The sequence below is a fragment of the Enterococcus sp. AZ067 genome, from assembly GCF_051715005.1.
In the GTDB taxonomy this organism is placed as follows: domain Bacteria; phylum Bacillota; class Bacilli; order Lactobacillales; family Enterococcaceae; genus Enterococcus_D; species Enterococcus_D casseliflavus.
The window spans coordinates 2,120,001-2,235,343 of the sequence record NZ_JBIOSY010000001.1 but is presented as its reverse complement, the minus strand read 5'-3'; the positions used below and the strand labels follow the sequence as shown (position 1 = coordinate 2,235,343).

Here is a 115,343-nt window from a genome sequence, read left to right as displayed (position 1 = left end):
AACAAACAAAAGAAGAAATCAAAGCAGCGATCGCTGAAGCGGACCGCGTGCCAAAACAAAAAGTTTCAGATTTCTTGAAAAACATGTTTGAAGTTCAACCACAAAACATTAAAGAACAAATTGCAACTTACGAAGCGAAGGAGTCGAAATAGTCATGGCACAAAAAACAATGATTCAAGCAATTACAGATGCCTTAGCTGTTGAAATGGAAAATGACAAAGAGATTTTAGTCTTTGGTGAAGATGTCGGTAAAAACGGCGGGGTTTTCCGTGCAACAGAAGGTTTACAAGAAAAATTCGGCGAAGATCGTGTCTTCGATACCCCTCTTGCTGAATCTGGTATCGGCGGCTTGGCTTTCGGTTTAGCATTAGAAGGTTTCCGTCCAGTTCCAGAAATCCAATTCTTTGGTTTCGTATTTGAAACCTTTGACGAAATCGTTGGTCAAATGGCGCGTACTCGTTACCGTATGGGTGGTACACGTAATTTACCAATCACTATTCGTTCACCATTTGGTGGCGGTGTGCACACACCAGAATTGCACTCAGATAACTTGGAAGGATTGATCGCTCAATCACCTGGTATCCGTGTCGTTATTCCATCAAACCCATATGATGCAAAAGGATTATTGATTGCTTCTATCCGCAGCAATGACCCAGTTGTTTTCTTAGAGCACATGAAACTTTACCGTTCATTCCGTGAAGAAGTGCCGGAAGAAGCATACGAAGTTCCTTTAGACAAAGCAGCAGTAACTCGTGAAGGTTCTGATGTTTCCATCATCACTTATGGTGCGATGGTTCGTGAAGCAATCAAAGCTGCTGACAACTTAGCGAAAGAAAACATCAACGCTGAAATCATCGACTTGCGTACAGTTGCTCCTCTTGATGTTGAAACGATCATCAAATCAGTTGAAAAAACTGGTCGTGTGGTTGTCGTTCAAGAAGCACAAAAACAAGCAGGTGTTGGCGCTCAAGTCGTTTCTGAAATTTCTGAACGTGCGGTTCTATCACTAGAAGCTCCAATCGGACGCGTGTCTGCACCAGATACGATCTTCCCATTCGGTCAAGCTGAAAACATTTGGTTGCCAAATGCAAAAGACATCGAAGACAAAGTGAAAGAAATCGTGAACTTTTAATAGTTGAAGAAGGGAAGAATAGAAAATGGCATTTCAATTTAAATTACCGGATATCGGTGAAGGAATTGCAGAAGGCGAAATCGTAAAATGGTTCGTCAAAGCAGGGGATACCATCAATGAAGATGATACCTTACTAGAAGTTCAAAATGATAAATCAGTGGAAGAAATTCCATCTCCAGTAACAGGAACAGTGAAAAACATCGTTGTCCCTGAAGGTACAGTCGCAAACGTTGGGGATGTCCTTGTTGAGATCGATGCACCAGGACATGAAGACAACGAAGGCGATGAAGGTGTAGCAGCAGAGTCTCAAACACCAGCAAAACCAGCGGCAGAACCTACAACGGAAACGGCTGAAGCATCAGCTGGTTCTTCTGAAGGCGCAGGCGTTTTCCAATTCAAATTACCAGATATCGGTGAAGGAATTGCAGAAGGTGAAATCGTAAAATGGTTCGTTAAAGCAGGAGATACCATCAATGAAGATGATACGTTGCTTGAAGTTCAAAACGACAAATCAGTGGAAGAAATTCCATCTCCAGTAACAGGAACAGTGAAAAACATCGTTGTTGCTGAAGGAACAGTCGCAAATGTTGGGGATGTTTTAGTTGAAATCGACGCACCTGGTCACAACAGTGCGCCTGCTTCATCAAGCACATCTGCAGAAGCACCAAAAGAAAAAGTGGAAACTTCTGGTTCAGCAAGTGTTGTTGAAGCAGCAGATCCTAACAAACGCGTCTTGGCTATGCCTTCTGTACGTCAATTTGCTCGTGAAAAAGATGTTGATATTTCTCAAGTATCAGCAACAGGTAAAGGCGGCCGTGTAACAAAAGAAGACATCGAAAACTTCCTATCAGGTGGCGGACAAGCTGCAAAAGCTGAAACTCAAGCTCCTGCGAAAGAAGAAACAAAAGCTGCAGCAACTGAAAGCAAACCAGCAGCTCCAGCAAAAGCCTTCAAATCAAACTTAGGTGATTTAGAAGAACGTGTGGCCTTAACACCTACACGTAAAGCAATCGCTAAAGCGATGGTAAACAGCAAACAAACAGCACCTCATGTAACCTTGCATGATGAAGTTGAAGTAACAAACCTATGGGATAACCGTAAGAAATTCAAAGAAGTTGCTGCTGCAAACGGCACAAAACTTACTTTCTTACCATATGTTGTGAAAGCATTGACTGCAACAGTGAAAAAATTCCCTATCTTGAATGCGTCGATCGATGATGCAAAACAAGAGATCGTATACAAAAACTATTACAACATCGGTATCGCAACAGATACTGACCATGGTTTGTATGTACCAAACGTAAAAGATGCAGATCGTAAAGGCATGTTTGCTATCGCTGATGAAATCAACGAAAAAGCAAAACTTGCTCATGACGGCAAATTAGCTGCAGATGATATGCGTAACGGTACCATCACGATCAGTAACATCGGTTCAGTTGGTGGCGGCTGGTTCACACCAGTAATCAACTACCCTGAAGTAGCTATTTTGGGTGTAGGTACGATCGCGCAACAACCAATCGTAAACGCTGAAGGCGAAATCGTTGTCGGACGTGTGATGAAACTTTCATTAAGCTTCGACCACCGTATCGTTGATGGCGCAACAGCGCAACAAGCAATGAATAATATCAAACGTCTATTAGCTGATCCAGAGCTATTAATGATGGAAGGATGATTAACAAATGGTAGTTGGAGATTTTGCTGTTGAATTAGATACAGTTGTAATCGGTGCGGGACCTGGCGGCTATGTAGCTGCCATCCGCGCTGCTGAAATGGGACAAAAAGTAGCAATCATTGAAAGAGAATACATCGGCGGCGTTTGTTTAAACGTTGGTTGTATCCCTTCAAAAGCTTTGATCGCTGCAGGTCATCATTACCAAGAATCTTTGGATTCAACAATGTTTGGTGTAACAAGTGAAAATGTTTCCCTTGATTTTACCAAAACACAAGAATGGAAAGACAACAAAGTCGTTAAAACGTTAACTTCTGGTGTTGGTTTCCTATTGAAAAAACATAAAGTTGAAACAATTGAAGGAGAAGCTTTCTTCGTTGATGATCACACATTGCGTGTCATCCACCCAGATTCAGCACAAACTTACTCTTTCAATAATGCAATCATCGCAACAGGTTCTCGTCCAATTGAAATCCCTGGTTTCAAATTCGGCGGACGTGTCCTTGATTCAACTGGCGGATTGGCATTAAAAGAAGTTCCTAAAAAATTCGTTGTTATCGGTGGCGGTGTCATCGGTTCTGAACTAGGTGCAGCGTATGCAAACCTAGGTGCAGAAGTAACGATCCTTGAAGGTTCTCCTCAAATCTTGCCAACCTATGAAAAAGACATGGTCAAATTGGTTGAAGAAGACTTTGCGAAAAAAGGTGTAACAGTCGTTACCAACGCAATGGCGAAAGAAGCAATTGACAATGGCGATAGCGTAACTGTGAAATATGCCGTAGATGGTAAAGAAGAATCAGTTACTGCTGATTACGTGATGGTTACTGTTGGCCGTCGTCCAAATACTGATGACATGGGCTTGGAACAAGCAGGTGTTGAAGTAGGCGAACGCGGATTGATCACGGTTGACAAACAAGGCCGTACCAACGTATCAAACATCTACGCAATTGGTGATATCGTTCCTGGTGCTGCATTAGCACATAAAGCCAGCTACGAAGCAAAAATCGCTGCTGAAGCAATCTCTGGCAAAAAAGTTGCTGTTGATTACAAAGCGATGCCTGCAGTTGCCTTTACTGACCCAGAATTGGCTTCTGTCGGAATGACCATCAAAGATGCCAAGGATGCTGGAATTGAAGCAAAAGCATTCAAATTCCCATTCTCAGGTAACGGTCGTGCGTTATCTCTAGGAAAAACCGAAGGATTCATTCGCTTAGTAACAACGGTTGAAGACAATGTGATCATCGGTGCGCAAATTGCTGGTTTAGGAGCAAGCGATATGGTTTCAGAACTTGCTCTTGCTATTGAATCTGGCATGAACGCAGAAGATATCGCGTTAACCATCCATCCACATCCATCTCTAGGTGAGATCACAATGGATGCTGCTGAGTTAGCTCTAGGTTTACCAATCCACATTTAAGCTTTTTGAAACTCGTTCATCATTTGGTGAACGAGTTTTTTTATCACCAAAAATAAAGCGATCCTAAGCTATTGACAGAATCTTCTGTAAATGATACGATGCTCTTAATATTTCAACCGTTGATGAGGAAAGTACATTGATTTGGCAAGCTTAGAGAGTCTTCGTAGGGTGCAAGAAGAACTTGTAGAATCAATCGAAAATGGCCTCAGAGGTGATCTTCTGAACTTGTACGAAAGATAAGGAGATCCGGGTGCGCCCGCTATCGCGTCAGAGTATAACGACGTTTATTTGTCGCGTACTTGCTGAGAAGCATGCTGGAAAGTCTGCTTGAATAAAGGTGGTAACACGTAAACACGTCCTTTGATATCTCGATATCAGAGGGCTTTTTTATTTGTATTATTAAGGAGGAATAGTATGACAGAAAGATTTGAGACGATTCAATTACACGGAGGACAAACACCAGATCCTACCACAGGGAGTCGCGCCGTACCCATTTATCAAACCACATCGTATGTGTTTGAGGACGCAGATCAAGCGGCAGCGAGATTTAGTCTTAGTGAGAATGGCAATATCTATACCCGTATTACCAATCCGACAACGGCTGTTCTAGAAGAACGATTAGCCCTCTTAGAAGGCGGTGTCGGTGCGTTAGCAACGGCTTCTGGCTCAGCAGCGATCACCTATGCGATTTTAAATCTTGCACAAGCAGGAGATCATATCGTTTCTGCTGCTTCAATTTATGGGGGGACCTATAATTTATTCGCTCATACGTTGCCAGATTTTGGCATCACTACAAGCTTTGTTGATAGTGAAGATCTGGCAGCACTAAAAGCAGCCATCCAAGAAAATACTAAAGCAGTTTTTCTAGAGTCTTTAGGTAATCCAGATATTGATATTGCCGACTTTAAAAAGATTGCAGCGATCGCTCATGAAGCAGGGATTCCCCTCATCATTGACAATACCTTTGCGACTCCCTATCTGTTTCGAGGATTTGAGCATGGGGCGGACATCGTCGTTTATTCCACGACAAAATACCTCGGTGGTCACGGTGCTGCTTTGGGAGGGGCCATTATCGACAGCGGCAACTTTGATTGGACAAATGGCAAATTTCCCAAGCTGGTCGATCCCGATCATAGCTACCATGGAATCTCATGGGTAGAAGCCGCTGGTAACGCTGCCTATATCACTCGGGCACGAACGATTCTTTTACGGGATACAGGCGCTGCGATTTCTCCCTTCAATTCATGGGTGTTGCTGTTAGGCATCGAGACGCTTTCGTTGCGGATGGAACGTCATGTAGAAAATGCGCAACAAGTTGCTGAATTTTTAGCCAAGCACTCGGAAGTCTCTTGGGTTCATTTCCCAACACTGCCGGACAGCCCCTATTTTGAACGGGCGCAGGAGTATTTCCCCAAAGGGACCAGTTCCGTCTTTTCCTTTGGATTAAAGGGTGGAGCAGAAGCAAGCAAAACCTTTTGTGGCGCAACCAAGCTCTTCTCTTTGCTGGCAAATGTCGGGGATGCAAAGTCCTTGATCATCCATCCAGCTTCGACGACCCATTCCCAGCTTAGCGTAGAAGAACTTGCAGCAGCCAAAATTCGTCCAGAGACGATTCGCCTATCCATTGGATTGGAAAACATCAACGATCTATTGGAAGATCTCACGCAAGCCTTCCAACAGCTCTAAATAGTTGAAGCAGTAGGAAAAGCGCAGGATACTATGCTGCGCTTTTTTGTTGTCGGTTAGTGTTTCAAATAAAACTGCGGTTTCTGTTGTTAGAAGGATAGTAAATCCATCGGTTCTATGCTATATTTAGTTGCTAAGGAATATGGATAAGGTGGGGGATGTATGCGTAATCATGCAAGTGACAAGAGGATTCGGTTTTACTACACAAGTTTGCAATTTCTTTATTGGATGATGTTTTGCTCAATCTATGGCTTTGCGACCCTTTTTTTGATTTATTTCAAGGTCGATCCAGCAAAAATTGGCGGTATTTTAGCCTTAGTCAATATTGCGTCTACGATTTTGCAGCCCTTCATCAGTCAAATCATTATCAAAAAAAGTAAAGTACCGCTGATCGTTGTCTTGAAAACGATGACAATCGGCGTGGTCGCGGTGCTCTTAGCAGGTGTGATTTTCCCTGCATTATCAATACTGACCTATGTCTTAGGAGGGATTTTGCTCGTTTCCATGCAGTCCTTTCTCAACGCCTTGGCGTTTGAATACACGAATAGCGGCAACAAAATCAATTTTGGCTTTTCGCGTGCGGGTGGGTCACTAGGATTTGCGGGGACCTCCTTTTTACTGGGGCAGCTCTTGGAGGAGTTTTCGGCAGCCCTTTTGCCAATGATCGCTATCGGGCAGGCTGTTTTGTTTCTCATTATTTTGCTTTTGCTGCCAGCGATCAAGAAGCCAGAAATGCCCGTGATGCTTACAGAACAAAGTCATTCAGGTGCCTTTTTGAAGAAATATCCTTTTCTACTCTTTCTCTTTGTCGGGTTTAGCTTTCTTTTCAGCTTCCACACGATGATCAACAGCTTTTTGGCACAAATTTTTGCCGATATTGGCGGTGGCAGTAAGGAAGTTGGCATCGCCCTGATGGTTGCGGCGTTATGCGAATTGCCAGGCATGATTTTCTTTGAACAGTTAGTGAGGATACGGTCTAGCCGTTTTTGGCTGTTGTTTTCCAGTGTTGCCTTTGCCATTCGTGGGGTGCTGATGCTGTTGATCAGCTCCATTGTCTTGATGGAATTGAGCCATTTGATGCAAGGGGCTAGTTTTGCTTTGTTTATTCCAGCTTCGGCTTATTTGTTCAACCATAGTTTGGCAGATGAAGATCGGGTTTTTGGACAAACGATTATTATCATTGCTACCACGATCGGTGGCGTGATTGGCAATCTTTTGGGCGGGATGCTGATCCAAAGCTTTGGTGTTTGGGAAATGCTTTTGATTGGGACTGGGTTTGCCGTTCTAGGTGCTGCATTGACCTTTATCGGTGTGAAAAAAATCCCTAAAAGTAACAAGAAACTAGCGATCCTAAGCGAATGATCGCTAGGTAGAAAAAAGAGTTGCGGCCGTATTTGCTTCGGTCGCAACTCTTTTGAATCTGATCAACGGGTACTATTTCTTTTCTAATACAGCGATAAATTCCCGCATATAGTCTGGTAGATCTGGAGGACGGCGGCTGGAAACGATATGTCCATCCGTAACCACAGGTGTATCCACCCATGTGGCTCCAGCATTTGTCATATCATCTTTGATGCCTGGTGTACTGGTGACCGTCTTGCCTTGCAGGATATTCGCAGAAATCAAGACCCAGCCTGCATGACAGATTTGACCAATGACTTTTTCGTCTTTGTCCATCGTTTGCACGAAAGAGATGACCTCTGGGAAACGCCGTAATTTATCAGGCGCCCAACCACCTGGAACTAAGATGGCATCGTAGTCATCGGCATGAATATCAGAAAAAGCATAGGCTGATTCTGCGGGTACTCCGTATTTGCCAATATACGTTTTATGCGCTTCTTCACCGACTAAATCGACTTGCGCGCCTTCTTCCCGTAACCGATGGACCGGGTACCACAGTTCTAAATCTTCGAAATCATTGTCGACTAAGGCAATGATTTTTTTGTTTTCTAAACGCAAGAGAATTCCTCCTTTTTCTTGTTATTCTTACTGTAACATCATGCAAAGAGAAACACCAAAAGTATGCTTCTTAAAAAATGCCAAGAAGCTATTTTGAGAATGGTCATTCAGAGAAATGGTAGTGATGTAAGCGTTGTAATCATTAGGAAAGTAAGAGATAATGAAAGAAAGCCAAAGGAGGCGAAGATGTGGAAGCATTCGAAAATGCTCGAAAATTTATTTACAAAAACGCGCGCCCTTTAGACCTTGCTCGTTGGCAGTATCATTTTGAAAATGGATCTCGCGAGGCTGTATTACAGGCGTTACAATTCTACCAAAATGAAGATGGTGGGTATGGGCATGGTTTGGAACCTGATCATTGGAATCCCAACAGTACACCGATTGCAGTGTGGGAGGCATGTCGAATTTTAAGAGAGCTTGAATGCCTTCATTCGACAAATCCACAAGTCCAAGGGATTTTAAGGTATTTAGCTAGTGGAAAAGAGTTTTCTGAAGGGAAATGGTTCAACCAAGTGCCGTCAACGGTATCCTATCCGCATGCGATTTGGTGGGAGAGTCCTGTAGGCGTGCCAGCAGACAACCCAACGGTAAGTCTAGCTGGTATGATCTTAAAAACAGGGGAAACTACCCTCTATCAAAAAGCACAAGAAATCGTTGAAACAGCAGTTGCAAGTTTCCTTAAGGAACCAACCAGTGAAATGCACACATTAGTCGTCTATCTAGAATTATTACAAGACTGTGAAGAAATCCAGTATCAGCCTGTTTTAGCAAATGACCGCTTTCGCGAGATCTTATTCCAGCAAATTCGCCATACTGTCTCAAACGAGCCAGAAGAGTGGTTCACGTCTTATGTCAGTAAACCTTCAAATTTTTTCTTTACAAGAGAGCAGCTGCTTGGGATCTTTAGTGAAGAATTATGTAAAAAAGAAGCCCAAGAAATTTTAAAATACCAACAAGAAGATGGATCATTTGTCATTCCATGGCAATGGGGAACGGATTACCCAGAGTTTTTCATAAGTAAACAGTGGTGGAAATCAATTACTATCATTAAAAATTTTTTGTTTTTGCAGGCTTTTCTAGACGAACCTTTTTGAAATCGGTCATTTTCTAATAAGCAATCTCGTTGAAAGAACAAAGGAATTTCCTTCTTAATTTGAGATTCATGGGTTTCAGCTTCTAAAAATCTCAATAGTTTGTATACAAGAGGTACATTCATTGCTAGGATGTACCTTTTTTGCAGCGGAGGCTCTGACCTATTTTTAATTTTGTGGTACACTGAATAAGATGAATAGGAGTGGTAATATGCGGGATTATCAATATCCTCTTGACTTAGATTGGTCGACAGATGAAATGGTCGTCGTCATGAAGATGTGGGAACGATTAGAACAAGCCTATGAAAAAGGCCTTCCTAGTAGTACGTTTCTTGAGGCGTATCAAGCCTTTAAGAAAGTCGTTCCTAGCATTGGCGAGGAACGCCGTTTAGGCAGAGAATTTGAAGAACTATCAGGCTATTCGCTGTACCATGCTGTGCAGGCAGCGAAAAAGACTGAGGGAAAACTAAAAATGAAAGGGTAGATCAACGAATGCATGAAATCGTTAATGAAGTTCGCCAGTGGATGATCGCTGCAGGTGAAACGATCAAAGACAATTTAAATAAAGAAGACTTAGTGGTCGAGACAAAATCAGGACGGAAAGACTTAGTGACAGAATTGGATAAAGCCACGCAAGATTTTCTGATTGGTAAGATCCAATCCTATGATCCGGATGCCAAAATTTTAGGTGAAGAAAACGGACTGGACACACTTGCCGACATGAGTGGGCGGGTCTTCATCATTGATCCGATCGATGGAACGATGAATTTCGTGTTAGAAAAAGAAAACTTTTGTATCATGATCGCGATTTACGAAGAGGGCAAAGGGCGCTTTGGCTTTGTCTATAATGTTATGAAAGATGAATTCTTATGGGGTGGTCCAGAGATTGGTGTCTATAACAATGGCGAGAAGATCGAACCGCCGAAAGATATTGCCTTATCCGAAGGTCTCGTTGGCTTGAATTCACCCATGTTGATCCATAACCGCCACCACGAAACCGAGGTCAGTGACAAAGCATTAGGCATTCGTATGACTGGCTGTGCTGGGGTAGAGCTGATTGCCCTCGCTAAAGGACAAAGAGCAGGCTATCTTTCTCATCTTGCGCCATGGGATTATGCGCCAGGGGGCGTTTTGTTAGAAACCCTTGGATTAAAGATGGCAAACATCAAAGGAGAGCCGCTATCCTTGAATGGACGGGAATTGTTCGTAGGCGGTACACCGAAAGCTTTTGAAGAATTATTGGCGATCGTCAATCAATAAGAAAAAACCAGATATTTTATTAATATCTGGTTTTTTCTGTAAAAATGAAAACTTTGCACTATATTTCAGAAAGAAATTCTGGTATAATGGCTTGTCGAGTGCAATGTCACCAAAAAAGGAGTTTATAAATTGAATATTAGAAATGATATCCGCAACGTCGCTATTATTGCCCACGTTGACCACGGAAAAACTACATTAGTTGATGAATTATTGAAACAATCCCAAACGTTAGATAGCCATACCCAATTACAAGAACGGGCGATGGATTCAAATGCGATCGAAAAAGAACGTGGCATCACGATCTTAGCGAAAAATACAGCGGTTGAATACAACGGTACAAAAATCAATATCATGGATACCCCAGGACACGCGGACTTCGGTGGTGAAGTAGAGCGGATCATGAAAATGGTCGATGGTGTTGTTTTGGTTGTTGATGCTTATGAAGGAACGATGCCTCAAACACGTTTCGTATTGAAAAAAGCGTTGGAACAACACTTAGTGCCAATCGTAGTTGTCAACAAAATCGACAAACCATCTGCTCGTCCTGAGCATGTCGTCGATGAAGTCTTAGAACTATTTATCGAATTAGGTGCCGACGATGACCAATTGGACTTCCCAGTGATCTACGCTTCTGCGATCAACGGGACTTCAAGTGAATCAGATGATCCTGCTGATCAACAAAAAACGATGGCACCATTGTTTGATACGATCATCGAACATATTCCAGCGCCAATCGACAACAGCGACGAACCATTGCAATTCCAAGTATCATTGCTTGATTACAATGACTACGTTGGACGTATCGGTATTGGCCGTGTCTTCCGCGGATCAATCAAAGTCGGCGACCAAGTTGCATTGATGAAATTAAACGGAGAAGTTAAAAAATTCCGTGTGACGAAACTTTTCGGTTTCTTCGGTTTGAAACGTTTAGAAATCCAAGAAGCCAAAGCCGGTGATTTGATTGCCGTTTCTGGGATGGAAGATATCTTCGTTGGTGAAACTGTTACACCAATCGATCATCAAGATTCATTACCTGTTTTACACATTGATGAACCAACGTTACAAATGACCTTTATCGTGAACAATTCACCATTTGCGGGTCGCGAAGGAAAATTCGTAACCGCTCGTAAAATTGAAGAACGCTTAATGGCGCAATTGCAAACAGACGTTTCATTGCGTGTGGATCCAATCGGACCTGATTCATGGATCGTTTCTGGACGTGGCGAACTTCATTTGTCAATTTTGATCGAAAATATGCGTCGTGAAGGATTTGAATTGCAAGTTTCTCGTCCAGAAGTTATCGAACGCGAAATCGATGGCGTGAAATGCGAACCATTTGAACGGGTGCAAATCGATACCCCAGAAGAATACATGGGATCAGTAATCGAATCATTGGGAATGCGTAAAGCAGAAATGCAAGATATGATCAATACAGGGAATGGACAAGTACGGATCATTTTCTTGGCACCAGCTCGTGGCTTGATCGGTTACACGACAGAATTCCTATCAATGACTCGCGGCTACGGCATCATGCACCACACCTTCGATCAATATTTGCCAATGATCCAAGGACAAATTGGTGGCCGTCATCAAGGCGCACTTGTATCGATCGATACAGGAAAAGCAACGACTTACTCGATCATGAGTATTGAAGAACGTGGAACGGTCTTCGTTGAACCAGGTACCGAAGTGTACGAAGGAATGATCATTGGTGAAAACTCTCGTGACAAAGACTTAACGGTCAATATCACGAAAGCAAAACAAATGACCAACGTCCGTTCTGCAAACAAAGACCAAACCTCAGTTATCAAGAAACCTCGTATTCTTTCTTTGGAAGAATCACTGGAATTCTTGAATGATGATGAATACTGTGAAGTAACACCAGAAAGCATTCGTTTAAGAAAACAAATCTTGAACAAGAGCGAACGGGAAAAATCACAGAAAAAGAAAAATAACTGATAACTAAAACAGTGATCAAAAGTTTTAAACACTTCTGATCTGTTCGATTTTCCGAAGGATGGAAAAGGGATTGCTCCTGTGTTGCAGCGGCTCTTCGCCGCAGGACCCAGAAAAAGCAATCAGCCGATTTCCCTCCTTCGGTTCTTTTTTGCTCGAAGTCAAGTTGAACCGTTAGAATAAGCACCGCTTGCAATTTCGGCCATTCCTTTTTAAAATGAAGAAAGCAAGCACAAAGGAGAAATCTATGAAAAATTATCCTGTTAAAAAGAATCAGGAACTTGAAGTTGATATTTTGGATCTTTCCCATGAAGGAAATGGGATCGCCAAAGTCGATGGGTACTTATTATTTATTGAAAACACCCTGCCAAATGAACGAGCCTTAGTCAAAGTATTGAAAGTCGGCAACAAATTTGGTTTTGCCAAAGTGATGAAACTGTTGCAAGCAAGTCCTGATCGACAAGAATTACCGAATGAAGCATTGTTGCGCACCGGGATCGCCCCATTGAGTCATTTGAGCTATGACAAACAATTAGCCTTCAAACAGCAGCAAGTAGAGAATGTTTTGGCTAAAATCGCCAAACTGCCTGAAATCAAGGTCAATGCACCAATCGGAATGGAAAAACCATTTGGTTACCGCAACAAAGCGCAAATCCCTGTGCAAAAGATTCATGGAAAATTAACGACTGGATTTTACCGCAAAAACAGCCATACTCTGGTACCGATCGAAGACTTTTATATTCAAGATCCAAACATCGATCAAGCAATCATCAAAGTCAGAGATATTTTGCAGCGCTTCAATGTCAAAGCTTACAATGAAGAAGCCCATGAAGGGTTCTTACGCCACATTGTCGTTCGTCGTGGGCATCACTCAGGTGAAATGATGGTCGTATTAGTGACACGTAAACCGAAATTCTTCAAGGGAGAAGAGATCGCGGAAGTGATCCACGAAGAGATTCCAGAAGTTGTTTCTGTCATTCAAAACATCAATGAAGAAAAAACCAATGTGATCATGGGCGAGTTCGAGCGTGTCTTGTATGGCAAGTCATCGATCGATGATCAATTATTAGGCAAAACCTTCCAAATCTCAGCGAAATCTTTCTACCAAGTCAACACAGCGCAAACAGAAGTCTTGTACCAAACCGCCTTCGAGATGGCACAACTGTCTGAAAATGATATCGTTGTGGATGCCTATGCAGGAATCGGAACGATCGGGATCAGTTTGGCTGATCGCGTGAAAGAAGTGTTAGGGATGGAAGTCATTCCTGAAGCAGTGAACGATGCCAAAGCCAATGCCAAAAGAAATGGTGTCGAAAACGTGCATTACTTTATCGGTAAAGCCGAAAAAATCATGCCGCAATGGCTACGTGAAGGCATTCAACCGACGGTCGTCTTCGTTGATCCACCTCGCAAAGGTTTAGATGCCAGCTTTATTGAAACGACCGCTGCAGTTAAACCAGAGCGCATCGTTTACATTTCCTGCAATCCAGCAACCTTGGCTCGTGACCTCGCGTTGTTTGAAGAAGAAGGGTATGTGACAAAAGAAGTCCAACCTGTTGATTTGTTCCCACAAACGACCCATGTGGAGTGTGTCGTGTTGTTAGAACGTCGTTAAGAAAAACGAGTTCTTTTCAGTGATTTTGACCGTGAGTTCTTTTTATGGTAATTGTCATAAAGTCTTACGATAACAAAGTTACTAGAGAAGGCGAATCAATTGAGAAATAAGCAACTATAACCCATCTGTCTATCTAATTACGTCGATTGTGACGTTTGGAATGGATGAAATATAAAACCAGAAACTGGAACAGAAAGACATTCTTTTTTGTTCCAGTTTTTTTTGTTCTTTCTCACTATTGATGAGCGGGGACAAAATCAATGCAAAAAGCAGGGGAGCTACAAATATGCAGACAGCCAAATCCTTTAACAAAATGGTTTGTCGGCAATTTATAGTTAATGTGTATAAAAATATGGCGTGTGGTGATTAGAAAGTATTATAATAAACGTAGTGAATAGAAAATTTTTGTTAGGAGGGATTGCACATGGCAACGATTCGTGCATTTTCACACAAAGAGATTACACCGCAAAATACGCATTTGTCTAGTTTTAAAGTGTTGATAGAGTCAGCTTTTTATGGGAACAATGTCACTTGGATTGATGATCTAGCCACTGCCTATCACTTAGCAAAAGAATCTTCTGGCGCTATTCTTACGGATATGCCGGTAACACACACCAAGGAGTTAGGACTACCAGAGGATGCAAAAGTCATCGTGTTTAATGACGGAAAAGTGGTTGGACGGACAGCGGCAGCTCGACGCATCATCGGGCATCCTGGAATCCAGCGAGAATTATATGAAGACATTTTGCGAGATGCCTTATACCAAGGAACCCTCAAGCAATTTTATGGTGGTGAAGTTGTTGTAGGATTAGATGAAGCGTTTATGGTCAAAGCTCACCTGTTGATACCAGAGCACTATGAAACCAACTTTTACTCTTATTTGTTGAATTTTCAATTGATGACGAAATCATGGGAGGAAAGGTACCAACGTTCCAAAGAATATCCAGAGACGGACATTTTTTTGTACGCTGATCCAGATTGGTCTCATCCTGATTTTCCTTATGGGCTGTCTCTTTTTGATCCTGAACACAATGTTGCGGCAGTCTTGGGCTTAAACTATTTTGGTGAATTGAAAAAAGCGACATTAACTTTGGCTTGGGCTACCGCGCATCGCCATGGCTTTGTGGCGTGTCATGGGGGAATGAAGCAATATCAGTTACCGAATCGAACATTTACGATGGCTGCTTTTGGTCTTTCAGGATCAGGAAAATCGACCATCACATTGGCAGAACATGGTGGCAAATATGAGATCAAGGTTCTGCACGACGATGCATTTGTGATTAATCAAACAAATGGTGCCTCCACTGCTCTGGAGCCTTCTTATTTTGATAAAACGCAAGACTATCCACTAACCAACCCAAATGTCCGCTACTTTATCACCTGTCAAAATGTAGGGGTTACTTTAGACGAGAAAGGAAAAAAGGTCCTCGTGACCCAAGATATTCGTAATGGGAATGGTCGAACCGTCAAATCACGGTATGTCACACCTAATCGGGTGGACCATTTAGATTCACCGATCGATGCCGTATTTTGGATCATGAAAGATGACACGCTGCCTCCGGTAGTAAAAATTGACGATCCGATTTTAGCCGCTATTTTTGGTTTGACCTTAGCTACGAAGCGCACGACAGCTGAACATATTGTCGAGACCACGGATATAGATAAACTGGTCATCGAACCTTATGCCAATCCATTTAGAGTCTATCCTTTAGGGGAAGATTTTGCCCATTTCATGCACTTGTTTAAAGAAAACCAAACGGCTTGTTACATTCTAAATACAGGCTTTTACAAAGGCAAGAAAGTCACGCCTGAAGTCACACTAACATCGATTGAAAAAATTGTGGAAGGCGAGGCTGAATTTAAAAATTTCGGTGGGATCACCGAAATGAGTTTCCTGCCAGTAACAGGCTTTAAAGTCGATTTTCAAGATGCCTCCTATGTTACTCATTTAAGAGAGCGGATGCAAGGACGGCTGGACTTTATTTTGGCTCAAGAGACAGAAAATGATGGCTATAATAAGTTGCCTAAAGAAGTAGCAACGGCAATGGAAAAGGTGATTTCTACATTAAGTGAGCTTCCTAGCTAATTTAGTTGAATCAAACTTCCGCAAGCGGCTTTTTTCCTGAAACACTTATTTTGTTAGCCAGAAAGGAGCGAATATGAACATTCAGTTTCACCATATCCAAATCACAGTCAATGATGTAAAAAAAGCAGAAGGCTTTTATGATCAATTATTTGCACTATTAGGTTTTGACCTCCAGAAGAAATATTCTGGGTATTTAGAACATGCCGATATGGAAGTAGTAGAATATATAGGCGATTCATTTGATTTCGGCATTTGTTCCCCACGAAAAGAATGGAAGAACGAGAAAATCGATTCAAGAAAACCTGGCTCTGTTCAGCACATAGCATTTAAGGCGGAAAGCCGCGAAGTCGTAGATGCGATCTTTCCCAAAATAAAAGCTTTAGGGGTAAAGATCCTTCACGATCGACCAATGGAGTACAAAGAGCGCATCGCCCCTAATTACTATGCCTTATTCTTTGAAAGCCCAGAAGGCATTCGTTTTGAACTATTTCATTATGCCTGATTCCTTAAACTAAAAGAGCGTGGCATGAACTTGTTGCGTGAGCGTGTTCCTATTCAGGTGATCTTTCATTGTGGGGTTCGTATAACCATGCGATTTCAGAGACAAACTTTTTTCGAACCTGTCATCAGGAAAACTAGAACACTCTTTTTTTAAAGTACGTCCGTTTGGAAAAAAACTATTTGATTCCTAAAATTCATTTGGACAATTCAAAAACAAAAATCTAACACATGTGTTAAAAACGTTTGAATTTTTATCATTCTAGAAGCGAGTGCACCGTGGGTCAATGAGGATTATTGGGTTGATTGCACGACACTTAAGAGATGGAGGAAGATCAATATGGATCAGAGGGTTCAGCAAGACATAGAAGCAATCATTTCCCATCAATATGATCATGGCGCCGATTTATGGTCGACGCCAGACCATAAATTACTAAAAGGAGCACCCTTTACGACCTTAGAAAGTCCTCTTTATTTACTTGAACTTGGCATGTCACGTGAGGAGAACTTATTAAAAGAGACAGCCGCATTAATCTTTCAAGGATGGAGAGAAGACGGCAGATTTAAAATTTCTCCGTCAGGGGGGATCTATCCATGTCATACGGCGTTGGCTTTGCGAACGCTGTGTGCTCTTGGTTACACAAGGGACCAGCGGCTGCAACAGACCTTTCACTATTTTCTTGCTACTCAGGAAGCAGATGGCGGCTGGAAGTGCAATAAGTATAGTTTTGGTCGCGGCCCTGAGACCCACTTTTCCACGCCAATGACGACGTTAACGGTCCTTGATGCTTTTCGCTATACTCATGATCGTGAACAAATGGAAACGCTTAAGCAAGCAAGCGAATTTTTGCTTGCTCATTGGGAGATCCGTCAGCCAATCAGTCCCTGTCATTATGGGATGGGTACATTATTTATGCAGACAGAATATCCCTTTAGAGGATACAATCTTTTTTATTATCTGTATGTCTTGTCTTTTTATCCTTCTGCCAGAAAAGACGCGCGATTTTTGGAGGCTTTGCAGCAGTTTGAATCGAAAGTTCAAAATGGCAATGTCATCGTAGAACGGGTCGTACCCAAACTGGGGAAACTGAATTTTTGTCAAAAAGGACAAATCAGTCCCTTTGCCACTCAGCGTTACCAAGAAATTCTTGCTCGATTGGCAGAGGATTGAGGAAAAAAACAGCCCTTTGAAAGGTTCCCCCCATCTAGACGATTCTTTTTCTTTTCTGGTACACTGTCTGTAAAGAAGCAAGTGATTAATCAACAGAGAGGAGAAAGACATGCAAAAAATATATCTTGTTGAAGATGATGCAACGATCGTCTCTGTTCTAGCAGAATATTTACAGCAATGGGGGTACGAATGTGTTTCCGCGAAGAATTTTGCTAGCATCTTGCAAGAGTTTCATGAGATCAAACCGGATCTCGTTCTTTTAGATATTTCGCTGCCTTATTACAACGGGTATCATTGGTGCCAAGAAATTCGCAAGAAGTCAGAAGTGCCGATCATTTTCCTTTCGTCGATGGATCAACAGATGAATCAGATCATGGCGATGAACATGGGGGCGGATGATTATTTAACAAAACCCTTTGATTTAGCCTTCGTTTTGGCAAAAATCCAAGCATTGCTGCGGCGCAGCTATCAGTATAGCCACCAACAAGCGCTGACCTTTGAGATAGGGCAAGTAACCTTTTATCCCACAGAAAATGTATTAAAAAAACAGGGGGAACAGTTGCCGCTGTCTCCAAATGAAGCTCGGATTCTTTCCTTGCTTTTGCAGCATCGAGGGAAGATCGTAGCCAAAGAGACCATCATTGAAATGCTCTGGAATAGTGAAGAATTCATCGATAATAACACATTAGCGGTCAATATGACCCGCTTGCGAAAAAAATTAAGCCAGATCGAACTATCCGATTTGATCCAGACGGTAAAGAATAAAGGGTATTTGATAGAAAAGGAACACGCCTATGACTAACGTGAAAGAATATTTCGTCCTTTATGGAAAGTTTTATCTCGTTTACCTGCTGTTTAGTGCGGGCCTATTTGGGCTATTCTTTCTCCACAGCCTTTCGTTGGAGCCCTTCATTGACTATGTGGTCTTTTCAGGGGTGATCTTAGGGGGACTTTCCCTTTTTCATTATTTTCGTTACGCACAAAAAAGAAAGCAGCTGCAGCATTTATTAAGAAAAGAACGTATGACGGAAGCGGCGTTGGCGTTCTTGCCTGCCACTCGAAATCGTTTAGAAGACGAATACCAAGCCCTTCTTAAACAATTGGCAAGAGAAAAAACCACTTCTGATTACAAGGCAGCGTTAAAAAATGAAGAAATTTATGAAGATTTCGGCCTATGGCTTCATCAAATCAAAACGCCTCTAGCTGCGCTGGATCTTTTGGTCCAAAGCGATTCGTTGTCACCGACGGAGGTCAAAGCGGAATTATTTAAGGTGAATGATTACTTGCAAATGATGTTGAATTATTTGCGACAAAATTTAGCGAACGAAGATTTTGTCTTTGAGTCGATTGCTTTAGCGCCCCTCGTTCGTCAAACGATCAAAAAGTATGCCTTGTTTTTCTCGAAAAAGAATCTGCAACTGGACATGGCGGTGGATTTGACGGTGACATCCGATCGAAAGTGGCTCGTTTTTATTTTTGAACAGGTTCTTTTCAACAGCTTGAAGTATACCGAAACCGGTGGCATCAACGTTTTCACTAAAGACAATGCCTTGGTGATCCAAGATAGCGGCATTGGTATTCGTAAGGAAGACTTGCCAAGGGTGTTTGAGAAAGGATATACGGGACAAAATGGTCGCTTTCAACAACGAGCGAGCGGGCTAGGCTTATATATGAGTCAACAAGCGGCTGAAAAAATCGGCTGCCGTTTAGCGATTGATTCTGAAGTAGGACAGGGAACCATCGTCACGCTTCATTTTCCCACCACAAATAACCGATAGCCGTAAACTTTCAACACTGTAAGTTTGCGGTTTTTATTGTAAGTCGCTTTTTTCTGCCAGTCAGCTTATTCTAAAAAGGAAGGAGGGAACAAGATGACACTTTTAAACATTCAACAAGTAAAAAAAATCTATCAAAGCCAGCTGAACGGACAACCCGTTGAAGCGTTGAAAAATATTACCTTTATGGTAGAAGAAGGGGAATATGTCGCTATCATGGGGGAATCAGGTTCGGGAAAGAGTACGTTGCTGAACTTGATGGCGACGTTAGACCAACCAACAGCGGGTGAAATGCAGCTGAATGGCATCGATCTGACCACGATCAAAGAAAAAGACGCAGCGAGTTTTCGACGGGATCACTTAGGCTTTGTTTTTCAAGACTTTAATTTATTGGACACCTTTTCGGTAAAAGACAATATTTTATTGCCATTAGTTTTATCAAAAGTTTCCGTCAAACAAATGGAAAAGCAGCTTCAGCCTATCGTACAAACTTTAGGGATCGCCGATTTATTGCAGCACTATCCGTATGAATTGTCTGGCGGACAAAAACAACGAGTTGCTGTCGCACGAGCAATCATCACAAAACCGGAACTGCTATTAGCAGATGAGCCAACCGGAGCGCTGGATTCGAAAACCTCTGATCAATTACTGACATTATTTCAACAGATCAATCAAAATGGACAGACGATCGTGATGGTCACTCACAGTTCGATCGCAGCCAGTCGCGCACAACGCGTCTTGTTTATCAAAGACGGGTATGTGTTTCACCAGCTGTATCGAGGGGATCGCAGCAATACCGCTTTTCTAGAAGCAATAGCCGAAACAATGACTGCTGTCTTTGCAAAGGAGGAGTAACCAATGTTCTTTCAAAAAATCGCCTTCTCCAATTTGCGTAAAAATGCCAAAGCTTACACACCCTTTTTATTATCTATGAGTTTCTTGGTGGCTGTTTTGATGATGACGCAAATCATCGTGAACAATCCAGGAATGAAGGAACTTCCTAGTAGTCAAAGCGCCATCTTCATGTTTCGTTTAGGAAATATCATCCTCATGATTTTTGCGGCGATCTTTTCCTTTTACACCAATAACTTTTTGATCAAACAGCGAAAAAAAGAATTTGGTCTCTACAATGTTTTAGGACTAGGAAAACGTGAGATAGCCTTCGTGGTCTTTTGGGAACTCTTTTACAGTTTTCTCATTAGTCTTGCCGCCGGACTGATCAGTGGCTTATTGTTTGCACGATTAGGATTTTTGATACTGAAGAAAATCTTAGCCGTAGGCGAGTTCTTTGTCTTCAAACTGTCATTTGAGAGTATTGGCTTGGTGATCCTGTATTTTATGTTCGTCTTTGGTTGTTTATTTTTATTTGACATACTGCAAGTACGCAAAACCAATCCACTTCAATTACTGCAGGGAAGCAAGCGAAATGAAAAAGAACCACGAGCAAAAGGTATTTTGGCACTATTAGGTGTCCTTTGTTTAGTGGCGGGCTATACGATCTCTGTGACGATCAAATCTCCTATCAGTGCATTAGGCCTGTTCTTTGTCGCCGTCGTCCTCGTAATCTTGGCTACCTATTTGTTGTTTATTGCGGGCAGTATCAAAGCATTGCAGTTTTTAAGAAAACGAACGACCTATTATTATCAAACGACCCATTTTATCAATGTCTCTACCATGTTGTATCGGATGAAGCAAAATGCGGCTGGTTTAGCGAGTATTTGTATTTTATCAACGATGGTGTTAGTGACCGTTGCTACGACCGCCAGTCTTTATTTTGGACAAAAGAATGTGATCGAAACCCGTTTTCCTTACGATGTTCAAATTGAGTCAGCGGCTGATTCCCAGCAAATCAACACAGCAATTAATGGACTTGAAGCGAAGCTAACGATCAAAGAGCGCCAGCAAGTCACTGCAACAAGACCGTTGCTTTTTACCTTTGAGGAACCAAATTTTGTTCCCTCAACCACTTTTGAAGAAAATAGCGGTAGTTTAGATAAATCCGTGTATCTTATTTTTCTTACCAGTTCTGAATACCATGAAATCACCGGGAAAACAGGACCCGCTGACGACGAACTTTTCGTTTTTCCTGCCACATGGACGCATCAAGCATTACCAGAAAAGACGACGATCGATGATCGTCAATTTCGCTTGCGGGAATTGAAAGAACTGCCAACATTCACGAAAGCAGAAAACCCGGTTCAGCATCTTGTTCTCGTGGCGGATGATCAGTGGCTTTCCGAAAAGCTAAGCTCTTGGTATCAAAACGAAGAGTTTCAACTTTACCAGCAACCAGTGACAACAACAGTCTTTAATTTTCAAGCAGCAGAAGCAAGCGATCGCGAAGCCATCGCAAAAGAGATTCGTAGTGAACTTCTAGCAGCAGATATTCAGGCGAGCGTAGAGTCAAAAGATCTTTTTGAAGTTGAGACAAAAACCTTTACCGGCGGCTTCTTCTTCTTAGGCTTGATTTTTGGTGTGATCTTTATTTTAGCTGCTGCATTGATCATTTATTATAAACAAGTTTCCGAAGGGATGGAGGACAAAGAACGTTTCGAGATCTTGCAAAAAGTTGGGTTGAGCCATAAGGAAGTCAAGCAAGTGATCCAGCAGCAAGTTTTGATGATCTTCTCATTTCCTTTGATGGCAGCGATCATCCATTTGGCGTTTGCTTTACCAATGATTCGAAAATTACTGATTCTTTTTGGTCTGACGGATCGTAACTTATTGATCACGGTAACGATTATTTCTGTCCTATTGTTTACAATGATTTATCTACTGGTGTATTTCATCACCGCAAGAGTCTACTATCGATTGGTGGAGCGCAAACAGTAGCGGGGGGACAAATGCTATTTTGTCAGACGATAACTAGATGGATTAGTCGTCACCGCCAAGAGCTACAAAAAAATAAAATGTAAGAACACCTCATCCATGAAGCGACGCTCAAAAGTTAGAATTTTTGGTCTAACAGTTTGGAATCACTACATGATTGAGGTGTTTTTTTGATAGGCACGCCCGTTAGCCCACTTTTTTAGAGTTGAAAAAAATCCTTAGGTGACCTATAGTGAAAAGGAGTAAAGCACGGGTATAGAGTGCCGCGCGATTGATAGTCATTTCAAAATAAAAGAGATCATGTGATCCAAAAAGGAGAAAGCCTTATGAAAGAGCAGCCGATAACCATTGGATTCCCCTTAAGAGGTGAGTGGCTTGCGCCGACTACACCAGCCGAGAAGATTCCTAGCCATGGTACCGATCGAATGGGGTTGCGTTATGCCTTTGATTTTTTACAAGTTAATTTTGAGGGGAAAACCAAAGCTTTTCATAATCGAAGCTTTCTGCGCTATTTCTTCTTAGGGGTTCCGCTGGAGAGCTGTTATTGTTGGGGCGAAAAAATCTATGCGCCTTGTGATGGCGAAGTAATTGTTGCAAGAGATGGCTATCGGGAACGGAAAATCGTTCACTGGATCAGAGATTTTTCGATCGCTGTAAAAAATGGTTTGTTTTTTAATGAACAAAAAGATGATTATCAACAAATAGCTGGCAACTACATTGTGATAAAAGCTTCTGAGGGCGTTTATATGGCATTTGTTCATCTGCAAAAAGGATCTGTCACTGTTTCCGTAGGACAAAATATCACCAAAGGGATGGTGATCGGAAACGTTGGCCATTCAGGAAATTCGACTTCGCCTCATCTGCATTTTCAAGTGATGGACACAAGTGATATCGCCCATGCAAAAGGTCTTCCTTGCCGCTTTCAAGAATATGAAGTATACCAAGCAGGGGGGTGGACAAAGGTGCAGAATCGGATACCAGGAAGTACGGATCGGATACGATTGTTGAAGGAATACTAAGAGCCAGTTTTGAAACATTCGCATCAGGGCTTGTAGGACGCTCAAAAGAAAAAACGTTTAAAAGTCTTTGGACTTCTTTTATGCACGTAAAATAATCTTAGGCTTTCAAAATTTGTGAAGAAAATGAAATGCAGGGAGTACAAATGAATTATTTACCCAATATCCTTACCACTTCTCGACTGATTCTCGCACCACTTTTACTATTCCTTCAGCCAATGTCAGGCTGGTTTTGGCTGCTCTATTCCTATTGTTTTTTAAGCGACCTCGTCGATGGGCTGCTTGCAAGAAGGATGAATCTTACGAGTGAGGTGGGTGCCTTACTAGACAGTTTCGCAGATGTAAGCTTTTTTCTCGCTGTTTTTCTTTCTTTTCTACCACAGCTGTTGGCGGCTCATACACTTTGGGTCTGGCTACTAGTGATTGCTATGATTCGTTTTGTCAGTTATCTGATTGGCTATGTAAAATATCGGTCTTTTAGTAGTCTGCATACATGGCTCAACAAAGCAGTCGGTTTTCTTTTAGGTAGTTTCCCATTGCTGCTCATGGTGAGTCCTGCAAAAATTGTTGTCTTGATTTTGGGGACCATCGCCACTGTTTCCGCATTAGAAGAATTGCTGATAACGATCCTCTCAAAAAATCTGGATAGAAATCGAAAATCGATATTCGAAAGTTTTAAGTAAGGCGCCTCTATCATTGAGGGCCTTTTTTTGCGTATTCATCGCTAATAGACTTTTAAAAGACCCTTCAAAAACAATTTTAAAAATAACATTGAAAACAATTTTTAATGGTATTATGCTTATCTTTGAAGGGAGGCTTCACAAATGAATAGACAAGAACTGCATGCATGTATCAGTAAAAACCAGCCTAATATTTGCCAAATTGCTGCCTACCAAAATGGAAAGGAAGTTTACTCGGATGAATGGCATGAGTATAAGCCAGAGGATACTTGCCACCTTATGTCCGCTACGAAAAGTATCGTTTCTCTACTAGTTGGGATAGCGATCGATCAAGGTGTCATCCGAAGTGTCAATGACAAAGTACTCGATTATTTTCCAGACTATCAAGTAAAACGGGGCGAAAAAACGATTCAGGATATTACGATCAAACACCTATTAACGATGCGAGCCCCGTATAAATGCAAAGGTGATCCATGGACAAAGGTTTGTTCGAGTGACGACTGGACCAGCGCCTCGCTTGATTTATTGGGAGGAAGAAAAGGGGTGACAAATGAATTCAATTATCAAACCGTTTGTCTGCAGATCCTCACTGGTTTGTTAGCGAAAGCTTCTGGAATGACGACCGTTGATTATGCGAACCATTATTTATTTCGACCTCTTGGTGTAGCCGAACTGACCAATTATTATGCGGAAACGGCACAAGAGCATAAGCACTTTACGATGAGCAAGGCACCAAAAAAACCGGTTTGGTTTTGCGATCCTTTAAATATTGGCACTGCAGGTTACGGGCTTTGTCTTTCAGCAAAAGATTTAGCCAAAATCGGTGAGCTATGCTTGAACCAAGGCATCCATCAAGGACAACAAGTGATTTCTTCACAATGGCTCACTGAAATGGTCAATCCGCTAGAGACAAACATAGAGAAATTTCAAAATATGAGTTATGGGTATTTATGGTGGATCTTGGATGCTGAGAAAAGCACCTATGCCGCCATCGGCAATAGTGGAAATGTCCTTTATATTGATCCCGAATCAGAGACTGTTATCGCCATTACGGCGTATTTTAAGCCAACTGTCTTTGATCGCATCGACTTTATCGAGACAGAGCTAAAACCGTTCCTTTTGCACTAATGAGCGTTAAGAAAAAGCAGTCTGCTGTCAAAAGTTGATTGCTTTTTTTGTAGACGAAAGCTTAATGATCCCTTTTGTGACTATGGCAGGCAGGTGACCTACTGATAAAGCTCGGCTGCTAGCCTTTTTATGAAATTATAATTTAGCAATTTGATCCCGCAGGTAGGAGGCTAAATCAATAATAAACGGAAGATAAATGAGAAATGAATAAAATGACCAAACTATCAACGACGTAAACTTGGTATACTATAATTGAGAAGAAAATCACAAGTGAAAGGAGCGGTCGGGGTGTTTTCAGAAATCAGTATCTATCAAGTGAAACCCAGTAGTGTTGAGACCTTTGAAGCAGTCATGCAGGAAGCAACAGAGGCAATGAAGGCCATGGAGGGGGCTTTGTTCTTTCGATTAATGAAACGAACCCATTACATCAAAGAAATGAGGACCATCAAGGAAGGTCGCCTGCCAGATCCATTGACGAGAGTCATAAAATGTGTGAAATATGCTCACTATTGGGAGTTTGATAGCGAAGAAAATTATGGCAAAGCTCAAAAAAAGTTGTATGAAAGTTACTGGAAAGCAATGGAGAAATGTTTGATCGTTCCCCACGACAAACTATTGGGGGAAGTTCTTGAATGCTCGCTTTAGTACCAAATGCTCTCCTGCTGAACGGACTTTTTGTTGCAACTGTTAAGAAAGGACAGGGTAGAAATACAACGGACGTTAAAAAAGTCATTTGAACGGTTGAATGGAGAACTGTTAGTTTTTTTTAAACGCTCTATTACTTGATGGAATCTAAAAGGAGGAAGACACGATGGCACAGGTTGCTTTTCATAATTCGTACAAATTAAAAAAAGGCGTTTCAACAGCGGAATTTGTTCGTGTCGTTGAACAATTAAACCGAGAATACATTTCCAAACAAAGAGGATACCTTTCTTTTGAATTATTAGTAGATGGAGAAACTTGGGCGGACATCACCAAGTTCGAAACGAAAGAAGATGCGGAAACATTTGCCCGATGCGGCACGCCTAATGCCTTTGCACAAAAGTTTTATTCATTCATCAATCTAAACAGTTGCACCTCTCACCTATACACGATTGAAAAAACGTTCCAATAACTTAGAGAGAATGGAATGAACAGCGCAAAAGACAATTCATATGAAAAGAGGAACTTCTTATGACAAAGACAGCAGAATGGTATCAAGGAAAAGCCGGTCGGGCAGAACATTTGGTCTATTTAAATAAGGAAGCCAAAGAGCTTGAGAAACTGATTCACGGTGACAAAACAATGATCATTCGGGGGGCAGCGGGCAGAAAATCACCTTTAGGAGGAAGAGCCAAAATCAACGATCTTGTGTATTTTGTGGAGACCGGCGGCGATTTGACCATCACTCATCGGGGCATCATTGCCAACGTGATTGAATCTGAAAAGATGACGAAAGAAGAATCCATAGATTTTGTAAAACGCTATGACAAAGAGTTGAATTTATCGAAAAAACAAGTCGATCGATGGGCAGGGAAAAAGTATCTAGCGGTCTATGAAATCGCTGAATTAGAAGAAATAACACCATTTCAGTACAATCGTGAAAAAAATATGGATGATTGGGTCATCACAGATGATATCAACAAAATCAAATTGTAACGTAGCGAAAACCTTAAAAAACGAAGCGCAAAGGAGTTGAGTGGAAGGATGGAAGGCAAAAAGCAATTGTTTCGAGACAAAAACGTGAAACCAACAGAGCAGCTGATTGCAGAATCTTTGGGTGAAGGATATGTCATTTATCAACGTTTTATCGAAACCCTTGAAAACGAGGGCATCTCTCTTATGGATTGGCGCTATTACCAAGATGGAAAAGCGTGGTTGTCCAAAGGCGAATACAAATGGACAACGACTCGTGGAACGAATAAAGTGAAACCAATTTTTTGGCTCTCGATGTGGGAGGACTTCTTCAAAGTCTCTTTTCACTTTAGCGAGAAAGTCCGAACACAGTTATTGTCTTTACCAATCAGTGAAGAGACAAAGGAAACCATTCATAAGGCGCCAAGTAATGGCACGAAAATGAAGTTTTTTTCTGTGATTTTTGATGTCGCTAATCCATCACCCTTTGAAGATATCACCGAATTGATCGTGTTCAAAAAAAGTAAATAAAGTAAGAGTATGTTTATTTAACTTGGATAGTCTGATTTTATTACATCTATCAAAAAGGAATCTTTGTTATAGTTTACCCATTTTTTAGGTTAAGAAAAGTAAAAGTCAATCAGAAGACTCTAAGTTTATCGCCTTTCCTCTGATTGGGTTTTAATATAAGTAACTCTTGGGAAAACCAACGCTAATTTTGATTAGATTATCGGATAAAATTCACAATGAAATAAATTTTACTCGCTAAATATGCTATTATGGGTAAAATATGCTTGATTTACTTTTGAATTGATGGAAGACACATTGGAAAAGGAGAAAAGACAAATGACTATTCAACGAATCACAGCTTGCGTTCAAGTCAAAGGAGACTATCAGAAGTGTTATCATTTTTATACGGAAAAAGTTGGTTTGGTACCAACTTATGGCGATGAGTCAGGTCCTTATACAAGCTTTGCATCGAAGAAAGAGGAGGCGCCTTTTTTTGGTATGTTCCAAGTGGATGCCGTGATCGATCAAATGGAGGGCTATCCGATTTCGGATAATCGGATTTCATCTGATACGCTTTCGGCAACGTTTCACACCACGGATTTTGAAGAAGATTATACGAGAATGAACAATGCTGGTGTAGTGTTTGAAGTGAGTAAAACCGTTTTGGGGGAAGGGGACCAAGCTTTTCATATTGCCTATTTCCGCGATCCAGAAGGAAATTTGCTAAGCTTGGAGGATGGCGGTGTCTAAAGAGTTCACATTCAAAAAGAATCAGAAAAAAACGTAAAGAAAGATTTATCTCATAATTGTTTTGAGATAAATCTTTTTTTATTTGAAATCATTCCTTTATAAAGCGTTCCTTCATCCGCTCCAAGAAAAGTCCAGAGGCTTTTGAAAAAACTTGGGTGTTTTTCCAAATGACCGCAAGATCTGATTCAAGGGTGGGACTCAATTTTCTAAAGCATAAAGGACTGTCAGGGGTGAAGTTGATTAATTTGTCGAGGGTCAACGCATAGCCGACACCTTCTTCAACTAACTTTGACGCATTGTACACGAGATTATACGTAGCAACGACAGTCAATTTGTTCATGTCTTTTTTCAACCATTTAGAAAGCTCACTGCTGACCAGACTTTGTCGTGAAGTAATCAAGGGAACCTCCCAGAGATCCTTTGGTGTGATAACTTCTTTACCAGCAAGGGGACTGTCTTTTCGCATCAAGACGCCCCAGGTGTCTCTGGCAGGTAAGCGCAAGGAATGGTATTTTTTGACGTCGACGGGGCTGATCACGACGCCAAAATCCAACAATCCTTTGTCCAACCGTTCTTTGACCTCGTCAGCATTGCCGCTAAATAAATGAAATTTGACGTTAGGGTACTCAACTTGAATCTCCTTGATGATTTTTCCCAACAGCTGGATCACGTAGGTTTCTCCAGCACCGATCGACACGTTACCGGCAATCGTATCTCGAGGTGACAAAAATTCAGAACGGGTCTTTTCTAACAATTCTACAATTTCTTCCGCCCGCTTACGAAACAAGAGGCCATCTTCCGTCAGCGTAATTTTGCGATTGCCTCTGGTGAACAGCGTGACACCTAATTCTTTTTCTAACTCCATTAACTGTCGTGACAGGGATGGTTGCGAGAGATGCAGATGTTTTGCGGCAGCTGAAATCGTTTCTTTTTCTGCAACTGTTAGAAAGGTGGTTAAACTTTTTAATTCCATAGGTCTATACTCCTTTTTCTATACTATATATGAATAGTTGGGTATTTGATATTAGTATTTTACATAGAAAGATGCTGCAAGTACAATAGGTTTATCCAAAAATAGCTCAAGCGATCAAGAAAAAACGATCATCCAGACCTTGATCATTTGAGAAACATTGGAGAATCGCCCTAAGGTACAGGATAGTTGACCGAGAAAGAAGGCGAATGAAATGAAAAAATGGCAAAAGAAGGCCCTTGTGTCTTTAGTTGTGCTGGCACCGTTGGTTTTAGGTGCTTGTAGCAGCAATAATGAGGAGACGAATGAAGAGCCGCAAGCCAGCTCAGGAGGAGAAACGATGACAGAAAATGTTTCATTGACAGATGAATGGGATAAAGTTTTCCCAGAAAGTGACACGGTGAATCACCGAAAAGTGACTTTCCAGAATCGTTACGGGATCACTTTAGTTGCGGATCTTTATGAACCAATTGATGCGCAAGGACCACTTCCAGCAATCGCCGTTAGCGGACCTTTTGGAGCAGTCAAAGAGCAGACATCTGGTCTATATGCGCAAACGATGGCAGAGCGTGGTTTTGTTACGATCGCTTTTGATCCGTCCTATACAGGTGAAAGCGGTGGCGAACCACGCTATGTGGCTTCCCCAGACATTAATACAGAAGATTTTCAAGCAGCCGTCGATTTTCTATCTGTCCAAGAAAACGTAGATGAGGAAAGAATCGGTTTGATCGGGATTTGTGGCTGGGGTGGTCTAGCTTTGAATGCCGCAGCCATCGATACCCGTGTGAAAGCGACTGTTTCTGCCACCATGTATGACATGTCGAGAGTCAATGCTCAAGGGTATTTTGATGAAATGGGGGCTGAAGGACGCCATGAATTGCGCCAGCAGCTGAACGCCCAACGTACAGTTGATTTTGCCAATGGCAGCTACGAACGAGCAGGTGGGGTACCAGATACACTGCCAGAAGATGCGCCGGTCTTTATGCAGGATTACTTTGATTATTACAAAACAGAACGAGGCTACCACGAACGTTCCTTGAACTCTAATGATGGTTGGAATGTCACGTCTTCGCTGTCATTCTTAAATATGCCACTTTTGTCTTACATTGATGAGATCCAAAGCGCCGTTTTATTGCTTCATGGAGAAGAAGCCCACTCACTTTACTTCAGTCAAGACGCTTTTGAGCAATTGCAAGGTGATAACAAAGAGCTGACAGTCATTCCTAATGCTTCGCATGTTGATCTATACGACCAAACAGAGGTGATTCCTTTTGACCAAATGACCGAATTCTTCCAAGAGCATTTGAATTAAACAGCAACAACCAGCTGCACGACTGTTCAGTCCCATATCTTCTGCTGAGCAGTCGTATTTTAGAAAATAAGCATTCCGTTGCCCGCCGCTACATCGAATCATCAGCAGAAAGGAGCGAAGCCATGCTGATAAAACTCATCCCTGCTGTCTTGCTGTTCCTACTAAGTGCCTGTGGGACAAGTGGAACAGAGGAAAGGCATGTGCTGTCTGCCAGCGAAACTTCCTCTGAAGCAAGTCAGGATCACGAACAACCGATTATTGAATCAGCAACAGCTGTCGTCATTTCGGTTGGTCAACAGGATTTTATAGCGAAGTTTCATGAAAATGAGGCGTCTGAATACCTAATGAATCAAATGCCCTTCACGTTGACAATGAGTGACTTGAACAATAACGAGAAATATTATCGTTTTTCTGAAAATTTGCCAGAAATGACTACAGAACGGCCGGAGATCATTCACGAAGGAGAAATCATGAGCTGGAATAGTCATACGTTGGTGCTGTTTTATCAGACCTTTACCAATTCTTATGGTGGCTATAGTCGTATCGGCGTGCTTGAAGATCCAGCAGGATTAAGGGAAGCGTTGGGGGGAGAAGACGTGGAGGTTGTCTTTTCGCTAAAAAATACTCGTGAGTAACGAATGATTAGGAGAAAAACAAATGACGATCGATCAATTAAACAAACTTATGGCAAGTGGTGAACCCTTACTTGCCGGTTCGCAAGCTTCAAAACAAATGATGGCTTTGAGTGCTGAGGCGAGAAAACTGACCATGAAAATCAATACGGCTTATCATGAACCTCATGAATTACAAGAACTTTTTGCCCAATTGACTGGGAAAGCAGTTGAACCGACATTTTCGCTTTTTCCGCCTTTTTATACAGATTATGGCAAAAACATCCAAATTGGCAAAGGGGTGTTTCTTAACGCCGGTTGTCATTTTCAAGACCAAGGAGGGATCACGATTGGTGATGGTACCCTAATTGGGCATAACGTTGTTCTAGCTACCTTGAATCATGGACTTCACCCTGAAGATCGTAGTACGCTTTATCCAGCACCCATTACGATTGGGAAGAATGTCTGGATTGGCTCAAATGCAACGATCGTTGCCGGTGTGACCATCGGTGACCATGCGATCATTGCTGCTGGGTCAGTGGTTACCAAAGATGTCGTTGAACGCACGATCGTGGCTGGTGTACCTGCAAACTATGTCAAAGAGGTCACTGAGTAAGCACAATAGCAATGAGTAAGAAAAAAACTGCTGTTCGCCTTGTCGCTTTTGAAGCGATGAAGATGAACAGCAGTTTTCTTATTCTTGAGGCGGCTCGCTCGTATTGGAACCAGCGAAGTTTTCGATCAACGATTTCACATCAAGACCGAGGGTTTCTTTCAAAGTTTCTTGTGTGGTCGATAAGAGATTGGTGGCGTAATTGGTGACACGATTGGCACCGCCGCCTTCACCTGATCCTGTATCAACGACCGAAATTTTATCGATATTGCCTAATGGGGCGGCAGCCTCTTTGACTAATTGCGGCATGATCTCAACGATCATGCTAAGGATCGCTGCTTCATCATATTTCTTGAAGGCTTCAGCGATTTTTTCCTTCGTTTCAGCTTCCGCCGTTCCTTTCGCCAAGGTCGTCTCGGCTTCTGCCAAACCAATCAGACGAATTTTATCGGCTTCAGCTTTTGCCAACGACTCTGTTCGAAACTGCTCAGCTTCAGTGGTTGCTAACGCAGACGCTTTTTTCGCTAATGCTTCTTGTTCAAGCGCATAACGATCGGCATCGGCTTTTTTCTTGATCTCAGAATCAAATTGGCGTTCACGACGCAAGATTTCTTTTTCTTCCAATTCGATTTGTTTTTGTCGTTCAACGACTTCTACTTCAATCTCTTGTTCTCGGACTTTTTGTTTCATGATGGCACTTTGCAGATGATAGGCTTGATCGGCATCGGCTTTGGCGATGTCTTGTTCTTTCTTATAAAGCGCCAACTTCAATTCTTTTTCCTTCAATGCTTCAGCGATTTCGGTCATGCGTTTTGATTCCGCTGTTTGCGATTCTTGTTCCGATTGGGCTTTTTTGATGCGGGTTTCTTTCAGCGCTTCGGCTTCCGCAATTTCAGCATCCCGTTTGACTTGAGCGATTCTAGGTTTTCCAAGAGAATCTAAATAGCCATTTTTGTCTCGTACTTCTTTGATCGTAAAGGAGACAATGATCAAGCCCATTTTCGCTAGATCGACAGAGGCCACTTCTTGCACGCTTTGGCTGAATTTGTCGCGATTTTGATAGATTTCTTCGACGGTCATCGAACCGAGGATCGAACGCAGGTGACCTTCCAAGACTTCTCGTGCCTCATTTTCTAATTCTTCACGGGTTTTTCCTAGAAACTGTTCCGCTGCCGTTGCGATTTCTTCCACGGAGGAGCCGATCTTGATAATGGAAGTTCCATCACACATAACGGGAACTCCTTGTTCCGTATATACTTCTGGTGTTGAAACATCCAGCTTGCTGGATAGCAAGCTGATTCGGTTTGAACGTTGAAACACTGGCAAAACAAAGGCTCCGCCACCACGCACGATTTTGATTTTGTTATTGCTCTCATCCGCATGAACATTTTTGTTGCCAAGGTAACTTCCGCTAATAATCAACGCTTCATCGGGCTTGGCTGTTTGATATTTCGTGACAAAGATGATCAAAAGCATCAGTAAAATGAACGCCACGATTGCGATCGGAAAGACAATTGGTGATAAGAAAATATCCATAGATGCACCTCTTTAGTGATTTATTTTAGTTGTCCAAAAATTTTTCTGTATAGGGAACGACGTAGCAAATACGCTCTTTGACTTCAATAATCAACACTTTTGATCCTGCTGCTAATGGTTCATCGATAGGTTGAAAAGCCGAGGCTGGACGATTACTTGAACCAGTGACACTTGTGAGTTGAATTTCACCCATTCCTTCACAAGGAATCGGCGTCAGCACCGTTGCGATTCGACCTTCAAAGTCTTTCTCGGAACTCGAAAGCGTCGCTTCAGCATTCCTCATGGGAATCAGCACGTAAAAATTCAAGAGAAAAACGAGCCCTGTAGCAAGACAAGCGCTACCAATGAAAAGCACCATCGAATAACCTGGGAAAATAGTTTCCCCTAAGTAACCGAAAAGACTCGTAAAGGCAAACCAGGGGATGATCAACATCGGATCAATTGGACCATCAAAATCGAAGATATCGCCAAACAGAAGCAGCAAAAAGGCTAAAATGGCACAGCCAATCAATACATACAAATAAATCTGATCAGGTGCGTAAGTGTGCAGCACGTATCCACCTCCTTTCAAATAGATTGATTTGTAAGAACAATGAAAGCTAAGAAACAATCGAAAGAAGAACGAGGGAAGGAAAAGAACGGAATAGGTGTTCTGTTATAATTATACCAATAAATAATAAAAAAACTTAAATAAAATAGTAAAATTGAACAAATAGTACAACAAAGGGAGGTTTATTTTTCTTGAAAGAGCCGATCAAAAATCAGCTTTTTTTCACCAGCCATTGACAAACCAGGAAAATCCAAGTAGATTAAATCAGGGTACTAGAAAAAGGCAAAATCAGCTGCAGATGATTTGAATCGTAAGAGGCAGCTTTTATTTTCTATTACCATAGATCGAAGGTAGTTGTTCGCAAACATAAAAGAAGTCAGGAACACTTCTTTTCAACCGACAGTATTGCTAAGAAATAGAGGTGGAATCGATGGATCAAAAAGAAAAAATGTTAGAGCTAATCAAGAAAAAACAAGGCGGCGGCCGTTCAAAAAAAATGGAATCCCCAAAAAATGATCGAAAAAACATGCGTAAAGGCCCGAAAATTTATAATAAGTAAGGCGATGCATTAGAAACATGAAATGGTTGATGAAAAAAAAGAGAGAAGGACAGGATTTCTGTCTTTCTCTCTTTTTTATTTACTCTTGAGAATCCACGTACAACTCACTCAAAGCTGGCAGATCATGAACTTGGTATTTTGCTTTAAAAGCTGCGATTTCTTCAGCGCTGAAGCGGTTCGGATCAAGTTTCAGTTCTTCGACAGGAAGAGGGCGTTCGTTAGCGATCTTGACATTGATCACCACAGGACCGTGGCTTTCTTTAGCTTGTGTAAAGACGGATGCTAATTCTTCTTCCTTCGTTACCGTGAAGCCTTTCGCACCCAATGCTTCCCCAACTTTACCAAAATCAGCACCGGCTAGTTGGACACCGAACTTGGTTTGCTCGGTATCTTCTTGCTCCGCTTCGATGAAGCCGAATGAGTCATTGGAAAAGACCACGTTGATGATTGGCAAATCATATTTCACTTGGGTGATGATGTCTTGCATTTGCATCGCAAAACCGCCATCCCCACTAAAGGTAAATACTTGGCGATTCGGATAGCTCAATTGAGCTGCGATCCCACCAGGTACACCATTGCCCATTGTCGCAAACCAGCCAGACGTTGTGAAACGCTGTTCACCCGTCATTTCTAAATGACGGATACTGTGAATCGTCACATTACCGACATCCGTGACAAACAGGGCATCAGGAGCTGCAATTCGGTTGATTTCTCGATAGACAGGTTCAGGACGCAAAGGAACTTGCGAATCATGGTAAAAATGATGGCGCCATTCATGCCAATTGCGACAGTTTTCTTGATTGGCTTTTAACCAAGCATCTGCAGGACGAGGGGCTGCCATCTCTGTCCATTTTCTAAGAGCGGTCGCACCATCTCCTAAAACGGAGACATCCGTCTGATGACGACGACCAAATTTCGAGGCGTCGATATCAACTTGGATAAAGTTGGCACCAGGATTGAAAAAGCGGCGGCCAAAAGGGAAGTCACTGCCGACAAAAACGATGAGATCGGCTTCTGCCAAAGCTTCATTGGCAGGTTTTGTCGCAACCCGTCCAGCAAATCCAAGAAAGTTTTCATAAAGATCAGGCACGATGCCTTTGGCTAAGACAGAAGCTGCGATAGGCATCGAGAAATGCTTAGAAAAAGCATCGATGGCATCAAAATGACCAAAGAGACCTTGTCCGATATAAAGGACGGGTTTTTTTGCTTGTTCAAAATAAGAAAGGGCAGCCTGTAAGTCCTCTTCATCAGGTTGGAGAACACCTGTCTTATGATTTTTTGCGGTTGCAATCTCCTGTTCGTCGATTTCTGCAAACCCGTAATCGACCGGGATCGTTACCACAGCGACTCCTTTAAATTTGTAGGCTGCTTTAATGGCTTCGTCCACCACGTGGGGCAAACTTTCAGGGGACATGACCGTGCGATTGTAGATACTGACATCAGCGAACATCGGATTTTCATTCATTTCTTGAAAATCATTGTAGTTCATCGAGCTCGAAGCTACTTGTCCTAACAAGGCAACGACGGGCACGTTATCCATTTGAGCATCATATAAGCCATTGATCAAATGGGTGGCACCCGGACCAGCAGAACCAAAAACCGCACCGACTTTTCCCGTTAGCTTGGCATCAGCCGCTGCTGCCAGCGCACCTGCTTCTTCATGACGTACTTGAATATACTTGACCGATTGCCGTTCATGGTACAAAGCATCCATCGTTGAGTTGAAAGATCCACCGGGGATTCCATAGATATGGTCGATGCCCCAAGCTTCAAAAACCTTGATCATTGCTGTACCAGCATTGATTTTTGTCATTTTCTTCACTCGCTTTCTCTGTTGTCATTCGTTCTCTTTTAAGTATAAACGTTTCTCAAAAAGACAACAAAGAATGCGCCTTCTGTCACAAGGCGCAGTGAAAGACTTATTTTAGGAAATGAACGACTCAGTTGCGCAGCTCTTGCACGAATCGGCTGGCGATCTCTTTTGGTCGGGTGATGGCACCACCAACCACGATACCCGTCACACCCATATCTTGGATTTTCTTTGCTTGTTTCGGGGTGTGGATCTTGCCTTCGGCTATCACTGGAACCTTTGCCGCAACCAATTGCTGGATCAATTGATAATCTGGTTCGTCAATGGTGGGACTATTCGCCGTATAGCCGGACAAAGTTGTACCAACAAAATCGACGCCCGCTTCAAAGGCATTGATGCCTTCCTCATAGGTGGCGATATCTGCCATGAGTAGTTGATGGGGATAAAGAGTTTTGATTTGTTTGATAAAGGCATTGACCGTCAAGCCATCGTGACGTTTGCGCAAGGTGCAGTCCAAAGCGATCACCGCAATCTGTAAAGCTGCTAATTCGTGCACCTCTTTGATGGTCGCTGTGATAAATGGTTCTTCAGGTGGATAGTCTTTTTTGATGATTCCGATGATCGGCAGATCAACAGCGGCTTGGATTTCGCGAATATCGCGAACGGAATTGGCACGGATGCCAACAGCTCCAGCTTCTTGAGCTGCTTTTGCCAATAGGGGCATGACACCGCCGTTTTCGGTATACAAGGGTTCTCCAGGCAATGCTTGACAAGAAACAATCAACCCGCCCTTGATTTGTTGGGTAAAGACTTCTTTTTCCATTTATATGACACTTCCCATTCTGATAAAGGTTCGTTTCTCCCTTCGACTATATCATGAGGTTTTTTGCTTGTAAATGAATCAACACCTCTTTGAATCAAAGGCAAGACATTCAAAAAACGTGCAGCAAGCATCATTGTCATGGATACTTGCTGCACGTAACGAATAGGCTAGGCAGATTTTTTATTCTGCTTGTTTTGACGTGCATTGCTTGAACTTTTCAAAATCGATCGTTTGATTAGCAGGCAGCACTTCGTATTGCAATCGTTCTGTTTCTTCATCGTGAATGATATGGAGGATTTTTCCTTCGTCATCTACTGGTCCCAGACTGATGATCGTAAAGCGTTCATTGATGACTTCTAAATTTTGTAAAACCCCAGAAAACACTTTGCGAATATGATGGGCGGTTTTGATTTTTTTGTCCGCTTTTTCAACAGCCTTGGCCAACGTAAAGCCTTCATCTAAAAACGTTTTGATCATTTCCACTTTGACGACCGTGGGCAGTCGGTATTTTCGTGGGGCATTTTCTTCTTGTGGGACCGATTGAATAAATCCTTTTTGTTCCCAATAACGCAATTGGCGAGGGGAGATATCACACATTTGGCTAAGTTCGCTGATGCCGACCAACAAGTTTTCATTATCAACGAGTTTTCGAAAAAGATGAGACATACGGACTCCATTCTTGTAAAGGTATTTGTTAATATTGTAACTTGTTTTACTTTTATGTCAAGTAGGTTGACAAATTTCAGGGAAAGATTTAAAGTAAAGGAGGTTTTATGAAAAATATACTGAAAAGAGTGTGAAATATGTCAACGAGTCGTCCTTTAGATATCTACGGCAAACCTTACAACCGTTCCTTACTGGTCATGGTTTTGCTGATCGGTACGTTTTGTACTGTTTTGAACCAAACATTGTTAACAACGGCTTTTCCAACTTTGATGGATGCCTTTGACATCTCAGCATCTGATGTTCAATGGCTGACCACTGGTTTCTTGCTGGTCAATGGGATCATGATCCCGATCACCGCATGGCTGATCAACAAGTTCAGCTCGAGAAGTCTTTACTTAACGGCAATGAGCATCTTCCTTGCAGGAACGATCGCTTGTTTTGCTGCACCGAACTTTTCTACATTATTGATTGGCCGCTTAGTGCAAGCTGCCGGTGTAGGGATCTCGATGCCGCTTTTGCAAAATATCATGTTGTCGATCTTCCCACCAGAAAAACGCGGTTCAGCCATGGGCATGTCCGGAATCGTTATTGGGTTAGCACCAGCCTTAGGCCCAACGTTATCTGGTTGGATCATTGATCATTATGACTGGCGCTATTTGTTCGGAATGGTCATTCCGATCGTCGTTTTAGTCTTAGTCTTAGCGTTCTTTCTAATGAAGAGTGTAATTGAATTGTCGCATCCGAAAATCGATCTGTTCTCAGCGATTTTATCAACCCTTGGTTTTGGTACATTGCTCTATGGCTTTTCAAGCGTCGGCGACAAAGGGTGGGGCAGTATGGAAGTAATCGGTTTTCTAGCAGCCGGTGTCATTTTCATTGCTTTCTTTGCATGGCGTCAATTGCACATTGAGCATCCATTCTTAGAGTTGCGCGTGTTCAAATCAACGACCTTTACCTTGGCGTCGATCCTTTCAGGGGTCACGAATATGGCGATGATCGGTGCTGAAATGGTTCTCCCATTGTATATCCAAAACATTCGTGGTGAATCAGCGTTTCATTCAGGATTGATGTTATTACCAGGTGCTTTGATCATGGGGATCATGATGCCGATCACTGGTGCGATCTTTGATAAGTATGGTGCAAAACGTTTAGCTATCACCGGGATGTTTATCTTGACTGCCGCAACCTTACCATTTGCTTTCTTAACAAAAGATACACCGATTTTGCATATCATCATTCTTTATGGCATTCGGATGTTCGGGATCTCAATGGTGATGATGCCAGTAACGACTTCAGGAATGAATGCCTTACCTGGTCATTTGATCAGTCACGGTACCGCGGTAAACAATACGTTCCGTCAAGTAGCCAGCTCAATTGGTACGGCTATCTTGATCAGTGTCTTGACAAACGTCACCAAGGGCAACTTGCCAAGTGATTCTTTGCTGGATGCAACGCCTTTGGCATACAAAGAAAAAGCAATCGAAGCGACTTTATCTGGCTACCATGCCGCCTTTTATGTGGCAGCGGTCTTTAGCTTCTTAGGATTCTTGATCGCATTCTCCTTAAAGAAAAAAGAACCACGATTGACGGTTCTTGAAGGAGGTGCGGACAAATGATCTTGCTTTTGATCGTTCTTAGCGTGTTAGGGTTTGCGGTACTGAATGTCTTTGCTAAAAACAAGCTGCAAACAGGTTTATCATTGGTCTTAGGTCTAGTCTTCGTGGCAAGTGTCGTCGCATTGATGGCCAATTTGACCTATCATTTTGGAATGGAAAAAGAAACGACTGCTAAAACAACCGCACTGGTTTCTAGTGCCGATAACGAGAATTTTGATTTGCTATTGTATCAGCCATTAGGAGATGGTACGGAAAAAATCTACCTGTATAAAACGGATGCTGATCAAGAGGAACCAAAACAAACTGGTACTGATAAAGTGACCAATGTCGTGGAAACAGGGGCTGATTCAGCTCGATTAGAAACAAAAACGACGCGCTGGGTTTATAAAAGTGACCTATCACGCTTCTTGTTCGGGATCGCTGATAACGATGGACAATATGTCAGCCGTACCAATACGTTCTCATTGCCAGATTCATGGGAAGTCTTGAGTGTGGATCAAGCAAAAAAACTGGCTTCTTTAGCGAAAGAACAAGCGGACACCATGAAAACACAAGGACAAGCGTATGTCCAAGAAAAAATGCAAGCTGCATTAATGGCTGATCCAACTATGGATGAGGCAGCCCAAAAAGCAAAAATCGCTGAATTGACAGAAGCTTATCAAAAAGAAGCGATGGCAAAACTGCTGGAAGAAGCAAAAAAGTAAAAACGAGCAGATAGTCAGGGGACGGAAGAATCCAATCGGATTCTTCTGTCCCTTTTTTATATGGAACGTGATACTTTTGAAAAACGGCTGCCACTAAAAAAAACCCACACACTAGAAGTGAGTGGGATTTTCTTTAGTCAAATGAGCACGCGGCAATGCGGTCGAAAGCTTCTTTTAACAAGTCCAACGATTGGGTGGCAGCTAAGCGAACATAGTCATCGCCGGTCGTTTCTCCAAAGGCTTTCCCAGGAATCATCAGCACACTGGTTTCTTTTAATAATTTCTCGACAAAGCTGACAGAGTCCAACCCCGTTTGTTCAATGTTGATGAAGGCATACATGCTTCCTTTGACAGGGGATAAGGAAAGGAAGGGGATCTCAGCAACCCGTTGTTCAATGTAAGTCAGTCGTTCCTTAAAGACAGCAACCACTTGCGGCACGAGGGTATCATAGTGATTCAATGCGTAAATACCTGCCCGTTGTGAAGGGGTTGGTGCCGAATAGGCGATCGCCTCATTGATCAGTTTTGCCGTAAGATTGATCGATTCAGGTGCGATCATGTAGCCGATCCGCCAGCCAGTCATGGCAAAGGCTTTTGAGAAACTGCTGAATGTGATGGTGTTCTCAGGTGCGAAGGCTGCCATCGGTACAAAGGTATCATCAAAGCAAAAGGCTTCATAAACTTCATCCGAGAGGATCAGCAAGTCATGGTCAATGGCAACTGCTGCGATTTTTTCAAAAGTTTCTGGAGAAAAAACAGCACCAGTAGGATTGTTTGGTGAATTGATAATGATCGCCCGAGTTTTCTCAGTGATGGCGGATTTTAAGACCTCGACATCGATTTGAAAACCATCTTTTTCAAAGGTCGGGATAAAGACCGGCACACCACCGACTAGTTCGACTTGTTGTTTGTAAGGCGAAAAGTACGGTTCGTGAATAATCACTTCATCACCGGGATCAATGATGGCAGCCAAAGCTAAGTACATGCCATGCAATGCACCGACAGTTCCTCGTACTTGACTAGGAGAAAAAGTAAGCTGGTATTGCTTTTGGTAAAAATCAACGACAGTTTGGATAAAATCAGCACTGCCGTCTGAAGCGGTGTATTTTGTATGACCTGCTTTGACGTCAGCAAAAGCTGCTTCAATGATTGTCGCATCTGTAATCAAATCAGGATCACCAATCGACAAATCAATCAAATTTGGGGTTTTCTTCGCAAGAGTGGCGATCTCCATTAAAAGATTTTCTTCTGGTTGTAAAAAACGTTCTGCAATCAACGGACGGTTCATTTTGTCATCTCCAATTTCTATAAAACTTTGCTTAAAAAATCCTGTGTCCGCGCATTTTGCGGATGCTCAAAGATCTGTTCTGGTGTTCCTTGTTCTTGAATGATACCGTCAGCCATAAAGATGACACGATCGGCGACTTCTTTTGCGAAGCCCATTTCATGGGTAACGACGACCATCGTCATGCCTTTTTCTGCCAAAGCTTGCATGACCGTCAACACTTCTCCAACCATTTCTGGGTCCAATGCTGAGGTTGGTTCGTCAAAGAGCATTACATCAGGATCCATTGCCAACGCTCTAGCAATAGCCACCCGTTGCTGCTGCCCGCCAGAAAGGCTAGAGGGGTAACTATCCGCTTTTTCAGCTAAGCCAACTTGCTCCAGCAATCCTTTCGCTGTCTCTTCGGCAGCAGCTTGCTCTTGCTGTTTGACTTTGATCGGGCTGATAGTCAGATTTTCTAACACCGTTTTATGAGGGAATAAATTGAAGCTTTGAAAGACCATTCCCATTTTTTGACGAATCTGATCGATTTTCACCCCTTTTGCCAATAAATCATTGCCTTCGAAGGTGATTTTCCCGCCAGTCGGCTGTTCAAGAAGATTCAAGCAGCGTAAGAAAGTACTTTTCCCACTTCCTGAGGGTCCGATGATCACAACGACTTCACCAGGTGTCACTTCAAGATCGATTTCTTTTAAGACGGTATTCTCGCCAAATGTTTTCACTAATTTTTCAACTTTAATCACTAGTTTTCATTCTCCTTTCAGCAACACCCAATAGACGTGAGAGGGCGAAGGTCAATACAAAGTAGATCAATGATACGATAACGTATGGTAAAAATGGTTTGAAGCTGGCCCCTTGAACGACGCCTGTTTGGAAAATCAGTTCAGACACACCGATTACCGATACGACCGAAGACTCTTTGATGACCGTGACAAATTCATTTCCTAGAGCAGGCAAGATGTTTTTGATGGCTTGCGGGAAAATGATGAAGCGCATCGCTTGGATCTGATTCATGCCTAATGAACGAGCGGCTTCCAGCTGTCCTTTATTGACGGCATTGATCCCAGCACGAATGATTTCTGCCACATAGGCGGCACTGTTTAGTGCTAAGGCAATACAGCCAGCAGCTAACTTCGAAAGCTCTAAGCCTAACACGCCTGTTCCAAAGTATACAATAAATATTTGTACTAACAAAGGTGTTCCCCGAACATATTCAATATAGACAGCGGCAATGACTTTCAATGCTTTTGACTTAGAAAGCTTCATAAAGGCTAACAAGCTGCCACCGATAGAGCCGAATAATACCCCAACCAAGGCTAGGAAGATCGTATAGCCAGTTCCAGTGATGTAAAAAGGCAGATATTTTTCCCAAAAGCTTTGCTCTTCATCGATCGTGCCTTCTTCGGTAAACATCAATCGATAGGCATCTTCTTTGTATTGGCTTAAAAGATCATTACTAATGATAGTTTCAATGGAGGAATTGAGTTTTTCCAGTAAAACTGGCGCTTCTTTCGAGATGGCGATCGCGGTCTCCTTCACGCCGTTTTCAAACGTGACATTTTCGGCTAATGCCAAGGTATCATTCGCCGTCACATAAGCTTCAGCGACGGGACCTTCCATCACGATCGCATCGATCTTGCGTGATTTTAGATTGGTGATCAAATCAGGCACCCTTTGCAAAGAGGTGACGGTCGAGCCAGTCAATTCTGTATTTGCCAGCTCTTCTTGTGTGGTTTGTCGTTGTGCACCGACAGCTACACCATCAAAATCAGCCGTCGATTGGAAACGATCCGCATCTTCTGCTCGAACCAGGACGGTCTGTTGGACTTCCATATAGGTGTCAGTGAAATTGACTTCTTTACGGCGCTCATCCGTAGCAGCCATCCCAGAGATGACGACATCGATTTTACCCGTTTTTAGAGCCCCTAACAGCGCGTCGAACCCAAGCTCCTCAATTTTCAGATCGACCCCTAAGTCATCTGCAATTTTTTGGGCAATCGAGATATCGATCCCCACGATTTCATTTTTTCCATCAACATTGGCACGGAATTCATATGGTGCATAATCGGCAGATAAACCCACGACCAATACACCATTTTCTTTGACTTTTTCATAGATTGGATCGGTTTCTTCTGCATGTGCTTGTCCGACAAAGAAAAACGGCAGCAACGCTGTGATGATCCCTAATAAAACAGTACCCTTACTAAACCTTTTCATGTAAACGCCCCTTTAACTTTTTCTGCGCATCTATTAAAAATGCAAATAATAACTAATAAATGTATAAAAATACATATAAGTGATAGAAACTATCATAGCATAACATCAGTTGAAGTCAATAAGTCAGAGAAAAAAAGTCAAAAATTGTTGTAGAGCGTAAAACCATTTATTCAAATTATTTGCAATCCAAGGAAGAACAAAGTGGAGAAGGAACAGCAGCCATTTTCTATACACATCTATTTGAAAGGATGCTTAGAAAATAACGGATAGTGAAGAAAGAAAGCAGCTTCGCTTAAACGAGAAACAGGATCTGCAATGACAAAATAAAAAGTTGTCTGAAACAAAGCGGCAAAAACGAAACATAAGACATTTTTTGGATTTCTTGCGATAATAAAAGAGAAGAGGAGGCGATAGAATGAAGGTCGTATTGATTCGACATGGTGAAAGCGAAGCAAATTTTGAAAATTACTGGACAGGGTGGCTAGATGTTTCTCTGACCGAAAAAGGCCGACAACAAGCTTGGGCTGCGGGGGAACAGATCAAAGCATTGGGGATTTCCTTTGATTTTGCCTTTGCATCTGTGCTGCAGCGAACGATCATCACTTGCGATGCCGTTCTGGAAGCCAGCGATCAGCTTTGGGTCCCTGTGAAAAAAACATGGCGCCTAAATGAACGTCATTATGGCCAATTAGTAGGGGTCAATAAAGATGAGATGGTGGCAAAGTATGGAAAAGAACAGGTGCAAAAATGGCGACGTGGATATGATGAACCGCCTTTATATGTGGAGAAAAATGATTTAGACCGACGCTATGATTCTTTAGACCCTCGCTTGATACCTAAGGGAGAAAATCTGGGGATGGTGGTGGCGCGAGTAGTCCCATTTTGGCAAGACCAGGTGGTTCCGTTACTTAAAGATCATAAGAATATTCTCATTACTGGTCATGGGAACAGCTTGCGGGCGTTAGTCAAATACTTGGAAGACGTGCCAAAAGATGCCATGGATACGATCGATATTCCTAACGCACAGCCGATCATTTATGAGTTTGATAGCCAAGCAAATAGGATTGAACGGGCGTAATAACGAACATTTAAAGAATAAACCACAATTTCGTTTGATGTTACATCGAAAATGTGGTTTTGTTGTGCTATAATAAGAAAAATTTTATGAAAGGCGGGAGGATATGAAAGCCGTATTAACCGTTATTGGAAAAGACAAGGTTGGGATCATTGCTGGTGTTAGCCAGAAATTAGCAGAATTAGAAATCAATATTTTAGATGTGTCCCAAACAATCATGGAAGATTACTTCACGATGATGATGCTTTTAAACATGGATGCCAATCAGGATTTTGATGGTGTTCGTGAGGAGCTTCACCAAATTGGTCGTACATTAGGTGTAAAAATCAGCATTCAAAATCAAGAGATTTTTGATACCATGCACAAATTATAGGAGGCACTATGGAGACAAATCAAATACTTGAAACCATTCGCATGGTGGAAGAAGAAAACTTAGATATTCGTACCATCACAATGGGGATCTCATTATTGGATTGTATTGACGCCGACATTGATCGTACCTGTGAGAAAATTTTTCAAAAAATTACAACAAAAGCGAAAGATCTTGTCAAAGTCGGCGAAGAGATCGAAAGTGAATATGGCATTCCGATTATTAACAAGCGGATTTCGGTTACCCCTGTAGCGATCGTAGTGGCAGCTTGCCAGCCGACACCCGCAGACTGTATCAAAGTTGCGAAGACCTTGGATCGAGCGGCGCAAGAAGTCGGAGTAAATTTCATCGGCGGCTATAGCGCACTAGTAGAAAAAGGCTATCAAGGCGGCGACCTTGCATTGATCGAATCGATTCCAGAAGCCTTGGCTCAAACCAATTTTGTCTGTTCGTCGGTCAATATTGGATCAACGAAAGCTGGGATCAACATGGATGCAGTACGTCTGATGGGAGAAACAGTCAAGAAGACGGCTGAGGCATCAGATATGGGCTGTGCGAAGCTCGTCGTCTTTGCGAATGCAGTGGAAGACAATCCCTTTATGGCGGGGGCTTTTCACGGGGTCGGTGAAGCTGATGTGGAAATCAACGTTGGTGTCAGCGGACCTGGTGTCGTCAAACGTGCCTTGGAAAAAGTCAAAGGCGAGTCCTTTGATGTTGTGGCGGAAACAGTCAAAAAAACAGCTTTCAAGATCACGCGGATGGGGCAATTGGTCGGGCGCGTGGCTTCCGAGCGCTTGGGCGTTCCATTCGGGATCGTCGATCTTTCGTTGGCGCCAACTCCTGCAGTCGGCGATAGTGTGGCATTGATTTTAGAAGAAATGGGTCTAGAATCTGTCGGTACCCACGGAACGACAGCGGCTTTGGCCTTGTTAAATGATGCAGTAAAAAAAGGCGGCGTAATGGCATGTAACCATGTTGGAGGTCTGTCGGGTGCCTTTATCCCCGTTTCTGAAGACCCAGGGATGATCAAGGCTGTAGAAGCTGGTTTATTGAATTTAGAAAAACTTGAAGCCATGACGGCGATCTGTTCTGTCGGTTTGGATATGATTGCGATTCCAGGAGATACTTCTGCTGAGACGATCGCCGCAATGATTGCGGATGAAGCAGCGATCGGCGTCATCAACCACAAGACGACAGCTGTCCGAATCATTCCAGCGAAAGACAAAAAAATCGGCGACCGCATTGAATTTGGTGGATTATTAGGGACGGCACCAGTGATGAAAACCAATCCTGCACAGTCTACTGATTTCATTTTACGTGGGGGACGTATTCCCGCTCCGATCCATTCATTCAAAAATTAATTTGTACTTCTTTAATAGGAAAATATGATAAAATGACCTTTAAAAGACCGACCAAAATGCTGTCTTTTAAAGGTTTTTTAGTCATGTAACTATTTTTTTCATGCTTAAGGCGGATGTTTTATCATTTGAAATCGAATACAATGAAAGATAACACGATGAAAAGGGGTGGTAAAATGAAGAAAATCTTCCAACTTGGGATGTTGGTTTTTGTTGGTTTGATGGGATTTTTTGTCCTTCAACCATCAATTGCCTTTGGACAGACATTTGTTCGTGATGATGCCGGGGTCCTTTCACAAGAGACGATCAAACAAATCGATACTTTGAATAAAGAAGGCTTTCAATCATTGACTGGCGCGCCAGAATATGCTGTGATCACGATCCCTTCTTTAGATGGGCAATCGATTGAAGAGCGTAATTTGGAACTGTTCAATGAGTATGGTTTAGGAAATCCAGAGGACAATAATGGACTATTGTTTCTCTTTGCCATTGACGATCGTGAATTTCGTCTGGGTTATGGCGATGGACTATCCTATGTCTTCAGTGAGCTATCGGAAGATGATTTAGTGGATGAAGATGCCAAAGACGCATTACGAGATGAAGATTATGATACAGCGATATTGGCAGCTTCTAATGAAGTCTATCAGCGAATGAAAGAAGCGGATGAAACGATTGGTTTAGGGACGATCTATCAAGATGGCAAGCAAATGTTAGCAGAAAAACAGGCACAAGAAGCAGAAGCCACTAAGCAGATGTGGTTCACTATTGGTAAAATCGTCAGTGGTGTCGTAGCGGCAGCAGCTGCAGGCCTTGTCGGGTTCATCAGTTTTCGCCATCTTAAAACCAAACGGCGTTTTGGAGAGCACCTGCCATTGCCGAAACATCTGTTAGAAGATAGTCACTTCCAACAGAAAGATTTCTTGAAATGGGCTAGCAATAGAAAGAACTATCAGCGTTACCATCAGTATCAGACAGCAAAAGATTGTCAACAATCATTTACGCAGTATGTGACGAGGACTTATGTGCCAGCGAAATTGACTTCGGTCACTGGATTGTCGACAGCGGATAAACGAGTCATCCAACACGGCTTGACGAATCCAGCAATTGGCGCCTATTTTTCAAACTTGCTGATGAAGAAACAAACCACGGTCAAACATTTCGGTCAGGTGATCCTTACACAACATGACACCTTAAAAACCTATGAAGCCCAATTAGGCAGGGAAGTGACTGAACGGATGGCAGACTACGATTTGACTGATGCGGTGTTACCCGAAAATCTGTCTTTAGCAGATGCTTATCGAGCAGAAATAGCCAAGCAAGCCAAAGAAGAGATCAGAAGACGCAATGAGCAAGGGCGATACTTAGCTCAACTTGTGACGGAAAAAGCGACCTATCCTGAGATGGTACAAGCCATTCCAAAAGAAGTTTCTGATGTTCTAGCGGAAGTGAAAACAGATGCCTTGTTCCAAGTTGACTTGAAACAGGTTTATCAAAATCACCCAGATTTAGCGAACAAATTATCCTCATTTGATGCTTCTGATCGAGCAGCCGTTTTGAATAATGCTCGCCAAGAGTATGACCCCCATGGTATGAATATGGCGTTGTTCTTTGTAATGATGAATAATCATGTGACCCATCAAGAACAAGTCATTGCAGATACGCAAAGTTCTTCGAATGATTTTGGCGGTTTTAGCGGAGGAAGCAGTAGCGGTGGCGGTGTTTCTGGTAGCTGGTAATTTTTCGTAGTGAGGAACGTTCATTGTTCTGCAATGCATTCGCTTGCATGTAGGTTTGTGCAAGCGGAAGGATTGTATGGTCAATGGCGTTTTTTCTTGTAGAGGAAATCCCTTGATAAATAAGACAAACCAAACAAAGTGTGGTAAACTTTTTAGAGTTACTGAAAATGAATGGAACTTTCATTCATTTGAAAAAGGGAGAAAACGAGGGATATCATGTACCAATCTTACATATGGGATTTTGACGGAACACTTTACGACAGCTACCCAATCATGTTAAAAGCTTTTATCAAGACATTGAAGGAGTATGGCTTCGATCCAGATCCAGCGGAGATTTATTATATATTGAAAGATTCATCTTCCAAAAAAGTTGCTGAAAAATACAACTTAGATTTTCAAGAGTTCACTAAAGCATTCAAAGCAAATGAAGCGCTGGATGATCGTTTGCCGCTTTCCTTTGCAGGAACCAAAGAAACATTAGAAGCCGTGGTTGCTGCTGGGGGCAAGAACTACATTTTGACCCACCGCGATGTCGTCTCAACGAAAGAGTTGTTAGAAAAAGAGCAGATGGCAGACCTGATCGTTGAGATCGTTGGCCCAGAAAACAACTTCCCCCGCAAACCGGATCCAACTTCCCTGATTTATCTTGTTGAAAAGTATCAACTAGACAAAGATCAGACTGTCATGATCGGCGATCGCACGATGGATGTTTTTGCAGGACAAGGAGCAGGTGTCAAGACGATATTTTATGATATAGAAGGTCTCTTAAAAGATGTATCTGCCGACCATACCGTCCAATCAATGGCTGAAATACAAGAAATCATTAAGTCTTGAGAAATCAAGGCTTTTTTTGTGGTGAAAATGTTCTTTCCTGTCCATTGATAACGATCATGAAATTACTTGTCACAAAAGGTATGAGAACGTCGACTTTTTTTAAAATCGCTGGGTGAAATACCATAATAGGCTTTAAAGACTTGAAAGAATTGACTGCGATCAGAGTAACCTAATAAGATAGCAATTTGATCGATCGAATGATCAGTATGCAATAAGTATTCCTTAGCTTTTTCCATTTTTTGCATCTTGACATAATCAGAAAATTTCATGGATGTATTCTTTTTGAAAAAAGTGGATAGATAAGTGGGATTGTAATGAAAATGACGTGCCAATTTTTTTAGTGTGATCGAATTTAAGTGTAGCTCAATATAATCAATGATTCCTTGAATATCCACCGATTCTTTTTTGAAAAGATTGCAGGATGTAATCATCTCGTAGGACTGGCTGATGTCTTCAATCATGATTGCCAAAAACAAAGTAATGATTCGAGGGTTTTTGTCTTTTTTTTGCCACTCGTAGTAAAAATTGTTGAAAGAGTTTAACGGTGAGGTGTCTCGGCTTTTAAAATATATGTAAGGTGTTTTCATCGGTGTCTCGTAAACGAATGGAAAGAAAAAAGGACTTACTTGTTCGTTATTTTTTAAGGCTGGAAAAAGATCTTTTTTAATAAATTTAGGTGGTGCTTGAATAATCATGATCACATCATTGTCTGACTGATCGATATGAAAAGGAATGGAAGGCGATATCATTACGAAGTCATACCGATTGATTTTAATACAAGTATTTTCAATAAATAACGAACCCTGACCACTTCTTACATAAATAAAAATGGCCTCCTCGTAGTATTTTCTTTGAATCACTGTAGGGGAACCCTTCAATTTAGTCATTTTAAAGGACTGTTCGCCTTTAAGGGTTTGTGACTGATTTTTTTTCTCCTCGTTCATTATATGCACCCCTTTGCTAATCTCTCCCACTCAGTACAGGTGAAATTATAGCAAATTTTAGAAAGGATAATTTTCGTTGAAAGCGCTTTGACAATATTGGAACATATGATGCCAAGAAAGTGTCATTTATGCTGATTTTTCGAAAAAAAAACACTCACTGAACCAAAGAATCCCCCTCGTTTCCTCACCATGTACGGGCTATACTTTTCGTTATAGAAAACGATTTCAAAGGAGGTCATGAAAGAAGATGTCAGAAACAGTTTTAGAGCTTAGAGGTATCACTAAGACATTCCCTGGTGTCAAAGCACTTGATAATGTCCATTTCAAATTAGGCAAAGGCGAGATTCATGCACTGATGGGAGAAAATGGTGCAGGAAAATCAACCTTTATCAAAGTAATTACTGGCGTCCACCAGCCGGATGAAGGTGATATCTATCTTAACGGCAAGAAAGTATGTTTTAAAAATACCACCGAGTCAAGAGAAGCGGGAATTGCTGCCATTTACCAACACATCGTCGCATATCCTGATTTGACTGCTGCAGAAAATATTTTCTTGGGGCATGAGGTGACGAACGGTTTACTAAAAACACTTAACTGGAAGGCAATGAATGAGCAGGCGGATCGTCTTCTCAAAAGATTGAAAGCTAATTTTTCTGCAAAAGATCGGATGGGAGAGCTCTCAATCGCCCAGCAGCAGATTGTTGAAATAGCAAAAGCGCTCTCGCAGAAGGCCAATATCATTATCATGGATGAGCCTACTGCAGCTTTGACTGCTTCTGAAAGTGAAGAGCTTTATCAATTGGCGGAACGCTTGCGAGATGAGGGTAAATCGATCATTTTTATCTCTCATCGTTTTGAAGACATGTATCGCCTTGCTTCAAAAGTCACCGTTTTTCGGGATTCACAATATATTGGATGTTGGGATGTGAACGGAATCGCAAACCATGATTTAATCGTGGCGATGGTTGGCAGAGAAATCAACCAACTCTTTCCAAAACAAACGCTGACTCCCAAAGAAGAAGTACTTCGTGTGGAGCAACTGTCGAAGATTGGCTATTACAAAAATATTAATCTCAGTGTTCGAGCAGGAGAAATCGTAGCTCTGACCGGTTTAGTAGGAGCTGGAAGAACTGAAGTAGTGGAATCGATTGTTGGAATCAGCCAAGCGGATCAGGGAACGATTTATCTGGATGGGGAAAAATTCGTTCCGAAAAACCCAAACCATGCGCTCTCTCATGGAATCGGTCTGCTACCGGAAGACCGTCAAAAAGAAGGGCTGATTTTAGATTTTTCGATCGGTGACAATATTACTCTTTCCAACATGCGAAAAATTAGCAATTCAATTTGGCTAGCGCCCAAAAAAGAAAATCAGTTGGCTCAGGAGTTATCGAATAAGCTGGGAATTAAGTGTCGAAGTATCTCAGATAAAGCTTCCACGTTGTCAGGAGGGAATCAGCAGAAAATCGTTGTTGCAAAAATGCTTACCTCTTCTTTGAAGCTGATCATTCTCGATGAACCGACGAAAGGAGTAGATGTCGGAGCTAAAGCGGCTATCTATGAAATTGTCAGCGATCTTGCTTCTAAAGGTTATGCAGTTCTAATGATCTCTTCGGAGATGCCTGAAGTTTTGGGCATGGCTGATCGTATCTATGTCATGAAGGAAGGGAAAATCACTGGCGAGATGTCAGTGGAAGAAGCCACACAGGAACGTATTCTGGCCCTTGCGATGATCGCCCAGGATGTTGAGAAGGTATCCAGCAGCTCTGAAAAAATAAAGGAGGTTATGTAATGGAACTTAATGAGTTGCAAAAGCAAAACGGATTTGGCATCAAGCGATTAAAAGATAAACTTCCTAATTCACGGGAACTTGGATTGATCTTATTTATTTTAGTAGCATCAGTATTTATCCAAACTCAAAACAGCAGTTTTCTGACAATGGTCAATTTGACCGATATGTTGACCAACACTTCTATTTTGGCTATTTTGGCTGTGGGAATGATGATGGTTTTGATCACAGGCGGAATCGATCTTTCTGTGGGGGCAGTTGTTGCTTTATCTGGGATGTCCTCAGCGGTTTTTATCCGAGATTTTCCGAACATCCCGGTTATAGTTGCCGTGCTCGTGGGGCTTTTCGTGGGGCTTTTCTCAGGACTGGTCTTAGGCCTTTTGATTGCCAAAGGAAGGATCCTGCCGATTATTGCCTCACTGGGGATGATGAATGTCTATCGCGGTTTAACCTACATCGTTGGTGATAATCAATGGGTCAGTGCTTTTCAAATGACTGATGCTTTTAAAGAGATCGCAACAGGTTCATTTTTAGGTATAAATCATTTGATTTGGGCAGCTTTCATCGTTCTGGCAGTCTTCTATTATATTTTGAATTTTACTAGAAGTGGACGTCGCATGTATGCTGTGGGATCCAATGAAGAGGCTACGGCGATCACAGGGATCAGTAAAGAAAGAACGTTGATTCTTGTATACATGCTCAATGGTTTGCTTGCTGGCTTAGCGGGTGTTTTATGGGTCAGTAAGTTTGCTTCTGCACAAGGAGATACTGCTTCTGGGTATGAATTAAACGTGATTGCAGCTTGCGTATTAGGGGGTGTTAGTGTTAATGGAGGCGTAGGGAAAATTTCTGGCTTGATTACGGGGGCATTACTTTTCGGTATCTTGAATAATGCTTTGCCGTTGTTAAATGCGTCAACCTTTTGGGAGGATGCGATTCAAGGAGTGGTCATCGTTGCTGCTATTGTAATGAATGTATTAATGAAACGCCGGTCGGATGCTGCCGCACTGAAAAGGAGAGAATTGTAATGGCTAAAAGAAAAGAGACCGTTCCAGATTATGAAAAATCCCCATGGATGAGATTTCTTTTTTCTTGGGAATTTATTCTGCTTTTGATACTGGTGGGAATCCAGATAATGAACAGTATGATTTCACCAAATTATTTAAACGCAGGTTCCATAAGTACAGCGATGATGAATTTCCTTGATAAATCTTTTATGATTTTTCCTATGACGATGATTTTACTTCTGGGGGAGATCGATATCTCTATCGGTTCAACCGTTGCTTTATCAGCGGTCGGCATGGGACTGGTTTATCAGCAGACCGGATCTATGGTAATTGCCATCGTTGCCTGTCTTATACTGGCATCTGTCTGTGGTTTGCTTAACGGGATCCTCGTCAATTTATTTCCTGAGTTGCCAACGATGATCATCACTTTGGCAACGCTAACGATTTACCGAGGGCTTGCTTATATATTATTGGAGAATCAGTCGATCTCAGGCTTTCCGGATTGGTTCCAACAATTGGGATGGGGAAAATTAGGGGAGATACCGCTGATTGCTCTTGCCTTTGGTTTTACAGCAATTGTTTTTTGTTTGATTATGACGAAGACAGCTTTTGGAAGAGAACTATATGCGATGGGAAGCAACAAAAAAGCAAGTTTGTTTTCAGGAATCAAAACGAAAAAGAATCTTTTAATCGTCTATACACTAATGGGGGCTATGGCTGGAATCACCGCTTTATTTTTGTCTTCAAGAATGTCTAGCGTTCGGGCAGATATTGCCTCTGGTTACGAGTTGGAAGTGATTTCCATGTGTGTCCTTGGCGGAATCAGTACTAGTGGAGGCAAAGGAAAAGTTTTTGGGCCGATTTTAGGAACCTTTATCATTGGTTTCTTAAGGTATGGTTTGGGAATCATCAATCTGCGAGCGCAGACGATTACGATGATTTTAGGTGTATTGCTGATTATCAGCGTTTTAATTACTAGGTTTGATCTATCAAAAATCTCAACTAAATGGATGAAAAGAGGGACAATCAATGAAACTAAGTAAATGGATCGGTTTATCAATCGCCACAGCTGTCATGTTTTTAGCTGCTTGCGGCGATGGGCAGGAAAGTGCTGGAAATGTAGAGAATTCATCTGGAACTTACGCAATCGTGGCTAAAAGTGCTGGCAACCCGTTTAATGAGAAACAGATTGAGGGCTTCAAGAAGGCGATTGAAGAGCAAGGGTATCAAGTCATTGAAAAAACACCAGATCAGCCCACGGCAGAGCAGCAGATCAATATAATTCAAGAGTTGATCACACAAGGCGTGGATGGAATCGCCATCGCAGCAAACGATGAGAACGCATTGCAGCCTGCATTAAAGCAAGCAATGGATCAAGGCATTGCTGTCACGAGCTTTGACTCTGCAGTCAACCAAGAATCAAGACAGGCTCATGTAAATCAAGCCGACCCGAAAGCGATTGCTGTTGCAATGATGGATGCTGTCTTAGATCTGGCAGGAGGAGAGGGACAATTTGCAATTCTTTCCGCCACCAGTACTGCCACGAATCAAAATACTTGGATTGCTGGGATGGAAGAACTGATGGCAGAAGATGAAAAATATGCCGGACTTGAGCTTGTAAAAATTGCTTATGGAGATGACCTGAGAGATAAATCTACTTCTGAAACAGAGGCATTATTGCAATCTTTTCCTGATTTAAGGGTGATCATGTCACCTTCTACCGTCGGTATCGCAGCTGCCGCTAAAGTTGTTCAAGACAAAGGCGTTTCGGACAATATTAAAGTCACAGGACTGGGGCTTCCTTCTGAAATGGCAGCATACATTGACAATGATGTCTGCCCATATATGTATCTTTGGAATCCTATCGATATTGGCTATATGACCGGTTATTTGTTGACCGCATTGGCACAAGAAGACATTAGCGGTTCCGTAGGGGAAACATTTGAAGCAGGAGATTTAGGAACGAAAGAAATCACCGAAGCACCTGATGGCGGCACAGAGTCCTTCCTAGGAGAGCCGTTCCGATTTGATAGCAGCAACATCGACGAATGGAAAGAAGTCTATTAAAAAAATGGCAAAAAGAGTGCTTGAGGGAAACAAGCACCTTTTTGCATCTTAATCTGATTTACGGTAGTTTAATGGAGTCATACCAGTTCTTTTTTTGAAGAGACGACTGAAGTAAGATGAGTTTTTGATGCCGATTACCTCACTGATTTCTTTCATACTGAGTGAGGTAAATCGCAGCAGTTCTTTTGCATAAGATATTTTAGCTAAGAGATGGTATTCGATTGGCGGTACTCCTTGAAATTTCGTAAATTCTTTGCTGAGATGAAATTTATCACGATTGAAAGCTGTGGCTAGTTCGTCAAGGGTAACGGTTCTAGTGAGATTTGCTTCTAAATATGCACGAATCTCTTTAATATGGTAGGGAATGTCATCCTCAAAATCATTGGAATGATACTTGTTGAGGATAACCTCATTTAAGAGTTCGTGGATCAACAAAGATACTTTGAATTCGCTCTTACCGCTTTTTTGCAAGAGCTGGTTTTGTATTTTTTGGATGATGGCTGGAATTTTTGAATTTGCAGACTGACATTTATTTGATCCTGATCGAAGAAAATAGTTGTAAAAAGTTTCTGTACCAAGACCATAAAAGTGAATCCAATCCATCTCCCATGGCTCATTACTGGAGGTGAAATAATGCTGGTATCTTTTGCAATCGATCAAAAAGAAACTATTTTTTTCAAGAGTATAGGTACTTCCTTCATAAAAAAGTGTTCCTTGCCCACTATGGGTAAATTTCAATAGGTAGGAAGTGTAATTTTCTCTTTCAGTAAAATAAGGTTTAGACGCCTTGAAATGACCAGTTTCTTGAACGTAGAAAAGCAGTTCTTTACACATCTGGCTAGGTGTTTCTATTAAATAAAGAGAATCTGGTGACCAATTTCGGTGATCATTTTGCCAGTAGGACATAAGTTTCCTCCTAATTTTTTCTATTTTAAGAGTAAACGGATAATGTTAGGGTTGTCAAGAGACTAAAATCCCCCCAAAAGAAGTATGGTCGAAAAGAATATGAGAATCATATATTATAAAATTGACAGGTAATAGTGAAGGAGTGAAGATGTGACGATCAAAAAAGCGATCCGAATGAAATTGCTTGATGGGTATCAAGAACTTTATAAAAAACGTCATGACGAGTTATGGCCTGAAATGGTAGATATGCTTTCCCAGCATGGTGTTCAAAGCTATGAAATCTACTTAGATCCTAAGACAAATGATTTGTTTGGTATTTTAGAAATAACTGATGAGAAGCTTTGGGCACAAGCATCAAGGACGAAAGTCAATCAAAAATGGTGGGCTTTTATGGAGGATATCATGGAAACAAATCCTGATTCTTCTCCCGTTTCTGTGTCATTGTTGAATGTCTTTCGTCTGGAAGAACATAGGAAAAATAAGTAATCAAAAAATCTGTTTAAAAAATCCCAAGAGTTCTGGGAAGCGTTGGATGTCTTTTAATTCTTAACTCTGACCTCTTATTCATGGTTAGGTCCTTGAAACTCAGTGAAAATCAGCGAATCATAAAAACCTCTTACAGGAAATGAGTTGTAAGAGGTTTTTAGATTTGCCTGAAAATATAAGAGCTGCATTTATTAAAGAACTGCATGATCTTCTAGTCTCGGCACAACAAACCAAAAACAAGTCACGCCATTTTTCGACTCAGCGCCATATTCGAAGGCATGAGAAGTCAAAATGGTTTTTACGATCGCTAAGCCGATGCCGGTTCCTTCTTTATGTCCTGCTTGATGTTGGACGCGTTGGTATCTTTCCCAAATAAGTTCGAGTTGTTCTGGAGGGATATCTTTTCCAGTATTGATGACAGCAACTTTTGTTCCTGCAGATGTATTCGTTAATTTGATTAAGAGTCGTTCATTTTTAGGTGTATGGTTGATGCCGTTGTTTATTAAATTACGCAAAACCTGTTCCATTTTGATGCGATCAAAAAGAGCATTTCCATTCGTACGATCTGCTTCAAAATCGACAGTGATGTCATATTGATTGGCGATCCCTCTTGCGTAAGCAACGACGGAGGAAACCACCTCGTATGTATTCCAGATTTCATTTTTAAGTTGTGTGTAGCCAGCTTGCATGATAGAGAAATCCATGATGTCATCGACCATAGCACTCATGCGGTGGGCTTCGCTGATAATTAGGTCCATATGTTCTTTTCGAAGGCGTTCGTCGCTTCCAGATACATCACGTACCATCTCCCCATAGCCAGTGATCAACGCGAGGGGGGAGCGTAGTTCATGAGAAACATTGGCAATCACTTCTTTTCGCAAGACGTCTACTCGCTGAAGTTCTGTGCTTAAGTCCGCAACCGATTCAGAAAGTGTACCTAATTCATCACTACGCTTAAGTTTGGGTACGGAATAAAGCTCGCCGTTGGTTAAGCGGATGATGGCTTCTTTGATGGTTTTGATCGGGCGAATAAAATGCTGTGCTAAAAAAAAAGAGATCGTTGACGCAAAAATAGTTAATATGATGGTGAATAGAAAGAGTTGCTGTCGATTCAAGCTTTGAAGCGCTTCGATTTGAGTGATCGTATTGGAGAGCAAAAGGGCAGCTGGGCGTTGGAAAAGAGTGGTAGGAACGCCAATAAGAATGGCAGAAGACTTTTCAAAGTCTTCTACAGCACTAAGGCTCTCACCGTTAAGGACAGTAGGTGCATGAGATAGCAACCAGCTGTATTCGTTGTTCAACCCATCTATGTTTAATTGTTGTCCATTGTTAAATGCCGCCAGAATTTCGCCATACTCGTCGACTAAAAAAAGAGTCCCAACGATCGTTTTACTGAGGAAAAGCAATGGATCTTCTGGTAAATCATCTGGATCTACTGCCATTTCTTCAATAGCGGCAGCTGTTTCCTGAACTGTTTCTAAAAGTGATTCTTTCGTTACATTGATATAATTTGGTTCAAAGAGCAAAATTTGAACAGTCCACAAAAAAGCGATGCCAATGATGACCAGCAGCATATTGGCGGACCAAAGCCGCACGAGTAATTTACTTTTGATGTAAGTAAAACCTAACCGACTAGTCTTCATAATCAAATTTATACCCAACTCCCCATACCGTTTGGATCAACTCACGGTAATCCCCTAGACGCTCTCGCAAGGACTTGATGTGTGTATCCACTGTTCTGGTATCTCCAAAATAATCAAAGCCCCAGACACCTTCTAAAATTGATTCTCGGCTCAAAGCGATATGATTATTTTTCGTCAAATAGACCAGCAGATCGAATTCTTTTGGCGTAAGCGGCAGAGGATTCCCATTGATCGTTACAGTATGAGAAAAAACATTGACTTCGAGATCACCAAAAACGATCTTTTCGAACTGAAACTGACTGCTTCGTTTCAACACAGCTTTGATGCGAGCCATCAGCTCTTTAGGGCTAAATGGTTTGGCAATATAATCATCGGCACCAAGATTGAAGCCAAAGAGTTTGTCATATTCTTCCTTTCGAGCGGTAATCATAATGACTGGCGTGTTACAGCTGCCTCTGATTTCCGAAAGCGTCTGAAAGCCATCTTTTCCCGGCATCATGACATCTAGGAGGATCAAATCGAATGAATGATTGGTTAATTTTTCCAAAGTTTCTTTTCCATCCGCTGCCTCAAAACATAGATACCCTTCGATCTCCGCATAAGTTTTCACTAGGGCACGCATATGGGTGTCATCATCAACGATCAATATTTTTTGCAATTTTATTCACATCCTTAAAAATAATTTATATTTTTTAAAGTATATCACAGCATAATCGCTGATTTAATAGGAAAATGACTCTTTGAAAAATAATTGTTCTTTCCCTCACAAGATCATCACAAATACCCAATACTATAGAGGTATATTCAATCGAAAGGAGCGCTTTGGCGATGTATGACTATCATATGGTCAGAAAGAAAAAAGCAAAGAAAAATCGTAAGCTAGTCGGTCATTGGTTATACATAATCAGTCTTGCGCTTTTTATGGGGTTTTCTGCACGTTTGATTTACATTGTTCAAGTCGGCGTGATTGCTGGCGTCTCTTTGTCTGAAAGAATAGAAAATTTATATTATAGTTCAAGATCGATCGAAACAAGTCGAGGGGCGATTTTTGATCGGCAGGGGACAGTGATCGCTCAGGATATTCTTTCCTATACTGTTCGAGCGGTTCTTTCTGAAGATTACATTGACAATGGACGACCCATGTATTTAGACAGAGCGCGCTTTGAGGAGACCGCAACGATTCTTTCGGAGTATTTACCTATTTCTAACGAGCAAGTTTTGTCTATCTTGACAGACGGTGCGAATCAAACAGATCCGCCTGTCTTTCAAGTGGAATTTGGCAATGTTGGCAGTGGTCTAAGTGTGACTACTCGAAATCAAATCGAAGCGGCGTTTGATGCAGCTGGAATCAACGGTATCTATTTCGATGCTCGTTCAAGTCGCAGTTATCCGAATGGTATCTTTTCTTCACATTTGATAGGGACAACGTCAGATGATGAAGAGATTCGAGTCGGTGTTTCTGGATTAGAATATGTACTGAACGACTTTTTGAAGAATCAAAATGGGCGAGAGTCCTTTCAAGTCAATGCTTCAGGGAATCCTGTTCCCGCAACCAATCAAACCGTAGAAGAAGGAGTAGATGGGAATGATGTTTGGACGACATTAGATGCTCATCTGCAGTTATTCACTGAATCAGTGATGGATGAAGTTATGGAACAAACACGACCAGAAAATCTAACGGCTTTATTGATGGATGCGAAAACTGGGGAGATTTTAACGATGGCTCAAAGACCTAGTTTTCATCCAGAGACCCAAGAAGGAATTACGGATGAACACTTTATTTGGCGTAATCTTTTTACGGAAGAGATGTATGAACCTGGTTCGACCTTGAAGATGGCAACCGTTGCGGCAGCTATTGATGAAGGTGTTTTTGATCCGACGGAACGCTACAATCCTGTGAGTATGCAGATTGAAGATCGAGTCATCAATGACCACGACTCAGGAGCAAATGGTGAGTTGACGATGCGGCAAGCGTTAGCTTGGTCAAGCAACACTGGGATGGTTCGACTTCAGCAACGGATCGGTTTTGATAATTGGGCACAGTATTTAACTGATTTTGGATTAGGGAAAGTTACAGGAAGTGAGCTTCCTGGGGAAGTGCCTGGGATCTTACCTTCAAGAAATCGGGTGGATTATGCCATGAGTTCCTATGGCCATGCGATCGGCGTCAATCAGATGCAGATGATGCAGCTATTTAGTGCATTTGCCAATGGTGGCGAGATGATACGTCCGCAATTGATTCGGCGAGTAGGGGAAGAGACCCAAGTTTTTCCAGAAGTCGTTTCCCAGCCTATTTCACAAGCAGCAGCTGATGCTGTTTTAGAATACATGACCGATGTAGTGACGGATGAACGTTATGGCACCGCTTATGATGTATACCAACTGACGAACCATGAGATTTCTGTCAAAACTGGGACTGCTCAGATCGCCAATGAGAATGGTCAAGGCTACATGACGGGAGAGTTTGATTATATTTATTCGGCGGTCTCCATCTACCCAACCGATGATCCACAGTTTATTCTTTACCTCACTATCAAGCGACCAGAAGAATACGATCGACATACATTAGCTAAAATCGCCAATCCCTTGATGGAGCGTTCGATGGCGCTGCAAAGTTTTCGTGAGTAAAAAAAGTTTCTTAACAGGAGCTTAAAGAGACCTAGATCATCTAAGAAATTTCATGCTACAGCTGGTCAACTTCCCACAGGAATGATAGTCTTTAGAAAAGACAGGAAGGGTGCATCAGCGATCCAATCTAGGGATGAATGAATGGATAAACGATCGTGCTAAAGTTAACACATAAAGATTCATTGACGGAGGTGTCATATGAAAAAAATAAAATTTTTAATCAAAAGCATTTTTCTCATCGGGCTTCTTTATTTTGCAAGCCAGATGATCACATGGCAAGACGGGCGCTTGGCATTTCGTGATGCCCGACTCAACGAGATCACTCAATCTCTCTCGTCCCAATTTTCTCTTTCACAAGACACTTCAGCAAGGCCAGCGGCAGAAACGCCTGCCCAGACATATTTATATAATGAATCACGACAAGTGATCGAAGAAACCTTTGGGGAAGCGATCAATGAATCAGCGAATCGGTATGGACTGAACTGGACTTCCTATCACGATGATTTTCGTAACTTCATGATGGTGATGTACGATGAACATGATATTGCGCAAGGGATCTATACGAATCAAGACACGATTCTTATCGATGACACGCTAGGTATCGGGTCTTCAAAAGCAAGCGTTCGTAATCAGATGGGGACGCGTCAAGAAAGTCTACAACGAGGATCACGACGGTATCGCATCGATTCGGATGCCGACTATGATCTGTTCTTGCAAGACGATCAATTGATTACTTTTTTCTATGATGTTCATGCCGAAGATACAGTGACTGCGATCCAAATCATCAATCGTTCCCTAGAAACACGCCATGCGAATGATTTTCGCCAAAATCAAACCGCCATTTTAAGCGGTTTACGAACACAGTTATTTGAATTAACGAATGCCACCCGAGTGAAATTTGGTTTGTCACCTCTTGATTTCAGCGAAGCAACCAGTGAGACTGCCGTGAAGCATAGCCAAGACATGGCAGAACATCGATACTTTGACCATATCGGGTTAGATGGATCGACTCCATTTGATCGGATGCAAGAAGACGGGATCAGCTTCACTGCTGCAGGGGAAAATTTGGCATTTGGCCAAGCCAGCAGTATTTACGCCCATCAAGGTTTAATGAATTCAGAGGGACATCGGGCGACGATTCTAAACGATGAGTATCAATTTCTCGGGATCGGTATTGCGATCGATACCAGCGAACAGCCATATTATACAACGTTGTATCATCGAGGATCGGCGTCGTAAATTCCTGAATTGCTTGAAACTGATTAGTTAAAAAACACTGCTCATTTGAGATTGCTGCGTTAGCAGCATCAAGTGAGCAGTGTTTTTTTGTCGATAAAATGGTGTGCAGCAGTATTGTTTAGTTTTGACGGTAGGCATGAGGAGAGCACTGATACTTCTTTTGAAAGAGCTTATAGAAGAATGAGACATTTTTATAGCCGACTTGGTGTGCGATTTGTTCCACAGGTAGGGAAGAGTTTCTCAACAATAAACTGGCTTGATTGAGTTTTAATTCTTGAAGGATCGTCACAAAGGATCGACCAAGCTGCTGACTGATACGGCGACTCAAATAGCTCGGGTTGTATCCAAATGTCTCCGCAACCGAAGCTAGTGTGCAAGTAGCGAAATGTTTCTCCAGATAGTCCAACACTTCTCCGAGGTACAATTGGTCACTGTTTTGCGACTCGATCCGTTGTTTTTCCTGGAAATTACGAACAAGTTCGGAAAAAATAATGATCATATAGGAATGGATGACCTCATGAGAACCGAAGGAGGGGTTGAAGAACTGGGCCAAGACCCCGAAAATCGCATCAATCAAATAGTCGTTGTTACTCGTTTCAAACACTAGATATTGATTGTGCTTTTGGCTTTCAGATAACGCATTGATGGCAAAATCGGCGATCATGCTATTGGAGGCCAACCGACTGAGCATCTGCGTGGAAAAGTACTCTTTGCTGATCAAAAAGTTAATAACAATGTCGTCTTGATTTGTTTCGATAATTTGGTGGATCACCCCAGTATCTAGTAAGCAAAAGTCACCTGCCTTTAGGATCACTTTTTTCTCATTAATCATGATCGTGACTGTTCCAGAAAAAACATAATTCATTTCGATAAAATCATGCTGATGTAGTGGTGTAGAAGAAAAGCGTGCATGTTTTAAAATCAAGAGCTGGCTTGTCTTAAGAAATCCGCTATCCTGCGGTCGTTTTCGTATGAGACGAGAAAGGTGTTTTTCGAAGGTATATTGGTAAATTGGCTCATTTTTCTCACTGTAGACTTTCTTGAAATCCTCATAATTGTATGGAAGGGTTTGCGTCTTTTTAAGGGCTATTTCTTCAGTAGTCGTCAATTGTTGTAACTGCTGCAGAATGTTTTGTTTATCCATCGCTTTCTCCTTAGGTAAAAAATAGTCAATGAAATAGTAGAGTATCGTCATTGAAGACAGGTAGAGATAGTATATAATACTTGTGTGGTAGCGTTATCAATTATCATAATCCGGATGATAATAATAGTCAATAGTACCAGCAAATTCGAAAGAAATGGGGAATCACCATGAACCACGACAAACCATCATTAGGGGATAAGATCCAAAGTACCCTTGGTCCATTTGCAAGTAAAGTCAATGGGAATATTTATATTACTTCAGTTAGGGATGCAATGTTAGCTTACATGCCATTCACCTTTATTGCGTCGATCTTTTTAATTATTGCTTTTTTTCCGATCCAACAAGTGACCGATTTTATTACTATGGTGTTGCGAACAGAAGATGCTAGTGTCTGGCAAGAGAAATTGCTCTATGTCAACAATGCCACACTCGCAATCGGTGGTTTGCTAGTTGTCATTTCCCTCGCAAAATCACTGGCAGAAAAACTTGAAACAAATGTTTTGCAATGTGTCTTAACTGCTTTTGTTTCCTTTTTACTATTAACACCGTTGGATGCAATGGAAGCAGGAACTTTTTTAGATATCACCCGCGTTAGCGCGCAATCGATGTTTTTAGCGATTATTGTCGGTATTTTTAGTACAGTTCTTTATAAAAAAATTGAGGGCAAAGGAATCAAAATCAAAATGCCAGCAGCGGTACCACCAGCTGTTTCTGGACCATTTGAATCGGTGATTCCATCTTTTCTTGTCATCACGACGATTTGGGTCATCCGACTCATCATCGAAGCCTTATTTAACAGTGATGCCATGACGTTGATCAATGGGACCCTTGGGATTCCATTAACTATGTTAGGTGGCTCCCTAGTTGGAATGGTCGTTGTGAAAATTTTCGAGCAATTCTTGTGGTTTTTTGGCCTTCATGGAACTTCGATCATTCAAGCAGTGATGGACCCAATCCATCAAGTCCTTGAAGATCAAAATCGTGTGGCATCAGTGGCGGGAGAGATTCCAACGAATATTATCAGTATGAGCTTTCGGAATCATTTTGCCTCGATTGGGGTCGTCGGTGCGATCATTGCTATTTTGATCGTAGCAAAAAGCAAACAGTACAAAGAGGTTGGAAAAATTGCTAGTGTTCCTTATATTTTCAATATCGGTGAACCAGCGTTGTTCGGGATACCGTTAATGTTGAATTTCAGTTTTCTCATTCCCTTTGTTTTTGCGAATGCCGTCACAACGATCGTCGCTTACTTTGCCTTTTATTTCGGGTTAGTCCCGATCCCAACAGGGCTTGCACAAATTCCTTGGACGACTCCCCCGATCATTAGCGGCTATTTTGTCACTGGTAGTGTCATGGGCGCATTGTTACAAATCGTCTTGATCGTGATCGCAACGATGATTTGGTTGCCATTTATCAAAGTTGCTGATAAGCAGATCTGTATTGAAGAAGCACAATAACCCACGAAAGGAGCAGCGTATGAAAGAAACGATAACCATCAACGGGAAGACAAAGCCATTAACAGTGGATTTAAATGATCCGGTCCTTATTGAATGGTCGATGACCAATCACCAAGGCTATCGATTGCAACTTTTCAATGAACAGCAGCAAGCAGTGTATGACGTTTCCAACATAGCCGCTTCTGAGAATAAAATGGCGGTCCACTTACCACAGCATCCACAGCGAAAAAAATATCAAGTCAAATTGACAGCAGGAGCAGGAAACGATGTCACCGTATACAGCAGTGTGTTTTTCACGATAGAAAAGCGTGAGCAACCTAAAGAAACCATGGGCAAGTGGATCACTCGCTTAGATGATCCAATTAAAAAAGAACGGTTTTACTTTTCAGAAGAGAAAAATAGCTGCTTGTCCCGCTCCTTCACACTGGAAAAGTGTCCTTCCTATGCAGTGATCGATTGCTGCGGGCTTGGTTTTTATCGCTTGTCTGTTAATGGAAAAACGGTATCAGATGTTTATTTAAACAGTGATGTAACGAACTATGATCGAGTCGTCTACTATGATACTTATGAGTTAACTGATTTTTTACAGGAGGGAGACAATCGGATCGAAGTTGAACTTGCGAATGGCTGGTACAACCCTGCTCCGATTGAGATTTTAGGTCGGTATAACATCCGCAAACAACTAGCGATTGGTAAACCTTGTTTCTGGGGGGAGCTTCAGTTAAATGACGGAGGAGAGAATCGCTACATTTACTCAGACAATCAGTGGCAAAGTAGTTTTGGGCCTTATTTGCAAAACAATCTTTATATAGGAGAAATCGTTACCGATGTACCTGATCCTCGACCAGAAGGAGAAACGGTACAAATTGCTGGTCCCGCCGGACGTTTTAAGCCAAGCTTTATTCCTAAAATCAAGCGCACACAATCGATCGTTCCCCAAAAAATGACCGAAACTGCAGCGGGACTGCTCATTGACTTCGGTCAAATCATCAGCGGTCAATTTGCTTGTACACTTGAGAAAGATTTCATTGGTCAGATCAGAATCAGCTATGCAGAAACATTAGATGAGCAAGGCAACCCAGATTATACGTCTACGATCAGTGGAACTTATGGCATATACGATCCCTATGAAGGGAAGCAGCCAGATGATCCCATCGTTCAACGAGACATCATTGAGAAAACGGCAGCGAGGACGTTCGTTTTTGAAAATCGCTACACGTATCATTCCTTTCGCTATGCGTTGATCGAGACGAAACCTGCTAACAAGCTTCAAGCGATTGTGGGCGCAATCAAAGCCTATCGCCTGCATACGGATGTGAAATCGTTGGTAACCCTTGAAACCTCCGATCCCTTCTTGAATCAGTTATGGGCGGTTGGCCAAGCCACGCGGTTGAACAACATCCACTCGTATTTTGAGGACTGCACCCGTGAGCGGTTCGGATATGGCGGAGACATCGTCGCTTTATTGCCAACACAGATGGCAGATCTGGCGATTGCGCCGTTGTTGGAAAAAGTGTTGTGGGATTTTGCCAACGACCAACGACCGGATGGTGCAATGACTGCAACTGCGCCATTTGTAGGAATCATGACAAATGGTCCATCAAATGGTGGTGGTGCGTTAGGGTGGCAATTGGTAGTTCCAGAGCTTGCTTTGGCATTGGTGAAGACCTATGGGAAACAAGCAGCGGTTGCCAAGCTGCGTCCACAGTTGGAACGGCATCTCAACTATTTACTCGCTTTTGATTTTGATTATATCGCCCAGTGTTGCCTCGGTGATTGGGGAGCAATTGATGAAACTCAGCAAAACGGGGTCATTACTTCGCCAGATCAGTCCTTTTGCTCTGCCTGCATGTATCTGCTTTTACTACAGCGTTACCAAGAATTGATCGACTTGAGGATCATTGGTAACGAGGACTATTGTCAGCGAGTGACAGCAGCGATCCAGTACACGACACAGCAAATCAAACAGCAGTTTTCTAAAGGAAATGAGCAATACGGTGCGGGCACCTTGTCTAGCATGATCTTTGCAATGAAAACAGGAATCAGCGAGAAAAAACAAACCTTGCCAAAATTAGTACAACGGATCAAGCAGCAAGAGGGTATTTTCTCTTTCGGCATCTTCGGGATGGCATGGAGTTATCAGTTGCTGGCTGAAGCTGGCTATAATGATATTATTTTTGATTGGTTAACGAGGAAATCTGCGCCTAGTTATGCAGAAATGCTGGCAAGTGGAAACGGCACTTTGATGGAACATTTTCCAACGCCGCAACATTCAGCCACTTACGAGGGTTCGTTGAATCATGCCATGTTTGCTTCTTATGGGTATTGGTTTGTCCGTCATTTATTAGGCATTCAGATGACAAGCGCTGGGATACTGATACAACCAGCCTTCGATGTACCTGTAGCCCATGTCAAAGGCTCCTTACAAAGTACGTTTGGATTAGTAACTTTAAGCTGGGAAAAGACTGATCGTACCGTTCGCTTAACGGTGGAGTTGCCACGAACATGTGGCTATGAAATCAGTCAGATGAAAGGTTTTAGAAAAGTCAGCGAGAAAATAGAGGATGAGGGGAGCCGAAAGAAAGTTACCTGTCACTATTCGATTACTTCTTAGCTGGTGAAAAAGTCGACACGTGGAAAGTGTTGACTTTTTTTCTGTCCTTGATTACTTTTTGCGTATTTCATCTATGAGGTGGTGAAAATGGATCAATGGAAGCTGCTCAAAGACTATTGGCGATTTGCAGTTGGTGGTGCTGTTTTGATGGTGTTGCTGATCATCTGGTTTGTACCGTTCTCGCAAAACAAAGAAACAAACTGGCATTCAATGGCAGATGCAGCAGGTCAATCGTCTGAAATGGGGGAAGGTGGAGCCCTTCAAGAAGATAGTCTTCACGATGAAGAGTATGAGATCGTTATCGATGTCAAAGGGGAAGTGCACCAACCGGGAATTTATCGCTTGAAATCAGGTGCGCGGATGTATGAATTGATCGAACAAGCAGGTGGTCTGACAGAAGAGGCGTTAGAAACAGCCATAAACTTAGCACAGGTGTTGCAAGATCAACAGATGGTGATCGTCCCTCATAAAGGGGATCAAGCGTTTATGGAGATGAATGCTTCAGGAGTAGGTGGCAGCCAAACAGCAGTGGCACAAATCAATCTGAATCAAGCCAATGCGCAGCAACTGCAAGAACTGCCAGGTGTGGGTGCCAAAAAAGCAGAAGCAATCATCGCTTACCGCGAAGAATATGGCTTTTTTAAACAGATTGATGACCTAAAAAAGATCACAGGCATCGGAGAGAAGACCTTTGAGTCCTTGAAAGAGATGATTACAGTGACGGACTGAACCAAATAAAAGTAAGAAATACTAAGAAATGACGGTTGAAAATTCAAGAAATTCGATTAGAATAGAACTAATCAATCGCAAAGGAGCAAATGAATGAGCAATACGAGAATCCCTTGGGACCAGTATTTTATGGCGCAAGCTGTTTTACTTTCTTTACGCAGTACGTGTTCCCGACTTGAAGTCGGCGCTACATTAGTCAAAGATCGCCGAATCATCGCTGGAGGCTACAATGGGTCAGTCAGTGGCGATGTACACTGCATCGACGATGGCTGTTATGTTGTCGATGACCATTGTATTCGGACGATTCATGCAGAAATGAATGCCTTATTGCAATGTGCAAAATTAGGGGTGTCAACAGACAATGCGGAAATCTATGTGACGCATTTCCCTTGCCTTCCCTGTACGAAAGCAATTTTGCAAGCAGGGGTCAAAACGATCCATTATTTGAATGACTATCGTAACAATCAGTATGCAATGGAATTGATTCAACAAGTAGGTGCTTCCGTCCACCAAGTTGAACTTGATCCGGTGTATTTTGAAAAACTTTCATTTGGTGTGCTGAATGATGCACAACCAACAAAAGAGAACTGATTCATTTTTATTTCTTAGTATTATTTTTGCTTGTTCGGTGACTGCTTACTATGTGCAGTCCATCTTACTGGGACTCATTGCACTTTATTATTTCGTGATGCTTGTCTTAAAACGACAAGCATTTTTGTGCATGATTTGTTTTGTCGGACTGTTGCTGTTAAGTGTCCGCGTCTGTCTTTCTCGGACTGGGAACATACAAGAAGGTGAGTATCAAGGGGTAGTCAATGTGTTGCCAGACACGATCAAAATCAATGGCGATCTGCTTACGTTTGAAGCAAAATCTTCCGCAGGTAAAGTGATTGGCCGTTACACGATTTCTTCAGAGACTGAAAAACAGCAATGGCAGGATCGATCCGATTGGGGAAGAAAGCTGCTTGTGAAAGGATTTTTTTCTCTTCCTGAAAAACCACGAAACCGCCACGGGTTTGACTATTCTGCCTATCTAGCCAGTCGATCAATTATTGGCACAGTCCATATCGAGCAAATGGTAGGAATGGAAGCAGCAGACTCAGGCTTTTCGCTTGCAAAAGTTCGAGCAGAGGTTATTTCTTCTGTGCAACGAATCTTTCCTGAACGCTCAGCAGCCTATATCAATGCGTTGCTCTTTGGTTTTAAAGACCATGACTTTCAAGAAGTACGTCAAATGTATCGTGCTAGTGGCTTATTGCATTTCTTTACGATCTCAGGAATGCATGTCGTCTTATTTTTCAAGTGGTTTCGCGGATGCTTCTGCCGATTGGGGTTTACGCAACAAGAAATGCTGTTGCCAATGGGGGTCTTTTTCTTGGTCGTAATTGGGATTTGTGGCGGCGGCATTAGTGTCTGGCGTGCTGTCTTGGCATTGTCGGTTACTCAAGTGACCACTCTTTATCAACAACGGCTATCGGCAAGTGATCATTATGGGATCGTCTTAACGGCTCTTTTATTCGTTGATCCCAAAGTATTGCTTCAAACATCGGGGCAACTAAGTCTTTTGATGACCTTCCTGATAGTGATGCAGCGACCGATCAAATTGACGTGGTTTTGGCGCAGTCAGTTCCTCACGGTGCTGGCTGCGCCTGTCATTGTCTCGCTCTTTTATGAATTTCCATTATTTGGGGGCTTTTTGACGTTTGTCTTTTTACCGTTTTTTCAATTGGTTTTGCTGCCAGCCTGTTTCTTAATGTTCATTGCTGGGACGCTTTTCCCAACCATCAGTGGGCTGATTGCCCTTTTTGAAGAGCTTTTATTACTTATGGAAGTTGCCGTGGGCGCTGTAGGAGGCGTATCGATAACGGTGGGTGCCCTTCCTGCAGGATTGGCAGCTAGTTGTTGTTTGCTTGGCCTGCTCTGTTACCAAAAGAAACGGTGGCTGCTGGTGATCTGTTTTTCGCTTGTTGTACCAATGGTCTTTCAACAGAATCGCGTTTTACCTACCATTAGTTATGTCGACGTTGGTCAAGGCGATAGTATCGTTTTACAGGCAGAAAAAAATCGCGAAGTTTATGTGATCGATACTGGAGGTTCTCTATCTTTTCCGAAAGAAAACTGGCAAGAGCGCAAACGACAAGCTGCCGCTGAATCTTCATTGATTCCTTTTTTGAAAGGGGAGGGAGTCAGGAAGATTACTGGTTTGTTTCTAACTCACGGGGACACGGACCATATGGGAGATGCGCTAGCATTGATGAAGGCGATCCCTGTTGAAACGTTATATCTTGTGCCAGGAAGTGAACAAGATCACCGCATCGCCAAGCTTTTAAACGAACTGCCTAATCATACAAGCGTTGTTTGGACGACGGTTGGCCAAGTGGTGGGTGATTTCCTTCAGTTGCAAGTATTGGCACCAGAATCAGGTGCAGGACAAAACGAAGATTCGCTGGTGATTAAAACCAAGGTAGGGGATAAAACATTTTTGTTTACTGGCGATCTCGAACAAGCAGGGGAAAAAAAGTTGATTCATGATTATCCGAATTTAAAAGTTGATGTATTGAAACTAGGGCATCATGGCAGTCGGACCTCGACGGCACCTGAGTTTGTTGCGGCAATCGATCCCCAATTCGGGATCGTTTCAAGTGGACGGAACAATCGGTACGGGCATCCTCATGAAGAGGTGCTTGAAACGTTGGTAAATCAGACCGTTTTGCGAACCGATCAGCAAGGCATGATCCAATTTATTTGGTCTGAAAAACAACAATCATTTTTGATAAAAACGCTGCTAGACTATCCGATTGACTAATGGTAGGATAAGAATGAAAGCGGGGGGAACGATGGAATTACAAAAAGCGTTGCAAGCAATTCGAACCAAGGAGTTGCAATCGATTTATCTGGTCATCGGCAGTGAAATGTTTTTACAAGAGCAAGTTCGCACGGCCTTTTTGGAGCGTTTTTCCGTTGGGAAAGATGATCTGAATTTTGCTTCCTTTGACATGGAGAAAGATCCCCTTGATATGGTGATCCAAGAAGCTCAATCGTTGCCTTTTTTTGGCGATCAGCGATTACTGTTCATTGAGCGGCCATTTTTCTTAACGGCTGAAAAAAAGAGCAATGCACCTGAGCATGACCTAGATGATTTTTTGAATTATATCAAAGACCCATTGGAATCATCGGTAATGGTGATTTTTGCAGATGTCGATAAATTAGATGAACGGAAAAAAATTACTAAGCAGTTGAAGAAAGCCGCAGTTGTGATTGATGTCGCACCTATGAAAGAAGCCGACGTGCGTCAGTATCTCCAACAGTCGTTGGCCAATGATGGCATCGAAATGAGCCGAGAGGCGTTTGATTTGTTTTTACGGTTAACGGATCTGCACCTATCAAAAGCGATGCAGGAGTTACAGAAACTACGACTGTATGCAGGAAATGGCAATAAAATTACGAAAGAGATCGTCTTGCAGTTGATCCCTAAGACGTTGGAACACAATGTCTTTGAATTAACCAGCGATGTCTTAAAGGGGAACGTATCGGATGCGTTGCGCTTGTATGACGATCTATTATTGCAAGGGGAAGAGACGATCAAGATCAATGCTATCTTGATCAGCCAAGTCCGTCTGCTGTTACAGGCGGCGATTTTGATGAAAATTGGCTACCAGCAAGCCAATATCGCAGAAACGTTGGGGATTCATCCGTACCGAGTGAAGTTAGCGATGCAGCAAGCTCGGGGGTTTGGAGAAAAGCAATTAGCGGCACTTTATAGTGAATTGATCGAAAATGATTACTTAGTGAAAAGTGGTCAGATGGACAAAGAGTATTTGTTCCAGCTATTTGTTTTAAAACATGGCAAACAGTAAGTCAAAAAGAAAGGCGCAGCAATCGATGATTGCTGCGCCTTTCTTAATTTGCTTATTTTGCAATTTTTTTACTTAAACGAGATTTGTCGCGACTAGCTTTGTTCTTGTGGATCAATCCTTTAGTCTCAGCCATATCGATTGCTTTAACAGCATCTTTATATAACGCATCTACGTTATCAGCACCAGCTTCAACAGCTTGATCAAATTTTTTGATTGCTGTACGCATTGTGCTTACTTGAGATGAATTCTTAGCATTAGCCGCTTCGCTTGTGCGAACACGTTTGATTGCAGATTCAATGTTTGGCATGTATTTCACCTCCGAAAAAAAAGTTCAATTACGTTTAGAAAACGTATAAATCAACACTAGTCATTATACCTAATGCCAAGAGTGATTGCAATAAAAGTTGTAAAGAAATTTTACTTAACACAAAAATTTGTTTTTTGGCCGTGCTATTTTTTGCTTTATGGATTTTAAAAATGCTTCTTTACACATTTTTTACTGAATAGTTATAAAAAGTTTACACAGAAACAGCTTTCTATGCTATGATTACTTCGGAATTTTTAAATGGGGGAATCTATGTGAATATCGCTTTGTTTCTAACGATTGTGTTGTCATTAGGGGTGATTTTCGTCAACGGCTGGACGGATGCGCCGAATGCTATTGCAACCGCTGTCTCCACGAGAGTCTTAAGCCCGAATATCGCCATTGGCATGGCAGTCGTCATGAATTTCTTAGGTGTGCTAGTGATGACGTATTTTAATGCGCAAGTTGCAGAAACCATCAGCAACATTGTGACTTTTGATTCAGGCGGGAGTTTTCGGGTCTCACAGATCGCATTAGCCGCTGCCTTGTTTTCAATTGTTGTTTGGACGGTCGCAGCTTGGTATTTTGGGATCCCAACTAGTGAATCTCACGCGTTGATCGCAGGACTGACTGGTGCAGCCATGGCCCTTGGTGGGTTACATGCAGTCAATGGCGAGGAGTGGCTGAAAGTTTTGATCGGTCTTGTCGTTTCTACGTTGATGGGCTTCATTGGCGGCTTTCTGATCACGAAACTGATCGTATGGCTCTTTCGCGATACCCAACGGCGAAAAGCCAACAAAATTTTTACAGTTGGTCAAGCCATTGCGGCTGGTGCCAATGCGTTCTTACATGGTGCACAAGATGGCCAAAAATTTATGGGTGTCTTCATGTTAGGGCTTTTCTACAACAATCTTGCTGAAAAGACCGGCAATGGCTTTTCGATCCCACTCTGGGTGATGGTTCTTTGTTCCTTGACCATGGGAATCGGTACTTCTGTCGGTGGGATGAAAATCATCAAATCAGTAGGGATGGATATGGTAAAACTGGAAAAATACCAGGGCTTTTCTGCAGATGTTACCGCTGCGATCTGTTTGTTCTTGTCTTCCGTATTTGGTATCCCAGTTTCAACGACCCATACAAAAACGACTGCCATCATGGGGGTAGGGGCTTCTCGACGTTTTTCTAGCGTTGATTGGCGCATCGTTAAAGAAATGATCTATGCTTGGATTTTAACGTTCCCTGGTTGCGGGTTGATTGCGTTTCTAATGGTGAAAATTTTATTGCTAATTTTGTAAGGAGAGAAAGTAATGGCACGAAAAAAAGGATTTGATTATTTTGCGGCAATGGAGCAGTTGGCAACAAATGGGCATCTAGCTGCGAAACGTTTTTCGCTGTTGATCAATGATTACTCTGAAACAGCGTTAAGTGAAGCGGCAGCTGAGATTCATGGATTAGAAAAGGAAGGCGATCAGGTGATCGCTGAGTTAACGAATGAGTTGTACGACTCATTTATCACACCGATCGATCGCGAAGACATCCTGGTCATCTCTGAGCGTTTAGATGATATTTTGGATGGCATTATGGGACTGACTTATTTATTTGAGAATTTGGTCATTACGAAGATTCGCCCTGAGACGAACTTATTTGCTGAAATGATCGTTCAAGCGACACAGGGGGTCGAAACAGCATTAAAAGAGTTTCCGAAGTTCAAAAATTCAAAAACATTGCGTCAAATGATCAACGATGTAAATACGATTGAATCAGAAGCAGATCTTTTGTATTCAAAAATGAAAAAAGCGTTGTTTACGGATGAAAAAGAAGTGCTGGAAATTATTAAGTGGAAAGATATTTATGATCGCTTTGAATCGATTATCAACGACACCGAAAGTGCGGTTGATATCATCGATGGTATGGTGATCAAAAACACGTGAGGAACTAGAGAGCATTCAAACGAAAAAAAGAGCAACTATTGCGGCAGTTACCTGCCCAAGAGTTGCTCTTTTTGCTTATAATTGGATCAGCCAATAGCCGATCAAAATGATTCCTAAAACGATGCGATACCATCCAAATACGGTAAAATCATTCCGTTTGATGTAGTTCATCAAGAAACGGATCGCGATGATCGAAACGATGAATGACACGATGGTTCCTGTCAATAAGATGACGGTTCCTTGGAAATCAAAGGCATTGCCATCTTTCAAAAACTTGAAGATTTTCAAGGCACTGGCACCAAACATGGTGGGAATACCTAAGAAAAATGAAAATTCAGCAGCAACATAACGAGAAGCGCCGATCATGATAGCACCTAAGATAGTAGCACCAGAACGAGAAGTTCCTGGGATCAATGCCAATACTTGGAACATTCCTACGATCAATGCCGCTTTGTAGGTGAACTTGTTCAAATCGGTACATTTTGGTGCTTTATTTTTGTTGCGTTTTTCTACCACGATAAAGCCGATCCCATAAACGATCAAGACGATCGAAACGGAGAAAAAGTTGTAGAAGTGCGCATCTAACCAATCATCTAACGGTAATCCGATAATAACCGATGGCAAGACCGCCACGACGACTTTAAACCATAACGTCCATGTATCTTTTTTCTCTAACTCATTTTTCTGCGGTGAAAAAGGGTTTAGTTTATGGAAATATAAGTAGACGACTGCTAAAATCGCACCCAGTTGTATGACAACATTGAACATCGTCATAAACTCGGGAGTTACATTCAATCCGATAAATTCGTCGGCTAGAATCAAGTGACCCGTGCTGCTGATTGGCAGCCATTCCGTGATCCCTTCAATGATCCCAAATAAAATCGCTTTTATGAAATTTGTAAAAAACATTGGTTCAGTCCTTTCTATGACAAAATACAACTCTTAGTATACCGTTTCCTGATTCGAATACCAATCTTTTTCCTAAAAAAAGGGGGCAGTTTTTAAAACAAAAACTGCTCCTTTCTTAAAGAAATTGATCAACTGCCAAAGGTTTCTCTTAGGATAAAAGTTCTTGAGAGAGTGCTAAGCCTTTTTTGATGTAATCGGTATTGCCCACTTCAGCAATCGTAAAGCTGCCATCTTCGTAGATCAGTCGAGTGACCGAGCCATTTTCAATATCCATGCGAACATTGTTCTCATCATTGATCAGATGCAAAAGAAAAGCGATCGTTAAGCCGTGAGACACAACTAGCGCATTGCCGCCGCCTTTTTTCTCAACGCGGTAGGCGATATCTTCAAACCCTGTTTTGACACGTTCGGTCAACACATCAAAGGTTTCCGCCCAATTGGCTGTATCTGCGTGGTAGATCGCATTGGCGATCGCCTCAAACGAGACATGATTGGCAATCATATCATCGTAATCAGGAAAGTCAAGAATCCGTGGCAGAACGCCCCACATTTCTGCATCATAGGCACCTTCAAGTGAGCCAAAGCACCATTCACGAATCCGTTTGTCGATATGATAAGGGATCTCTGGTCCTCTGACATGTTCACCCAGTATCAGACGCATCGTTTCGATCGCGCGGCCGCTGTCACTGGATACTGCTTCCACAAAATCCACATCTCGTAACCCGAGTCCTAAATAATGGATGCCTTGTTCACCAGTACGAGTCAATGGGGTGTCGCACCAGCCTTGTACACGCTGCAATGTGTTGAACATGGTTTTCCCGTGACGCACGACATACAATTCCGTTTTTGCCATAAGTAGTAATTCCTCCTTTGGTTCGTCATTCGTTTATGCGTTAAAAAACGGATTGGTCCGTTTCTCAATCTCGATCGTTGTTGGTTCCCCGTGGCCAGGATAAACGGCCATCTGATTCGGTAAAACAAAAAGTTGCGTTTGGATGCTGGTCAGCAATTGCTCAAGGTTGCCAGTTGGTAGATCGGTCCGACCGATGCTGCCTTTAAATAAGGCGTCTCCAGAAACGACAAACTTGTCAAAAATAAAACTGACGCTGCCGATGGAATGACCTGGGGTTGCAACAACCTTAAAGGACATGCCAGCTATCTCGTACTCTTTCAATTCTAGCTCGAATTCTGCTGGACGTGCGGTGATGGTTCCTAATTCAGGATGACGACCAGAAAGGTTTTTCATAGGATCACTTAGCCATTCTTGCTCAAGCGGACTAACGTAAACGGGGATCTGATAATAATCCCGCAAATGGTCAACTGCGCCGATATGGTCATAATGAGTGTGAGTCAATAAAATCGCTGCTGGTTTTGCGCCTGTTTTTTCGATCTCAGCGATCAATCTCGCTGCTTCTGCTCCAGGATCAATAATCAACAAATAATCTTCTTTCCAAATAAGGTAACAATTTTCTTGAACGGGTCCTGTCACTAAACCAATGATTTTCATGCTAAAACCTCCTAGGATCACAAATACTTGTGTCTGACTATAAGTATAGCTTAAAGTATAAGAGGAAACAAAGAAAGGTTTTTAGGAGTGAAAAATTAATGATAGAAACGATTAACACAGAAGACAATCGTCAGGCGATCTGTCAATGGCTCAATTATTCAACGAAAAAAACAGAGGCAGTGAGTGCCTTTTCCGATCAAGAGCAGCTTTCATTTGCATTTTTTGACAATCACGATCAACTTGGTGGGTTGATTGGGAAACAGACAGGTAATACGATTCATATTCAATTGTTTGCAGTTGATCCACACCATCAGAATCAAGGGGTGGGGAAACAATTGATGGCAGCACTTTTCGATCACGGTAAAAAAGCGGGGTGTCGTTCCGTGACAGTTACCACCCAAGACTACCAAGCGCCACAGTTCTATCAAGCAGTCGGATTCGAACAATTTGCTGTGCTTTCTGACACGCCTGTACTTGGCACGGATAGGCTTTATTTCGTGAAGATGCTGTGACCACCCTATGGCAGGCAGGTGATAAGGCTAACCAATAGTTTGATGAGAGAAAAGCTCAGAATTATTGTGGGAATTCGAAAATTTTTCTAAGAAACCGCATTAGCAAAAAACTGCTGTTATACTAATTAAAATAAGAAAGCGCGTGTTTCGTTTGAAACTGGTCTGATTTTTTCCTGCAGCAGAAACATTCGTCGTGACTAAGTTCGGGGAAAGTAAGTGTTCAGGACCTTGTGTTCGTTTTGATTGGTATACATCAACTTTTTGTAAGAAGGTGTTTTTTATGAAAAAATCGCTCCAATTCTTTTTCACTGTATGCTTTGCTGTGCTTATTTTAGCGAGCTGTGGTGAGGAAGAGCTATCCATCGATGATTCGAAAGAAGTTTCTGAAACCGTTACTTCCGCCTCAAAAGCGGTTGAAAATGGCGACCTTGATTTGATGTTGATCCAAGATGAGAGTGTCATCTTTCCGCAAAGCCAAGGGGTTTATGATTTCCATGAGAATGAGTTGACGATCGTTAAGCAGTATTTGCCGATGGCAGACTTAGAAGATAGTTCAGCCAGCTCTAGTGATGTTGCCTTGTATAAAGGACAAATCGAAAGTGATTTTCAGCGTCATTTTTCCCATTCAGAGGTACAGTTGTCCAACGATCCTTATCAAATTTATGAGATCACCTATCAAGATGCCTCATACATCGTCGAAGGAAAACGTTTGACGATCATGGCAGATGGGCGAACCTTTGAGTTCACCTTAGATCCCAATAATCAGAAGGCCTATGATCAAAATGGCGTTAGCTATGACATTCAGGTCGATCAATAAATTTTCTTAAAAACATATTCCTGCTTTACTTGCTTAGGTGAGTAGAGCAGGTTTTTTTTGTAACCTTTCGTCAAACCCATTTTCTGGAAGTGGAAATGGCGTTGATTACCTGATGAGAAGGCATTTTGCCGCAAGTGGTTTTTTTAGAGATCAAACCTGTTTGGATAGGATACTCTCCGCAGAGTATGAAAAGCTGTTTCTGTTCGCTTTTCCAAAAGTGATCTATCCGCTATAATGGCAAACGAGAAGGTGAACACGTGTATAAAGGAAAAGTTGCGGTTAGAAAAATCGTAGAATTTATTTTGCGCAGAGGCGATATTGATAGCCGCAAAGTCAGTAATCATACCGCACAAGAAGGCGCCCGTATCCATCGCCAACTACAAAAAGAGGCTGGGGATGCGTATCAAAAAGAAGTCTTTTTCAAACGAGAAAGCCAAATTGAGAAAGATTCGATCACTGTCGAAGGACGTGCCGATGGTCTCTTTTTTGATGCAGCTGTTAATTCTTGGGTGATCGATGAGATCAAAACTTCAGAACCAGCTTTCGAAGATATCCCTGAAGATCAAATCGATTTGTTTTTTGCCCAGGGAATGGTTTATGCTTATTTGTTTTTACTACAAGAAAATGAACAAGCAGCGCTTAATGACAGTGAAAAACAAGAGAAACCAGAAGCAGAAGCAGAAGCTACTGCTGATGGAGAAAATGATTCGAGGAGACCCATCGATCGGATCGCCGTACAATTGACTTATTATCAAACCACTGAAAAGCTGACCACCCGTACGAGAAGAACATTTCAGTTCTCAGAATTAGCTGTTTTTTATGAAGAATTACTTCAGGAATATCATAAATGGTTAGTTTTTCAAGAGAATTGGCGCCGTGTCCGCAATACGTCTTTGCAGCTGCTGTCTTTTCCCTTTGAAACCTTTCGCAAAGGGCAGCGAGAGTTAGCAGCAGCGGCGTATAAAACACTAAAAAATGGCAAGCGACTTTTTGCGGAAGCGCCAACGGGAACTGGAAAAACCATGTCAACGCTGTTTCCCGCATTAAAAGTTCTCGGGGAAGAAGGGGCAGATCGGGTCTTTTATCTGACGGCGAAGACGATCACCAGACAAGTGGCTGAAGATGCGTTGAGCAAGTTAGCAGACAACGGTAGTGAAACCAAGAGTGTCACGATCACTGCCAAAGATAAAATTTGCTTTCTGGATGAACGAAATTGTACGCCAGAGCATTGTCCTTATGCACAAGGTTATTACAATCGAATCAACGAAGCTTTGTGGGATCTGTTGCATCACGAAAACCAAATAACCCGAGAAGTAATCGAGACTTATGGAATGAAGCATACGGTTTGTCCCTTTGAGCTTTCACTGGATGTCAGTGTCTTTTGCGATGTCATTATTGGTGATTATAATTATTTGTTTGATCCAACCGTTTATTTACGGAGATTTTTTGAAGAGCCAGACGAAGAGTATTTCTTTTTAGTGGATGAAGCCCATAACTTAGTTAATCGTTCGAAAGAAATGTATTCTGCAACGATCTTACGACAGCCATTTAAGGAATTAAAGAAGAAGCTGCCGAAGGATCAACAGAAATTAAAACGCGCACTAAACAGAGTTGATAAAGAATTTGCGGCTTTAGCCCAATTAGCAAAAGAGGAAGGATGGTCATACCACCATCAAGCAGCTCCCCATGAAACAATGGTCAATCAGCTATACAAATTAGCTGAATTGATGAAGGAATGGTTGCCGGCAAATCCTGAGCATGAATTGCAAGAAGAAGTGCTGCAAGTGTATTTTGAAGCTAACCATTATTTGAAGATCAGTGAATTTTATGATGATCACTACGAAACGACGGTGGAGATCGACCGCTATGATATCAAACTACGGCAATTTTGCATCGAACCAGCGCCGTTTTTGGAATCCGTGTTAGATAAGGGCAAGGCCAGCCTGTTGTTTTCTGCGAGCTTTACCCCTTTGTCGTATTATCAAGAAGTATTAGGTGGCGGCGATGAAGCTTTGCGCTATCGCTTGCCAAGTCCTTTTGATCCGAAAAATCAGGGGATTTTTATTGCGGACTATATCCAAACGACGTATCGCCAACGTGAAGCCAGCATTCCTGCGATCGTTGATGCGATCCAGCAAATGACGGCAGCGAAAGCGGGAAACTATATGGTCTTTTTCCCATCTTATCGTTACTTGGATGATGTGGCGGCAGCATTTTCTCAACAGGCGCCAGAGGTGGAGGTCTTGATTCAGGGGACTGCTATGAACGAAGCAGAGCGCGAGGCGTTTCTTGCGCAGTTTCAATCTTTTGACCCGCAACAATCATCCTTGCTGGATAAAAGTCAAGACGAACCAAAGAGTCAACCAAAAACATTGGTGGCATTTTGTGTCCTTGGAGGAATTTTTTCTGAAGGGATCGACCTAAAAGGCGATCGCTTGATCGGTGCAGCAGTGGTAGGAGTCGGACTGCCGCAAATCAATCACGAGCAAGAATTGATTCGGGAATATTACGATGAGAAAAAGGCAGCTGGCTTTGCGTATGCCTATCAGCTGCCAGGGATGAATAAAGTCCTGCAAGCAGCCGGTCGAGTGATTCGGGATGTCAGCGATCGTGGCGTGGTGTTATTGCTGGATCAGCGCTTTCGGACACCGCGTTACCAAGAACTTTTCCCACTACATTGGCAGCATGCCTTGCAGATTCGTCGGCCGCAAGAGTTATCAAAGGCAGTGACTCATTTTTGGCAAGAAAAAAACTAGAAGCAGAGCTTTCAAGAGCGGTTGCGCAAAATCAGTAGATAAAGCTGATTTTGCCTAACCATCACGTTAGACTCTGTTCTAGTTTTTTTGATTAGCGATAATTTGTAAATTGTAAATCGATCGTCAGGGGCAGTTTACGCAACAATTGGATCACCTCTTGCAGATCGTCACGACTTTTGCCTGTTACCCGAATTTGATTGTCTTGAATTTGGGTTTTAACTTTTAGCTTGGCGTTTTTGATCGCTGTCGTTATTTTTTTGGCGTTTTCTTTATCGATGCCATTGATCAATTCTGCCGTTTGACGAGCTTTTGCCCCCAAGGCATGCTCCGTTTCGCCAAATTGAATATTTTTCGTTGGTACATTCCGTTTGATCAGCTTCGCAAAGAGCACATCTTTGATTTGCTCCAACTTAAATTCGTCATCTCCAACGATCGTCAGTTTGCCCTCAGTCATCTTGATTTCTACCGTGGAGCCTTTAAAATCAAATCGGTTTTTCAATTCTTTTTCCGCCTGTTGAATGGCGTTTTTCACTTCTTCTGTGTTGATCTCAGATACGACATCAAAACTTGCTTCTTTTGCCAAAATCAATCACTCCTCTCATCTCTTACCTATGATTTTAACATGGAGGCGAACGATGCGGGAATGAAAAGTAAATTTTTGCAAATAATTGTTTCATTTTTTCACACAAACTGCTATTCTTTGGAAGGAGATTTTTAGTGAAGGAGCTAGATCATTGTGAGTAAGTTATTAACGAAGCACGAACAATCAGAACGATTGAAAAAAATAGGAGTTATTTTGCTGTCAGGTATCACTGCAGCCATTGCTTTAAATTTCTTTTTGATTCCCGCAAACGTTCTTTCTGCTGGGATGAACGGGGTCGCCCAATTGATCGTGGCACTTGCCTTGGAACATTTTGGCGTTCACCTTAGTACGGGGCTGTTTATTTTCCTCTTAAACTTGCCTATCTTTGTTCTCGGGTTCATCAAACTCGGGAAATCATCGACACTATTGAGCTTTATCAATGTCGTTGTCGTTTCCGTCTTAACGATGATCCTTCCGCAAGGAGCGATCACTGACAATATTTTGGTTAACGCTTTGCTAGGTGGCGTACTGTTAGGCGTCGGCGTTGCGTTTTCACTGAAAATGGGTTTTACCACCGGCGGAATGGATATCCTTTCGTTGATATTATCAAAAACGACTGGAAAAACAGTCGGTAAATATATGTTTATTTTAAACGGCATCATTGTCATGGTCTCAGGTTTCGTCTTTTCTTGGGAAAGTGCCTTGTACACGATCATTTCGATTTTCGCGATGAGCTACGTGGTGGACATGCTGCACACAAGTCATCAAAAGGTAACGGCAATGATTATTACGACCAATGCGGAAGCTGTTGGGAAAAATATTTCTAAGCATGTGTTTCGCGGCATGACTTTGTTCCCCTCAGTCGGAGGGTATTCAGGCGTACCTGGCAATATGATCATGATGGTCGTGACGCGCTACGAGATCTACGATTTAGAACAAGCCGTTTTAGAAGCTGACGGCAATGCGTTTATTAATTTTGTGCCGACCCAATCGATTACAGGCCGTTTTGCGACAGATGATGAACAACGGACCTTTAAAACGACAGGGGTCTTCCCAGAACTGAAAATACACAAGAAAAGCCGGCCATAATCAAGGATCGTCCATTTACAAATCTTGCAAAAGAAGGTATTATTTGAAACAAGAATTAAAGGAGGTCTTCAACCGTGGCATATACTGAAGTAGAAGCAGAAGCAATCAAAGAGCGTGTCTTGGCTGCCTTGGAAACCGTGATTGACCCTGAGTTGGGGATTGATATAGTGAATCTAGGCTTAGTTTATGAAGTCGAATTTGATGCAGAAACAGGCAATACCGTAATCAAAATGACCTTAACAACAATGGGCTGTCCCTTAGCCGACGTATTGACTGAATCGATACACGAAGCACTAAGCGATATTCCAGAAGTCAAAAATCCAGAGGTGAAATTAGTCTGGTATCCCGCTTGGACGACCGATAAAATGAGTCGTTACGCACGGATTGCTTTGGGGATTAGATAGAGATTCGTGTTGATTTAACAGCGTTTCTCACTCATTTAGTATGTAGTCTGAGCCGTTTTTTCGGACTTCGGATACCAGATAAAATGTGGGTATTTTCGATACGGATACCATACTTAATGAGACGTCAATTTCTGAACTCTTTTATTAACTTTTAGAAAAAGTTGGTAAAGGAGTTTTTTGTTTTGCAAAATTTCAGGTTAGAGGAACTACTAGAAGAAATGTTATTCAATGAAAAAGCCAGAGGAATCTCACAAAAAACGATAAAGAAGCATCAGAAGTTTTTGAAACTGTTATTTGAATTTTTGAAAAAAGAGCAGATATACTTTATTGAAGACGTGACACCAAAAAGCATTCGGCAATTCATGTTGATGAAATTAGAAGAAGGATGTGCTGAAACTTATGTGAATAGCCATCTAAGAAGCATCAGAGCGTATTTTAAGTATTGTGTAGATGAAGATTATGTCCGATACGATAGAAACCCCTGTATGCGTGTTAAGTGGGTTAAAGAGCGAAAAGTAATTATTCAGACATTTAATGATATGGAAATCAAAGAAATGTTGAAAGTAGCGAAGAAGTTAACTTTCTTTAAACCTCAGAAAATGGATAAGCAACACACTGGCTATCAAACAAAATTCACGAATCAAAGAGATTATTTGCTCTTACTCATTCTTATAGATACTGGACTTAGAATTAATGAGGTAATGAACTTAAAAGATGTTCACATCACTAATAAAGAGTTATTTGTTGAAAATGGGAAAGGCAAGAAAGATAGAATTGTTCATTGCTCACCTTTGATTTATAAAGAGTATATAAAATATAAGCGAGTAGCAAATTCCTTTTTTGAATATAATGAAATAGAGAATATAGACAATTATGTATTTTTAACAAGAGAAGGTAAACAATACAACTATATTTTAGCTGAAAGAGCAATCATAAAAATTGGGAATCAATGCAAGATTAGAAAATCTATTAGGGTAAGTCCACACAGTTTTCGACATTATTTTGCTCAAAAATTGGTTCGGAATGGTACTGATATCTATAGAATTCAGAAACTTCTAGGACATGCTTCAATAAAAACAACGGAAGTTTATTTAAGAAGTTTAAATATTGAGGATGAAATCAGTAAAGCTGTGGAATATTCACCATTGCAGACGATTTAAAGGTATTGTTAATCGTTTTAATATCAACTTATAGAAATCTAAAGGAAATGTTGAATAAAATTATGAAAAATTTAAATTCAAATTTTATATAGGACACACAACATGGCTAAAACATGGTCTTGCGGAGAGGTTGTAAGTAACGAACGTGCTAAAGGAACTGGTGGATGTTTTTTCGTTCGTGGAGATTTGATTTTGAAATGGGAGGGTTACTACGATTTGCACTCTAAATGATTAAACATTAAACAGTTAATATTTCATTGAGAAGAAAATTAGAACAATTACTAAAATGATAAGTTTGTCGTAATCATGTTATGTTAAAAAAGAATGTAGTAAAAAATAATCATCTATATTAATATGATATATATTAGGAAATAATTATGTCTAAGGAGAATATTTAATGTTACTAACATACGATGAATTAAACTTAATGACTGATTATCTTAATAGTAATGACAAAATCATTATTCAAGATTATGTCTCTGCTGAAGAGTTTAACTATACTAATCCAGTTCTGATAGTTATTGACCCAATCCTTTCTCAATTTAGAAAATATGATGTTATCAAGAAAAATAATTTGGATTATTTCAGAGATAATTTTTCGGATAGCATTAATACCTTACAGCAAATTGTAGATATCTATGAACAAGAAGGATATGAAGGGTTAGTTCCAATAATAAATTATTCAGCTGAAATTAGAATAACCACTATCTATCAAACCTGTAAGGCATTTATTAATTATAGAAATACCCATGGATTTAAAAATGATTTAGAAGCGATGAAAGATTGGGCTATGCATGCAGAACAAGGGGATTCAAATAATTCAGTTAAAGGAATTGGCATTGCTACTTTTCAATATCTTCAAATGCTCCTTGGGGTCGATACAGTCAAACCAGATGTCCATATCATCAATTTTTTTGAGGAACAAATTGGAAAGAAATTTAATGAAAAAAGAGCTATATTAGCATTTACAGAGTTAGCTAATCATATGAATGTGAAATTAGTTAATTTAGACCATGCTATTTGGCTTTATAAAAGTAAATATGGAAAAACATTCAATAATGTAAGCAAGGTGAAGCTGCTAATCAATGACTTAAACCAAAGAGAACTAAAAGAAGTTCAAAAATATATTGATTCTAAATTAGAAACAATATGACTTAAAAATAGGAAAATTGAGACTCGAGAAAAGAATATAGAATAGTTTAAGTTTAATACACAGTGACTTTTTTATATCTTACAAATTTGCTAGAGGATAATTCTGCTGATTAATACCAAGCATACATGGAAGATAACGGAGCATACTTCAATGACTTGAAAGCACAACACCTAACTCAAAAAGATGTTGACTTTGCTCGTAAAGTATTGGAAACTGCGAAAGGAAATAACCAATTCAAAAAGATGAAGATGTAGAAGGAACTGAAACTACTGAAACAGTAGTTCCTGATGAAAAACCTGTAAAAGAAAACACTGCAGTAGCTGATGAATCAGCAATCGCTGCTGAAGATTTACTAGGTTTAGGTGATTTAGAGATTTAATCTAAGTAATAGAGGGGAGATTCCCTTCTATTTTTTTGTTTAATTTAAAAATCTCTCTCAGATGAAACTTAGTGAGTAATTCCCCATAATGAAAAATTTCTTTTAAAATTTAGGCGTATTTTAAAAGATAGCGATAAAAATCTTTGGTAATAAAATAAATTTGTATTTATGTAAACCTGTATAAAAACCTTGCTAAATAAGTGGTTTTTGTTTATTTTTTAAGTGGTTTTATTTATTCAAATAAAGATAATACATATACGTGAATGAAAAATAATGTAATAAACTTAAAATAAGCAAACGTTATTTTGATTTTACTGATTCTAAAGGTATAATAAAATTGAAGACATATTAGGGGTGACAGAATGAACATTACATTTTTATTGGGAAACGGTTTTGATATTCAATGTGGCTTAAAAACTTCATATATAAGTTTTTATGAATATATCTTAAAGAAAAAGTATTCTTTAGAATTGTCCCGAGAAATGGACGAAAAGTCTGTTTTGAAGATTGATAATATGATTTATTCTGAAATTTACAAATCTAAAGATGATATCCAAACTTGGGCTGATTTGGAGTTTCAGTTGGGAGTGTTTACGAGACGTTTAAAAGAAGAAAATCAGGATGCCATTACGGCTGAACGTTTTTTGGAAGATTTTGAAATTTTACGAGAGGATTTAAATGATTATCTTAAAGGTATTCAAATACAAGATGATGTTCAAATTAGTGAGGACTTTTCAGAAATACTATTTACTACTATGGATAATTTTTTTTATGGTTTATTGCCACAAGAGTTTGATGAAATCAAATCTATGCTAAGTGAAAACACTAATAGTCATTTTAATTATCGTTTCATATCTTTCAACTACACAAACAGTTTACAATTAGTCTTTCAAAATTGTAGCAAAAATGAAAAAAGAAATAAGTTAAGTAATTCAAACTTTAGTCAAATTTTTAATAGAGTAATTATTAATGTGCACGGAATAATTGACCAATTTTTAACATTAGGATTGAATGATGAGAGCCAATTAGCAACTGATTTTTTTGAAAGAGATGATTTAAACGATTTATTAAAACCTGACTCGCTTGCAAATTCAAGAGAATATAGACGTAGGGATGCTGAGAATGTTATTGAAAAAAGTGATATAATAATAATCTTTGGAATGTCCATTGGTTCAACAGATAAGCATTGGTGGGAAAGGATTGCTGAAATATTAATAAAAAATGCAAATAAAAAATTAATTATCCATTTATATGATACAGAACCTAGTTATGTATCAGCCAGAAGAGTAAGATTAAGAAGAGCGAAAAAAGAAAATGAGTTCTTATCTCATTTAGGTAATTTAGACTTATCAGATGAAAAAGTATCTCAACTAAGAAAGCAAATCTATATTGTTACTAATAGTCAATATATTATTAATGCGGATTTAAGAAAATATTTGAATCCAGTAGAGAGTAAATCAGACAATATCATTGATTTTGAAACCAAAGATAATAAATTATCTGAAACAGCCACCTAGAAAAACTAGGTGGTTTTTATAATCCTAACAGATTAGGTTCTGAATACACCAAAAGAATAATTTTTTATTTCTGAACGAGACCTATATTCTGATGATTTAAGATATTTTTCGTTCATTTCAATTTTAGCTATAGGTAAAAAACATTGTCCATAATTTTTTAGATAAGGCATATAGTCAGATGTACCTGCACAGATTATGCTATTTGTGTTGTTGTTTTTTAGTTCACCCATTCTCAGTGAGACTTCTCTAAGGGCTAGTTTTTTGAATCCTTTTTCAAAGAATAAGAAATTAGTTGTTCCAGTTACCATAGATTTATAAGCGATACAATCAGGTTTTTCGTTATTAATTTGATTTATTAGGATATTGTCTTCATTAGATAGCGGAATATTATTATCGCATTTTTCTAAAATTTCTTCAAAACCGAATCGTATCCCATCGACAATAATTAAAGGTTCGTTATTTTCAAGAGTTGGAAAAGTACTAGTTAAATCATCGTATGCCCAGAATGTAAGGATATTTTTATTCGAACCATGTTTCTTAATTTCTTTGCGACAAGTATCTAAACAGTCTGACCAATATGACAATTTTTGATTTGGAAATAATTGAGAATATCTATTTGAAATATTGCTATTTCTTAAATTACCATGAAATAGTTCACTGACAGTTTTTCCGTAAAAACTTGAATTAAATTCAACACATCTAAAAAAGTCGAATTCTTCGGTTATGAGTATGGGTAGAGTATTATGTTTATAAACTTTAGATAGAAACGAATGATTGTAATATAGCTTACTCATATATATTAACTCCTTTGTTCTTTATTCAATTAAAATGGTAGGGAATACGTTTCTTCTAAACTATCCCAAATATCTCGGCAAAATTCTTTTGCTATTGCTTCAGAAGAAAAATGTTCACTCAAATTAAATTCCCGAGTTATTTCTAGGAAAATTTTTTGATTAAATGGAAGGTTATCTGCAATAAGGTCTTTATAGTTCTTGTTTAAAAATCTGCTAATGCCTTTTTCTAGTAGCTGTTCGGAACCTATTAGATTTGAATTGTTAACTACTTTTTTAGATATTTTATTGTTTAGAATTTTAATAGACGTATTCATATCTTCGAGCTTCTTAAAAATTACTTCATCAGATGTTACTTCCTTAGTCTCAATTTTTGAAACTCTAAACTTACCAAAATGTTTTAAATAAGAATTGGCATCAGGAGAAGACGTATGAGATTTGAATGTGGCGATAAATTTACTTTGTAATTTTTTTTGAAAATCTAAAGTATTAATATATGTTAATTTACTATCGTATAGGAGATGTTCAATTGGAGAGGTGTCAAAAGAATAATTGGTTTCTAAATCCTTAATAATAATTATTGGTTTATCAAATGCAAGCCTCAATCCTAATTCAAACATAACATTTGGATTTTTTCTGCTTACATCACAAATAATAATATCTGAATCAAAAATATTTTGGACAATTTTAGCTTGAATTATTCCAGTATTATCAGATTCACTTACTAATTCAGTAGAAATTTCGTATTCTTCTATTTTTGAAAGAGCATCTTTAATAATACTTTTTACTTCGCTCCAATGGCTTTCATTTAAGCCATCAATTTCTGATATTGGCATTACTAATCCACATTTTAATTTTTGATTCTTATTATCCTTACGATTACTTTCTCCCATTCATCTCCAGCTCCGTTTCATTTATTTATATTATATAATATTACTTTATTTTTATATATATTTAATCGTTTATTTTTTTGTTCTACAAATTTGCTACAGTTTACATCTGTAGATATAATAAAATTATGGATACTTTTGTAATTTCTATCCATCACAAAGCCTATTCTATCAATAGCTATGATGTTGATTTAGTAAAGATGGATAGATTTATATTACAAGAGATAGAAAGTATCCATAAATCATTCATCATGGAGGGAGGAAAATGACACAGAGAAAAATTAATGTCAAACCAATTAAGTCCAAAGAGGTTCTGAATCAGTTTGCCACGGAATTTTTGAAAAACAAACATGGACAAAGAGATTATACAATTTTCGTGTTTGGTATTTTTACAGGGCTACGTATTTCAGATATTCTTAATCTGAAAGTTAGTGACGTGAAAGGAAAGCTCAAGGCTGATATTATTGAGAAAAAGACAGGGAAAAAACGCACGCTTAATTTAATGCAATTAACAAATCAAATAATTATATACCTTGACGAGGAACACGATGGACAAAGTGAATGGTTATTTCCTAGTCCAAGGGATAATACGAAACATTTAGCTACACACCAGTTCTATAAGATTATGCAGAAAACGGCTAATTTCCTTGATTTAGACTATATAGGAACTCATACATTGAGAAAAACCTTTGGTTATACCTATTATCAGAAAACAAAAGATTTAACTTCACTGATGAAAATTCTAAATCATAGTTCGCAGAGCGTAACTTTACGTTATATTGGTATTGAGGAAGAGGAGCTTCAGTCAAGTTTAGATAATTTTAATCCATTTCAATAATAAAAAAGAAGCACAATCAACTAAGACTGTGCTTCTTTTTTTGCGTTCTTTTAGCAACTGTATTATATTGTTTTCTATTTTCAATGCTTTTTACATATAATGTATCTAACTCTTTGTATTTTTTTCTATCATTTGAAAAAGTAATTTGATTTGTAGATTTAAAGTGATTAGATAAATAAAAAATGATTCCAAATAGACTATCAATCTTATATAAATTCCATTGTTGTTCTTTTTTTATATAGTAGTAGAAGCAATCCTCGCTTTGAACATAGATTAAGATGTCATCACGAATAAATTCTGTATTATTCTTCACTCGAAACACACGAAAATCTTTCAATTTTTCTTTAATTTTAGGTAGTTGTTGCATGGTAGGAATTGCAACAATATCTAAATTATCTAAAGAGGGAGTATGAAACAGTTGATTATCATCACGAATACTAGAGAATTGAAGAGGTATCTGAACATGATGGTGATTTATAAAATCTAAGAACAACTCTTTGTTCTGATTAGACAAACATTGATTAAACAATTGGAAAGCTTGTGGCTTCTGACTGAAATTTTTATGATTATAGATATTTCTTACAGAACTATAAAAAGAAGCAGTCACTTGTTTTTGTTGATTCGTAGCTATTGAAAGTTTATTTGTCCTAAACCCTAGTGTTAACATTTTTTGTAAGGCATCAGCTTGCAATTCTAAATGATTTAAATTGTCTAAATCAAATTTTTTAGCATAGTAGAAGTGTTTAGATAACTTCTTTTTAGAAACCCATTTATGCTTTTCTAACGTGCTTAAACGAGCTTCTAAGCTAATTCTGTTACATTGTAGTATTTTTTCTAAAGTAGATTCATAAATCCCATTAGATGCTATAACTAGTTGTAATAATTCATCACTATCAATCGCTCTTTTGTTGACAATATATTTTTTCAAATTCACTCCCTCCAATAATTTTTTTGCATATTTTATCAGTAATTTTCTTTCTCAAAAGTATCCATTTTTACGTAATCAAGAAAGGTTGAAATACTCCAATTTTGTGACCCCTACATAGTGAGCAACTACTCAATTCAATTTAAAATTTTTTTTTAGGTAGCTGCTGTTTTGAAAAATTCACGGAGGTTTCCATTCGAAATTTGTAAAATTTCATCAAAAATCACCGAGTTTTCAAAAAGTTCTCACAAAAGTTCTCAAAAAGTTATCTTCTACAAAATAAAAATATACTTTATGTAGGGTTAAGGTAGGGATAATGTAAGGTATGAAAATTGCTGATGTAGGGATAATGTAGGGGTAGAAAATTAAGAGAAAAAACAGAGAAATTTCTATTAAGTATCCATCTCGTAATTATCCATTTTCAATTTACTTCTATCTATATTATACCATCGTAAAAATGATGATGGAAATTTGAATGACATATCTAGAATTGTTGACAAAGAAAATGGTGAAATGAGAGGAAGGTATTTGATTTGGGGACAAGAAAGACGAACAAATAATTCATAACCCAATACACATTATTTGCTCGTCTTAGCTTCTTAATTGACTTTACTCGTTTATTATTTTAACTTGAATGTTATAGGTAGTTTTTCCACCATGAACATTTGTATAAGTAATTTTAATATGATTTATTGCATTAACCTTCATCCTAGCACCTTCACTCAATTTATAATAACCATTACCGTAAGATACCTCACTAAATCTATAACTAACACCATTTATGTCAATAGTGGTGCTTCTATTTTGGTTGTTTCCAAAACCTTTGTCTATGGCTTCCTGTTTAACGCCAACGTTATTGTCTGAAATAGCATCTATCAATACATAACCATCTTCTATAATAGGCATACTAACACTACTCAATTTCTTCAAATTAATTGTTCTCATACCTGTATTATCAGGTGTCCAAATATCTGGACCGGCATATACGTTTTGAAACCAAATACCTAGATAACCTTTAACTTCAAATGAATTATGAAATTTCCCTACACAGTTACCTTCACTACCATCTAATAAATTAGTATCTTCACCAACTTGTTCAAAACTATCACAGTAAATATTTGCCAAACTTGGCTTAAGAGTATCTTTAAATAATAGGTAACTTATGAAAACAAAAATACCAAATATTACGATTGCTACGACTACAAAAAGTCCTTGTGAACTCCCATCTGCCATTATTAACCTCCTTTCCCTGTATAAAGACAATTGCAGTAATTGTTTTTTTGTTATCTGTACAATTATTTCTATATGCTAATTTTGTTGTACCAAATAAAACGGCTCTTCATTAACCAAAAAAAATCATTGATTTATATTTTGGTTCCTGACGAGTTGATACTATAAGTCTCAGGTCTACTAGACTCATATTCCTGAGCGTTTAATATACCAATAAAATCAAACTGATAGATTTCGTTTGGCTTTAAGTTTATTGTTTTTTCTAATTCAGTTGAATAGATTGAATTTATGTCAGTTGTATGTATATCTCCGATAAATAAACCTCTACCCTCAGCAGTAAATTTTACTTTATATGATAATTCCTTGTCTGTCAGATTTTTGATTGTCACATTGATATTCTCAGATAGCCTAGGGAAAGTAGGGCTATCAAAATCCAATTTGTTAAAATTGAAATTCAAGTCGCTGATTTCAATGGATATTTCAGAATTTATTGTGGGATTGTCAGTTACCATATTTATTAAATTATTCTCAGCTTGCTCTAAACCATCCTTAAAAATTCCTGATAAATTAGGACTCATAATGTCCCTAAACAGTAAATAACTCAAGAATACAAAAATACCGAATACTACGATTGCTACAACTACAAATAGTCCTTGTGAGCTTCCATTAGTCATTAAAAATACCTCCTTTGTGTTATTTTATCACCTCTTTATTATATCGAATCTGAGTGTTTTTACAAATTTTTAGTGTATAGAAATGCTGTGTATAATTTGATAAATAAGCAATTAATGCTTTGTTTAAGGGGATATAATAGAAAAGTAAAGGTATGATTCATTTTATAGACAATCGTTATATTTGATGAGATAATATAATTACCTTGACGAAAACCATTTATAATGACCTCTAAATCTTTAAGTGTTTTTCAATTACCTTGACTATTCCCCAGTTAGTCAGGGTATTTTTGTATTTATAATTATTTATTTAAACTAAACTAAGAAAAAGGAAAGGAGGAAACCATTTATGACAAGAACTATTGGTTATATACGCACAAGTAAAAACACACAAGACCTAGGATTGGAAGTACAACGAAAAGCATTAGAACGATTTGAGCCAGATGAATTATTTTCTGAACAAATCAGTGGGCGAAAAGAAAATCGAACAGAACTAGAGAAAGCGTTGAATTGCTTGGAAAAAGGTGACACTTTACTTATTTACAATTTATCAAGGTTGAGTCGTTCCTCGAAACAATTAGTAAATTTAATGTCTGAGCTTAATCAAAAAGGGATTCACTTAAAGAGTGTCCAAGAAGCAATTGATACCAGAACAGCGAGCGGACGCTTATTCTTTACCGTTTTAGCAGGTATTGCAGAGTTTGAAGCAGAAAGTATTAGTTTACGAACAAAAGAAGCGTTGGCTAACTCGGATAAACGACTAGGCAGACCACCGATTAAGAAAAATAAATGCAAAAAAATTATTATTTTGTATCAAGAAAATAAGTTATCGCTAAAAGAAATTGCAAAAAAATGTGGTGTATCTGAGAAAACGGTTTACAATATTGCTAAAAAAGCAGGTTTATCCCGAAAATGAGACTTGATAAATTATCAATCTAAGGGTAACATTATTGGAGGGAAGCAAGATTTTACCGGCAATAAATCAACGTTTTTTACCGACACTGTATAAAAAAATAAAATACATAAAAAAGACGATTGTATCAACATTTTTGAAGTTGATGGAATGGTCTTATTTTGTTGTGGCAAAAACGTTGATTTATTACCTCGCATGAGAGTGAGAAAGGATTGGTTTTGTGGGACTAAGTAAACGTGCAAAGATTGGTATAGGAATAATAGGAGCAGTTTTAATTTCTAGCTGGGGAGTTTACACCTATGTTCAAAAACAAAAAGAATTGAAAAGAGAGCTAACAATTGAAGAAACAAGAGATTTAAGACCGTTTTCTGCAGTAGATAAAACTTATTCAAATGAAGAAGGTCAATTAGTGATGACATTTAAGTTTGAAAAAGATTACATTGATGAAAACAAACGACAGAAAATGGAATATTATCTATACAATTCTCAAAATGATGAATTGACTAAGCTACCATTAGATTTAGAAGACAAAGTTGAATATACCATTGATTTAAAAGAAGCTATTCGACCAGAAATCATGAAATTCGTTAATACAGGAGATGGTCAATATCCGTATGACCCCTATAGATTTCAAGAATTGTTGAGGAACGAATTTGTGGACGAGCACCTTTATTGGATAGCTACTCCTAAAGATTATATAGAGAAATATACTATTGATAAATACAATAAGTTTGCAAAAGAAAATAGTTTTTTTATCACTAGTTCTGATATTGCTTTTGAATTGGATTTAACAGAGCAAAACAAAGATTCGTATAGAGGCGGTTACTCAACAATCAGTGAATATGTTTCAAGTTTAATTACGAATGACTTATCACCGCAAGATTTTGCCTATTTAGTAACAAAAGTGAGAGGAAATGTTCCAAGAAAAGTAGAAATTTTAAATGCAACTCCCTTTGAAGGTCAATATTCTGCAATATTAAAAAAGGGCTATTTCGCTAGAGGAAATTATGAATTTAGAAGAACAGGATATGTAGTCCCAGAAGATTTTGGCTTGCCAACATACAGTCCGATGAGTTTGTATATGCAAACGTATAGTGTTTCTGAAAGTGAAGAAGAAGCTTTAGCAGGAGATATATCAGAATGGAATCAACAAATTATTGATGACAAAGAAAAGTATGAAAAAGAATCTGACTTGATATTCTTTGATAAAAAGATTCAAAAGTTAGGAAAAATTGAAAATGCTCTATTTACTTTTCGTATAAATGATGAATTAGGACAGTGGTTGGAAATTACAACCGATGATGCAGATGAATAGTTTGGCAATGAAAAAATATGTTGTTCATAAAGTGAAAAGGACTTTTTATAAAGCGAATGTAACGATTCCACAGTTGGTTGTAAACAGCATAGCTAATGAATTGTATAAAGAATTTGTCAAATGCTCAGAAAGTGAGCAACAATCTTTGTTGGATTCTGGTGAACTAGTAAAATTACTTTGGGATAAACATGTAGTGACTAAAGAAAAAGAATTGTTAGAAGAGATATGAGTAAAATCATGTCTCTTTTTTTCTCGAAATTCATGTCAAAAACCACTTAAAAAATGACCCTTAAAAAACCCTGATTTATCAAGGATTTTATGATTGTTGACAAAAATACAAGATTACTGTTATATCAACGTTTTAAAGCACTATTTTTGAAAAAACACCTCTCAGATGCAATGAAATTTTTTTTGTGGGGAATTACTCACTAGATTTAATCTGAGAGGTGTTTTTTTGTATGTAAATATATTTGAAACTTAAAAAAACGTTGATGTACCAAAGTTTTTTAAGATTTTAATCTTGCTAAGGAAGTAATAGAAATATGGGTGTTATAAAAGTCGACTTTTTGATTAAAATACACCTATTATTTTTTGTTGTCTGATTATGTTAGATTTACTTTACTTCAGTTGGTAAATTATGATATAGTCCGGCAATGATAATTAAAAAAATAATATTTATTATAGGAGGTTATAGCAACATGGTTACGATTGAAGAAAAGCAGATGTTTATTAAAGAAAAGTTGAGTATTTTAAAGGAACAATATGGGGTAAAAATGAATTTCATAGCTGAAAATGTAGGATTGCATACGCAAAATTTGCATAATTTTCTAAAAGGGAAAATAGGGATAAGTGAGAACAAGACAGATTTACTAGTGGAATTGTTAGTATCAAAATACGGAAAACTGTTAGATTTGGAGGATAAATAGTATGAAGATTGAATTATGTATAGAAAATTTTTTAAGGAAGAGTAAACCTAATCCAGATGAAATTAGAATGATTCAAAATGTGTTATATAAAAAAATACAAAAGAAAGAAATTGAAGATGTTGCTGAAAGTATTGCTGTTAATGGAAAAACAAGTATGTTAGCAACGTATTTTGAAACAGAAGAATTTTCTGAACGCATTCATTCGATTAATTTTAAACAGCAACAACTGATTATGCTTGATTTTGATAATTCTAAAGTGGATATAGAAAAATACGGTATAACCACTTATGACTATGTAAGAAATCATGACTTTATTAAACAAAATGCTTGTTTCATGTATCGAACCTTCTCTGATAAAGAAGCAATAGTTGATAAATTTAGAGTAGTCTTTGTGCTGAATAAGCCTGTAATAGACTATTTAGAAATTGGTAATATTTATACTAAATTATTTCGTTTGTTCCCATCAGCTGATAGAAAATGTTCTAATCCCAATCGGCTATTTTTTGGAAGTGATAGAGGGTATGAAGAAATTAATTTTTTCAATCTTTTGAATGTTAAAGAATTTACAAGCGATATTGTACCGATGAAAAAACAGCCAAACAAAATAGTAAAATCAGAAATTTCTAATGAACAATATGAAATTCAAGATAGAAAGCTGGTTTGGCAACTAATTAAAGAAAATACGCAAGAATCCATTAATGAAGCAAGAGCCATCATCCTAGATAAATTCGATTCAGAAATTTCTAAAATATATCCTTCTTACACAAATGCACGAGTGATACTAAGGCAAACAATTGATATGAGAGAGTTTTTAGAACTACCTAAATCAGAACCGTTTCATGATATTTTAGAAAAAGATGAAAATCCAAGTGCGAGCGTGATTCAATGGAAAGATGACACACAAATTTATCATAGATTTAATAAGGATTCTTTTGCCAATTTAGATATTTTGCGAGTAATTTCTAAACTGTTAAATCTAACAGGGTATGAAGGAAGTTGTAAATCCATTGATTTGTTATTATATTTGACTGGAAGTAGTTTAGATAGAACTTCTGAATCAGCAGAACAAATTGATAAAATTCAATTCTTTAGAAAAGTATTGAAGGGTGAAAAATTAGCCACTGAATATCCCAAATTTACTAAATTTCTAGGAAGTGACTTACGTATTTCAATTGCGTTATTGGATATGCTTTCAGAGTATATGTATGAAGATTTTAAAACAGGAGAAGTTCGACACTTACTATGCCTAACAAGTGAAAATATTGCAAAAGAAATAAATATTGTTTTAGGTACAAAATACGACCACACTAGAATTCATAGAGTAATTAACAAATTGGCGATTACAGAAAATATTGAAAAGCTAGAAGAATCACAAATACCTGCTGAATTATTTGAAAAATACACGGAAAATTCTTATGAAAAAATAATAAGCAATAAATACCATCATACAAATTTTATAGAGTTTAAAAATGCTGATATGGAAAAATCGGAGACTATATCTAAAGAATTGTATGATAATAACTATACGTTGAATGCTTTGAATTTCGAAGGAATTGCTAGAATTTTGGGAAAAGATATTGCTAGTAATGTATTTAAGCAAAGAGAAACAACTGTAGTATCTAAAAGAATTAAAGTAGATGAAAATCTATTATCCGAATCAAAAAAAGAAAATGAGTTGAAAATAGCTAAATTCATTTTAAGAAAAATAGAAACTCAGAGCTATGTAGCTGAAAGAGATATAATTTTTTATGTTTATAAATATCTATTAAAGAAAAAAACAAAGAAAGATGCTGAATATTTGGTAAAACAATGTCGTGCAAATATCTGTAAAGACTATGATTTAGAGCTTATCAGAGTAACCAATAGTATTCGAGACAGTTATAATATATCTAATGAAATTAAGAGTAGAAGTATCATATACGTGAAGAATTAGTATTATTGAAGAGATTGTATAAGTTATACCATAGTTTTATTGAATTGTAACTTTCATTCAATTTCTTCAATAAAACTAGGGGTAAATCATAACTTTTATAATCATACAATAAATAACTTATTATTTATATATTCTTATTTGTTGTATGATTATAAAACCTAACAAGTTTTACCAGAAAAACTGGGTTTTCTCAACGAAAGTTCCAATTCAATATTGATGGTGTATAATATGTAGGTTTATAATCATACATACTGATTAAGAACCAGCAAAGCTCCGCTTTGCTTACTTTTAATAGGAATATTGAAATTTAAAAAGAGGATGTTTTCTTCTCTTGTTTTTAGGTAGTAGCAAGTCAAAGACTTGCTTATTAAATAGGGATTCTAACTTTAGTAAAATAGCGAAAGTTTGCTGCCTAGAATTTTAAATATAACGAAATAGTCATATTTCGGTATTGTTTATTATTTTGAGTGGATTCCATAGAAACATCATCATATCAGTAGTTATATATTTTATTCTATATAAAATTTTCATGTGTTTGAATAACGTGTTGCTAATTCTTTCCAGTCTGTTTTTTCTCCTAATAGCTCTTGAAGATGTTTTCGATAAATTGTATATAAAAATATAAAATCGCTTAGAACGCATTTTAGGCAGCTTAAAAATGATTTTGGTATTTAAGAAGATGATTTAGGATTGAAAATTTCTATAATGACTTCTGAGGCTTGTAATTTACTTGTAGAAATTTTGTATCTTAGTAATTAGTTTAAAACGTTGATATATCAACATTCAATATGATTTCTGGAAAAATATATATTAAAAAACACCGCTCAGATAAAAGTTAGTGAGTAATTCCCCATAAAAAAAGTTTAACTGTATTTGAGAGTTGTTTTTTCGAAAATAGTGCTTTAAAACGTTGATATAACAGTAATCTTGTATTTTTGTCAACAAGCATAGAACCCTTGATAAATAAGGGTTTTTTGAAGGTCATTTTTTAAGCTATTCTTAATGATGATTTCGGGATATAGCGGAACTGTTGGGAGCAGTATCAAAAAAATATTATAGTAAAATCATTAGACATATTCAAATTTATCTACTAGTTTGATGGCTTATGAAATTTTAGATATAGTAGAAGCTTACGATTATTTTTAAAAATATGGCAAGTTGAGATTTTTCGTATGAAATAAAAATTCAAGTATTGTGTCGTTTAGATAAAATCAATCTAACTTATTATGATTTTATCTAAACGACTATTTTTTTGGTTTATTAAATTTTAAAGCGTTAAAAAATAATCATATTATAATGTTTCAAGAAAATAGAATAATCGTTTTTAAGCCGTTTTCTTTTATTAGTAATTAAAAAAAGTTCGTTATTTGGATTGCGAATCATATTTCAAATTATTATTGACATTAAATTATTCAATATGAAAGCTCTTTACTACTTACTTAAACGAGATAGAACATGATTCTTCTGTATTTTTTTTCAATATTGATTAGCATATACTTTTACGGGCGATAAGTCTTAGGGGATATATTTTACGAAAAATGCTTATTGTATAATTTATTAAAAACTAATCGTCATTTAAATCAATAAATTTTTAAGTTGAATGGCATTTGTTTTTATAAAATGAATTTAACGGCCATGTTTTAAACTTTTAATTTTCAAAGTTCCATTTGTATAAAATAATACACCAGTTTTCAGTATCGTCTTAGGCGAAAATTTGGATTTATCAAGATTTCATTGATTTTTGATTTTTTTAAAACAATTGATATTTAAATAATCAGATGCTTTTAAGTCATAAAGTAATAAATTAATACAATCGTTATCCATTTTTTTAAAATAAAATCGAATGTTCGGATAATCACTCGCCAATATTATATTGTAAACTATTTTTGTAACAATACTATTTAAATTTGGAGGGTATTAGAACAATGAAAAAAAACATATTAGCGACAACTTTTTTATCAACTTTGTTGTTAGTAGGTAGTAACCCACTTTTATCGAATGCATCAGAATTAATTAGTGAAAAAGAAGTTCCAGTAGAAATTCAAGAAGGTATAGTAGATATAAGTTTTAATGAGGGAACAACAAGTAAAGTTGATTTTCAATTATCTGATTTCGACGTAAACTCAGGTGTTCGAAAACAAACGAAACCCTTGAAGGCAGTAGCTACGGTGAATAACACAAAATCAGAGGATGTTAATGTAAATATTTTTGCGGAACTGGACAATTATAGTATTGGGTTGGAAATTAAACCTTCAAATCCATACATGCAAGCAGATAGGGTACAAAGAATGTCCTCTAAGCAAATTGAGAAAGATTTCGATGTTACGCTTGATGCTGATACTTATGTTTGGAGTAATAATGGAAGTAATAGTGCGAATATTATTTTAAAAGCTCAAGAAGTACCCAGTCCCAGTCCTTGGTAAAATAATTCTGATTACAATAAGAGAACCATCAACAAGTAATTTGTATACTAAGACCTATATTTGATAGGGAGAAAAGCTTAAGTTTGCAAATAGCGACAAAATGAGTTAGATTGCTATACAGTGAATCAAAACGAATGTAGTTTAATTGGACAGCACATAGAATATTGAAGAAGAAGTAACACTAATCGAATCAATAACAATTTCTTTTTTTGTTATTGAATTAGTGTTCCTTCTTTTGTTCTTTTCATTTAGATGAAAAAATTAGCCATTAAACCGGTCACTATCTTTGTGAATTATAGAACTAAACGAAATTTCTACAACGTCTGATGTTGGATAATAGTATTTTTAATATTAAACACACATATGTATGGCTAAAACGATTTGTTTAAAAAACACATAGTGTAACGTGATAAATAAACATTTAATAAAAATAAAAAGATTTATATGATAATGATGATAATGATTTATTATTTACAAAAATCGTGCAATATTTTGCATTTTAAAATATAACTAATGTGATTTTAACGTTATGAAAATGTTATGTAAAATAGTGAAATAAGTATACAGATAATCAAACAAATACTTGATAGCACAATCTCTCTCAAAATAAAGGTTGGTAAATTGAATGGAATATATAATGAATACATTTAGCAGTCTCTATCTCACAAGAAAACAAAATGAGAAGTTAGAACTATTTACGGTTTTAGTAACAGAAAAATATGTTTCATTAAATAAATTAAGTGAAATGTTAAACATAACTATGTATCAAACGAAAATATTATTAGTTGAATTAGAAGAAAATATCGGGCAATTGGATTTTGATTTCTCATCATTATTCTTTCAAGAAAAAAATACCATCGGATTAATTGAAGGATTTAGTCAAGAACTTTTACTTAACGTGTTTGTTAATTTAAAGAAAAAATATTTTGATGAATCACCTTTTTTCCGTCTATTACTCTATTTATTAAAAAATCGCAAGACACGAGTAATAGATATTTCAGAAAGATTAATGTTTAGTAAATCATATAGCTATAAACTGATTAACCGTCTAAGAAATATATTTCAATCACAAAGAATTCCAATCACTATAAACAGCGATTTCGAATCAATTTCCTTGGAAGGCAATGAGAAGTATATAAGAACATATCATTATTTAGTACAAGTTATGGCATATAATGTTTTTGCAGATAGACAAACAAGGGTGAATATCGACTTAGTTGGTGAAAATTATAAAAGTCTACAAACTACTAAAGTGAAACATGAAATTCTTTTATCAATCCTAGAAAATGCCGTTTCTCGTGGGTATTCAATTCAAGACCTAGATAAAAAATCCCTTGAAATATTTAATATTATGAAAGAATTATATGAAGATATTTCATTAACAAAATTAATTCCAATTAATAATATGGAAGAAAAAGAAAATGAGCTTGCTTTTTTTTATTTTTGCAGACAGCTTTTAATTCCAGAAACTACAAGTAAAAGGGACAAAGTTTTTTTAGGGGAGAAATTTAAATCTATAAAAGGTAACAAAATAGTTGATTTCTCAGTTGCTGTTTTAGAGGCATTGTCGGAGAAGTTTCATATAAAATATGACGTTGAAAATATTATTTTATATGAATGTATTATTAATACTTGGGCTTATCAAAATATTTATTTTGAAAATCTGAATGGCACCACTAGTCAACATAGTAATGATACCAGAATTCATGAAGTTCAAAATATTATTTTAAATACTCTCTTAAATTTCGAATTACAAGTTGGAGATAAAGAACTTTTTGTAAATAAATTATCCCACATCTTATCTTATTTTTTACCTGTTCAAAATAAAGAAACTGTGGTTATTACCATATCTATGTTACATTATCCTGAATATGTACCTGTTATTCAAAATAAATTGCTTGCAATTTTCAATGAGAAAATCATTAAATTTAGTTCTAATCATAATGAAGCAGATATATTAGTCTCGGATGGTATTCTAAATCATGACAATTCGCAAGATTTTGCTTTTTTTAGGGATATACATAATAAGGACCATTGGGATAATTTAAATTCAGTGGTTCAAGCAAGAATTATATCAAAACTAGGATAATATATTTAGACTAGATACAAACTTAAAAATATGTGCAGGATTAGGAAATAACATCTTTATGGTACAAACTCATATATCTGCAAAAAATCTAAAATTTGAAGAATTCATTGAGTTCAAAAGACATGGAAGAATAACTCTGTTTTTACATTAATACTGGCAACTTACAATTTGCTATTTAAGAGTACGCAAAAAAGATTATAATTCTCTAATATTTAAATATTATAAATAAAAGAAGATAAGTGTCCAATATAAAGGTGGAGTATTATAAATGTGAGATAATTCCCAAAGGAGATTAAAGCGGATTTAGTCAACATTTGTCATTTAAACTATAGAATATGATTCTACCAAGTTAGAAGGATGTGAATTACTTAAAAGTATAAATTGGAGATGTGGTTAATGTGAAAAGCATGGGGAATAATTATGTGCAGAGATTAAGAAAATAGCTTCTATTAATCATATCAAAATATTTTTTCATTAAAACAAATTTTATATTTTAAATCTAGGTTACCAAAAGAAAGTTGGGGGAAATTGTTAGTAAGTAGAAACAGATATAGAAAAGTCATGAATAATAGTAGATTTCTCGAGTATCATTTTCAGACAATAAATGACAATACAAGTGAAAATTTACTCAGGGAATGTGACTTGAATAACTTGAAATATCTAGTTGAAAATAATATTCGTGAAACAGTGAATGAATCTAAGAAAAAATCAGTCTTTATGAAAAAAGTGAAAATAGCTAGGAAAAATAGAGCGGATTTTATTTTATTAGAAAAAACCTGTGAGATAATAGCAAACAATATAGAAAATCGTCCCTTTAATTAGACAGTAGTATTGGTAAAGGAGAATCAATATGAATACTATTTTTATGTTTTTACAAAAAAGTAAAATAATATTTCTTAATTGCTGCATACTATTTGTGTTAATAATTTTCGGCACACAAAGTTTAGCTAACGAAATTAAAGATGAGATAAACATTGAGGCTGATGAAGTTACTTTATCATTGAACGATTTAGACTTTTCAACTAGAACAGTAAAACAAATTGAAACTGTGAAGATAAAATATGATGTAAATTCTTCTTTAGATTATTCATTGGTAATATCCACTGAAGGTAAGGGGCTTACTGCTAGGTTTATAGATACTTTAAGCAATACCTATTCTGGAATCCTTTTACCAACATCAAGCCAAGGAGAAGTAAATTTAAATTATGAAGTCGTTTTGAGCATGGATGAATATGAACATTCACCAGAGAATGAAACTGCTATTACATTTACTTTTGTGAAAAAAAATGTAGATAGTTTTGATGATATTTCAGAGTTTGAAAATGACAAAACAAGTAGCTCTCTTGATGAAAACACTTTAAGCAATAATAAAAAGGAAGATAAATCAACTAGTTCATCTGAGGGAATTATTGATGAAAAACCAGATGATTCAGATGTTAAGGATATGAGCGAAAGTGAAAATGATGAAAGTGACTTAGATGAAGAAGATAACAATGACAATCAAAATATATCAGACCAAGATAATTCTGGTGAAAATTCATAGGATAGGTTTCTTGAATTTTATCATTATTTAAATGAATCAAAAGAAGGAAATGTATTAATGAATAACGCTATAAGAGGTTATTATCCCCTTTTTTTTAGATTGCGAAAATATTAGATAAGATTGCTTGGAGAATTCCCTGTATAGTTCTTATTGTAATAGATTTCACAATTACAAAATTAGGAGGATACATTAATGAAAAAAACTCTTTTAGCATCAACAGCAATACTTGCTCTATCTGCAATCGGATTTACGAATACAGCTCACGCGACTGAGGGGTCAACAAAGGCAGTAAACGTTGATGAAGGTCAAGTAAGCAGAAGTCTTACATTAACTACTCCAGACGTTACGACTGTAGATTTCAATTTTGAAGAAATTACTTTCGGGTCAGAACAGCCTAACGGAACACTTGCCCCTCAAGATTTTTCAGTTACGTATGATATCCAAAATAGAACTTTTGCTAATATTGCAGAACGTTACAAAATAAGGGTATCAACTGATGGTGCAGGTTTAGATGCAAACATTAAAGATACATCTGAAAAAGATTTTGATATTTCTGAAACAAATAGCGGAACTAGAAATACAGGTGATGTTATTATTGAAGCTACTCTTGACCCAACATTGTATAATGACGAGCAGAAAGAATTGTATAAGATTACAGTAAGTTTAATTGATTCAACCACAGTAACGCCCTGAGGATTGAAATGATTAATACAACAAAGATATAAGAAAACAGGAGTCATGATGGAAAATAAAAGTAAAATGAGAAAACGCGTTTTTGTTAACGTGTTTTCTCTTATATTCGTTTTAGTAATAGGTAGTTTATTTTACATACATGAAGTTGTTGCTTCGGAGGATACTGATGCATCAATATTAGTAGATGTTCATCCTAAAGAATATGAGTATAGAGATAGCTATATGCAATTTACTCCTGAACTTAACAACAATTATGAGTTTACAGCGACGATTACCAATATTGGTAATAAAGATTTAGACGTTAATGTATATCCATCAGTTGCTATATCGACGATGGCTGGAATAACTTATGTGGAAAATACAGAAAATCTAATGGATAAAGATTATGACTTTAGTAAGTATGTGAAGATAACTAATGATAACGGTGAATTAAAAGATGGTATAGTCCAAGTCAAGGCTAATCAAAGTGAAGATATATCCGTTGTTTTTAACTTAAACAAAGAACTTGATGGAGAAATTCTAGGTGGTTTAAATTTTTCTCAAACACTAAGTGAGCAAAAAAACGAGAACTCTGCAGATATTGTCCATGTTTATGAAAAGGTAGTCTTGTTTCGCCTCAAAATGAATGAGTTAGATTCTGAAAAAGAGCAAGACTATGGTGAATTTGAATTTATAAATTCACAGAATTCTATAGTTTTAAGTTTCTCTATAATTAATAATAATCCCATAGTGGAATATGCAGAAAGTGGTCCCTACAAAGTCATTAACCCAAAAGGAGATATAATTTCAGAAGGTGAATTTGAAGAAGAAGTGCTTACTTTAACTCCTGTTACAAAAACGAAATTAAACATTCCCTTAGTTAGTGATGCGGAATTAATGTCTGGAGAATATCAGTTCATAATAACTGTTGATGGTGAAGAAAAAATTACTAAATTTAATTACACAAAGGAAGAATTGGAAGAAATATCAAAGCAAGCAGAAGATTCAAATAATGTAGTTGTAAGTCAAGACTCAAACATATGGGTAATTGTTTTATTAACGGCAATCGTTACTCTTCTTATTATCACCATTATTTTGCTTTATCGCAAACAAAAAAGGTCTGAATAATAAATATTCAGACCTTTTTTTGTCAACTTTTTATTTTATTATGTTTTGTTTAAAATCATAAAAATGAGGATAATCCATAGGTTGTTTATAGTGTTATAGTATTTAAGAAGATAATTTTTATAGGTTGGATGATAAAGATATATGGATTGTTGAAATTTAATTGTATAGCTGCTTTTTTTAGTAGTGGAGTGTATGTGCCTAAGATGACAAATCTAATAATTATTTGAATCTTATATTCCTTACAAGCTTTAAGCTCTTTTTTGATAAGGAAATTACAATAATCGGAGGATTTGAAATGTATTACATTGAAAAAGTCTATAGCTTGTTCATAACAAAGAAGCAAGTAAACAAATTAATCATATTGAAGAAAACACTTATTAATGATGAGGTTTCTGTCAAAAGCTTATGTGAAGAACTGAATAAGAGTACCACACAAATTAAACATCTGGTTTTAGAAATAAATCATGATGCTGATAGATTTATTGAGGAAGATATTTTCTTTTTGAAAGAAAATGATGGCAAATTATACTTTGAATTAGCTTCAGATAATATGAAAAAAATTGAGGTTTTCGGAAAAATAAAAAAAATATATTTTAAATACTCTCAATATTATCAGTTGATAAACTACTTATTTAAACATCGTAAAACAAAGATTGTAGATATATCAGAAGATTTGATGTTCAGTGTTTCGTATTGTTACAAATTGCTCGAATATATAAAAAGGGTATTTACTACACAAAAGATTCCTATTTTCATAAAGAAGAATGCAGATTGGATACATATTTCAGGGGCTGAAGCGTGCATAAGAATGTATCACTATCTATTTGAATTGATGGCTTGCGATACTTATTTGAACAACAGTTTTATTTCAATTAAAGACCCTGTTTCTGAAAATTATGACGCGATGGATACAACAAGAGCAAAGCACCAACTAATGTTTTCTATAATGGAAAATGCAATATCTCAGGGGTATTTTGTGGAGAATGTGGAAAATCATGATTTGGAGCTTTTAAGCTGTATGGAAAATGTAGATGATAGTCTTCCAATTATAGAAAAGTTACCTCTTAAAAATACAGATACAATAAAAAAAGAGCTAGTGTATTACAGTTTTTGGGGATATATATTTATTCCTGAGTTCATTAGTGATGATGAAAAATGTAACAGAGGAAAAAAGTTAAAATCGCTTAATCATATTACCATTGTTGACTTTTCTGAAAAAGTAACTAACAAACTTCGTAATAAATATTTAGTAGACACTAAAACGCTAAATATTATCTTTTATGAGATTGTTATAAATACATGGAGTTACACTCATTTATTTACAGAGAATTTTTTGTCAAGAGAAATTCTAAGCAGTACTCAAAAAAGAATGACGGATATAGAACAAATAGTCTTAGAATCAGCAAATGAAACAGGTATCCTTGATGAAAAAGATATGATTTATATTAAGAAACTAACACAAATTATTGCATCCAATATTTTGTTTCAAGAGGATGATTTAATTTATATAGCAGTGACTGGAATTAATCAGCCAGAATATATCAACGTTGTTAAGAATATTTTGTCTAAAATGTACTCTCATAATTTTATCCAATTCACGACTAATGTTGTAAAAGCTGATATCGTAATATCAGATTGTGCTATAGGAAGTACATCAAAAGAAGTAAATGTTGTTTTTATGGATTGTATACAAAAAAAAGAGAATTGGGAGAGATTAAATTTACTAATCCAATCTCTTATCATGGAAAAATGTATATATAAAAATCTAACAATGATTGGAAAGTAAAATCAAGAATAAATATTGAAATAATAGAAACTATATAGGAGATGTTAAATTTGAAAACAAACAAACAAACATTAGAAAAAATCAGAAAAGCTAGAATGGTTAATGTAAGATTTTTTAGTGATAAAGCTGGAAATACTTTAGAACGAGCGTTGATAATAGATATGGATGAGAAAATAGAAGATGTAATGAATTACTTAGAAGAGTCTATAGACAATATAAATATTATCCACTATACAACAAAGGATATATACAGTATTGTAAATATTTCAGAATTAGAAGATATTCATGATTATGTTAAATTGGAACATTACTGGGGGGATGTGATATCCTACGTTATAGAATACAAAGATTGTTTTGGATTTACGGATGAGCTATGTCTAGTAGCAAACATTGATTGCGATAATAATGACTTGATTACTGCGGTAAGTAATCTTAATGAGAGTTTTGAAGTTGTTAATATATATGAATATAGAGATTGCTGGGTTAAAAGACCCTAAGAAATTTTACCTATCAATAGAATATGAATTTATATAGGCATAATTGTAGCAGCTTTTAATCTGTAAAATTTTTCTGATTTAGATAATTGAATTTGTAGAGTTATTATTGTAGATGTTGGTAGCACTTGTAAAAAATTATATAGGAGAGATTTCATGGTTTCTATAAATGATAAGCATTTAATTGACTTTATATATCATATGAATTCGTATTTAACATTTAATGAACTGAATGAATGGGCATCTAAATTGATAGAATGCTCAGATGAAATGATTGAATATGTTTTTTCTGATAAGGCGATTGACATCGTGCAGTTAAGTGATGAATATGAACAAAATTACTTAATGGAAGATTTTATCACTGTTGATGAATACTTATCTAAACATTATTCAAGTGCTATCTCTTTGTTGCTACGCTTGCCAAATCTAAAAAATGAACTCATGGATAGTAAATATAATAGTAACAATAAAAGGTTTCAAATTTATCAAGGAAATGGACATGTGGCAACTTATGCCCAACAAATTTTATATTCTTTATCTAATAAGTATAAAATCTAATATTAGAAGTGAACTTTTTTGATGACTAGCTCTATTTAAAAAATTCAATTGGACTACAGATACGATGCGTAAAAAAATCCTCATTGAGTATGTAGTCCAAGCTATTTTAAGGGACATTTTAACCATTTTTTGAGGTATAATATACCTGTAAATGTTAATAAAAAGAACAGAATATTGGCTTCTAACATGCACTGGAATCGAGGAGATACTATCGCTTTAACGCAGGGAAAAGCGATAGAAATGCTGATATAACAGCACTTGACCTTAACAACAATGGGCTGTCCCTTAGCCGACGTATTGACTGAATCGATACACGAAGCACTAAGCGATATTCCAGAAGTCAAAAATCCAGAGGTAAAATTAGTCTGGTATCCCGCTTGGACGACCGATAAAATGAGTCGTTATGCACGGATTGCTTTGGGGATTCGTTAAGGATTTTCAATCATAGAAAGTTGTTTCATATTTGTTAACTAGATGGAACAAGCTGTTTTCTTAGGTGTCGGACAGTTGGCAAAATGAGGATATAAACACAGAACTCTTTTATTAACTTTGAAAAAGTTGGTAGAAGAGTTTTTTTTTAGAATACTTTCTTAAATAAACAGTTACTTGGTGAAAAAGTTATACTTTTTTACTAAAAGCATTAAAGAAAATCATATATTTTTAAACCTGAAAGCTCAACGTATTTTCCATTCATATGACAACTCAAAGTGAGTTAGTATTTAACTTTGACGAAATAGTAATACTTTCTATAAACCTTCGATCATTTTGACAAAAAAAGAGCACAGAATAAATTCTTATTCATCCACATTGATAACCTTAAGGTGCATCCCAGAAAACATGTCTAAAGAAAAGTTACTGAATTTAGTCAGAGACTTTGGGATACGATGAATTTTCCTTAAGGAGTCAATGTAGAATGAAGAAGGATGATTCTAGGAATGTTTTTTCAAAGGTCATGTGATTTCATCCTAGCAACTGACTCTTGGTTAACAAATATACAAATGTGTTCTATGCAACCATACATATAGGAAAACGATAGCCAAACTACAGTTTCGGTCAATCATTTAGCGAGTTACATATTTTTATTAGAGATTCGAGATTAATTAATTGAATTAATGTATAATTATAGTTAAGTTGTAAAAATGATTTGGTTGATTCCCTTGATCATAAAAACAAAAAAGGAGTGTGTTTTGTGGATTTTCTATTTACTTTATTTGCTTTTATTTTCGTCGCAGTTATCTTATATCATATTGTCGAATTCTTAAAGGATCAATCTACGCCAGAAGTGGCAGTACTTGCCACGCTAGTAGACAAACGAATGACTAGTAGCACGAATATTGCTGCAAACGGCTTTACGAATCAATCCATTACCTATTATCTTTTATTTGAAATCGCAAGTGGCGAAAGATTAGAATTTAAAGTAGGGTATGGAAAATACAAATTATACGTCATCGGAGATACTGGAGTGTTGAGGTATCAAAGAAAAAGGTTTAATTCACTTGATAGGTAAAAAATTTGTATGTATATAGTATGTGTTTATTCGTTTTCAATTTCAAAAAAAGTTGAACAGTCAATTAAAAAACTCCTATTCAAGTGTCTTATCATTTGAAATGATTTGAATTGTACGCTTTCGATGGAAAACGCAAGTATCATCGAGTAACACTTGAGAATTTCTACTTATGAGGTCGCATAAATAAAACCAAAACCGAAGGAAATTTCCTGCGAGGAATGGCTTAATTTAGTTCACCCATTCGATTTATTGGCGGAAGTGATGAGCTACGGATAGTTTTTAAATACTCATAAATAGAATAGATTGCTTCACCAAAATCTCGTGACTCATTGTTACGAGGTTTTTTGTTTTTTACGTGACTTCAGAAATAATTGCAAAAAGGAAAAATCGTTCTTGGTTTTTCACAAACATTTTCTCTTTCAAGTGACAAAGTCGTTGCCGTTTTGGGTTAGGAACGATTGGGTTGCTGACGATCCAATGGTTAAAAATTGGTTAAAAATTGCGGGTGTGAAAACGATTATTGGCATTGATATTCAATCAGAGAAACTGAAACAAGCATTAGATTTAGGTGTCACCGATACGATCGATCCTAGTGTTCAAGACCTTGAAAAGAGATTTCTCGGATAACGGATGGTTTAGGCGTAGATATTGTAATGGAATGTGCAGGTACTAAAACAACCGAAGAACAATGTCTCTTAGTGACAAAAAAAGGCGGGAAAATTGGATTTCAAGGGATCACTTATTCTGATGTTTTGATTAAGCAACGGGCATTTGAAAAAATCTTTCGCAGTGAATTAACCATTAAGGGTTTTTGGAATAGCTATTCTGCGCCTTTCCCAGGCAAAGAATGGTTTGATTCAATCACCTTTTTAGAAAGCGGACGCTTGAGTGCCAGTCATAGGATTTCCCATCGCTTTCCGTTAGAATATCTTCAAAGAGCATTTGATTTAGCGGTAAATAGAAGTGAAAGCTTTAATAAAATCATGATCATGCTCTAAAAACTAAGCATTTGATTACAGCACAAACAGATTGTTTTCAAAAACCATTTTTATTCAGCAAGCTTTAACAAGCTGCTATGGATATGGTTTTTTGATTTGCTACAGTGATTAAATAGGTTGCTCCTTCTAAAACCTGTCCCAATCAAAGACACCGTTGCATTTTCAGAAATGAAACGGTAAACTAGTTGAAAAGATTGGAGGAATGAATCAATGTTAGCTACGAATTTTGGGAAATTTACATACGAAAATCCGTTTATGAACGCCTCAGGAGTCCATTGTATGACGATCGAGGAATTAGATGAATTAGCGGTATCAGCAGCTGGATCATTTGTCACAAAGAGTGCAACGCTAGAAGCACGTGCCGGAAATCCAGAACCACGTTATACCGATTTACCCTTAGGAAGCATCAATTCGATGGGATTACCAAATCTAGGGGTGGACTACTACTTAGATTATGCCATCAAAAAACAGCAGGAAATGACTCAGCAAGCGCCTTTCTTTTTCTCTGTCGCTGGTATGAGTGTGGCTGAAAACATTGAGTTATTGAAGAAGATCCAAGAAAGTGATTTTGAAGGAATCACTGAGTTGAATCTTTCTTGTCCAAACGTGCCAGGAAAACCACAAGTTGCCTATGATTTTCCTTTGACCGATCAAATTCTTGAAACAGTCTTTGGTTTTTTCACAAAACCTTTAGGTGTCAAATTGCCGCCATACTTTGATTTGGCTCACTTTGATGAGATGGCTAAGATATTAAACAAGTATCCGTTAACCTACATCAATTCAATCAATAGTATTGGGAATGCTTTATTCATCGATCCTGCTACTGACTCGGTAGTCATCAAACCAAAAGGTGGTTTTGGTGGTCTCGGAGGCGAATATGTGAAACCAACGGCATTAGCCAATGTGCGGGCTTTCTATACACGTCTCAAGCCAGAAATCAAAATTATTGGTACAGGTGGGATTCGTGATGGTCAAGATGCGTATGAGCATTTGTTGTGTGGTGCCTCTATGTTGCAGATCGGCACAGAGTTGCAAAAAGAAGGGCCGGCGATCTTTGAACGATTGACGAAAGAATTAGAAACGATCATGAAAGAAAAAGGATATCAATCAATCAGTGAATTTCAAGGCAAACTAAAAACGATTGATTAAAACGACTTTCTATCATCTTCTGTTTCTTTTTATAGAAGAAAGTCATAGAAGAAAGGTGGGGTTAAATGGAGAAATTTCGTAAAACAACTGAGGGCGATTTAACGGAGTTAATGGCGCTGATTGAGGAAGGAATTGCTTTTTTAAAAGCTCAAGGATCACCACAATGGCAAAATGGCTATGGCCCAAAAGAAACTCAAATCAAAGAAGATATTGCAAAAGGTGAAAGCTATGTGTTAGTGAAAGATGGGAAAATCGCAGCGTCTGCGGCACTGGTTTCTGGTTATGATCCTGTCTACAACGCAATTACCGGCGCAGGGTGGGATGGAAACGGTCCGTATCTATCCATTCATCGCGTCGTTGTCAGTTCTCATTTTAAAGGGCAAAAGTTAAGTGCCAAATTGCTGCAAGCTCTTGAAGTGGTTGCATTAGAGCAAGGAATCGTTGATTTGCGTATCGATACGTATAAAGCCAATATTGGGATGCAAAAGAATATCCAAGCAGCTGGCTATCAATATAAAGGAGAGGTAACATTTCCTTTTCCGAATGGAGAGCGATTGGCGTTTCAAAAACGTTTGATCACAAACTAAACATTCTTTTTCCATTCTTGTCACTTGGCTGAAAGAATGGAAAAGGTGTGTCAAAGTGAATTTTTGGTATGAAAATGTGGATAATGGTTGTCAGAATCCTTTCGGCTTGCTAAGATAAGCACGTAAAGGACGGTGCCAAATGAAGAAAAGAATCAAAAAGAAAAAAGCTTATAAAAAATACATCCATGATATTTTTGCAGGTTATGAAGAAATGCTTGAAAATCCAGCGATCGATGAGAAGAAGTTCTCTTATTTGAAAGAAGAAACAACCTTAAAACGAGACGATCAAAATCAAATCCGTTTCCGTACGATCGATATTGATTAAACTACCTTTTGGGTAGTTTTTTTCTTTGTTTTTGTTAATTGGAAAAATTTCAGAAAAAAAGCTTGCTCTTTCATTCATAGAATGATAAAGTATTCAACGTTGGCAATTGAGCCAGCGGGTCAAAACAACAGTTGAAAAATCTTCAAAAAAGACTTGACCAAAAATAAAACAGATGATATTATAACGAAGTCGCAATAATAAAACAGTTAATCAATGTTGATACATCAACGAAATTAATTGAAAAAAGTTGTTGACAAATAACAAATCATTTGTTATTCTAATTAAGTCGCTGAGACAGCCGCTACGAAGTTGAAAAACAACGAGCGAAAAAAACTTTTAAAAAAAGAGTTGACAATTAAATGTCACTCTGATATGATATAAAAGTTGCTAACACAGCACGGTAGACCTTTGAAAACTGAACAAAGCAAGCAAACGAACCAATGTGTAGGACGTTTCAATTTTTTGAAACAAATACATGCAAGCAATAGCTAGCAAAGTTAATTTTTATGAGCTTAATGACCGTATGGTCATTCAAACAAATCATTATGAGAGTTTGATCCTGGCTCAGGACGAACGCTGGCGGCGTGCCTAATACATGCAAGTCGAACGCTTTTTCTTTCACCGGAGCTTGCTCCACCGAAAGAAAAAGAGTGGCGAACGGGTGAGTAACACGTGGGTAACCTGCCCATCAGAAGGGGATAACACTTGGAAACAGGTGCTAATACCGTATAACACTATTTTCCGCATGGAAGAAAGTTGAAAGGCGCTTTTGCGTCACTGATGGATGGACCCGCGGTGCATTAGCTAGTTGGTGAGGTAACGGCTCACCAAGGCAACGATGCATAGCCGACCTGAGAGGGTGATCGGCCACACTGGGACTGAGACACGGCCCAGACTCCTACGGGAGGCAGCAGTAGGGAATCTTCGGCAATGGACGAAAGTCTGACCGAGCAACGCCGCGTGAGTGAAGAAGGTTTTCGGATCGTAAAACTCTGTTGTTAGAGAAGAACAAGGATGAGAGTAAAATGTTCATCCCTTGACGGTATCTAACCAGAAAGCCACGGCTAACTACGTGCCAGCAGCCGCGGTAATACGTAGGTGGCAAGCGTTGTCCGGATTTATTGGGCGTAAAGCGAGCGCAGGCGGTTTCTTAAGTCTGATGTGAAAGCCCCCGGCTCAACCGGGGAGGGTCATTGGAAACTGGGAGACTTGAGTGCAGAAGAGGAGAGTGGAATTCCATGTGTAGCGGTGAAATGCGTAGATATATGGAGGAACACCAGTGGCGAAGGCGGCTCTCTGGTCTGTAACTGACGCTGAGGCTCGAAAGCGTGGGGAGCGAACAGGATTAGATACCCTGGTAGTCCACGCCGTAAACGATGAGTGCTAAGTGTTGGAGGGTTTCCGCCCTTCAGTGCTGCAGCAAACGCATTAAGCACTCCGCCTGGGGAGTACGACCGCAAGGTTGAAACTCAAAGGAATTGACGGGGGCCCGCACAAGCGGTGGAGCATGTGGTTTAATTCGAAGCAACGCGAAGAACCTTACCAGGTCTTGACATCCTTTGACCACTCTAGAGATAGAGCTTCCCCTTCGGGGGCAAAGTGACAGGTGGTGCATGGTTGTCGTCAGCTCGTGTCGTGAGATGTTGGGTTAAGTCCCGCAACGAGCGCAACCCTTATTGTTAGTTGCCATCATTTAGTTGGGCACTCTAGCGAGACTGCCGGTGACAAACCGGAGGAAGGTGGGGATGACGTCAAATCATCATGCCCCTTATGACCTGGGCTACACACGTGCTACAATGGGAAGTACAACGAGTTGCGAAGTCGCGAGGCTAAGCTAATCTCTTAAAGCTTCTCTCAGTTCGGATTGTAGGCTGCAACTCGCCTACATGAAGCCGGAATCGCTAGTAATCGCGGATCAGCACGCCGCGGTGAATACGTTCCCGGGCCTTGTACACACCGCCCGTCACACCACGAGAGTTTGTAACACCCGAAGTCGGTGAGGTAACCTTTTTGGAGCCAGCCGCCTAAGGTGGGATAGATGATTGGGGTGAAGTCGTAACAAGGTAGCCGTATCGGAAGGTGCGGCTGGATCACCTCCTTTCTAAGGAATATTTCGGAAGACTACACATCGTTTGCCTTTGTTCAGTTTTGAGAGGTTTACTCTCAAACAAAATTTGTTCATTGAAAACTGGATATCGAAGAAATAATCAAAACAAGTAACACACACCGAGTTGAAATGTTAAAAGAGTTTTTTAATAAGTTCAACGCTTATTTTCTTGAGCAACCTTCTATCGCTAGAAGAAGTACTCAAAACCGACCGTAAGGTCAAAGGTTAAGTGAATAAGGGCGCACGGTGGATGCCTTGGCACTAGGAGCCGATGAAGGACGGGACTAACACCGATATGCTTTGGGGAGCTGTAAGTAAGCTATGATCCAGAGATTTCCGAATGGGGGAACCCAGCATCTTTTATAGGATGTTACGTCTGCGTGAATACATAGCGCAGTCGAGGTAGACGCAGAGAACTGAAACATCTAAGTACCTGCAGGAAGAGAAAGAAAATTCGATTCCCTGAGTAGCGGCGAGCGAAACGGGAAAAGCCCAAACCAACAAGCTTGCTTGTTGGGGTTGTAGGACTCCGATATGGTAGTCTATTCAGATAGTCGAAATACTTGGAAAAGTATGTCAAAGAGGGTAAAAACCCCGTAGGCGAAATTTGGATAACACCTAGGAGGATCCTGAGTACGGCGGAACACGAGGAATTCCGTCGGAATCCGGGAGGACCATCTCCCAAGGCTAAATACTCCCTAGTGACCGATAGTGAACCAGTACCGTGAGGGAAAGGTGAAAAGCACCCCGGAAGGGGAGTGAAATAGATCCTGAAACCGTGTGCCTACAACAAGTTAGAGCCCGTTAATGGGTGATAGCGTGCCTTTTGTAGAATGAACCGGCGAGTTACGATAGCATGCGAGGTTAAGTTGAAGAGACGGAGCCGCAGCGAAAGCGAGTCTGAATAGGGCGAATGAGTATGTTGTCGTAGACCCGAAACCATGTGATCTACCCATGTCCAGGTTGAAGGTGCGGTAAAACGCACTGGAGGACCGAACCCACGTACGTTGAAAAGTGCGGGGATGAGGTGTGGGTAGCGGAGAAATTCCAAACGAACTTGGAGATAGCTGGTTCTCTCCGAAATAGCTTTAGGGCTAGCCTCGGAATTGAGAATGATGGAGGTAGAGCACTGTTTGGACTAGGGGCCCATCTCGGGTTACCGAATTCAGATAAACTCCGAATGCCATTCATTCATATCCGGGAGTCAGACTGTGAGTGATAAGATCCATAGTCGAAAGGGAAACAGCCCAGACCACCAGCTAAGGTCCCCAAATAACTATTAAGTGGAAAAGGATGTGGGGTTGCACAGACAACTAGGATGTTGGCTTAGAAGCAGCCACCATTTAAAGAGTGCGTAATAGCTCACTAGTCGAGTGACCCTGCGCCGAAAATGTACCGGGGCTAAATAGTTTACCGAAGCTGTGGAGTGCACCATTAGGTGCATTGGTAGGAGAGCGTTCTAAGGGCGTTGAAGGCAGATCGTGAGGACTGCTGGAGCGCTTAGAAGTGAGAATGCCGGTATGAGTAGCG

The 115,343-nt window shown here is 39.1% G+C and carries 104 protein-coding genes, 2 rRNA genes, 2 pseudogenes and 1 other annotated feature (2 of these 109 cut by a window edge); of the genes and pseudogenes, 83 read left to right on the top strand and 25 right to left on the bottom strand.

The annotated features are described in order from the left end of the window. The 6 genes from pdhA to IGI82_RS10615 all read left to right on the top strand — a co-directional run. Positions 1–152, top strand: partial view of a pyruvate dehydrogenase (acetyl-transferring) E1 component subunit alpha gene (pdhA, locus tag IGI82_RS10640; protein ID WP_005231936.1) — the end only. The gene continues 958 nt to the left of window position 1, outside the view; only the last 152 of its 1,110 coding nucleotides appear in the window; its start codon lies off the left edge, out of view; it ends in the stop codon at positions 150–152. A 2-nt stretch (positions 153–154) separates the two neighbouring features. Next, the gene (locus IGI82_RS10635) at positions 155–1,132 is read left to right on the top strand and encodes an alpha-ketoacid dehydrogenase subunit beta (RefSeq protein ID WP_005230047.1); all 978 of its coding nucleotides are present in this window, start codon (positions 155–157) and stop codon (positions 1,130–1,132) included. A 25-nt stretch (positions 1,133–1,157) separates the two neighbouring features. Further along, the gene (locus IGI82_RS10630) at positions 1,158–2,804 is read left to right on the top strand and encodes a dihydrolipoyllysine-residue acetyltransferase (RefSeq protein ID WP_005230050.1); all 1,647 of its coding nucleotides are present in this window, start codon (positions 1,158–1,160) and stop codon (positions 2,802–2,804) included. Positions 2,805–2,811: 7 nt separating this feature from the next. Further along, the gene (gene lpdA, locus IGI82_RS10625) at positions 2,812–4,218 is read left to right on the top strand and encodes a dihydrolipoyl dehydrogenase (RefSeq protein ID WP_005230052.1); all 1,407 of its coding nucleotides are present in this window, start codon (positions 2,812–2,814) and stop codon (positions 4,216–4,218) included. Between the two features lie 110 nt (positions 4,219–4,328). Then, positions 4,329–4,582 (top strand) — a binding site (T-box leader). Positions 4,583–4,632: 50 nt separating this feature from the next. Continuing rightward, complete coding sequence (locus IGI82_RS10620) at positions 4,633–5,904, top strand: O-acetylhomoserine aminocarboxypropyltransferase/cysteine synthase family protein (protein WP_016613342.1); 1,272 nt, start codon at positions 4,633–4,635, stop codon at positions 5,902–5,904. A 162-nt stretch (positions 5,905–6,066) separates the two neighbouring features. Continuing rightward, entirely contained in the window at positions 6,067–7,266 is a 1,200-nt protein-coding gene (locus tag IGI82_RS10615) for an MFS transporter (RefSeq protein WP_016613343.1), read from the top strand. Positions 7,267–7,338: 72 nt separating this feature from the next. On the opposite strand, the gene IGI82_RS10610 is transcribed toward IGI82_RS10615, so the two are convergent. After that, the gene (locus IGI82_RS10610; protein ID WP_005230058.1) at positions 7,339–7,863 is read right to left on the bottom strand and encodes a type 1 glutamine amidotransferase domain-containing protein; all 525 of its coding nucleotides are present in this window, start codon (positions 7,861–7,863) and stop codon (positions 7,339–7,341) included. Between the two features lie 188 nt (positions 7,864–8,051). Here IGI82_RS10610 and IGI82_RS10605 point away from each other — a divergent pair, with 188 nt between their 5' ends. From IGI82_RS10605 to IGI82_RS10510, 20 genes are all read left to right on the top strand, one after another. Next, positions 8,052–8,957, top strand: a complete 906-nt coding sequence (locus IGI82_RS10605; RefSeq protein ID WP_016613344.1) for a hypothetical protein — start codon at positions 8,052–8,054, stop codon at positions 8,955–8,957. A gap of 208 nt (positions 8,958–9,165) precedes the next feature. After that, complete coding sequence (locus IGI82_RS10600; RefSeq protein ID WP_008381425.1) at positions 9,166–9,438, top strand: UPF0223 family protein; 273 nt, start codon at positions 9,166–9,168, stop codon at positions 9,436–9,438. Between the two features lie 8 nt (positions 9,439–9,446). Beyond that, positions 9,447–10,214: an inositol monophosphatase family protein gene (locus IGI82_RS10595; RefSeq protein ID WP_016611043.1), complete on the top strand. Its 768-nt coding sequence runs from the start codon at positions 9,447–9,449 to the stop codon at positions 10,212–10,214. 129 nt (positions 10,215–10,343) lie between these two features. After that, on the top strand, positions 10,344–12,173 hold the full coding sequence (gene typA / locus IGI82_RS10590; RefSeq protein WP_005236363.1) for a translational GTPase TypA: 1,830 nt from the start codon (positions 10,344–10,346) through the stop codon (positions 12,171–12,173). Between the two features lie 244 nt (positions 12,174–12,417). Continuing rightward, complete coding sequence (gene rlmD / locus IGI82_RS10585; RefSeq protein WP_034872224.1) at positions 12,418–13,785, top strand: 23S rRNA (uracil(1939)-C(5))-methyltransferase RlmD; 1,368 nt, start codon at positions 12,418–12,420, stop codon at positions 13,783–13,785. 424 nt (positions 13,786–14,209) lie between these two features. Continuing rightward, positions 14,210–15,871, top strand: coding sequence for a phosphoenolpyruvate carboxykinase (ATP) (locus IGI82_RS10580; protein WP_438842196.1), 1,662 nt, complete (start codon positions 14,210–14,212; stop codon positions 15,869–15,871). Positions 15,872–15,944: 73 nt separating this feature from the next. Continuing rightward, a complete protein-coding gene (locus IGI82_RS10575; protein ID WP_010749608.1) occupies positions 15,945–16,373 on the top strand; it encodes a VOC family protein in 429 nt (142 codons plus the stop codon). 336 nt (positions 16,374–16,709) lie between these two features. Further along, complete coding sequence (locus tag IGI82_RS10570; protein WP_413135522.1) at positions 16,710–17,540, top strand: prenyltransferase; 831 nt, start codon at positions 16,710–16,712, stop codon at positions 17,538–17,540. A gap of 109 nt (positions 17,541–17,649) precedes the next feature. Further along, positions 17,650–18,342 carry a response regulator transcription factor gene (locus tag IGI82_RS10565; RefSeq protein ID WP_010749609.1) on the top strand — a complete coding sequence of 231 codons (693 nt, stop codon included), beginning with the start codon at positions 17,650–17,652 and terminating at the stop codon, positions 18,340–18,342. Next, on the top strand, positions 18,335–19,318 hold the full coding sequence (locus IGI82_RS10560) for a sensor histidine kinase (RefSeq protein WP_074932632.1): 984 nt from the start codon (positions 18,335–18,337) through the stop codon (positions 19,316–19,318). Before IGI82_RS10565 ends, IGI82_RS10560 begins: the two co-directional genes overlap by 8 nt. 93 nt (positions 19,319–19,411) lie before the next feature. Further along, a complete protein-coding gene (locus IGI82_RS10555; protein WP_010749611.1) occupies positions 19,412–20,170 on the top strand; it encodes an ABC transporter ATP-binding protein in 759 nt (252 codons plus the stop codon). 3 nt (positions 20,171–20,173) lie between these two features. Next, positions 20,174–22,147: an FtsX-like permease family protein gene (locus IGI82_RS10550; RefSeq protein WP_438842195.1), complete on the top strand. Its 1,974-nt coding sequence runs from the start codon at positions 20,174–20,176 to the stop codon at positions 22,145–22,147. Between the two features lie 323 nt (positions 22,148–22,470). Next, the gene (locus IGI82_RS10545; protein WP_087627597.1) at positions 22,471–23,163 is read left to right on the top strand and encodes a M23 family metallopeptidase; all 693 of its coding nucleotides are present in this window, start codon (positions 22,471–22,473) and stop codon (positions 23,161–23,163) included. A 128-nt stretch (positions 23,164–23,291) separates the two neighbouring features. Beyond that, a complete protein-coding gene (locus tag IGI82_RS10540) occupies positions 23,292–23,843 on the top strand; it encodes a CDP-alcohol phosphatidyltransferase family protein (protein WP_438842194.1) in 552 nt (183 codons plus the stop codon). Positions 23,844–23,984: 141 nt separating this feature from the next. Then, on the top strand, positions 23,985–24,968 hold the full coding sequence (locus tag IGI82_RS10535) for a serine hydrolase domain-containing protein (protein WP_074932626.1): 984 nt from the start codon (positions 23,985–23,987) through the stop codon (positions 24,966–24,968). A 270-nt stretch (positions 24,969–25,238) separates the two neighbouring features. Next, the gene (locus IGI82_RS10530; protein WP_005230091.1) at positions 25,239–25,613 is read left to right on the top strand and encodes a hypothetical protein; all 375 of its coding nucleotides are present in this window, start codon (positions 25,239–25,241) and stop codon (positions 25,611–25,613) included. A gap of 166 nt (positions 25,614–25,779) precedes the next feature. Then, positions 25,780–26,082: an antibiotic biosynthesis monooxygenase family protein gene (locus IGI82_RS10525; RefSeq protein ID WP_015509867.1), complete on the top strand. Its 303-nt coding sequence runs from the start codon at positions 25,780–25,782 to the stop codon at positions 26,080–26,082. Between the two features lie 59 nt (positions 26,083–26,141). After that, entirely contained in the window at positions 26,142–26,606 is a 465-nt protein-coding gene (locus IGI82_RS10520) for a hypothetical protein (protein ID WP_438842193.1), read from the top strand. A gap of 48 nt (positions 26,607–26,654) precedes the next feature. Next, entirely contained in the window at positions 26,655–27,113 is a 459-nt protein-coding gene (locus IGI82_RS10515; RefSeq protein ID WP_438842192.1) for a DUF3788 family protein, read from the top strand. A gap of 315 nt (positions 27,114–27,428) precedes the next feature. Further along, the gene (locus IGI82_RS10510; RefSeq protein WP_034858575.1) at positions 27,429–27,842 is read left to right on the top strand and encodes a VOC family protein; all 414 of its coding nucleotides are present in this window, start codon (positions 27,429–27,431) and stop codon (positions 27,840–27,842) included. A gap of 88 nt (positions 27,843–27,930) precedes the next feature. Here IGI82_RS10510 and IGI82_RS10505 read toward each other — a convergent pair whose 3' ends face one another. Next, positions 27,931–28,815, bottom strand: a complete 885-nt coding sequence (locus tag IGI82_RS10505; protein WP_438842191.1) for a LysR family transcriptional regulator — start codon at positions 28,813–28,815, stop codon at positions 27,931–27,933. A 211-nt stretch (positions 28,816–29,026) separates the two neighbouring features. Between IGI82_RS10505 and IGI82_RS10500 the strand changes: the two genes are divergently transcribed. The 3 genes from IGI82_RS10500 to IGI82_RS10490 all read left to right on the top strand — a co-directional run bounded on the left by IGI82_RS10500 (position 29,027) and on the right by IGI82_RS10490 (position 31,351). Then, positions 29,027–30,124, top strand: coding sequence for an alpha/beta hydrolase (locus IGI82_RS10500; RefSeq protein WP_074535249.1), 1,098 nt, complete (start codon positions 29,027–29,029; stop codon positions 30,122–30,124). Between the two features lie 122 nt (positions 30,125–30,246). Next, on the top strand, positions 30,247–30,759 hold the full coding sequence (locus IGI82_RS10495; RefSeq protein ID WP_438842190.1) for a cyclophilin-like fold protein: 513 nt from the start codon (positions 30,247–30,249) through the stop codon (positions 30,757–30,759). A 22-nt stretch (positions 30,760–30,781) separates the two neighbouring features. Beyond that, positions 30,782–31,351 (top strand): sugar O-acetyltransferase, encoded by a 570-nt coding sequence (locus IGI82_RS10490; protein ID WP_438842189.1) that lies wholly within the window; start codon positions 30,782–30,784, stop codon positions 31,349–31,351. Positions 31,352–31,429: 78 nt separating this feature from the next. On the opposite strand, the gene IGI82_RS10485 is transcribed toward IGI82_RS10490, so the two are convergent. Together IGI82_RS10485 and IGI82_RS10480 are read right to left on the bottom strand one after the other, a co-directional pair. Continuing rightward, positions 31,430–32,884 carry a flotillin family protein gene (locus tag IGI82_RS10485; RefSeq protein WP_005230116.1) on the bottom strand — a complete coding sequence of 485 codons (1,455 nt, stop codon included), beginning with the start codon at positions 32,882–32,884 and terminating at the stop codon, positions 31,430–31,432. A 25-nt stretch (positions 32,885–32,909) separates the two neighbouring features. Beyond that, complete coding sequence (locus tag IGI82_RS10480) at positions 32,910–33,455, bottom strand: NfeD family protein (RefSeq protein WP_438842188.1); 546 nt, start codon at positions 33,453–33,455, stop codon at positions 32,910–32,912. Positions 33,456–33,864: 409 nt separating this feature from the next. Here IGI82_RS10480 and IGI82_RS10475 point away from each other — a divergent pair, with 409 nt between their 5' ends. Further along, positions 33,865–33,993, top strand: coding sequence for a hypothetical protein (locus tag IGI82_RS10475; protein ID WP_005236316.1), 129 nt, complete (start codon positions 33,865–33,867; stop codon positions 33,991–33,993). Positions 33,994–34,072: 79 nt separating this feature from the next. Here IGI82_RS10475 and spxB read toward each other — a convergent pair whose 3' ends face one another. The 3 genes from spxB to IGI82_RS10460 form a co-directional block, all read right to left on the bottom strand. Continuing rightward, positions 34,073–35,806 (bottom strand): pyruvate oxidase, encoded by a 1,734-nt coding sequence (gene spxB, locus IGI82_RS10470; protein WP_438842187.1) that lies wholly within the window; start codon positions 35,804–35,806, stop codon positions 34,073–34,075. 127 nt (positions 35,807–35,933) lie between these two features. Further along, positions 35,934–36,626, bottom strand: a complete 693-nt coding sequence (locus IGI82_RS10465) for an N-acetylmannosamine-6-phosphate 2-epimerase (protein WP_015509858.1) — start codon at positions 36,624–36,626, stop codon at positions 35,934–35,936. Positions 36,627–36,806: 180 nt separating this feature from the next. Beyond that, a complete protein-coding gene (locus IGI82_RS10460) occupies positions 36,807–37,292 on the bottom strand; it encodes a MerR family transcriptional regulator (RefSeq protein ID WP_005230125.1) in 486 nt (161 codons plus the stop codon). Positions 37,293–37,429: 137 nt separating this feature from the next. On the opposite strand from IGI82_RS10460, the gene IGI82_RS10455 reads away from it, so the two are divergent. Next, positions 37,430–38,908, top strand: coding sequence for an MDR family MFS transporter (locus IGI82_RS10455; RefSeq protein WP_438842186.1), 1,479 nt, complete (start codon positions 37,430–37,432; stop codon positions 38,906–38,908). Then, positions 38,905–39,612, top strand: a complete 708-nt coding sequence (locus IGI82_RS10450; RefSeq protein WP_087627584.1) for a DUF4811 domain-containing protein — start codon at positions 38,905–38,907, stop codon at positions 39,610–39,612. Before IGI82_RS10455 ends, IGI82_RS10450 begins: the two co-directional genes overlap by 4 nt. Positions 39,613–39,745: 133 nt before the next feature. On the opposite strand, the gene IGI82_RS10445 is transcribed toward IGI82_RS10450, so the two are convergent. From IGI82_RS10445 to IGI82_RS10435, 3 genes are read right to left on the bottom strand one after another with little or no spacing between them, the layout of a single operon-like run. Further along, positions 39,746–40,900: a pyridoxal phosphate-dependent aminotransferase gene (locus IGI82_RS10445; protein WP_438842185.1), complete on the bottom strand. Its 1,155-nt coding sequence runs from the start codon at positions 40,898–40,900 to the stop codon at positions 39,746–39,748. A 17-nt stretch (positions 40,901–40,917) separates the two neighbouring features. Beyond that, positions 40,918–41,640, bottom strand: a complete 723-nt coding sequence (locus IGI82_RS10440) for an amino acid ABC transporter ATP-binding protein (protein ID WP_005230134.1) — start codon at positions 41,638–41,640, stop codon at positions 40,918–40,920. After that, positions 41,633–43,114: an ABC transporter substrate-binding protein/permease gene (locus IGI82_RS10435; protein WP_005230136.1), complete on the bottom strand. Its 1,482-nt coding sequence runs from the start codon at positions 43,112–43,114 to the stop codon at positions 41,633–41,635. The genes IGI82_RS10440 and IGI82_RS10435 overlap by 8 nt, the downstream gene beginning before the upstream one ends. A gap of 415 nt (positions 43,115–43,529) precedes the next feature. On the opposite strand from IGI82_RS10435, the gene IGI82_RS10430 reads away from it, so the two are divergent. From IGI82_RS10430 to IGI82_RS10410, 5 genes are all read left to right on the top strand, one after another. After that, the gene (locus tag IGI82_RS10430) at positions 43,530–44,192 is read left to right on the top strand and encodes a 2,3-bisphosphoglycerate-dependent phosphoglycerate mutase (RefSeq protein ID WP_087627582.1); all 663 of its coding nucleotides are present in this window, start codon (positions 43,530–43,532) and stop codon (positions 44,190–44,192) included. 103 nt (positions 44,193–44,295) lie between these two features. Further along, positions 44,296–44,562 (top strand): ACT domain-containing protein, encoded by a 267-nt coding sequence (locus IGI82_RS10425; protein ID WP_005230142.1) that lies wholly within the window; start codon positions 44,296–44,298, stop codon positions 44,560–44,562. An 8-nt stretch (positions 44,563–44,570) separates the two neighbouring features. Continuing rightward, positions 44,571–45,920, top strand: coding sequence for a PFL family protein (locus IGI82_RS10420; protein ID WP_438842184.1), 1,350 nt, complete (start codon positions 44,571–44,573; stop codon positions 45,918–45,920). A 140-nt stretch (positions 45,921–46,060) separates the two neighbouring features. Further along, positions 46,061–47,653, top strand: coding sequence for a TPM domain-containing protein (locus IGI82_RS10415; RefSeq protein ID WP_375819691.1), 1,593 nt, complete (start codon positions 46,061–46,063; stop codon positions 47,651–47,653). Positions 47,654–47,869: 216 nt separating this feature from the next. After that, on the top strand, positions 47,870–48,487 hold the full coding sequence (locus IGI82_RS10410; RefSeq protein ID WP_005230151.1) for an HAD-IA family hydrolase: 618 nt from the start codon (positions 47,870–47,872) through the stop codon (positions 48,485–48,487). A 62-nt stretch (positions 48,488–48,549) separates the two neighbouring features. Here the strand turns inward: IGI82_RS10410 and IGI82_RS10405 are convergent, their stop codons facing one another. After that, positions 48,550–49,431 carry a helix-turn-helix domain-containing protein gene (locus IGI82_RS10405; protein ID WP_438842183.1) on the bottom strand — a complete coding sequence of 294 codons (882 nt, stop codon included), beginning with the start codon at positions 49,429–49,431 and terminating at the stop codon, positions 48,550–48,552. 247 nt (positions 49,432–49,678) lie between these two features. Between IGI82_RS10405 and IGI82_RS10400 the strand changes: the two genes are divergently transcribed. Genes IGI82_RS10400 through IGI82_RS10385 form a run of 4 tightly spaced genes read left to right on the top strand, consistent with a single transcriptional unit; the run spans position 49,679 to position 54,291 of the window. Further along, positions 49,679–51,220 carry a sugar ABC transporter ATP-binding protein gene (locus IGI82_RS10400; protein WP_438842182.1) on the top strand — a complete coding sequence of 514 codons (1,542 nt, stop codon included), beginning with the start codon at positions 49,679–49,681 and terminating at the stop codon, positions 51,218–51,220. Beyond that, on the top strand, positions 51,220–52,245 hold the full coding sequence (locus IGI82_RS10395) for an ABC transporter permease (RefSeq protein WP_270290279.1): 1,026 nt from the start codon (positions 51,220–51,222) through the stop codon (positions 52,243–52,245). Before IGI82_RS10400 ends, IGI82_RS10395 begins: the two co-directional genes overlap by 1 nt. Next, positions 52,245–53,267 (top strand): ABC transporter permease, encoded by a 1,023-nt coding sequence (locus tag IGI82_RS10390; protein ID WP_074535261.1) that lies wholly within the window; start codon positions 52,245–52,247, stop codon positions 53,265–53,267. The genes IGI82_RS10395 and IGI82_RS10390 overlap by 1 nt, the downstream gene beginning before the upstream one ends. Further along, positions 53,254–54,291, top strand: coding sequence for a rhamnose ABC transporter substrate-binding protein (locus IGI82_RS10385; protein ID WP_333719222.1), 1,038 nt, complete (start codon positions 53,254–53,256; stop codon positions 54,289–54,291). The genes IGI82_RS10390 and IGI82_RS10385 overlap by 14 nt, the downstream gene beginning before the upstream one ends. Positions 54,292–54,339: 48 nt before the next feature. Here IGI82_RS10385 and IGI82_RS10380 read toward each other — a convergent pair whose 3' ends face one another. Then, positions 54,340–55,197 (bottom strand): AraC family transcriptional regulator, encoded by an 858-nt coding sequence (locus IGI82_RS10380; RefSeq protein ID WP_438842181.1) that lies wholly within the window; start codon positions 55,195–55,197, stop codon positions 54,340–54,342. A 174-nt stretch (positions 55,198–55,371) separates the two neighbouring features. Here IGI82_RS10380 and rhaM point away from each other — a divergent pair, with 174 nt between their 5' ends. Further along, positions 55,372–55,683 carry an L-rhamnose mutarotase gene (gene rhaM / locus IGI82_RS10375; RefSeq protein WP_438842604.1) on the top strand — a complete coding sequence of 104 codons (312 nt, stop codon included), beginning with the start codon at positions 55,372–55,374 and terminating at the stop codon, positions 55,681–55,683. Between the two features lie 191 nt (positions 55,684–55,874). Here the strand turns inward: rhaM and IGI82_RS10370 are convergent, their stop codons facing one another. Continuing rightward, positions 55,875–57,326, bottom strand: coding sequence for a sensor histidine kinase (locus tag IGI82_RS10370; protein ID WP_438842603.1), 1,452 nt, complete (start codon positions 57,324–57,326; stop codon positions 55,875–55,877). Then, positions 57,316–57,984: a response regulator transcription factor gene (locus tag IGI82_RS10365; protein ID WP_005230154.1), complete on the bottom strand. Its 669-nt coding sequence runs from the start codon at positions 57,982–57,984 to the stop codon at positions 57,316–57,318. Before IGI82_RS10365 ends, IGI82_RS10370 begins: the two co-directional genes overlap by 11 nt. 170 nt (positions 57,985–58,154) lie before the next feature. On the opposite strand from IGI82_RS10365, the gene IGI82_RS10360 reads away from it, so the two are divergent. Together IGI82_RS10360 and IGI82_RS10355 are read left to right on the top strand one after the other, a co-directional pair. Further along, positions 58,155–59,954, top strand: coding sequence for a penicillin-binding transpeptidase domain-containing protein (locus IGI82_RS10360; RefSeq protein ID WP_438842180.1), 1,800 nt, complete (start codon positions 58,155–58,157; stop codon positions 59,952–59,954). Positions 59,955–60,152: 198 nt separating this feature from the next. Beyond that, positions 60,153–61,193, top strand: coding sequence for a CAP-associated domain-containing protein (locus tag IGI82_RS10355; protein ID WP_438842179.1), 1,041 nt, complete (start codon positions 60,153–60,155; stop codon positions 61,191–61,193). Between the two features lie 118 nt (positions 61,194–61,311). Here the strand turns inward: IGI82_RS10355 and IGI82_RS10350 are convergent, their stop codons facing one another. Further along, complete coding sequence (locus IGI82_RS10350; RefSeq protein WP_155241577.1) at positions 61,312–62,337, bottom strand: AraC family transcriptional regulator; 1,026 nt, start codon at positions 62,335–62,337, stop codon at positions 61,312–61,314. Positions 62,338–62,504: 167 nt separating this feature from the next. Here IGI82_RS10350 and IGI82_RS10345 point away from each other — a divergent pair, with 167 nt between their 5' ends. The 6 genes from IGI82_RS10345 to holA all read left to right on the top strand — a co-directional run bounded on the left by IGI82_RS10345 (position 62,505) and on the right by holA (position 70,994). Beyond that, positions 62,505–63,794, top strand: coding sequence for a PTS sugar transporter subunit IIC (locus tag IGI82_RS10345; protein ID WP_395997893.1), 1,290 nt, complete (start codon positions 62,505–62,507; stop codon positions 63,792–63,794). A 19-nt stretch (positions 63,795–63,813) separates the two neighbouring features. Next, positions 63,814–66,408: a family 78 glycoside hydrolase catalytic domain gene (locus IGI82_RS10340; protein WP_438842178.1), complete on the top strand. Its 2,595-nt coding sequence runs from the start codon at positions 63,814–63,816 to the stop codon at positions 66,406–66,408. 87 nt (positions 66,409–66,495) lie between these two features. Then, complete coding sequence (locus tag IGI82_RS10335; RefSeq protein ID WP_438842177.1) at positions 66,496–67,137, top strand: helix-hairpin-helix domain-containing protein; 642 nt, start codon at positions 66,496–66,498, stop codon at positions 67,135–67,137. Between the two features lie 93 nt (positions 67,138–67,230). Continuing rightward, a complete protein-coding gene (locus IGI82_RS10330; RefSeq protein WP_005230159.1) occupies positions 67,231–67,728 on the top strand; it encodes a ComE operon protein 2 in 498 nt (165 codons plus the stop codon). Further along, positions 67,700–69,943, top strand: coding sequence for a DNA internalization-related competence protein ComEC/Rec2 (locus IGI82_RS10325; RefSeq protein ID WP_438842176.1), 2,244 nt, complete (start codon positions 67,700–67,702; stop codon positions 69,941–69,943). The genes IGI82_RS10330 and IGI82_RS10325 overlap by 29 nt, the downstream gene beginning before the upstream one ends. Before the next feature lie 31 nt (positions 69,944–69,974). Continuing rightward, complete coding sequence (gene holA, locus IGI82_RS10320; protein ID WP_375819676.1) at positions 69,975–70,994, top strand: DNA polymerase III subunit delta; 1,020 nt, start codon at positions 69,975–69,977, stop codon at positions 70,992–70,994. A 52-nt stretch (positions 70,995–71,046) separates the two neighbouring features. On the opposite strand, the gene rpsT is transcribed toward holA, so the two are convergent. After that, positions 71,047–71,301, bottom strand: a complete 255-nt coding sequence (rpsT, locus tag IGI82_RS10315; protein ID WP_005230162.1) for a 30S ribosomal protein S20 — start codon at positions 71,299–71,301, stop codon at positions 71,047–71,049. A gap of 236 nt (positions 71,302–71,537) precedes the next feature. Here rpsT and IGI82_RS10310 point away from each other — a divergent pair, with 236 nt between their 5' ends. After that, positions 71,538–72,593 (top strand): inorganic phosphate transporter, encoded by a 1,056-nt coding sequence (locus IGI82_RS10310; RefSeq protein WP_438842175.1) that lies wholly within the window; start codon positions 71,538–71,540, stop codon positions 72,591–72,593. Between the two features lie 12 nt (positions 72,594–72,605). Then, the gene (locus IGI82_RS10305) at positions 72,606–73,229 is read left to right on the top strand and encodes a DUF47 domain-containing protein (RefSeq protein WP_005230171.1); all 624 of its coding nucleotides are present in this window, start codon (positions 72,606–72,608) and stop codon (positions 73,227–73,229) included. Between the two features lie 75 nt (positions 73,230–73,304). Here IGI82_RS10305 and IGI82_RS10300 read toward each other — a convergent pair whose 3' ends face one another. The 3 genes from IGI82_RS10300 to IGI82_RS10290 all read right to left on the bottom strand — a co-directional run bounded on the left by IGI82_RS10300 (position 73,305) and on the right by IGI82_RS10290 (position 75,645). Beyond that, positions 73,305–74,138 (bottom strand): undecaprenyl-diphosphate phosphatase, encoded by an 834-nt coding sequence (locus tag IGI82_RS10300; RefSeq protein ID WP_005230172.1) that lies wholly within the window; start codon positions 74,136–74,138, stop codon positions 73,305–73,307. Between the two features lie 148 nt (positions 74,139–74,286). Further along, positions 74,287–74,991 carry a histidine phosphatase family protein gene (locus IGI82_RS10295; RefSeq protein ID WP_005230175.1) on the bottom strand — a complete coding sequence of 235 codons (705 nt, stop codon included), beginning with the start codon at positions 74,989–74,991 and terminating at the stop codon, positions 74,287–74,289. A gap of 33 nt (positions 74,992–75,024) precedes the next feature. After that, positions 75,025–75,645, bottom strand: coding sequence for an MBL fold metallo-hydrolase (locus IGI82_RS10290; protein WP_010749650.1), 621 nt, complete (start codon positions 75,643–75,645; stop codon positions 75,025–75,027). A gap of 98 nt (positions 75,646–75,743) precedes the next feature. Here IGI82_RS10290 and IGI82_RS10285 point away from each other — a divergent pair, with 98 nt between their 5' ends. The 3 genes from IGI82_RS10285 (at position 75,744) to IGI82_RS10275 (ending at position 79,730) form a co-directional block, all read left to right on the top strand. Beyond that, positions 75,744–76,157, top strand: a complete 414-nt coding sequence (locus IGI82_RS10285) for a GNAT family N-acetyltransferase (protein ID WP_438842174.1) — start codon at positions 75,744–75,746, stop codon at positions 76,155–76,157. A 280-nt stretch (positions 76,158–76,437) separates the two neighbouring features. Then, positions 76,438–76,974: a hypothetical protein gene (locus IGI82_RS10280; RefSeq protein ID WP_438842173.1), complete on the top strand. Its 537-nt coding sequence runs from the start codon at positions 76,438–76,440 to the stop codon at positions 76,972–76,974. A 257-nt stretch (positions 76,975–77,231) separates the two neighbouring features. Next, on the top strand, positions 77,232–79,730 hold the full coding sequence (locus tag IGI82_RS10275) for an ATP-dependent DNA helicase (RefSeq protein ID WP_438842172.1): 2,499 nt from the start codon (positions 77,232–77,234) through the stop codon (positions 79,728–79,730). 91 nt (positions 79,731–79,821) lie between these two features. On the opposite strand, the gene IGI82_RS10270 is transcribed toward IGI82_RS10275, so the two are convergent. Beyond that, positions 79,822–80,313 carry a YajQ family cyclic di-GMP-binding protein gene (locus IGI82_RS10270; RefSeq protein WP_005230187.1) on the bottom strand — a complete coding sequence of 164 codons (492 nt, stop codon included), beginning with the start codon at positions 80,311–80,313 and terminating at the stop codon, positions 79,822–79,824. 153 nt (positions 80,314–80,466) lie between these two features. Here IGI82_RS10270 and IGI82_RS10265 point away from each other — a divergent pair, with 153 nt between their 5' ends. From IGI82_RS10265 to IGI82_RS10245, 5 genes are all read left to right on the top strand, one after another. Next, on the top strand, positions 80,467–81,402 hold the full coding sequence (locus IGI82_RS10265) for a YitT family protein (RefSeq protein WP_005230189.1): 936 nt from the start codon (positions 80,467–80,469) through the stop codon (positions 81,400–81,402). A gap of 74 nt (positions 81,403–81,476) precedes the next feature. Further along, on the top strand, positions 81,477–81,806 hold the full coding sequence (locus IGI82_RS10260; protein WP_005231940.1) for a metal-sulfur cluster assembly factor: 330 nt from the start codon (positions 81,477–81,479) through the stop codon (positions 81,804–81,806). A 182-nt stretch (positions 81,807–81,988) separates the two neighbouring features. Next, complete coding sequence (locus tag IGI82_RS10255) at positions 81,989–82,966, top strand: tyrosine-type recombinase/integrase (RefSeq protein WP_438842171.1); 978 nt, start codon at positions 81,989–81,991, stop codon at positions 82,964–82,966. Positions 82,967–83,363: 397 nt separating this feature from the next. Further along, positions 83,364–84,119: a hypothetical protein gene (locus tag IGI82_RS10250; RefSeq protein WP_438842170.1), complete on the top strand. Its 756-nt coding sequence runs from the start codon at positions 83,364–83,366 to the stop codon at positions 84,117–84,119. A 741-nt stretch (positions 84,120–84,860) separates the two neighbouring features. Next, positions 84,861–86,015: an AbiH family protein gene (locus tag IGI82_RS10245; protein WP_438842169.1), complete on the top strand. Its 1,155-nt coding sequence runs from the start codon at positions 84,861–84,863 to the stop codon at positions 86,013–86,015. Between the two features lie 32 nt (positions 86,016–86,047). Here the strand turns inward: IGI82_RS10245 and IGI82_RS10240 are convergent, their stop codons facing one another. Further along, complete coding sequence (locus tag IGI82_RS10240; protein WP_438842168.1) at positions 86,048–86,809, bottom strand: hypothetical protein; 762 nt, start codon at positions 86,807–86,809, stop codon at positions 86,048–86,050. Positions 86,810–86,838: 29 nt separating this feature from the next. After that, a complete protein-coding gene (locus IGI82_RS10235) occupies positions 86,839–87,699 on the bottom strand; it encodes a hypothetical protein (RefSeq protein WP_438842167.1) in 861 nt (286 codons plus the stop codon). A 262-nt stretch (positions 87,700–87,961) separates the two neighbouring features. On the opposite strand from IGI82_RS10235, the gene IGI82_RS10230 reads away from it, so the two are divergent. Further along, positions 87,962–88,534: a tyrosine-type recombinase/integrase gene (locus tag IGI82_RS10230; protein WP_249464300.1), complete on the top strand. Its 573-nt coding sequence runs from the start codon at positions 87,962–87,964 to the stop codon at positions 88,532–88,534. 16 nt (positions 88,535–88,550) lie between these two features. Here the strand turns inward: IGI82_RS10230 and IGI82_RS10225 are convergent, their stop codons facing one another. The 3 genes from IGI82_RS10225 to IGI82_RS10215 all read right to left on the bottom strand — a co-directional run bounded on the left by IGI82_RS10225 (position 88,551) and on the right by IGI82_RS10215 (position 91,363). Next, positions 88,551–89,462 (bottom strand): hypothetical protein, encoded by a 912-nt coding sequence (locus IGI82_RS10225; RefSeq protein WP_249464297.1) that lies wholly within the window; start codon positions 89,460–89,462, stop codon positions 88,551–88,553. A gap of 606 nt (positions 89,463–90,068) precedes the next feature. Continuing rightward, positions 90,069–90,692, bottom strand: coding sequence for a hypothetical protein (locus IGI82_RS10220; protein WP_438842166.1), 624 nt, complete (start codon positions 90,690–90,692; stop codon positions 90,069–90,071). A 131-nt stretch (positions 90,693–90,823) separates the two neighbouring features. Further along, positions 90,824–91,363 carry a hypothetical protein gene (locus tag IGI82_RS10215; protein WP_249464292.1) on the bottom strand — a complete coding sequence of 180 codons (540 nt, stop codon included), beginning with the start codon at positions 91,361–91,363 and terminating at the stop codon, positions 90,824–90,826. A 346-nt stretch (positions 91,364–91,709) separates the two neighbouring features. Between IGI82_RS10215 and IGI82_RS10210 the strand changes: the two genes are divergently transcribed. From IGI82_RS10210 to IGI82_RS10105, 22 genes and pseudogenes are all read left to right on the top strand, one after another. Beyond that, positions 91,710–92,276: a recombinase family protein gene (locus IGI82_RS10210; protein WP_438842165.1), complete on the top strand. Its 567-nt coding sequence runs from the start codon at positions 91,710–91,712 to the stop codon at positions 92,274–92,276. A gap of 217 nt (positions 92,277–92,493) precedes the next feature. Continuing rightward, positions 92,494–93,588, top strand: coding sequence for a hypothetical protein (locus IGI82_RS10205; protein ID WP_438842164.1), 1,095 nt, complete (start codon positions 92,494–92,496; stop codon positions 93,586–93,588). Continuing rightward, complete coding sequence (locus tag IGI82_RS10200; protein WP_438842602.1) at positions 93,581–93,817, top strand: hypothetical protein; 237 nt, start codon at positions 93,581–93,583, stop codon at positions 93,815–93,817. The genes IGI82_RS10205 and IGI82_RS10200 overlap by 8 nt, the downstream gene beginning before the upstream one ends. A gap of 469 nt (positions 93,818–94,286) precedes the next feature. Next, positions 94,287–94,514 (top strand): hypothetical protein, encoded by a 228-nt coding sequence (locus tag IGI82_RS10195; RefSeq protein ID WP_438842163.1) that lies wholly within the window; start codon positions 94,287–94,289, stop codon positions 94,512–94,514. A 1-nt stretch (position 94,515) separates the two neighbouring features. Then, positions 94,516–96,447, top strand: coding sequence for a hypothetical protein (locus IGI82_RS10190; RefSeq protein WP_438842162.1), 1,932 nt, complete (start codon positions 94,516–94,518; stop codon positions 96,445–96,447). 1,925 nt (positions 96,448–98,372) lie between these two features. After that, positions 98,373–98,870: a hypothetical protein gene (locus IGI82_RS10185; protein ID WP_438842161.1), complete on the top strand. Its 498-nt coding sequence runs from the start codon at positions 98,373–98,375 to the stop codon at positions 98,868–98,870. Between the two features lie 625 nt (positions 98,871–99,495). Continuing rightward, a complete protein-coding gene (locus IGI82_RS10180) occupies positions 99,496–100,959 on the top strand; it encodes a helix-turn-helix domain-containing protein (RefSeq protein WP_438842160.1) in 1,464 nt (487 codons plus the stop codon). Between the two features lie 642 nt (positions 100,960–101,601). After that, positions 101,602–101,781, top strand: a complete 180-nt coding sequence (locus IGI82_RS10175) for a hypothetical protein (RefSeq protein ID WP_225869278.1) — start codon at positions 101,602–101,604, stop codon at positions 101,779–101,781. Between the two features lie 28 nt (positions 101,782–101,809). Beyond that, entirely contained in the window at positions 101,810–102,502 is a 693-nt protein-coding gene (locus IGI82_RS10170; RefSeq protein WP_438842159.1) for a hypothetical protein, read from the top strand. A gap of 192 nt (positions 102,503–102,694) precedes the next feature. Then, positions 102,695–103,195: a hypothetical protein gene (locus tag IGI82_RS10165; protein ID WP_438842158.1), complete on the top strand. Its 501-nt coding sequence runs from the start codon at positions 102,695–102,697 to the stop codon at positions 103,193–103,195. A 48-nt stretch (positions 103,196–103,243) separates the two neighbouring features. Continuing rightward, on the top strand, positions 103,244–104,302 hold the full coding sequence (locus IGI82_RS10160) for a WxL protein peptidoglycan domain-containing protein (RefSeq protein WP_438842157.1): 1,059 nt from the start codon (positions 103,244–103,246) through the stop codon (positions 104,300–104,302). Between the two features lie 295 nt (positions 104,303–104,597). After that, positions 104,598–106,088: a helix-turn-helix domain-containing protein gene (locus tag IGI82_RS10155; RefSeq protein WP_438842156.1), complete on the top strand. Its 1,491-nt coding sequence runs from the start codon at positions 104,598–104,600 to the stop codon at positions 106,086–106,088. A 41-nt stretch (positions 106,089–106,129) separates the two neighbouring features. After that, positions 106,130–106,585 carry a hypothetical protein gene (locus IGI82_RS10150; RefSeq protein WP_086338176.1) on the top strand — a complete coding sequence of 152 codons (456 nt, stop codon included), beginning with the start codon at positions 106,130–106,132 and terminating at the stop codon, positions 106,583–106,585. A gap of 153 nt (positions 106,586–106,738) precedes the next feature. Continuing rightward, entirely contained in the window at positions 106,739–107,140 is a 402-nt protein-coding gene (locus IGI82_RS10145; protein WP_438842155.1) for a hypothetical protein, read from the top strand. A 258-nt stretch (positions 107,141–107,398) separates the two neighbouring features. Next, positions 107,399–107,572 (top strand): annotated as a pseudogene (locus IGI82_RS10140) (iron-sulfur cluster assembly protein); the annotation flags it as partial. Positions 107,573–108,329: 757 nt separating this feature from the next. Then, on the top strand, positions 108,330–108,647 hold the full coding sequence (locus tag IGI82_RS10135; protein WP_015509816.1) for a DUF2500 domain-containing protein: 318 nt from the start codon (positions 108,330–108,332) through the stop codon (positions 108,645–108,647). 442 nt (positions 108,648–109,089) lie between these two features. Then, positions 109,090–109,645 (top strand): annotated as a pseudogene (locus tag IGI82_RS10130) (zinc-binding dehydrogenase); the annotation flags it as partial. Between the two features lie 210 nt (positions 109,646–109,855). Continuing rightward, positions 109,856–110,794, top strand: coding sequence for a dihydroorotate oxidase (locus IGI82_RS10125; RefSeq protein WP_438842154.1), 939 nt, complete (start codon positions 109,856–109,858; stop codon positions 110,792–110,794). 65 nt (positions 110,795–110,859) lie between these two features. Next, entirely contained in the window at positions 110,860–111,381 is a 522-nt protein-coding gene (locus IGI82_RS10120) for a GNAT family N-acetyltransferase (protein WP_438842153.1), read from the top strand. 139 nt (positions 111,382–111,520) lie between these two features. Then, a complete protein-coding gene (locus IGI82_RS10115; protein WP_005230211.1) occupies positions 111,521–111,706 on the top strand; it encodes a hypothetical protein in 186 nt (61 codons plus the stop codon). Positions 111,707–112,247: 541 nt separating this feature from the next. Next, a 16S ribosomal RNA gene (locus IGI82_RS10110) occupies positions 112,248–113,807 on the top strand. Positions 113,808–114,036: 229 nt separating this feature from the next. Next, positions 114,037–115,343: ribosomal RNA gene (locus IGI82_RS10105) — 23S ribosomal RNA — on the top strand; it runs 1,608 nt beyond the window's last position. The 16S and 23S rRNA genes sit together here, the layout of an rRNA operon.

Bases quoted from the DNA above. Each gene is read 5' to 3' on its own strand.
- IGI82_RS10635 (WP_005230047.1), top strand. From the start codon at position 155: ATGGCACAAAAAACAATGATTCAAGCAATTACAGATGCCTTAGCTGTT.
- IGI82_RS10630 (WP_005230050.1), top strand. From the start codon at position 1,158: ATGGCATTTCAATTTAAATTACCGGATATCGGTGAAGGAATTGCAGAA.
- lpdA (WP_005230052.1), top strand. From the start codon at position 2,812: ATGGTAGTTGGAGATTTTGCTGTTGAATTAGATACAGTTGTAATCGGT.
- IGI82_RS10620 (WP_016613342.1), top strand. From the start codon at position 4,633: ATGACAGAAAGATTTGAGACGATTCAATTACACGGAGGACAAACACCA.
- IGI82_RS10615 (WP_016613343.1), top strand. From the start codon at position 6,067: ATGCGTAATCATGCAAGTGACAAGAGGATTCGGTTTTACTACACAAGT.
- IGI82_RS10600 (WP_008381425.1), top strand. From the start codon at position 9,166: ATGCGGGATTATCAATATCCTCTTGACTTAGATTGGTCGACAGATGAA.
- IGI82_RS10595 (WP_016611043.1), top strand. From the start codon at position 9,447: ATGCATGAAATCGTTAATGAAGTTCGCCAGTGGATGATCGCTGCAGGT.
- rlmD (WP_034872224.1), top strand. From the start codon at position 12,418: ATGAAAAATTATCCTGTTAAAAAGAATCAGGAACTTGAAGTTGATATT.
- IGI82_RS10580 (WP_438842196.1), top strand. From the start codon at position 14,210: ATGGCAACGATTCGTGCATTTTCACACAAAGAGATTACACCGCAAAAT.
- IGI82_RS10575 (WP_010749608.1), top strand. From the start codon at position 15,945: ATGAACATTCAGTTTCACCATATCCAAATCACAGTCAATGATGTAAAA.
- IGI82_RS10570 (WP_413135522.1), top strand. From the start codon at position 16,710: ATGGATCAGAGGGTTCAGCAAGACATAGAAGCAATCATTTCCCATCAA.
- IGI82_RS10565 (WP_010749609.1), top strand. From the start codon at position 17,650: ATGCAAAAAATATATCTTGTTGAAGATGATGCAACGATCGTCTCTGTT.
- IGI82_RS10560 (WP_074932632.1), top strand. From the start codon at position 18,335: ATGACTAACGTGAAAGAATATTTCGTCCTTTATGGAAAGTTTTATCTC.
- IGI82_RS10555 (WP_010749611.1), top strand. From the start codon at position 19,412: ATGACACTTTTAAACATTCAACAAGTAAAAAAAATCTATCAAAGCCAG.
- IGI82_RS10550 (WP_438842195.1), top strand. From the start codon at position 20,174: ATGTTCTTTCAAAAAATCGCCTTCTCCAATTTGCGTAAAAATGCCAAA.
- IGI82_RS10545 (WP_087627597.1), top strand. From the start codon at position 22,471: ATGAAAGAGCAGCCGATAACCATTGGATTCCCCTTAAGAGGTGAGTGG.
- IGI82_RS10540 (WP_438842194.1), top strand. From the start codon at position 23,292: ATGCAGGGAGTACAAATGAATTATTTACCCAATATCCTTACCACTTCT.
- IGI82_RS10535 (WP_074932626.1), top strand. From the start codon at position 23,985: ATGAATAGACAAGAACTGCATGCATGTATCAGTAAAAACCAGCCTAAT.
- IGI82_RS10525 (WP_015509867.1), top strand. From the start codon at position 25,780: ATGGCACAGGTTGCTTTTCATAATTCGTACAAATTAAAAAAAGGCGTT.
- IGI82_RS10520 (WP_438842193.1), top strand. From the start codon at position 26,142: ATGACAAAGACAGCAGAATGGTATCAAGGAAAAGCCGGTCGGGCAGAA.
- IGI82_RS10515 (WP_438842192.1), top strand. From the start codon at position 26,655: ATGGAAGGCAAAAAGCAATTGTTTCGAGACAAAAACGTGAAACCAACA.
- IGI82_RS10510 (WP_034858575.1), top strand. From the start codon at position 27,429: ATGACTATTCAACGAATCACAGCTTGCGTTCAAGTCAAAGGAGACTAT.
- IGI82_RS10505 (WP_438842191.1), bottom strand. From the start codon at position 28,815: ATGGAATTAAAAAGTTTAACCACCTTTCTAACAGTTGCAGAAAAAGAA.
- IGI82_RS10500 (WP_074535249.1), top strand. From the start codon at position 29,027: ATGAAAAAATGGCAAAAGAAGGCCCTTGTGTCTTTAGTTGTGCTGGCA.
- IGI82_RS10495 (WP_438842190.1), top strand. From the start codon at position 30,247: ATGCTGATAAAACTCATCCCTGCTGTCTTGCTGTTCCTACTAAGTGCC.
- IGI82_RS10490 (WP_438842189.1), top strand. From the start codon at position 30,782: ATGACGATCGATCAATTAAACAAACTTATGGCAAGTGGTGAACCCTTA.
- IGI82_RS10485 (WP_005230116.1), bottom strand. From the start codon at position 32,884: ATGGATATTTTCTTATCACCAATTGTCTTTCCGATCGCAATCGTGGCG.
- IGI82_RS10475 (WP_005236316.1), top strand. From the start codon at position 33,865: ATGGATCAAAAAGAAAAAATGTTAGAGCTAATCAAGAAAAAACAAGGC.
- spxB (WP_438842187.1), bottom strand. From the start codon at position 35,806: ATGACAAAAATCAATGCTGGTACAGCAATGATCAAGGTTTTTGAAGCT.
- IGI82_RS10465 (WP_015509858.1), bottom strand. From the start codon at position 36,626: ATGGAAAAAGAAGTCTTTACCCAACAAATCAAGGGCGGGTTGATTGTT.
- IGI82_RS10460 (WP_005230125.1), bottom strand. From the start codon at position 37,292: ATGTCTCATCTTTTTCGAAAACTCGTTGATAATGAAAACTTGTTGGTC.
- IGI82_RS10455 (WP_438842186.1), top strand. From the start codon at position 37,430: ATGTCAACGAGTCGTCCTTTAGATATCTACGGCAAACCTTACAACCGT.
- IGI82_RS10450 (WP_087627584.1), top strand. From the start codon at position 38,905: ATGATCTTGCTTTTGATCGTTCTTAGCGTGTTAGGGTTTGCGGTACTG.
- IGI82_RS10445 (WP_438842185.1), bottom strand. From the start codon at position 40,900: ATGAACCGTCCGTTGATTGCAGAACGTTTTTTACAACCAGAAGAAAAT.
- IGI82_RS10435 (WP_005230136.1), bottom strand. From the start codon at position 43,114: ATGAAAAGGTTTAGTAAGGGTACTGTTTTATTAGGGATCATCACAGCG.
- IGI82_RS10430 (WP_087627582.1), top strand. From the start codon at position 43,530: ATGAAGGTCGTATTGATTCGACATGGTGAAAGCGAAGCAAATTTTGAA.
- IGI82_RS10425 (WP_005230142.1), top strand. From the start codon at position 44,296: ATGAAAGCCGTATTAACCGTTATTGGAAAAGACAAGGTTGGGATCATT.
- IGI82_RS10420 (WP_438842184.1), top strand. From the start codon at position 44,571: ATGGAGACAAATCAAATACTTGAAACCATTCGCATGGTGGAAGAAGAA.
- IGI82_RS10415 (WP_375819691.1), top strand. From the start codon at position 46,061: ATGAAAGATAACACGATGAAAAGGGGTGGTAAAATGAAGAAAATCTTC.
- IGI82_RS10410 (WP_005230151.1), top strand. From the start codon at position 47,870: ATGTACCAATCTTACATATGGGATTTTGACGGAACACTTTACGACAGC.
- IGI82_RS10405 (WP_438842183.1), bottom strand. From the start codon at position 49,431: ATGAACGAGGAGAAAAAAAATCAGTCACAAACCCTTAAAGGCGAACAG.
- IGI82_RS10400 (WP_438842182.1), top strand. From the start codon at position 49,679: ATGTCAGAAACAGTTTTAGAGCTTAGAGGTATCACTAAGACATTCCCT.
- IGI82_RS10395 (WP_270290279.1), top strand. From the start codon at position 51,220: ATGGAACTTAATGAGTTGCAAAAGCAAAACGGATTTGGCATCAAGCGA.
- IGI82_RS10390 (WP_074535261.1), top strand. From the start codon at position 52,245: ATGGCTAAAAGAAAAGAGACCGTTCCAGATTATGAAAAATCCCCATGG.
- IGI82_RS10385 (WP_333719222.1), top strand. From the start codon at position 53,254: ATGAAACTAAGTAAATGGATCGGTTTATCAATCGCCACAGCTGTCATG.
- IGI82_RS10380 (WP_438842181.1), bottom strand. From the start codon at position 55,197: ATGTCCTACTGGCAAAATGATCACCGAAATTGGTCACCAGATTCTCTT.
- rhaM (WP_438842604.1), top strand. From the start codon at position 55,372: ATGAAATTGCTTGATGGGTATCAAGAACTTTATAAAAAACGTCATGAC.
- IGI82_RS10370 (WP_438842603.1), bottom strand. From the start codon at position 57,326: ATGAAGACTAGTCGGTTAGGTTTTACTTACATCAAAAGTAAATTACTC.
- IGI82_RS10360 (WP_438842180.1), top strand. From the start codon at position 58,155: ATGTATGACTATCATATGGTCAGAAAGAAAAAAGCAAAGAAAAATCGT.
- IGI82_RS10355 (WP_438842179.1), top strand. From the start codon at position 60,153: ATGAAAAAAATAAAATTTTTAATCAAAAGCATTTTTCTCATCGGGCTT.
- IGI82_RS10350 (WP_155241577.1), bottom strand. From the start codon at position 62,337: ATGGATAAACAAAACATTCTGCAGCAGTTACAACAATTGACGACTACT.
- IGI82_RS10345 (WP_395997893.1), top strand. From the start codon at position 62,505: ATGAACCACGACAAACCATCATTAGGGGATAAGATCCAAAGTACCCTT.
- IGI82_RS10340 (WP_438842178.1), top strand. From the start codon at position 63,814: ATGAAAGAAACGATAACCATCAACGGGAAGACAAAGCCATTAACAGTG.
- IGI82_RS10335 (WP_438842177.1), top strand. From the start codon at position 66,496: ATGGATCAATGGAAGCTGCTCAAAGACTATTGGCGATTTGCAGTTGGT.
- IGI82_RS10330 (WP_005230159.1), top strand. From the start codon at position 67,231: ATGAGCAATACGAGAATCCCTTGGGACCAGTATTTTATGGCGCAAGCT.
- IGI82_RS10325 (WP_438842176.1), top strand. From the start codon at position 67,700: ATGATGCACAACCAACAAAAGAGAACTGATTCATTTTTATTTCTTAGT.
- holA (WP_375819676.1), top strand. From the start codon at position 69,975: ATGGAATTACAAAAAGCGTTGCAAGCAATTCGAACCAAGGAGTTGCAA.
- rpsT (WP_005230162.1), bottom strand. From the start codon at position 71,301: ATGCCAAACATTGAATCTGCAATCAAACGTGTTCGCACAAGCGAAGCG.
- IGI82_RS10310 (WP_438842175.1), top strand. From the start codon at position 71,538: ATGATTACTTCGGAATTTTTAAATGGGGGAATCTATGTGAATATCGCT.
- IGI82_RS10305 (WP_005230171.1), top strand. From the start codon at position 72,606: ATGGCACGAAAAAAAGGATTTGATTATTTTGCGGCAATGGAGCAGTTG.
- IGI82_RS10300 (WP_005230172.1), bottom strand. From the start codon at position 74,138: ATGTTTTTTACAAATTTCATAAAAGCGATTTTATTTGGGATCATTGAA.
- IGI82_RS10295 (WP_005230175.1), bottom strand. From the start codon at position 74,991: ATGGCAAAAACGGAATTGTATGTCGTGCGTCACGGGAAAACCATGTTC.
- IGI82_RS10290 (WP_010749650.1), bottom strand. From the start codon at position 75,645: ATGAAAATCATTGGTTTAGTGACAGGACCCGTTCAAGAAAATTGTTAC.
- IGI82_RS10285 (WP_438842174.1), top strand. From the start codon at position 75,744: ATGATAGAAACGATTAACACAGAAGACAATCGTCAGGCGATCTGTCAA.
- IGI82_RS10280 (WP_438842173.1), top strand. From the start codon at position 76,438: ATGAAAAAATCGCTCCAATTCTTTTTCACTGTATGCTTTGCTGTGCTT.
- IGI82_RS10250 (WP_438842170.1), top strand. From the start codon at position 83,364: ATGTTACTAACATACGATGAATTAAACTTAATGACTGATTATCTTAAT.
- IGI82_RS10245 (WP_438842169.1), top strand. From the start codon at position 84,861: ATGAACATTACATTTTTATTGGGAAACGGTTTTGATATTCAATGTGGC.
- IGI82_RS10240 (WP_438842168.1), bottom strand. From the start codon at position 86,809: ATGAGTAAGCTATATTACAATCATTCGTTTCTATCTAAAGTTTATAAA.
- IGI82_RS10235 (WP_438842167.1), bottom strand. From the start codon at position 87,699: ATGGGAGAAAGTAATCGTAAGGATAATAAGAATCAAAAATTAAAATGT.
- IGI82_RS10230 (WP_249464300.1), top strand. From the start codon at position 87,962: ATGACACAGAGAAAAATTAATGTCAAACCAATTAAGTCCAAAGAGGTT.
- IGI82_RS10220 (WP_438842166.1), bottom strand. From the start codon at position 90,692: ATGGCAGATGGGAGTTCACAAGGACTTTTTGTAGTCGTAGCAATCGTA.
- IGI82_RS10215 (WP_249464292.1), bottom strand. From the start codon at position 91,363: ATGACTAATGGAAGCTCACAAGGACTATTTGTAGTTGTAGCAATCGTA.
- IGI82_RS10210 (WP_438842165.1), top strand. From the start codon at position 91,710: ATGACAAGAACTATTGGTTATATACGCACAAGTAAAAACACACAAGAC.
- IGI82_RS10200 (WP_438842602.1), top strand. From the start codon at position 93,581: ATGAATAGTTTGGCAATGAAAAAATATGTTGTTCATAAAGTGAAAAGG.
- IGI82_RS10195 (WP_438842163.1), top strand. From the start codon at position 94,287: ATGGTTACGATTGAAGAAAAGCAGATGTTTATTAAAGAAAAGTTGAGT.
- IGI82_RS10190 (WP_438842162.1), top strand. From the start codon at position 94,516: ATGAAGATTGAATTATGTATAGAAAATTTTTTAAGGAAGAGTAAACCT.
- IGI82_RS10185 (WP_438842161.1), top strand. From the start codon at position 98,373: ATGAAAAAAAACATATTAGCGACAACTTTTTTATCAACTTTGTTGTTA.
- IGI82_RS10180 (WP_438842160.1), top strand. From the start codon at position 99,496: ATGGAATATATAATGAATACATTTAGCAGTCTCTATCTCACAAGAAAA.
- IGI82_RS10170 (WP_438842159.1), top strand. From the start codon at position 101,810: ATGAATACTATTTTTATGTTTTTACAAAAAAGTAAAATAATATTTCTT.
- IGI82_RS10165 (WP_438842158.1), top strand. From the start codon at position 102,695: ATGAAAAAAACTCTTTTAGCATCAACAGCAATACTTGCTCTATCTGCA.
- IGI82_RS10160 (WP_438842157.1), top strand. From the start codon at position 103,244: ATGGAAAATAAAAGTAAAATGAGAAAACGCGTTTTTGTTAACGTGTTT.
- IGI82_RS10155 (WP_438842156.1), top strand. From the start codon at position 104,598: ATGTATTACATTGAAAAAGTCTATAGCTTGTTCATAACAAAGAAGCAA.
- IGI82_RS10150 (WP_086338176.1), top strand. From the start codon at position 106,130: ATGTTAAATTTGAAAACAAACAAACAAACATTAGAAAAAATCAGAAAA.
- IGI82_RS10145 (WP_438842155.1), top strand. From the start codon at position 106,739: ATGGTTTCTATAAATGATAAGCATTTAATTGACTTTATATATCATATG.
- IGI82_RS10125 (WP_438842154.1), top strand. From the start codon at position 109,856: ATGTTAGCTACGAATTTTGGGAAATTTACATACGAAAATCCGTTTATG.
- IGI82_RS10120 (WP_438842153.1), top strand. From the start codon at position 110,860: ATGGAGAAATTTCGTAAAACAACTGAGGGCGATTTAACGGAGTTAATG.
- IGI82_RS10115 (WP_005230211.1), top strand. From the start codon at position 111,521: ATGAAGAAAAGAATCAAAAAGAAAAAAGCTTATAAAAAATACATCCAT.